We start from the raw sequence: 90,989 nt of genomic DNA on the forward strand, positions 1-90,989 counted from the left end.
ATCAACCGTTTCGACAGTTACATTCGCTTTATTGGAAAGTTCTTTTAATGAATGAATTAATGATTCAGGTCTGATGATTATGGTAGGTTTATTCATTGCAATTGCCGTGCTGGCATCCATTGCTGTATTCCATTGCTTATATTTTTCGCCAAATAGGGCAATGACTATATCTGATTTTTGCAATAATACCTGTGTTCTGAAATTGTTAATATCGGATGCGGCACTATCCTTATATAAATTTCCTGGTTGCTGCCCCAGAATTTCTTCGCCGATATTGTCTGATCGTTCATGGTTTGTTTGAGGTGCGACAAATACTAACGGAAGATTTTTTTCCTTTGCCTTTTTCTTTACGTCTTCTCTCCAAGTATCGTGAATTTGTCCGGCTAAATAAACTGTTAATTCCATAATGATTCCTCCAAAATTAATTTGTTCTTACCCTATATTATAAAATTTTATAAGACTTTCAAAGGGAGCACCTGTAGCAAAAAAAGGGCTGTCCTGAATCCAGTGAAAACTGGATACGAACAGCCCCGATATATAATTATTGAAAATTCTTCATCCAAGTCGTGAAGTTGTCAATCACAGTGTCTAAAAACTTCACTGTTCCTTCGTCTGTTAGGTTGCCTTCACTATCGAATTTCGTATGTGCAGCACCTACATATACTTCATTGCCAATGAGTACAGGAGAAGCAACGCCGCCAGCGAATAAAATATCACGTAAATGCATTTGCGCTTTCACCGTTCCTAAATTACCCATTGAAGCACCCATCACAATCGATGGTTTCCCAATCATCACTTTATCTACTCGAGATAACCAATCAATTGCGTTTACTAAAACGCCCGGTACTGTTCCGTTATATTCAGGTGTTACCCATAAAACAGCGTCCGCTGCTTTTACTTTTGCCTTGAAATCAACAACCTCTTGTGGCGGTTCATTTTCGATATCTTGATTGTACATAGGAATCTCATTTAAAGATAAAACTTCAAGATCGAATTTGTTAATATAGCGAGATTTAATATACTCAGCTAATTTTTTGTTTAATGATTCCTTGCGAATACTACCTATAATTGCTACCACTTTCATATATACTGCCTCCGTTTAATTGATTGGGATAATTTTTTTATTCTTTAAAGTAACACAGTATTATAGTATCTCAAATGAATGAAATTATAAATTAATTTGCATCTTCCCATGCGGTAACGCTTTAATGTGCAGGGAGTCAGGTAAGGAATTAAATATATTGAAGATTTTGTGACTATTATAGGGTGGGGGGGTTTGGTATGATATAATAATTTATATCATGAGACAAGGAGGGAATACCCTTAAATGAAATTTAAAACAATTGCCTTTACTTTATTATTGGCTGCCATTATGTTAGCTGGTTGTAGTGGAAAAAGTACGGATGAAGGAAGTTCTTTAAAAGAAAATGCACCAAGCGACATAAAGGAAATGGTTCACGAATATAGTACAGGTAAAATGAAAGCCAAAAATGCCTCTATTACATCACTACAACTTATAGTGACTGACGCCAATGGAAAAGAGTCGGCCTATGACTTGCCTAAAGAGGAGTTTTTTGTGTCTATTGCTCCTTACGTCGAACAAACTCATCCCTGAACAAATCATAGCTTGACAGGTTGTCAAGGGGAACTGGCGAATAAAGAGTTTCAAGTCTACATCGAAGATACGGATGGCAATGTGGTGCTGGACGAAAAAGTTAAGACCCAATCTAATGGATTTATCGATTTTTGGCTGCCACGTGATAAAACATATCAGATAAAGTTTGAATATGACGGAAAAAAGGCAGAATCAAAGATTGCCACATTTGATGGTGATCCTACTTGCATTACAACCATGCAGTTAAAGTAGTGGCTTACTAGGTTAATATGAAAGTTTATTGAACTAAAAAAGGGGTAGTCACCTGCCACATTCACGAGCGGGGACTGCCACTTTTTTAACCAATTTTTTGAATTTTGGTTTTAGCTGCTGGATGAAACCTCCTGTTCACATTAAATTCATATTTCTAACATTAATATGTTAAAAAACTGTGAAAGTCGTTGCCATTTGGATCCAAACTGAGTATATTTAAAGTGTAGAGAAGATAGTGAAAATAATCACAAACTTCACTACAAAATCCAGCTGGCTGAACAGCCCCTTGGCGAAAGGGGACACAAAAATTTTTCAATAAACTTGTGAAATATTTCACAAGTACTAATAGGAGATGATTGTGATGAGATGGTACAAAACCCCTCTAGCAGCAGGTATGTGGACAGTTTTACGAATATGGCTTGGCTTACAATGGGTTGAGGCAGGTTTTCATAAAATAACAGGCGGATTTGATGCTGCCGGATTCCTAAAAGGTGCTCTTGCAAATGCAACTGGTGATCATCCAGCAGTTCAAGGATGGTATGCTGAGTTCTTACAACAATTCGCAATGCCAAACGTTCATATCTTCAACGTATTAATACCATGGGGAGAATTACTTGTTGGTATTGGTCTAATCGTCGGTTTAGCAACAATTCCAGCTTTAATTGCCGGAGCCTTCATGAACTTAAACTTTATGTTAGCTGGTACAACAAGCACTAATCCAATACTTTATACAGCAGCAATGATTCTCTTATTCGCAGGAGCCGGTGCTTACTACTTTGGACTTGACCGATTTGCGGTTCCATTTATAAAAGGCTATTTCAACAAAGGTCATAAAAAAGCTGCCGGAATTACACGATAGCTGTTATGATTTCACATAACGTAACTTACTTTAGAATAACCATAGAAAATCAGGCAATCACAATGACTGCCTGATTTTTTGTTATCACTATTAAATGTTGGTTTAAGGTCTTTTAATCTCTACCCTCAAATTCAACATAGCTTTGATTCCCCCCAAGGAAATTTCCTAATGATACCTCAATCTTTTATCCAATTAGTTTGTTAAAATAATACTATAAAATGATATATGAGGTATCGGTATGATAGATGAGTCATTTCATAACTATATTAAAGATTTCCTTCTTAAAAGCGGCGAGGAGCTGGAGTGGAGTCAACCTAATTACGATAATTTTTTACTGGCAGTAAAGATTATCAAGCGTTCGGAGAGAACCTATAGAATTCTCGGGCTTTTAACTATATCAATCCAACCCCATAAAAAAGTAGAAACGACAAACAATGATAAATTGGATGCTTTAAAATTTACCCCCAGAAAAAAAGTTGATCTAGATGATGACGATCGCATGACCTTTAGATGGCTGGAGGAAGGGTGGATTTTGAAGGAAGTGCGGTTTGAGAAAGATGAGAAAACGGTCCGTTCTTCCCATTATCGGATGGGGTTTCGATTGTACCAATATGAACAATTAAAGATTCAACAAAAGGTGGATCAAACTCGTCATGAATTTATTCAACTGAAGAACCACATTCTAGCAACTCTATCAACTCAAGTTGTACATTTTGATAATTTTTCATATAAAAAAGAGCGTGGATTACAAAACATAGTGAAAATAGTGAATCAGCTTAACCAGAATGAATTAAGCTTATCGGACTTTTTTCCACAAAAGTGGCATTTGGGCAGCAGGTTAAAGTATTTACACTTTATCGATGCCTTTAGTCAATTATGTCTTCATAAGAAGGAATTTGATTGGAAGGAAATCGGTGCAGCGTATTTTCAAAAAATCGGTGGGTCAAAGGAATTTGATTCCTATAAGCAAGAGTTTATTGACCATTTAGAAGAGTGGGCCAATGTTCCGGCAGTTGAGTTAGGTCTAACAAGTCTCGGTCAAATTACGCCAGTTTTTTTCGCTGGACAGCTGAGCGGGAAGTACGCTGCCTATGATTGGGGACCTGTTCATGCCTTAACAAATTTATCGATAGCAGATGAAGCGTACCAAACAAAAGCGACGACACTTTGGCTGGTCGAAAATCGAGCGATCCTGACGCGAATGGCAGCTACGGAGTATTTCCTAAAAGAAACCAATTCTCTTATCATTTGTGTTGATGGACATTTACGTTCCGCCCACAAAAATGCCATTGTACAAATTCTTGACAATAGTGCCATTGAACAAGTGATGATATGGTGTGACTACGATCGGGATGGCCTGCAAATCTCAAAAGAAATCCACGAAGCAGTCCCTAATCACAACAATCTTACGATGAAGTTCGTTTTGCCGGAACAGCAAGTTATCTGTGATTGGTACCAATTTGAACAATATCTTATGGACTTTTTAGAAAATGACAGAATGGAACAGGAACAAATGATGGGAGGTGTAGAACATTGGAAAAAGTGGATTCAAGCTTAATATCTATATTTCAAACAACGGGATCGGCACCAGAAATGATGCAGTCGATGAAAGATATTTCATCATTAGCGGGAGTTCTAAGTGATTTAGGAGCTCAAAACTTCTTTCAAACTCCAGGAGAGATTTTGAGATTTCTAAGGCTCATTCAGCTTTTAAATGAAGAGGCACTTGGCCTCGATGATCCAATTGAAAATGAAGAAACCGTCTATTATCGTTATCGAAATCGTTACGATGACACGGATCCCCCATCGAAAAAAAGGGTTGAACAAATCATTAATGTTTTAGTAAAAAACAATTGGATCTCAAAACAAACGAGAAAAATCAAAATGCGAGATGTTGGAAAGCGGATGATGGATGCACTTATCCGCCTTGCCAATGATTCTCTTGCTTATTATATGAATGATGATATTGGACGATCATTATTCCAAGCAAGGCGTGATGCAGAGATTAGCGAAGCCTACGATGACAATGGAATTTCAGGTGGAAACAAAATTGCAAGTATGATTCGAAATGTGGAAAATGCTATTGCTCTTTTAAGGGAACGCGAGTTAGAGATGCTTGCGGACCGGAACGCTCTGCCGCAGCTTGAACTAATCCACCAATTAATGAAGGAATTAGAGGTAAAGTTAGAGGAGAGGTTCAGACAATTCCAAACAGTCGAAGATAGTTTAGTGCTGACAGATTTAATGCAAAGAGGGACGGCTGTTCTCGCTGAAGGTACGAACCTTAGTTTAGGTATGATTAATAAGTATGTAAAGTTCACCAATATGCAAAAAACACCGTTAACCTCGTCGATTCAACCAGAGAAAGTCCGAGCCTTCATTTCGAAAATGTTCGATCCCCCGCTCGATTCGGATATCCCCAATGCCCACCAGTTATTAAGCTTTATGGAGCAAAATCAATATGAGGATGAAGCAATTGATGGGCTATGGATACCGGTTAAGTTTGCTTCACCTTTAACGCCAATTGCCATAGAAGAGGCGACCCGGTATTTAGAGACATATGAACCAGTAGTTGACCCAATCGTTGATGAAGATGAAGCGGTAGAATATTCAACAGAGGAATTGTCAGAGGAAGAGCTGGAGAGTTTAATGGGAGAATCAAACTGGCTTCTGACGAAGAACATGATCGACACAACAGCCATTGAAGCTTTTTTTGAAAAGCAGGAGGAAGCACCGCTCGAGCAGGTTATCATTGAAGCAACCACCGATCAGTGGAGTGATGCCATTAATGCTCTGACAGCCGTTTCAGCGTTAGTTAGTAATAAAAAGGTAACCATAACAACTGGTAAACAAACCATAGAACGGAAGGTTTACGATAAAAAATGGGAGTGGATGAGGGATGGAGATGGATCGGACATTATTAGACGAAGAAACCCTGTCAAAAGAGACGAAAAATCCGAATGATTCCGCAGAAGAACTAAATGTAAATCCATTAAATGTCATGCAATCAATTAGAGGAATATTAACTCAGGAAGAGGAGTTAACATTTATGAATATTCTCTTCTCTTCATCGGCTTCGATTCGATCCGGAAATTTTGGTTTATCCCGCAAAGAGGTTGAAAAGCAGCTTGGCTTATCAGCTGATGACAACCGGTTTTTCTCTTTTATTACAAGGGTCAATCAAGCAATCAGCCGATACTTTCAATTAATTTATGATAAAAAACGCGACCAAGTAGTAGCATTGATGAGGGTACCTGCTCAATCAGCACGCAACACCTTATCAAAAGAAAGTCTAGCGATTTTACTGTATATGTTTTACCAGCAAGAGGTATTGCAGCATGAATTTACACTATTTGACCAATTACTAGAGGCACTCGGGCACGAAACGAAAAAAGCAAACCAAAGAGTACTCCTTAATATAGATCCTTTAAAGAAAATCGGTGCGATTGAGGATTATCAAACAAATTCATCAGAGAGGGCCTTTCAATTAACAGCAATTGGAGTGCATCTTTTTTCTGATTCGTTCTTGCGTCGAACTGCAGAATTCAGTCAGTCAAACCAGTTGAACAAAGAAGAAGTATTGAAATTTTTTAAACGTTATAACTTATATCAGAAAGGAGAAGGCGAATGATCCCTTGGAGAATGTCATTTTCCGGTATTCGTGATTATCGGCCAGAGCAAATTGATTTATCTGGAATAGACCAGCATATTATGATCACAGGTCCAAATGGTTCAGGTAAGTCAACGATCACGTATTGTATGGGGGCGGTACTTTATTCTTCAAAAGTAGATGTGGAAGGGTTAAAATCTCGAAATCTATTGCCTGATCAAACCTGGAAAGCTCAAATTTCTCTGGTATTTAAAAATAGTGGCCATATGAAAATAGACGCTGCCACATTCATTCAATTTACATTAAGGATGGTCCAAGAACCTGGGCAGCCGATCAAAAAAGAGTACTCCATCTCGACAGGTGAGGAAATGGATCAATGGGAACATACCATTAAATATTCATCTGGAGATCGTCAATTTAATTTTTCTGCCTATAAGAAAGATTTGCTCTACAAATACAAAATTGACCCTGATGCCTATTATCTGATTTGGTATCAGCAAGAGGTTAATCAATTTGCCGTCATGAACCCCGAAGAACGGTTTCGAATTTTTAGCGAGATGCATGGCATTGATCAAACTCAGCGTGAATGGGAAGAAAGTATTGAAAAGCTAAAGGAAACAACTGAAACTCTTAAAACAGCCAAGTATAGTGTTGATAACAAAAAATTAGAACTCCAAATCAAACAGGCTGATTTAGAGAGGTTTAAAAGTAATCAAGAACGTCTAATACGTGGTGCAAGGGAATATACAGAATCTCTTTTATTATTAGAAGCAGCTTTGAAAAAAGAGATGAATAGTTTAGAAGGAATCATGGTGGAACTATCCGCTGATATGGAAGAAGCGAAGGAAGCCATCTTATCCAAGCAAGAAGAGAAAGAAAAGTTGATCGAACAATTGAACAAGCTGCTAATTGAAAAAGGTGAGTTAGAAGGCCGGCTTGCAGCGGCTGAAGAATTACTGGAAACAATAAATGATGAAATTCTGGTTAAAAAGCAGTCCATCGCGCAGCTAGAAAAAGAACTTGAAGACTTAACAAAGCGAAAGAATCAAATTACCCGTACAGAAAAAGAAGTGAAGGAAGAGTTAGATGGATTGGGCAGAGCGATCAATGACACCAGCAACCGACTTGATAAGGTAAAAGGGCAGCATGAACAGCTAGACCTATCACGCAGTAATTTACTGATGGAAATAGCAAAATTAGATCATCAAGTTAAAGAAGACGAAAGATTATATATAGAGCATAGTGAAAGATTAGCTGAATATAAAAGCAGTCATGACGTATCGATGACCATTTCTAAACTAGATGAAGAAATTAACACCTATAAAAATGAAAAATTGAACGTTTCAAATGAACTTCAAGAGTTGAAAGCAGAACAGGCGTCATTACTGGAAAATCGTGATTTATCTAAGCGCCAAAGTGAATCATTAACCTATCTGCGTATACGAAATATCAAAGCCTATCCTCTTCGTGAATTGGTGGAATTGGACGAACAGCCCCAACTAAAAGACGAACGGCTATTTAATGTGATTAAGTATACGATCTTTTTCCATGGAAAACATATTGATCCCCCTAATGATCTTTATCACGTCCCATTAATGGAGACGGTACCTGACCGTTCTGTAGATGTGTTACCTGAATTACATCTGAAAATCAAGGAAGATATTAAGGATGAAGACATTCCACATGCACTCAAAGCACTGTGGTGGGTAGGGCAATTTTTCAAAAACGGTCCATTTAAGATTCTGAATGGGAGCTTGCATGATACAATGGGGATCCGTGGACCACAGGAAAAAGAGCGCTATATTCTAAGTAAGAAGGCATTAGCGGCCAGAAGAAAAGAAGTGGATAGGCTCATCGCAATAAATGAATCCAGGCTGATGCAATTAAATGAACTCATTGGCAGTCATACAAAAAAATCACAAGAATTAAACCGGATTATTCAGTCTGTAAGAGAAGCGGAAGCGTTTATGGCAACGGATTATGAGCGTCAAAGCCGTATCAAGCGATTAGCAGAGGAGAAAAAAAGATTAGTAGACATGCAGACTTCGTTAGGCGAACTAGATGGTAAAAGGACGAGTCTGCATGTCCATTTGCTACAACTACAAGATAAACAGAGTATATTGAAGGAAGAAGAAGCCTTTTACGAAGAGCTTGGAAAAATGAAGGGGAAATATGACCAGTTATTAACTCTTCAAGCGCAGTTCACTTCGTTAAAGACTCAGCATGATGAGCAGGTTACTATTTCAGAAGGACTCGAAGATGACCAAAACAAGCTGGAAAGCAAAATGAAAAAACTGAAGCGGAATGAAGAACAACTTGTTGAGGAAATGGTCCGTTCCATTGCGGTGGTGAAGAGAATCTCCAATCAACTGAATACTAAAAAGGAAGAAAAGGAGGTAACGGCTCAGCAGCTGGTTGATTATATACAAGAAATAACAGAAATAAAAGATCTAGTTCCACATGTTTATTCAGAAATTGCAGCTGAATCTTTACCTGATCAAATATCATCCGTGACAAACTTAAAAAATCAGCGTGAAAACGGAAAAATAATGTTTGACGCTGCTAGAAGGGAGCCTGGTATTGACCCTGCAGCACCTGAAAATTATGAAGCCGTTAAGCAAGAATTTGAACGATTAGACAATGAATACAAGCGTACGAATATTTTACTTGAGCAAGATAGAGAGCGAGCAGAGCAACTAAAGGACAAGCTAGAAACGACCATTAATATGCGAGTCACGGAAATTCGAAGAAGATTTCAGTCGTATATGAGTCACTTTCAATTTGAAGGTGACGTCGATTGGGAGTCCTCTGAGGATAAAAGAGGAAGAACACACTTCAAGCTGTTCATAAAAGCAAGAAAAGAAGGTCACCGAGGGACAATGGAGGATGTCAGTACAAAGGCCCGCGGAGGAAAGGTTGGTAAAGGTGTATCAGGGGGAGAAGAATCACTTAGTTCACTACTATTTGCTTTGGCCCTTTTACAAAACTTATCCTTTAAACCTGGGTTCATTGTGCTGGATGAATTCGACAGTGCCCTTGACGAAAACCGTAAATTAAAGGTGTTTGACTTATATGTACAAGAATTAAAAAGAAAGTTGATCATCCTTACACCAAAATCGCATGAAGAACATTACCTAAAGCGCTTCTCAAAGGCATTAGTTGTTCAACATGACCCAACCATTCCTTCTAGTAAAATAGTGGGTATAGTGAAGAAAGATTCATATCATAAGTAAATGAGGTTTCTGGTTAAAAAGTATTCAATTCTTTAGAATTCATTATCTTAAAAAATAAATACTAAGTCAAAAAAAGAGTAGAATGCTGAAATTAATCTTAGCACTCTACTCTTTTTTTTTGTGTCTCTCCTATCACGAAAAACTATTTGATGACCGCAGTCAAAGTTGATCCGCTCCATATGTAATTAGCCGAAAAGTAGGTTTTTACCTTTTATGGTTTTTTTATTTTTGTTAGTAATTTCATATAGGATTATGAAATTAATAAAATAAATACAAGAGGTTAACATTATTTTAATAAAGTTTTGGTTTAATTGATTTGTATGGAAATAAATCTACTAGGAGGAATCACTAGATGATTAATAAAAAAATGGTGAAAACAGGAGCTACTTTAGCACTTGCTTTAGCGATTACAGTTCCAGCAATATTACCAATTTCAGCTGCTGCTAAGGAAAATAGTACAATAGATTCTGTTAGATTTAATGGAATGGAAGCACCTACTACTATTGATGAAATGGTAAAAACATATACAAATGCAACCGTTGATGTGAAATATAGCAATGGGAAAGTAAAAACATTTCCGTTGTCTTACAACTATCTATTTAAATCCGAAGATAAGGTAGCAACAGTTAAAGGGGAAAAAATCCCCGCAGGTACACCGATTGATGTGAACGGAAATCCAATCGTTGATCCAAGTAGTACTGATGGAAAATACTTTGTTTCAGATGCTCCGGATTCAAATAGTGTACTAATGCCAATTAATGGCAAAATTTATATGGTTACACATTATGAATATCAAACCATTGATGCTGCTGGTCAATCAGCTTACGGTTTAGTTCCAGCATCTATGTCTTTAACTGAGATGGAGCAGGACAAAAAAACAGGTGAACTTATACCTGCAAAGGTAGAAAAAATTGATTTTTCAGCAGTAAATGGACTTTGGATTCCATGTAATGGATCTTTATCACCATGGAATACACATTTAGGTTCCGAAGAGTATGAGCCAGATGCTCGTCAATTTGCGGATTCCACATCAAAAACAAGAAGTCAAGTTGAATCATTCGCTCAATTCTATTTTGGAGATAAAGCAAAGGCAAATCCTTATTTCTATGGCTACACTCCTGAAATTACAGTAGATAAGAATGGTAAAGCATCAGTTGTAAAACATTACAGCACAGGACGTTTCTCCCATGAGTTAGCTAAAGTAATGCCTGATAACAAAACTGTTTTTTACGGTGATGATGGTGCTAATACAGGAATGTTTATGTATGTAGCCGATAAAGCAAAAGATTTATCAGCGGGTACGCTATACGCAGTTAAATTTATACAAACAGGTACTGAAAATGGTGGTTCAGGAGACTTACAATGGATTAAGTTAGGTCATACAACGGATAATGAAGTGAAGGAAATTATTGACAGCGGCATTACATTCAATGATATTTTTGAAACTTCTGATGTACCTAAAGAAGGTTTTAAAGCGATTAAGCAATATTCATATGGTAAAACAGAATATCTAAAACTTAAACCTGGTAAAGAAAAAGCAGCGGCCTTCCTTGAAACACGTCGATACGCAGCAATGCTTGGTGCGACTACTGAATTTAACAAAATGGAAGGTGTTGCACTAAACGAAAAGGATAAAAAAGTATATATTGCTATTTCCGATCAAAGTAAGAGCATGGAAAAAGATTCAACGGGTCAAGATCCAGCAGATCATATCCAATTACCAAAAATTAAAGCTGGTGTAACCTATCAATTAGATTTGCGAGGAGGTCAAAAGGATAGCGAAGGAAATGCTATTCATAGCTCTTATGTAGCACCATCTATGCATGGATTGATCGTAGGGGAAGACCTTCCTAATGCTGATGCATATGGAAACACTGCAAATGTAGACAAAGTAGCGAGTCCAGATAACTTAAGTTATTCTGAAGCAATGAGAACCCTCTTTATTGGTGAAGATAGTGGTGCTCACACAAATAACTTTGTTTGGGCCTATAATGTTGATACGAAAGAATTAAATCGTATTTTATCTGTTCCAGCAGGAGCCGAAGCAACTGGATTATTTGCTGCTGATGACCGCAATGGATTCTCATACATTTTCAGTAATTTCCAACATCCTGGTGATGAATTAGAGGGTAAGTCAATTACAGCTGTTAACAAAGATGAGTTACTTAAAGCTGTTGACGAACAAATTGGCATTAATAAAACAGGGGGTATTGGTTATATCTCTGGTTTACCTTCTTTAACAAAATATAATAATGGGAAATAACAAAAATGTTTAGAAGTTGATAAAAAATGATAAGTTTATATTAGGTAATGAACCTAAATAAGGGAACACAAATTTAAGTAACAGCTTCTAATGCAGCCGGAAATATAAGCGCTGAAAAAGTTACTAAGTAATTGATAAACTAGCTCCTAAAGCGCCTTTAGTCAATAAAGTTATTGTGCTTATAAAAATGAAAAGGGCTGTCATAAAAGTGATTAAAAAATGACTTTTGTGACAGCCCTCATCTATATTAATTTGGCTCTGTATTTATTATTGATTGTCAGTTTTAGTTGCTTCAGCTTTTACATGGGCATTATCAATCTTAGGAATTAGGATTATGATCTTCCACAATCGCCTCGATTCCAGTATAAAATTCCTGAAAGTGAAGCTCCAATATGCCTATAAACGATGTCAATCCACGTTCCGTTAATAATGTCCGAAGTTTCAATTCATCAATTAGCCATAATTCCCGTACCTGATAACACCAATAATTAATAACAACACCAATGCAAAAATGCATATTGTTCCGATTGAAGCTAAAACATTAAGGATTTTATTTGCCTTTGTACTAAACAGCTTACAAAATAAAAAATAAACTCCAACTCCAATCATTCCACCTAATGTATTTCCCATAAGGTCAGTTATATCGCTACCTCCTATAGCAAAGATGAATTGCAATACTTCAAATAACAAACTAACTCCCGCTATTGGTACAATCTTTTTCAAGAAAGACTGACTTGGTTTAAGCATACTGATATAAATTCCAAATGGGATAAATGCAAATACGTTATAGATTATTTCACCAATATCTATTTGGTCGTTTTTAATAACTGAACCAGCAAAAGGGATTAAGTTGATTCCCCTAAAATCCGCGAAATGACGCAAGTCTTGAAATGAAAACTGCATTTTAAAGAGTATAATCCATGTTAATACAAATAAATATACGGTCAACAAGCCAGCAGTTATTTTATTTTGATTATTTTTTGATTTCTCCATATAAATCCCCAATTCCTACTTACAATCTAAGCTTTTATCCTACTTTACGATTGAAACCTAACATTTTTCTAGAAATAATAATATTATTTATTAGGGAATGTTTCTTTAAAAGATGAGATCGCTAATATTGTTCAATTCATATCAAATTAGAAAAATAAATGCAATTACACAAAAAGTGTTCTCTGAAGCAATGCTCCTTAACACTTTCAGTAATTCGCTGGTTTATTGTTAATAAAAACTAATTGCCGGGTAGTTGGATGTCGCTCCAGCCACTTACATCGCATTGGCCATATTCATTATCACCCACTGCAACTACCGTACCATCCGATTTAAGCCCGACGGTATGGGCACACCCTGCTGCAATCGCCACGATATCGCCCCAACCATTTACATTACACTGGCCATACTTATTATCACCCACCGCAGCCACGGTACCGTCCGATTTAAGCCCGATAGTATGATAACTACCCACCGCAATCGCCACGATATCGCGCCAGCCGCTTATATCGCATTGGTCATGTTTATTCAAACCCACCGCTGTCACAGTACCGTCCGATTTAAGGCCAATTGTATGGAGATAACCCGCTGCGACCCCCACAATATCGAACCAGCCGCTTACATTGCATTGGTGATACCGATTATTACCCACAGCCGTCACCGTGCCGTCTGATTTAAGGCCTATGGTATGCCAGTCACCCGCCGTGACCGCCACAATATCATGCCAGCCGCTTACATTGCATTGACCTTCATTATTTCGCCCCACTGCTACCACTGTGTCATCCGATTTAAGCCCAATGGTATGACGCCAACCCGCTGAAACTGCCACAATATCGCGCCAGTCGTTTACATCGCATTGGTTATGCTTATTCCACCCCACTGCCGCCACAGTACCGTCAGATTTTAGCCCAATTGTATGAGCATTACCCGTGTTTGTTGCCATATGAACATTACCAGCTGCGACCGCCACCATATCACGCCAGCCGCTTACATCACATTGACCATATTTATTATCACCCACAGCCGTCACCGTGCCGTTCGATATAAGCCCAACGGTATGACGACGACCCGCCGCTATGGTATCCTTAGGCCACCGTTTCACCTGTAACATCCTGTCTTTCGGTGAATAGAAATCCATGTTTTACCTCCTTGAATATAAGCACTCTTCCATTTACCTGACAAGTATAGGTAACTTAGTGATTGCTCGTCAAATGGAAGAACTGTATGGTTGTGATAAAGGAAGTATATCAAATTGTCCTATTAGTTTATTCCATTATTGGACTCGAAAGTTGAAGACCGCTTTTATCCTATTAGTTTGTAAAAGTAAAATATTAATATGATATATGGGTATCAGTATAATAGAAGAGTCATTCATTATCCAATGAACTTCATGAGTTGAACTCAGAATGGAATTTCTTACTGGAAAATTGTGATCTATCTCAGCGCCAAATTAAATCATTAACCTACCTGCGTATACGAAAATCAAAGCTTATCCTCTTCGTGAATTGGTGGAATTGGACGAACAGGCGCAATTAAAAGACGAACAGCTATTTAATGCGTTGAAGTATACGATCTTTTTGCAAGGAAAACCTATTGTTCCTCCTAACGCAGCGAGTCTTATCTTTCGATAATCTGAGGGTGTAAGACCAAACGTTTTTTAAACGTCTTACTGAAAACTATGTGGAAATTACATGGTAGTTAAAAAGACTTGAAAACAATATAATGAAGAATGTAAGGATTAATTTTGAGGGAGAATAGGAGATTGATGAAAAACCTAGCAGTTGTACTTTTAACAATCTTACTTTTAACTGGATGCAGCAATGAGACATATGACAAAGCAATGGAGCAGGGAAAGCTGGCGGTGGCAAAGCAAGAATACGATAAAGCGTTAGGGTTATTTGAGTTAGCACTGGAGGAAAAGCCCGATGATCAGGAGGCAAGGCGCGCCTATAATCATTTAGTGGCGCTATCCGGTATTGATGAGGATATAAAAAATAGAAAATGGGACGATGCATTATCGAAAGCAAATAAACTACTTAAAGAAAAGAATGTAGCAGCAGCTGCTAAAAAAGATTTAAAAGAATATATTAGAATTGCGGAAGATGGCAAGAAACAAGTTCAAGTTGTTACGGAGAAAGTAGAGCATATAAAAACTCTTATAAGTGAAAAAAATTACGAAGAGGCACAGACACAAATTAACGAATTAAAGCAAGATGAAAGTGTAAAAGATGGATTTACTAGTTTTACTGAAGAAGTTGGTAAACTAGAAGTAACAGTTAATGAGGAGATCAAGAAACAGAAAGAGGCCGAAGAAGCAGAAGCAAAGGAAAAGGCTCGGTTGGAAGCTGACCGAAAAAAGAATGAATTGAAGTGGTCCACATACCATAATGAACGCTTTGGATTTACCATTCAATATCCTACGGGCTGGATATTAGGGCCTGAACCGACAAATGGTGATGGGCGATCACTTTACAATGAAAATGATGCGGAAATTGTAACCTATGGCAATAATTATATGGAAGAAACAAAGCCAGATTTGTCCGATCATGAGAAATTGAAGACCACTTCCGGTCAAGACGCCTATTTAAAGATAACAAAAGAAGGGGCAGTCGTTAATTTCAACGGAGTTATTACAGATGGAACGATTATCTTTAATCTTGACGGAACCATGTCACAAGAGTTTTACCAAAAGAATACCAATGTATTGAAGCAAATGCTTTTAACAGTGAAAATTAATTAACTTAATTGTTACATAGTATGGGCAGCCAGATTTTGAAGAGTGATTGTATCATGTTTTTAGTCTATTTTTAATGAAAATGGAAATATGGGTACCTACCCCCCGATGCGTAAAGTTTTAACACACTAAGGGGGTAGTGGTACTATTTTCAATAAAATAATTATCAAGGATAAGTCACCCTTGCTGCTTTGATATTTAGGCCCATCAAACGTAATTGCACTTTAAGGTAGAGTTTTTAAGGCATCACTAAGAAACGCTAAAAAACCTATCCGCTTGGCTGGTACAGTGGAATCATACGGGGAAAAATACTTTATTTGTTCAGAGTGGTATGAAAATGAAGCTAATAAGGATTGGCCATATTTTTGAAGTAGTAGGATATACATCAAAAAATAGAATTGGTGGGTGAAGCTTGAATCCTATTAAGGGGTTTTACCCTATAGGATTCAGGCTGTTTTATTTTCAAAAATTTTGTACATCCCAATATTGAAATATTAAGCCCTGCAAAAAAGGAATGGATTACTTTAAATCCACCTCTGAATCCCCCCAAAATATTAATTCTAGGAAGTTTTTGATAATTATTGCCCTTTTGGTTTCCAATTTCCTTAATCTGATATAATTGTAATAGTTATTTTTTTATGAAACGGAGTTTTTATATGAATGTAATTATTACAGAACCGTCAGCAGCACCAGTAATAAATGCACTTCGATCAATAGGCTACAATGCCAGCACAGCTATTGCTGATTTAGTGGATAATAGCCTTGATGCAAAAGGAACCAATATTAAGATTAATTTTGAATATGGCAATTCAGATGGAACCATTACAATAGTTGATAACGGAAATGGTATGGATGATGAAATGCTTCAGACTGCCATGAATATTGGATCGAAAGACCCGCGGGCAAAAAGAGAGGCAAACGAACTTGGAAGATTTGGAATGGGGTTAAAGACTGCTTCTTTTTCATTGGGCAAACGCTTGAGTGTGCTCACAAAATGGAAAGGTGTTTATCATGAAAGATGCTGGGATTTGGACCATGTATCGCAGTGTAATGAATGGCAGCTTTTTACTTCCATTCCTGAAGAAGTAAAGTTAAAAATGGGAACAATAGAAGGGGAAAGCGGTACGATAGTCTGTATCGACAAGCTAGACCGATTTATGGGATACGGTGGAAAGCGAACATTAAAAGAGACTAGTTTTTTTAAAAAGGTTTCAAGAATTAATAAACACTTGGAATTTGTTTTTCACTCTATTTTGGAAAAAAGCGAAATAAAAATGTTTATCAACAGAAAAGAAATAATCCCTTGGGATCCATTCCTGAGATTAAACCAGCATACGATAGAGGGAGAAATGCAGGTCCTCAGAATTAATGAAAATAAAATAAGGGTACAATACTTTATTCTTCCACATGCATCCAACTTATCGGAACCTGAGTATAAAAATGCTGGCGGTTACAAAGGATGGCGAGATCACCAAGGATTGTATATTTATAGAGAAAACAGACTTTTATACTTTGGAGATTGGATGGGTCTGTTTCCAAAGGATGCAGCTTCTCAGCTTGCTAGGGTACGAATTGATCTTCCGAATGAAGCCGATTCTGAATGGCAGGTTGATATAAAAAAGTCTGGAATAAACCTTCCAGAAGATGCAAAAAGAAGGCTTGAGGCTATTTCAGCTATTGCACGGAAAGTCTCCAAGGAAATATTCTATTTCCGAACGCAGACGACTAGAACTGGTCAATCATTTAAAGGAAGTTTAAATACTTGGGAACAGTCCGGAACAGACGATGGCCCACAATTTGTATTAAATAGAAATCATCCAATATTGACTGAACTTTTTAATAAAATGGATGACAATTCAGCAAAACTCCTTAATTTATATCTAAAATTTGTGCAACTTGGTTCTCCAAGCAATATTATTGATTCACCAAAGGTTCCAGAGGAAGTGGTCCAAGAGGTTTCCGAGGCTCAGAAAGAGTTGGTTACCCAATTTGCCTCAACTTTATTAAAACTAAATGTTACTAATAATGAAGAGCAGCTTTTAAATATTTTAATTACACAGCCAGCTTTTGATGGACTAAATAGAGCGACCCTGAAAAAAATTGTAACGGAGGCAGATTTAATTGACGGGAATCGATAAAAAAGTACTTTATGAGCAAACATTCTCAACCAATTTCTATTCACTGAAATCATTTTTTAGTACTCAGAAGGAGGCTGCGGATAAAGCATTTGAATTGGCAAGGATGATTGTATCAAGTTCAGGCAGTGTAGATGAAAGCATATTTGAGATGTGGTCACTAGAAATGTTTGCAAAGTACAAAATTGGTGAGGATATTCCAAAAATTTATTCTATGCATGACAATAATGAAAAAACCTGGTACAGTCCTGAAATGGTTTCTAGTAGCTTCTTTTGGACAAGATATCGCCAATATTTGAGTCAAATTAAAGGTTGGCCAATGGAATCAATTGAAGCAATTGATGATACCACGAATGAAATTATGAAGTCCCTTGGAAACCCTAAATCGTTACACCCATTTGATAAGCGGGGAATTGTACTGGGCTTTGTTCAATCTGGTAAGACAGCCAATTTTACAGGACTGATAAATAAAGCATACGATGTTGGGTACAAATTAGTAATTGTGTTGTCAGGGATTCATAACGATTTAAGGGCTCAAACACAAATTAGATTAAATCAAGAAGTAATTGGAATGATGGATAAGGAAGGCAAGCCATCGGGAGTCGCAAAAATCTATACGAATGACGCAGATCATATTATCACTTCCTGGACCACTGAAGAGAACGATATTAGTTCGCAACATGGCGGGATAAGGAATTTAAATTCCCCTACTCTGATGGTAGTAAAGAAAAATAAAACGGTTTTAGAGTCATTGCGAGACCAGTTAATTTACCATCGTAATTTATATGATTTGGATATTCCAGTCTTAATCGTGGATGATGAAGCAGATCAGGCTTCAGTTGATACTTCTGACCCCAATAAAAATGAGGATCCAAAAACAATTAATAGGCTAATAAGACAAATATTAGAGGTTTTTAACCGTAAGGCTTATGCGGGCTATACTGCGACTCCATTTGCTAATTTGCTTATAAGTACAGAAGCGAAAACCGATGAAGAGGGGCAAGACCTTTATCCGAAAGATTTTTTGGTAGGACTCCCAAAACCAAAAGGTTACTGCGGTCCGGAGGAGTTTTTTAATGTTGAAGAAGATGCGGAAGATAAAAGGCCTAGTTTAATTCGCCATCTAAGTGAAGAAGATACTCAGATATTTACAACGATTAAGAAAAAAACGGATGCTGAAAAATTTGAAGAGGTTCCTCCTCAAATGCGAGAGGCAATCATGGCATTTTTGCTTACAATTGCAATCAGAAATTTAAGAGGACAAAGGAAAAATCATAATTCCATGCTTATCCATACATCACGTTTCAAAGATGTACAGTCAAACGTTAAGGATGAAGTGGCGAGGACATTTGAAGCTATTTCTCATCAAATCCAATATAATCCGAAAAGTAAAGTTTTAACAGAAGTTAAATCCCTATTTGAAGATGACTTCCAGCTTACAACAAAGGAATGGCCTGGAGAAAATCCAATGTTCATTTGGGGGGAAGTGTATGAAGAACTAAAAAGAGTGGTTGATCTTATTCAAGTGTTCGAAATTAATGGAAACAGTAAAGATGCGTTGGCTTATAACCAATATAAAGAAAATGGATTAAATGTTATTGCAGTCGGCGGGGATAAATTATCTCGAGGATTAACACTTGAGGGATTGAGCATTACTTATTATTTCAGAAATACTTTAATGTATGACACACTTATGCAGATGGGCCGATGGTTTGGTTATAGAAACGGGTATATGGACTTATGCAGGATTTATACTTCAGAGGAGATCGCTTCCAACTTTGAGCATTTAGCTATTGCAATGGTGGAATTAAGGGAAGAATTTGACCGACTTGCACAAATGGGTAAGACTCCCTCAGAGTATGCAGTCAAAATGTTGAGTCACCCTTCTATGACATTAACAAGCCCATTAAAGATGAAAAATGCAATTTCTTCAAATATTATCTATGGAGGGACACTGCAGCAGACAAGGCTGTTTGATACTAATGAACAGTTTTATAGGACAAATATGCAGGCAACTGAAAAGTTGGTTGATAATCTTTCTTTATCAAAAACTAATTTTGGAAAAGGAAAGACCAGCTATTATGTAGATTCAAATGTAAAAGCCGAGATTGTTAAAGACTATCTTTCAAATTATGAGACTAGAGGGGATAAAGCGGATTCCCATTTGATGATGAATTATATCCAGCTTGCTAATGAAAATAGGGAGCTGCTTAACTGGACGGTAGCTGTTGTAGAAGGGGACCCTGCGGATAGATCGCAATTAGGTGAATATCCAGTTAATCTGGGGAGTCTATTTTTGGAATCAGCTGTAGGCCGTGGTAAAAATGTAGATGTACCAATAGATAAGAGTAATAATATTGATATAAAGGCCATCGTTGCGCCTAATCAAGAGTTTATTGATATTGATCCTGATAAAATAAAGGGCATAAGGAAAAGGGAGGAGAAACGTAAACTTCGTCCAAGAGAAAGAGGAATACTGTTAATCTATCCGTTAAATCCGAATGTGGATGTTTTTAAGAGTCTGGATGTCCCATTTTCTGACAACTTAGTCCCGATCGGTTTATCCATCTCATTTCCTTTTACTGATATAGATGAAACAGATGTTTACCAGATAAATAAGACTGTCCAATAATATTTTTAAAAGGAGAATAGTTGTGGTAAACCTTAAAATAGAGTTTGAACAAATGCTTTCTGAGCTTGAAAAACAAGTAGATAATGAATTTTATAAACTAAATGTTCTTACCTATGAGGCTCCAGTGATTTTCGCTGGGATTGATGCAGGAAATTTAAACAGGCTGCTTTATATTGATTTGGGTCAATCCCCTTGGGATGAAGAACAACTAAAGGCTCTTCCTAAATGGAGGGGATTAACGTTAAAAACTGAGTACTTTGAGAAAATTTTCTCTTTGAAAAATCATCATTTTTTAATTATTAGGCAGGAAGATGAGCAAAGTACTGATATTTTTGACTCGGTTCTTCAGAATTTAGTTGATCATCTCGTAAGTAATAAGGATGAATCTTTATTTTCAAATATTTATAGTGTCCTCGACAGGTGGAGAGTTTTTTTCCAAAGGGGCGGATATCGAAAACTGTCAGATGAGCAGCAAAGAGGTTTATTTGGCGAGCTTTGGTTTATGAATGAATGGTTGGATAAGTTTCCTGGCCAGCCACCACTAGTAGTGGAACAATGGTATGGACCGACTAAGGGAAGAATTGATTTTAAAAGTAAGAAATATGGTTTAGAAATAAAGACAGTGGCAGAGAAATTATCTAAAACGATTAAAATTTCCAATGAGGACCAATTGAAATTAAGTGAAGCTATTTCAACGATTTATTTGTATGTGTGTTTCTTAGAGCAAAGTAAAACACATGGAATGTCTTTAGAAGAACTTGCGGTTCAAGTAAGAAGGAAGATAGCAGATCGATCTGAAAGAATAGCCCTTATATATAACGATTTTCTGACTGAACTTGGTTTTAGGGAAGAGGAATATGCAGATACATTATACTTTGTAGAAAAAATAGAAGTATATGAAGCAAGAGAAAACTTCCCAAGGCTTCTAAAAGAAGATCTCCCAAGAGGCATATCTCATGTAACATACAATATAGACCTTACTCATTGTTCAGAATTTGAAATGGACCTGGAGAATATATATCAATACTTTAGAGTGGATGGGGAACGATGATTGAAAATAGGCAACGAAAAGAATTCCTTATAGATTTTATGGAGGAACTGGAAGAAAAGGCTATAAAGGCAGGCAGTTATCAGATTCCATTTCTTGATAAGATGCTTGCTTTTATGGATAGGCCAGATGAGCCTGAAATTTTATTTCCACCTTATTTAGATACAGCGAAAAATATTGCCATTAATGCTTATTCTTTTGACGAAGAGAATAATGTATTAGATTTATATGTTGTAGATTACAATTTTGAGCAAAATGAGGATGATTTACTTACCATTAGCATGACGGCTGTATCAGAAATTGCAAACAAGGCAAAAAGGTTCATTACAAATGCACAAACATTAATGGAGTCCATTGACCATTCTTTGCAATCTTTTGACCTTGCTAAAATGATTTCTGAGCAAATGGAATCCATCAACGAAGTAAATATTTTTGTTGTCACAAATTTGTATTACACATCAAATAAACCAGTTGATTTAACCATTCCTGGCATTGGGACAGTTAATGTACAAGTTTGGGATATTGATCGTGTGCAGCAGCTAATTACTGCGGAGCAAGGAATCGAGACAGATTACATTGATTTTGAAAGGGATTACGGAGAAACTTTCAATATGATGCTAGTGCCAGACCCTATAAGCGGGATAAAGAATTTTGATTGTTATGTAGGATATATATCCGCTGAACTTTTAGCAAAGGCATATGATGAATGGGGGCAGAAACTTGTAGAACGAAATGTAAGGTCGTTCTTACAAGCAAGAGGAGGCACAAACAAAGGAATACGTGACACTCTAAAAGATCCTTTTCAACGTAAAATGTTTGTTGCCTATAATAATGGTATCTCAACCGTAGCACGAGGAGCAGAACTTGAAAAACTTGATGATGGTGCTGCTGTGTTCAAAATTAAAAGGCTCAGCGGCTGGCAAATAGTTAACGGAGGGCAAACAACAGCATCCATCCATCAGGCATACAAGGATGGTATTAACCTAAAAGATGTCTTTGTACAAGCAAAATTAACCATCCTTCAGGTTAACGAGTTCGTTATGAAAGACCAGCACTTATTAGAAGACGAAATGGTTTCACGAATATCTCAATATGCAAATACGCAAAACAAAATTAATAAATCTGACCTTCTCGCAAATTCTAGATTTATGTCTGACCTAGAGAAGTTTTCCCGTAATATATGGATTCCGGTTTTTGATGGACGCAGACCTGAAAGCAAATGGTATTTTGAACGTGCTAGAGGTCAGTATATGGTGGATATTAACCGGAGAAAAAGAGGGAAAGAACAAACAGAATTTAAAAAGCAATATCCAAAAGAAAAAGTTTTGACGAAGATAGATATTGCCAAACACTTTATGTCATGGGAAGGATATCCTCATACCTCTAGTAAGGGTGGGGAAGAGGCTTTTAAAAAGTTCATGGATTTAAACAAGAGCTTCTGGAACACTGAAGGTAACTCCCAATCCAAAATGACTTTGTCTGTTTACCAAAAATTGATAGCACGGTCCATTATTAATAACCGTATACAAGAAATAGTAGAAGAAATGAACCTTCGAGGATATAAGGCGAATGTTATTTATTATTCTGTTGCAATGCTCAATCATTTATACGGTAATAAGATAGATTTAGTGGAAGTTTGGGAGTTGCAGGCATTATCAGATAAATGGGATGAAGTTATCCGTATTATTGCTGATAAAACGCTTTCCTTCCTAAAAGATTCAGCTGGGGATCGCAACGTAACACAGTGGGCAAAACAAGAGGCTTGTTGGAGCCAGTTTAAGGAAGGCTGCTCGAAAGAATTGAAGAACCTCATTTAAATAATAATTAACACCCTTTTCACAGTATTTGGAGGAAAGGGTGTTTTCCGTTTAAGTTGATTTTTTAGATTACTGTTTGGATATTTTTAGGATTTTGGGTTATCGTACCCCTATTAATACATATCATTAAATTTCCATTTGAAAGGTACGTACATTTTTAATAGTTTTGATGATATAATTAACAGATTAATGCCTTAAAACTTGATAGGAACATACGTTTCTATTAAAATAGAATATATAATACTCCTTTCTGATTCTTGAAAGGAAATTTTTATAAATATCAAGAAGAGTTCTTCTTGTAGGAGTGAGGATATGACGGAGAAACTACAAGTGATGGATCTTTTTGCAGGTGCCGGCGGTCTTAGTAACGGGTTTGAGCAAACAGAAAAGTTTGAAGTTAAAGTTGCAGTAGAAATTAATCCAAATGCACGGATAACGTATGAAAAAAATCATTATAAAGTAAATAAAAAAGTGAAAATGCTTGAGGATATTACTCTAATTAACTATAAAGAATTGATTGAAGAAATTGGGAAAATTGATGTTATTATTGGCGGGCCTCCATGTCAGGGGTTTTCTAATGCTAATAGGCAAAAGAATACTCTTATATCATCAAATAATCATCTCGTTAAAGAGTATTTGCGTGCTATTGAGGAAATAAAACCAAAAGCATTTGTACTAGAAAATGTGAGAAATATTATATCGGACAAGCATAAATTCTTTTTAAATACTAAAGATGAAAAAGATTTAGTAGAGTTGAATATTGAACCGATTGATGAACATATTAAAATTGGCACTCTTACGAGATATTCGGATATACTAAAGGCTTTCTTGACAGATGCATATGAAAAAGAAGCTGATTTAAAACCTTATTTAATGAATATTGATGAATTATCAAAATTCAATTCACTTTTAAGGTGTGTGAAGAAACAATCTGATAAAGAAATAACGAATTTCTTTAGTAAAGAAAAAAATAAAAAGTTTTTTCACAAACTTCTTAATGATAAATGGGATGAAATTCATAAGAAATATTGGGATGATTCATATAAACAGAGCTGGAGTTTTCTTGGGGAATTATTGAAAAAAATACTTATGAATAATGAATTTAATGTGCAGGATCTTGCAATTTTACTCGAAAATATTATTGAAACTCAAAAAATAATTAACAAAATATCTGAATTAATTCATTTCAAAATAAAACTAATTGACATTAGTGTTATTAATAATGATGTCCAAGTTCATATTAAGTCATTTAACGTTTTTAAATATATTCGGGCTAAGCTGATTAACTTGGGGTATAAGTTGAACAAAGAGGAAGAACAAATCTTCAATACAGCACAATATGGTGTACCACAAGAGAGACGAAGGCTAATATTAATAGGGGTAAAAAACGATTTAATAGATGGAGATACTGTAAAAATTCCAGATCCAATATTTAATAATAGAGATGAATTTAATAAGATAAAACATGCTATTTCGGATCTTGAGCATTTGCCGCCTACAACCGATGTTAATGATGATGAAATGTATTGTGGTGAAATAGGACCAATAGATAATAATTATCTAATTAAATATTTGAGAAATAATCAAAATAATATTGTTTATAATCATGTGAGAACTGAATCAAGAGAGATGGCACAAAAAAGGTTTAAAGCTTTAACTGTTGGACAAAACTTTCATGATTTAGATGATTCATTAAAGTCAACATATAGTGATCATAGCAGAACGCAAAACACTATTTATAAGAGACTCGATTATGAGAAGCCATCTGACACAGTTGTCAATGTAAGAAAATCAATGTGGATACACCCCAAGATAGATAGAGCAATTAGTATTAGAGAAGCAGCGAGATTACAGTCATTCCAAGATTCTTATAGATTTTTTGGGCATAAAGATTCCCAGTATCAGCAAGTAGGGAATGCGGTACCTCCATTAATGGCTAGATTTGTAGCTGAGAGTTTACTAGAATCACTAGGTATTGAAGTAGATGAAAAAATTAGAGATATAATTCTGAATCAGAATGAAGTGTCACCAACTATGATTGTTTGAAATTGATGATAAACACATTTAGAAAAAATTATTAATATTAAAATCTAAGGGAGAGCCAAAATTTTTTTTGGACTCCCTTTTTTAATTGTTTATTTATAAGCATTAATAAAATTGACAAGACTATAAGTCCGATTTATTAAAAATAATTAACTTTTTTATGATTTATTCCTAAATATATTAAAATTATTGTATATATCCATAGGAATTAATTTAATAAAACCGTTGTTTGTTTTGTGGATTATTTTATTGTGTTTAATGAAATTAAAGTTGTTTTTATACTAAATAACAAATATATTTAAATATATATAAAATGTAGGGTAAAAACTATTGTTTTCATTGTTGTTACCTGTTATATTTAGTATAGTTACAGTGGTAATAGGGAGGTCAAAATAAATGTCTAATGATCAAGAAAAACTATTGAAGTTTGAAAGAATAGCAGAGAAAAGGGTTACTGATACGTTGAAGAAAATGCAATTGATTGGGAACTTAGCGAATAAAAACAACTATGATTACACTGACAAGCATGTTAAACAAATCATTGATTCTCTAGAAAATGAGCTAAAAATACTTAAAAGTAAATTTGCAGAAGAAAGTTCTGAAAAAAATCTGGAGTTTAAATTTAAAAAATAAGGGGAAATGACAATGGACCAAATCGGCTGGGAGTTCCCTTCAACAAATGGAGGAAAAGAGGATGGGTTAAATGATTCGGGAATCTCTTATTTTCAGGCAAATCCTATTAAATCTTTAACTAGAGAAGTTATTCAGGATTCTCTAGATGCGAGGGTCAGCCTGGACAAACCCGCAATTGTAGAATTCATACATAAAGATTTAAGTAAACAAGATATTCCCGGAATAGACGAAATGACTCAAATTTTTGAAGCAGCAACTAAATCCTATGAAGAAAGCTCTAATGAAACCTATGACTTTTTCAAAAAAGGTTCTAAAGCTTTACAAAAAAATACAATATCAGTATTAGCAATCCGTGATCGTAATACATCAGGTTTAACTCGAATTGGTCAAAATAAAAATAGTCATTTTCATAGACTAACAAAAACTACCGGCGATACAGCTAAAAAAGGCACATCAAATGGATCATTTGGTATAGGTAAACATGCTCCATTTGCAGCATCGATTTTCCGGGCGATGCTCTATTCGACTCTAAATAGGGAAAGCGAATTTAATAGGGGATTCCAGGGTGTTATCAAAATAGCAAGTTTTGATCGTGGGGATGAATATCCTACTCAAGGAACTGGTTTTTATGGATACAAAGAAGGATTTCGTCCATTAACTGAAATAACAGGGATACACCCTTTTTTCATAAGAGAAAATGGTGATTATGGTACTGATAAATTTATTCTTGGCTTTGAAGGTTTTGATGACTGGAAAGATGTTGTCATAGAAGAATCGGTATCAAATTATATGTGGGCAATTATTAAAGGTTCACTCGAGGTACATGTCGGAGAAACTATTATTAATAAAGAAACATTAGAAAATGTAGTAGAACAAATTAAAAAGTATAATCCAAAGAGCAGTTGCGAAGGGTTTTATTTAAGTTTGACATCCCCAGAAGCTATTACTAAGGTCTTTGAATATCCTACTGAAGACGGTCAGATTGAGACGATGAAACTATTTTTGCTAACTGGGGTAGATTTTATCAATAAGGTATCTCTAATTAGAGGTACAGGGATGAAAATCTATGAGAAAGGCCATTTTAGAACCCCGCTTGATTTTGCAGGTACTCTTATTGTAGAAGGGGAAAAGCTTAATGAAGTTTTACGTAAAATGGAGCCGCCTACACACGATGATTGGGAGCCGAGTTTATATAAAAAGAACCCACAATATGCAAAGAAATTAAGGAAAGCATTATATAAGTGGTTAAATGAGGAAATTAGGAATTTAGCACCTAAGTTTGAACAAGATTCTCTTGAACTACCTGGCTTAGAAAATATCTTACCTAGTTTGAATCAAGAAGAAGATCCTACTCAGGAAATTGACCCTAACTCTAATAATGAAAAAATTAATTCGTTAGTTATTGTTACAAATTCAATGAATAAGCGAGATTCAAAGACACGTCCAAAACGTCCAAGGGTTCCACGAGAGCCACGTCCAACGAGTCCGAATCAAAAGCCAAAGGATGGAATTACCAAGGCGAAAATTAAAACAATGCGTGCTTTTTGCATCGATGATGAACAAGGAAAATATAGAATAGTAGTTAATCCTGAAAAATCAGGAGAGGCTTTTTTGGAAGTTAATCTGGTAGGAGAAAGTGTGACTGACAACGCTAAAATTTTCGGAGCAATACTAGATCAACCTGATACAGTAATTGAAATTAACGGTAATGTTGTAGGTCCAATAAACCTAACAAAAAATGTAAATGCGACACTAACACTAACTCTAGACAATGTTACTCGTTATTCTTTGGAGGTTGTATCTAAATGAAAATAAAAGTAAGGAATTTTCCTCATCCAGTTTTGAATCCTGTAAGTGATGATTTTCGAGCAGGCTCTTTTAAAGGAAAGATTGTTACACAAAATGAGGAAGATTATTTCTTGGAATTTACTGTTAATTTCGAATTGGATAATGAGAAGCTAAAAGAGTTAATTGAAACCAATATGGCCAAATATTACGTTCATTTTGAATGTGTTACAACAATGCAGCGTATAACCCGTTCAGGCTCTGCATCTACTTTCAAAATTGAGATACCAAAAAATGATTTGAATAAAAAAATTGATGTTAATTTTTTTATCCTGGCTGAAGAGAAAATTGAAAATTACACTAATGTAGATGCTCATGTAGATTTCCAAGGTATAAATTTTAAAATCCAAAAAGGTGATATTTTAGCATATAGTGAATCGCAAACTATTCACATAGAAAAGCAACCCATGTCCAATACTAACAGTATTTTCAAAGTAAGTAAGAATACTTCCTCTAATGCTCCGGCTATTAGAATCAGTTTATTTGATCATCAGATAGATATCACTCTTCCGGAAGTTTCATATAGTAAAATTGCCAATCTGAAAGCTTTTGGAAAAGATTGTAATGATGTTTTAATATCAATGCTTTATATTCCAGCCCTAATTGATACATTATATAATGTTCAAACGATTGCAAAAGACGACGAGTATTTATTAGAAGAAATCGAAAGTCTAGATTGGTTTCGAACATTAGAAAAGAAGCTAAAAAATTTGGGATATAATATTACAGATATAAAGTCAGAAGATATTACAAGTATTTCATATGAATTGCTTAATTCTTCTAAAGACGCATCTTGGGTTGCGTTAGAGAACATTGTCTACCGAGAGGATGATGAGAATGATAACTTATAAATTAATGAAAGAGGCAATGTTAATTGATTTGAAAGAAAATATTTCGGAAAATATGTTATTTTATAAATCAAGAAGTAATGATAAGTTTATAAATGATCTACGGGTCCAAAGTCTAGATCAGATAATAAATCTAGAAGTAAGTGATATATCTAACAGGAGTAAAGATGATTTATTAAATGCAATTAGTCTATATGAATATTTCAAAGATCTTCCACTAACCTTAGCATCTGATGAAAAATTTTGGTCATATTTGACGCATACATCTTTCTGGGATTATATGTGTAAAAGATGGCCGGTACAAGAAGCAGAAGGAGAGGAAATTGAATTTATTAAAACACGATACTTTTTTAGTTCTAAAAGTAAGACGTTTTATCGTAATGGTCTTTCAAGATTATGGTGGTATGTAAGTATGACATATGATGAACAGAAGGCTGACCCCTACCACTATACCCGTATAATACTGGGCTACCAAGACGTAGCAAATTTATTGATAGAAACGACTAATTTATCACGAAATAAAGTAGCTTTAAAGGCAATACTAGAGGTGATTTCAACCATCGAGGAACTTGAAAGTTCGGAAAAAGTCAAGAAAATCAAGAGGAAAAGACATTTAATACGAGACTTAATCAAGTATATAAACCTCGTAGGAGGAGTTACAATTTGGGATACACTTAATGAAAAAGAGGCATATGAAAAAGCCTGGAATTATGTCGAAAGACAGATTGAATATATTATTAATGTAAAAGTTGAACAGTATAATTAACTTATAATCAAAGCAGATTATCTATTTATCCACATTTTATAGACAAAATAAACTTATTTCACGAATCAACATTTGAGGGGATGTTAAGTGCTTGTGTTTGCCTAATTACTTGTCTACTTCGAAATGTATGAGGAGAGCATAAGAAATAACCTTAGTTTTAGTGAAATAATCAAAGTGTGCATGAATTTTTAAAAATGAAAAGATAAGAATATAAAAATGGGTAGACCCTTTTGTATTAGTAGGGAGAAAAACTAATAAAACGATTAATTAAATCCAACGAAGAATTGGAAAATATGATTAGGGCTAGCCCATTGTTAGTCCTTTTTTACATGTCAAAAAGAATTATTGGTTGAGGTGAGTTATCTCCGCCTTTCACGTATAAATCCCGCTATTTTGTTTACCGTCCCATTGAAATCTTCTTTGAATTCGTGCTCCCATATCCTTAATAGATTCCAGCCGTTTTCTTGATAAAATTTATTTACTTCAATATCTCTGCTGATATTTCTCTTTAGTTTTTTCTCCCAATAATCCATATTGGACTTCGGCATATTACCGTGAATAGGACAGCAATGCCAAAAGCAGGAATCAATAAAAATGACAATTTTATATTTCTTTAAAGCTATATCAGGTTTTCCAAATAAATTGACATTTTTACGAAAGCGCAAACCCATTTTCCAAAGCGCTTTTGTGACTCTATTTTCAAGTGCGGACTGTGACTTTATTGCTTTCATATTTTTCGCTCTTTGCTCTTTAGTTAAATTATCAGCCATTTAGGTCCACATCCATTAATTGTTAAATACAATTATTTGTTCCCGAATAGAGGGAAAATAAACAACAAAAAACATTCTTAATTAATAATTTGATTACAGCCATTGAAATGTACCACTTCTGACATTGTATTTACCACTAAATGACATGAAGTGTACCAAAGAATGAAAAGACGTTTACCACCGCAATCTTACTGGTAATAGGAGGAATAAATCTATAGTTTGGAGTATCAAGAATGTTAAAAAATTTGATTAAAACAAGACCAGCCTTGCGCAAACGGGACTGATTTTAGGGTAACTCTTGTATTACGTAGTAGACTATTACTACGCAGCAAAGATCTTCATTTATAGAAGACTTTGTGAAGGGATTCACTTAAACTAATTGGCAGTATAGTTGAATAAAGGTATAAAAAGAATGCAATAGTTTTCATTTTACTAAAAAACTGTATGCTATAAAAACTAAGCATTCTTTTTATATAAACAATGACATGAATGTAGGCTTTTTTTCATACCTATATTTTTGGGGTGATAAAATGCCAAGAGTAAATTATCGAAGTTATGAAGTGGACGAAATGGCAAGGATGATGAGAGCAGAAGCTGAAGGTGAAGGAAAGCAAGGAATGTTATATGTTGGAAATGTAATAGTAAATCGGTGTGTAGCAACCTGTTTAGACTTCAAAGATGTAAGAACTATTCATGATGTAATATTTCAAGTGCAAGGTGGAAATTATTCTTTTGAAGCAGTTCAAAAAGGAAATGTTTTTTATCAAAGAGCAAGAACATCTGAAAAAAGATTAGCAAAACAAAATTTGAATTATTGGAGAGATCACCCAGCGAAATTTGCACTATGGTATTTTAATCCACATGGTCCATGTCCTCCAACATGGTACGGTCAACCTCATACTGGTCAATTTAAAGAACATTGTTTTTATGAACCAAAACCTGGAACATGTGATAGTGTTTATAGCGGTTAAGCTTACTCTTTGAGTAAGCTTTTTCCATGTTCGGAATATTTACACAAAATAAACCTTTAGTAATAGTTTTATACAAGAAAACAAGATTGTGAAATATTGTACTTAAGCTAACGGGCAGTTTAGCTTAAGTACATTTTTTCACAAAGTTTAAAAAGCGAATTTTCCCAATTTTTATTTATAACAGCTTATCGTTGATTCGGGAATATTGAACTTCGCTACCTGCTAATTGAATTCTACTTCATCTGGAGACCTTTAAATTAAAATGTTTCCATTCTTCTGACAGACTTATTAAATTTCGAAAACAATCAATTCAATCATCTTTTCGTATAGAAAAACTTATTAAGAAACATGCACTAGAAAAAATATATATCATATATAGGAGATATCCCGTTTGAATGCTTGAGGAGGATATTATGAAACCTATGTTATCTAGTGAAAAATATTTCGGTAATTTAGAACTAGTTTATGCATTTTATGGGGCTATGCCTACAGGTGTTACTGTTTCAGAAACCGGTCGTATTTTCATTTGCTTTCCGAAATGGGGAGACGATGTTAAATTTACGGTGGGGGAAATTGTTGAGGATAAATTGCAGCCTTATCCTAATTTACAAACCAATTTGGTTAACCCCGAGAATATCACAATGACTTTCATCAGTGTCCAAAGTATAGTTGCTGATGGAAGGGGAACGCTTTGGATATTAGATACAGCGGCACCCAATTTTTCTGAACCTATTAAAGGGGGGGCAAAATTAGTCGCTGTTGATTTAGAAACCAATACAATAAGAAAAGTATATACCTTTACAGAAGATGTTGTCCTGCCTACAACTTATCTGAATGATGTCCGTTTTGATTTTCGTGTTGGAAAAGCAGGTTATGCCTATATAACGGATTCTTCTTCAAGAGGACCAGGAGCTATTATCGTCATAGATTTATCAAATGGAAACGCGTTTAGACGGTTAAATGGGGCAAATTCAACTTCACCCGATCCTTATTTTTTACCGAAAGTAGAAGGTAAAATTTTAATGAATCGAAACAAAGACGGTTCAACCTCTCCATTTAGATTGGCGTCTGATAGTCTTGCGATTTCTCCCGATGGAAAGATATTATTTTTTGCTCCACTAACCAGTCGTCATTTGTTCTCGATCTCAACAGAAGCCCTGAGAGACAGAACGGTACCGGACATGGATTTACCTTATCATGTGGAATATTGGGGAGAAAAAGGTGCGTCTGATGGAATGATCACCGATGCAAAGGGAACTGTTTATGCTGGCGATTATGAAAACAACAGTATCCGTAAGATATTGCCAAATGGCATAATGGAAACTATCGCACATGATCCGAGAATTTTGTGGCCGGATACTTTTTCAATTGGTCCGGATCAATATTTGTATGTCATTGTGAACCAATTACATCGACAGCCTAGATTTCATTACGGAAAAGACTTACGACAGAAACCTTATAGTTTACTTCGTATCAAAATTGATGACTTTCCTGCTCCGACCTTTTCATAATAAAAATAGTCAATTAATTGTTTTCATTATATAGTGTAAAACAAACACGAGTAAGCAAGAAGTATTAACTTTATTTACTTCTGCCAAATAAACTCAAAATGGTTTAATAGGAACAGTTTATTTGGTGAGTGTTAAACTGTTCCTGGAAATTTTTTATAATGTCGGTAAGTTCAATGCTGTATTGATATTATTTAAATCCAAACTGATCTGTTCGTTTGTATCCCAAGCATGGTACCATCCTTTTTCTACCATATATACTGATATTTGTTCATGCATATCAAGAGCTTCCATTAAATGGCGAGTGAGCATTTCTTTAATTTCCGGCGTTCCTGCTTCCGTAACTGCCATGGCATAATTTCTAACTCCACTTTTAGCTGCAATCAATAAATCCATCGCAACCACTTGATCCGATAGTGCATTCATGCCAGTTAAATTTTCAATGATTGGATTCATGTTCATTCATCTCCTAATTTACTGCTTAGCGTTGGAAAGGATAGAAGCATATTCTTGTAATTGTCTCGTAGATACATCAATGTCTTGCTGCATAATATCTTTTAATAGCTGATCAGTAACTAACGCTTTCATCGTTTTGGATTTAGTTAAACAAGTGGTCTTAAATGCAGCCATCTCATGGACCTCAAGAACTTCATGTAAGGCGTAGTTCATTTTTTATACCTCCTTCCTCAAGGTTTCAACACGACTTTTATACAATCATCCATTTTTGTGTCAAAAATCTCATAGCCACGCTTTGCTTCACTAAGTGGAAGTACATGACTAACGACATCTCCTGGATCAATTTTTCCGGTCGAAACTAATTCAAACATATATGGCATATAATGAATCACAGGTGCTTGTCCAGTGCGTATATTGACGTTTCGGTTCATAATATCACCCATTGGGAATCCATTATATCTACCACCATAAACGCCTGTGACCTGGATGTTTCCGCCTTTACGCACTGCTTGTGAAGCGATTATAAACGCACTGAATGCTCCGCCTTGAAGTTTCATTCCGCTCGCCAGGAACTCCATATCAGTCATTTTACCGTCCATACCTACTGCATCAATGACAACATCAGCGCCGCCCTTCGTCATTTCTTTCAAATGCATTCCCACATTTTCAAAGTGTTCGAAATTTACAATTTCAACTTTGTTGGTACGTTTGGCGTGTTGCAAACGATAGTCTACATAATCTACAGCAATGACACGCTTTGCTCCTTTTAGCCAGCAGAATTTTTGAGCAAACAGACCAACGGGACCACAGCCAAGAACAATAACTGTATCTCCACCCTTTACGCCTGCATTGTCAACACTCCAAAAACCAGTAGTCATCGCATCGGCAATAACTGCTAACTTTTCATCTGGTTCTTCACAAGTCTCTGGAATTTTGAAATGAGTAAAGTTGGCAAACGGCACTCTTAAATATTCAGCTTGCCCACCTGAATAGCCACCCGTTGTACCAGAATATCCGAAATAGGCACCCATATCACCATTATCATTAGAATTATCACATTGGCTTTCTAAATGGTTTTTACAGTAATAGCATTCACCGCATGCTATATTAAAAGGAATAATGACACGATCTCCCTTTTTTAGCTTAGTCACACCTGGACCAACTTCTTCGACGATTCCCATTGGCTCATGGCCAATAACATAGTTTTCTTGCAGGTTAGGAATCATGCCGTGAATTAAATGTAAATCAGACCCACATATAGCTGTGCTCGTTACTTTAATAATCATGTCATCTGGTTTTTCAATCTTTGGATCTGGAACTTCTTTGACTACAACATTTTTAATACCTTGGTACGTTACTGCCTTCATTGGTTACAGCCTCCAGTGTTAGTGATCATCAGGTGTCCGGTCAAACATACCTTTTCTATTGGTCTCAACAGGGAATAGATTCATTTTGCCAATCATCAATGTATTGTTGGCAGAGAGTTGATCTAGTTTATACTGTTCACTTAGTTCGTATGGATGGAACCATTTTTTATTAATCATAAGTTCTGTAATTTCTTGGTGCATGGCAATCCCTTGCATTAAATGTTTTCGTAAGAGCGTTCTAACATCAGGTGATGCTGACTCCGTTAATGCGACCGCAATATTGCGAACACCTTCTTTGGCACGAAGAAGTAAATCCATCGCAAATGTGGTATCTGCTAGCTCTGGGACGTGTAGCGAGTTTATAGGGTCTAAATAGTCATGATTCAATGAATTTGCCTCCTTTTCAATTGATTATTGGTGTTGGCCGGTTTTGAGGAACAGGCGCTTCAAAAGGTGCACGTTGATAAATTGCCTGTAATTCTCCAAGTGCTTGCATGGATTGTTCAACATCTTTTTGCATTAATGCTCTCAAATCATTATCAAATACCAGTCCTTGCATTAGTTTTGATTTCGCTAAGCAAAGGGTTTTAAAATTAATAACTTCATGTAGATCCAATGACTCATGATCGGCTAATTTTTGAATATCCATTTTGGTTCCCTCCTTTTTGACTAACTACAAATACAAAGGTATTATTCCAAATTTTCAATGAATCATTCTTTAATAGTTTTTTTAAGAGGTAGGAAAAACGCTGATTAAATGGGCATAGGGTTAACCCATACAACTTAGGAAAAGAAAATGAAAACTTCAAGCTGTATCTATTTAAAAGTGTCTATTATTGGGGTCCTGCCGACAAAACGGGTATATTAGACTTGGCATTAAACTAAAATCATAACTATCGAGTGTTTTCTGGACAGGAAAAGCAGCTTGTTTAAGCCTTCTTTGTCTTTGATTTTCTTCTCTAGACTCTGATTCTGCTTCTAGTAATGCCAATAGGAATTCCTCATAGCTTAAGTTACGATCCTCAGCCTCTCTTGCGAGAGAACGATATTGTGCAGAAATAGTCGGAGTCTGTAGTTGTTTAGATAAGTGATCTGAAAGTAGTTCAGTTGTCACCTCCGCGTGCCTCCTGTCAAATTGTTTAATGGTACAATGCGTGAGATCCTGATTTTTGCCATTGTCAGGACATTTTTTACAGCAATTGCTGCGCCTTGTTATTTTCATCTAATTAGTTTTTTGCAGCCTGCATTTTTTATTTTTTTAAAGAGATACTATATAAAAATAAATAAAGAGGTAAGCATTATGCACGATAAAGGGAAGATTACAGCCTATCAAATGGCACTGATGATATATCCAACGATTTACGCCACAGCTGTTCTAATGGTTCCAGCAATTACAGGTCAATATGTGGGACGCGATAGTTGGGCAGCACCCATTTTAGGTTCCTTAAATGGATTTTTTACTGCTTATGTCCTTTATAAATTACATAAGATGTATCCAAATGAATCACTTATTCAATATAGTAAACATATTATTGGGCCCTTTCTAAGTAAAATACTTGGATTATTCTACCTGTTCTTTTTCTTGTATATGTGTGGGTTCATTTTAAAGGAGTATTATTTTTTCATTGGAATTTCCCTTTTACCAAAAACTCCAATGATTGCAATTATAGGAAGCACTGTTATTATGGCATCTCTCGCTATAACTGGAGGAGTAGAGGTGCTTGGGAGAGCTTCCCAACTATTCATTCCTATTTTCATTCTCCCTATACCGATATTTACAATCATGCTTCTTAAAGACTTGGATCCAAAGAATGTTCTACCGATCTTGGAACATGGTTTGTTACCTTTGCTTCAAGGTTCCGCTTCCCCGCAGGCTTGGTTTAGCGAGGTATTCCTTATATCTATGTTTCTCCCATTTTTAAAAGATCCTGAAAAAGGATTGAAATGGAGTTTTATCTCAGTATTTGCGGTTATGCTTAGTCTTGTTAGTTTAAATTTACTGACTACTTTCCTATTTGGAGAGATGACTGCTAGTTACACTTTTCCTGTTTTCAAGGCTGTACGGTTTATCAGTCTTTCTGATTTTTTTGAACATTTAGAAGCGGGAATTATCACTATTTGGATTTTAGGTGCGTATATCAAAATTACAGTCTTCTATTATGCATTAGTTTTGGGTACCGCACAATGGTTGAACCTTTCAGACTTCAAGCCAATCGTTTTACCATTCGGTTTATTAATATCTCTATTTGCTATTTGGGAATTCGCTAATTTACAGGAACAGTTTGAATTTTCAAAGTCCATCTTCCCGTTTTATGTTCCATTTATGTTAACTGTTCTACCAACAATATTATTGATTATTGCTAAGATACGGACAAGAAATACTATGAAGAAAAAGCCACCACGTATATCAAATTATTAGAAAAGGTTGATTTTCAAATATTTTATCTCAGACCCTTCCTTTTCTGTTTTGATCTTTTTGATCGAAAATCAATCAGTCAAATAAAAAATGATGTTTTAGTAAATAGGAAATTCGCTAACAGAAAGGACTTGTTCAACTTGTTCCGAATTTTTAAAAAACGTCCTCAAAAACAACATCCTATTGAAGGAATGAGTAACCGAAATCTTCCTCTGTCATCAGAGTTGGATAAAAATCTTCAAATTCTAAAATCCATTTATAAGGGTTGCATCGATGTAATCTATCATCCTTTTTTAATTGCCGGAAAAACAAAAGCACTCCTTGTATATATTGATGGCTTATCTGATACAGAACAAATCGATTCTAGCGTCCTTGCTCCTTTAATGTCTAAAACAATTGATAAATCGATTAATCTTCAAGAGACATGTGAAAATATACAATTATCAAATATACGAGTTGTCAAGACATATGATGATTGTATAAAGAACATTTCTAATGGAAACCCTATCCTTTTAATGGAACATGAGGAACAAGGAGCGGCTTTAGGACTAGCCAAATGGGATAAGAGGTCCATTCAAGAACCTGAATCCGAAAGCGTAATCCGGGGACCAAGAGAAGGATTTGTGGAAACTTTGGGAGTCAATATTTCCATGCTTCGGCGAAAAATCAGAAGCCCTAACCTAAAAATGATTAAAATGAATATCGGGAGTTATTCTGATACAAGTATAATCATTGCTTATATAGAGGGAATTGCTAATCAGTCATTAATAGATGAGGTTCAAAACAGACTACAGAAAGTCGAAATCGACAGTGTCTTGGAAAGTGGATATATCGAGGAATTGATAGAGGATAATGTTTTTTCACCGTTTCCGCAGTTACTTGATACGGAACGACCAGATGTCGCCTCAGCTAACCTATTGGAAGGACGTGTCGTCATATTAGTAGATGGTACTCCTTTCGTTCTAATTGCTCCTGTAAGCTTTTTTTCTTTTTTTCAGGCACCTGATGACTATTACCAACGTTATTTGATTAGTTCTGTTATAAGAATAATGCGTCTTTTCTTTATGTTAATTTCTGTATTCTTGCCTTCGCTTTATATCGCAGTTTCCAGCTTCCATCAGGAGATGGTACCTACAACCTTGCTATTAAGTATGGCATCGTTACGGGAAAGTGTCCCATTTACTGCCTTGATAGAGGCATTAATAATGGAGATTGTTTTCGAAGCGCTTCGTGAAGCAGGGCTCCGTCTACCTAAACAAATCGGAGCTGCAGTAAGCATTGTAGGGGCATTAGTTATCGGGCAAGCTGCTGTTCAAGCAGGACTTGTTTCTCCTCTCATGGTAATTGTTGTGGCGATTACAGGCATTGCTTCTTTTATGGTTCCTCGCTACTCAGAAGGAATTGCTTTAAGATTGATTCGCTTTCCCATCATGATGCTTGCTGGAACGATGGGGCTACATGGATTAGTGTTTGGTTTTATTGCGATAGTCATCCATTTATGTAAATTACGCTCTTTCGGTGTTCCATATCTTTCACCAATAGCTCCAACAATAGGACGAGAAATGAAGGATGCTTTTATACGTTCTCCTTGGTGGATGTTAAATACACGACCACATTTAACTGGAAGAATTAATAAGTACAGACAGGCTCCCAATCAGCAACCAAAACCAAAAAAATAGATGAAACTTACTGAAATTTAAAGGAAGGGACTTGAAAGAATGAATGATACTTTGTTTCGAATAATGAAAGCTATTCTTGCCTTCTTTCTTGTTCTTTCACAGTGTCTTTTGCTAACTGGTTGCTGGGATAATAAGGAACTAAATCAATTAGCCATCATAGTAGGAGCAGCCATCGATAAAGAAAAAAATAATAAAATTAAATTAACTGTTCAAGTCTTCCTTCCTCAATCACAAAGTGGTGGGCAACAAAGTAGTTCTGGTAAGGCCCAAGTAGAGATCAAATCAGCTGTTGGAACAAACATGGCTGATGCTGCATCCAATCTTCAACGGGAATATTCACGCAGACTTTTTTGGGGACATTGTAAAACATATATCTTTGGCCAATCCCTCTCTGAAAAAGGGAACCTCGGAAGACAAATTGACTTCATAGACCGTCACCCAGAGCCTCGCGAGGATTCTCGTTTATATGTCAGTGATGGAAAGGCATCTGACATTTTACAGCTATCACCTTCATTAGAAAAATATGTAGGAGATGTGCTTCGAAAGATGTCGGAAATGCATGTTGGTGCAAATATTACATTGAAAGATTTTGAACTGATGGTTACAAGTGAAGGAGGAGGTGCACTATTACCGCTTATTAAAATCAAGCATCAAAATAATGATGATAGGAAAATGAATGTCTCTCCCATCATTGGTGGCACAGCTATTTTTATGAGAGATAAAATGATTGGGAGAATTAATGAAGTTGAATCAAAAGGATTATTATGGGTAAGAAATCAAAATGAATTACCTGAAATAACAGGGTATCCCAAAAAAGGGCAAACCATTTCACTATATCTGAAAAGAACAAAGACAAATCTGATTCCAAAAATTGAAAAAGGAAAGTGGAGTGTCACTATATATATATCAAAGGAAGGGATGATTGTTCAAAATGGAAGCAAAATAAATATTATGAGTAAGAAAAATACAAAAAGAGTAGAAAATTATATAGAAAAAGACGTTTCTAATTCCATAGAGAAAGCCCTTAAGCAGGTAAAGGATGGAATAAAGGTGGATCCCTTTGGATTTGCTACTGCTTTTCATCGTAAATACCCAAAAGAATGGGAAAAAGTAAAAGATCACTGGGAAGTTGTTCTTCCAGATATCTATGTAGAAACGAAAGTTAAGGTACATGTACTCGAGCCTGGGTTGTCGACCACTACTTTGGAGTGAAATGAAAAAGGAGCAAATAAATGAAGATATTTGAGCTTATAGGAATATCCATATTAGTTTTTCTGATCCTCTTACTTGAATGGCGGAAGTTATATCCTAATCAAAAAAAAGAAAAAAGAATACTTGTGACCTTAACAGCAATAAACTTGCTAGTTGCTATCTTACTTCTTTACTTTCCAGATATTCCGGGTCCAACTCAAATGATTAGTTCCCTCTATTTCCCGCTAGGGAGGATGCTTAAATAAAATATCAATCACTAGAATTTCAATCTATCCAATCAGCCAAGTCATTGATGGAAGCACTAGATAGTATTAAAAATATGAATGATTCCGGTATAAGGAAGGGTTCCGGAAGGAGCCCCTCTTCATTTCCATTGTTAAACACCTCCTAAAAATATAATTGACTTTTTTCTAATGAGTATGTTTAGTAATATATGGTAATTTAAAAAATATTTTCTTTGAAGGCATTATTAAATATGAAGTAGAAACAATCACCTTATCGCTAGGTTAGCTGTTCAAGTTTCTCCAGCACATTCTATTGGTGAAATTATTATTACATATGAATATCGTGACAAAATGTATCAAGCAAACTCCGTGGATTTTCAATCCTACAAATAAAGTTTGTGAATAATTGTACTTAAGCTATAGAGGTGCTTTAGTTGAACAGCGGGGGTTGCTGTGGCAGCCCTTTTTCTTATTCCACTAACGTGGCAGGTTAGTGAAATAACGGCTCAAAAGACATATAGTAAACAAAGAAAAAAGAGACAGTGTACCTCGCTGTCTCTTTTTGTATGTGCTTATAGAAAAGGAAGAATTACTTAATCTCATCAAGTAATATGATACTATGTTTTAATTCTGAATTCATATCTAAAACACCTATCACAATTTGATTATCTTCTGTCACTGTTATGTATCTGAAATAATAATCATCAGAAATCAACAAATCGGTGTCATTCATTGTTTTTTCCATTTTGGCAAAGACATCTTCTGTGTACTCAAGGTGAAAAAAATCATCCAATCCTTTGGTTGAGCTACCTACCCAGGTATACAGAATATCTTTCAGTCTGTTTTGTTCAATCACCGTTAATTGTTTCTTGAATTTTAAATTATCTACTGTTACGGTTATCATCTTCCATCACTCCTTAACGAGTTTTAATTGTATATATTGAGGTCTGCCCCATCAATGCTATTCGCGTAACAATCTGTTTACATTTTAGTTACTAAAGGGCAGGATAGTGGAAGTTGAAGATAGAATAATAAAAGAAATAAAAAAGGGAAAAGCGAAAAAATTTTAGAACCTTCTGATATATAGAAGGTTTTTGTTTTGTGTGTGTCAAATATTATCTGTAGTGATAAATACTTAAAATAATAAAAGGTTGTGATTTCATGGATCAAAACAGGGTGGATCATGTCAGAGTGTACATATCAACGGAAAAGGAAATAATAAAAGATAAAAATTTGATTTTCAATGATGTTAAAAAAAATATTAATAAACTTAATAAAGGTTTAATCGTTCACACGACGATAAGAAATGAGATAAGAGAGTCATTTAACAAACACAAACAGGTTGTTCAAGATGTAAAAGTTGTACTGATTGATTTGAACCTTCCAAGAAATGAATTTCCTATCGATGAATTGGAATGTGAAGGTAAGATTTATCCATTTTTAAAGACACGTCTTACTGTTAATAAGGATCATTCTGATTATGCGTATATTGCGTATATATTTGACGGTGGAAAAGAAAATTTTGATTTAGAACCATTATTTGAAGAATACATTGAAATCCTTAAAAAAGATGAAGAATTCGCAGCGATCAAAAAAACAAAATGGCCTGAAGGTTTTACGAACAAATGTGATAAAAAAATATTTGAAGAGTGAAGAAGTTAAAAATAAGATGTATCTTCTTATCTTGAATGAGTTTTAAACGATGATCTTCCACAACCGGGCGCTTTTCTTGAATAAGAAGGCGCCTTTTTGCATTGTACCGGATTCTGAAACAAAACTTATTAGGGATTAGAGTTATATTAAGGTGTAGAAGAGATTGTGAAGGATTACACTTAAACTATCGGGTGCTTGAGTTTAAGATGGAGCTGTGATAATCGGCAGCTCCTTTTTCTTGTTGAACTACCATGAAAATAGGTTCGTTAAATATAGAAAAATGACAATACTTAAGAAGACCCTACTCAATCGTTAAAAAAAAGAGGAGAGCGTTAATTAATAAGCCTATGTATTAGGGTTGACTGGATTAAGGTCAGTATCAGTATTGACACTTCCTACCCATTTTCATTCTCTGTGGTGCAGCGCTGATTTTGAGCTGCATGGATGGCTAACGGGGCAGTTTAGTTGTGCGAAATGTTTCTAGCTTAAATTGAGAATGGCCACATTACTCAGGTAAAGGTTAGACAGTTCCTGTCGGAACTGAAGGATTATATCGAAGAATCAAATGATGGGGTAACGCCCTGAAGGGTTCTCTCTTAGTCGAATAGCACTGGATTTAGTAAGAATGATAGTGTTATAAGCTCGGTGAAAAAGCGTAAGAATTTACCGTAACAGGTTAAGCTGACGAAAGCCTACCCGATGGGGTGGTGTAAATCATGATGCTTGAGTTAAATGAATATGGTGAGAATGCGAAAAAACCTAAAAGAAAAGGTTATGCTGACGAACTTCTGAATGTACGGGTCTATACCTGCGATACATAGAAATGTGTATATCACCAAATTGTGAGGTTAGATGTGGGTGAGTAAGACTAACTAATATGAAAATCCATGATACGTTATAGGCGTATGAATGCTAACAGGCTTACAGGAAGCACCTAAGTTCATTTTATAATAGATATAATTCAACATTGTAAGCTGATACCGTGGAGGGCTTACTCCCCAAGAAGCGTTGATAAGGAAAGCGGCGGTGACAGTAGCTTCTGTATAACTTATCTTTATATCAGTGAAAGTGGTGGAACAGTACCAATGAAGTGTCTAATCAACACGGAGGGATAGCCACTAGACTAATGAAGAATCATTTAATCATGCAAGGCAAATCTTTATCGGTTAATAAGGTTCTCGTAAGAAAAAAAGAGGTTTACCTCCCACGGGAGGCACCGACTTATTGAAACGGAAGAATTGAGACACGAAAGGTGTTAAGCCTTCAGAAGTGTTGATGATTAAATCGAATTGGATTAGTTGGAACGCCGTATGCGGTGAAAGTCGCACGTACGTTGTGAACAGGGGGAAAAGGGAGCGTTAATCTCAAACCCTTACCTATCTGTATGTAGAGCGAAAAATACCATGATGCTAGGTACTCTATTCAAAAAGGGATTAATAATGGATGAAAGCTCAAGGTGTTTTAAGAATATCGATGGATTATATTAAATTTGTCGTTGCAATGGAAAATAACTGTATAATATATTAGTGAATAATTTAGTTCCTTTTTTAGGTCCTAACGAAAGGAGATAACCATTGAGTGCTATAACCAATACTAAGGATATTTTGGAGCGAGTATCCGATGCGTTTTATTCGTTAAATAATGAATTAAAATTTGAATATATAAATAATGTTACAGAAAAACTTTTACAAATTAAACGAGAAAATGCGATTGGCCAATATATTTATGATGTATTACCACACAATGACTTGAATAAATTTGTATCACGATATAAAAGGGCATTGTCGGAACAAGTACCTGTAGAATTTGAAGAGTTTTTTAATAATAGATGGTATGAAATAAGGGCATTTCCTTCTAAGGAAGGCTTGTCTGTACTTTTTAGAGATATTACAGAACAAAAGAAAGAGTCTCAAAACATTAATTTTCTAGCTAATTACGATGTTATAACAGAAATACCGAACCGTTTTTACTTTAATAAATACTTAAAACGCAAGTTACAATCACAATCTATTGGTGGTTCATTTGCTGTTTTATTTATAGATATTAATAATTTTAAAAATGTTAATGATACATATGGTCATGGAGTAGGTGATTTGGTATTAAAACAAATTTCAAGACAAATTGACAAAAAAATAAATCAATTTGGTTTCATAGCTCGATACTCTGGAGATGAATTTCTTCTAACGCTGGAAAACCTTGATGATAATGAAATTTCATCTGTGATTGAACGAATAATTGAATCATTTTCAAGTCCATTTTGTATAAATGGGTTTGACATAAAAATTTCAATCTGTGTTGGAGTTAGCCAGTTTCCTAAGGATGGACAAAGTGAAGAATTATTAATAAAACATTCAGAAAATTCAATGTATAAGGCAAAAAAAGAGGGTAGAAATAAATATAAGTTCTACGCCTTTGATGAGAATGAAGGAAGAGTAGACGCTTTAAAATTAGAGATAGAGCTCCACAAGGCGATAGAAAATAAGCAGTTTCTACTTCACTATCAACCTAAAATCAATTTAAATACGGGGAAAATTGTGGGTGTTGAGGCATTACTTCGTTGGGACCATCCAGAATGGGGAATGGTATCGCCAGAAACATTTATACCTATTGCTGAAGAGACAGGATTAATTTTACCTATTGGAGAATGGGCTTTGATTGCTGCCTGTAAACAAAATAAAACTTGGCAGCAACAAGGTTTTTCAACAGTTGTTTCCGTCAATTTATCAGCTATTCAATTTAATCAGACTAATATAATTGATACTATTGAATCCATTCTTCAAAAAACAGGATTAGAACCACACTTTTTAGAAATTGGGATTACTGAAAGTATGACAGTTGATATTGACCGTACAATTTTAATGTTACAACAGCTTAAAAAGATTGGAGTCCGTGTTAGTATCGATGATTTTGGTATAGGTTTCAGTTCATTAAGCTACTTAAAAAATTTTCCTGTTGATACCTTAAAAATCGACCAGTCTTTTGTTAAAGAACTTCGAAACAACCCAAATGATGAAACCATAGTTAAAACCATTATCTCAATGGCTCATAATTTGAATTTGATTGTAGTGGCAGAAGGAATAGAAACAAAGGAACAACTGGTTTTTCTACAACAACATTTATGTGATGAAGGACAAGGATATTTTTTAAGTAAGCCCTTAACAGCATCCCAATTACAAGAAAAACGGTTTGAAATCGAAAAAATAGTTGAAGAACATGGAATCCCTAAAGATATAAACCAACAATTGTTATTGAAAGAATTATTGGAATCAGCCCAAAGAGAGTTACACGATACGATTCGTTTGCAGCAAGGGATGATATTTAAGTATAAGAAAATTAATGAACGATTTATTCATACACAATGTGACGGGGAATTATTATACCGTCTTGGAATGATTCCTTCTCAAGTGATAGGAAAAGGATTAGATGATTTTCTACCTTATAGAACTGCCCTCGATAAAACTGCCTACTATAAGATGGCATGGGAAGGAGAGGAATTTGTTACTTATGAGGAAGAGCTAAATGGAATTAATTATCTTGCAACTTTACGTCCTATTAAAAAAGCGGGAGAAGTAGTACAAGTCATAGGTTCATGTATAGATATTACGAAACGCAAAAAAGCGGAGAAAGCTTTACAAGAAAGCGAAGCTAAATACCGACTTATTTCTGAAAACATGACGGACATAATAATGTTATTGGATATAAATGGAACGATACAGTATGCATCACCTTCCCTTGGAAAAGTAATGGGTAACCCATTAAAATCATATATAGGTAAAAGATCGTTTGATTTAATACATCCTGATGACAAGCAAAGCGTAATGATGGGATTTGAAAAAGTACTAAATACTATGAATCCATTAAGGATGGAAGCTCGTTTTGTGAACGTTGATGGGAAATCGTTATTATTTGAAGGACTAGGTACCCCAGTCCTTGGAGAAAATGGCGATCCAGAACATTTTATATTAGTGGGGAGAGACATTACTGAAAAAAGGGAAATGGAAGAACAGCTCTCAAAATCAGAGAAATTATCAGTTGTGGGTCAACTTGCTGCGGGTGTTGCACATGAAATTAGAAACCCTATAACTTCAATAAAGGGATTCATTCAACTTTTAGAGGAAGGAATCTTGAAGAAAGAATTTTTCGGAGTAATTTCCAGAGAATTTAAACAAGTTGAGGAAATTCTCGAAGAATTTATTAATCTTGCCAAACCAAAAGGAATTCAATTAAAAAAGGTTAATATTAAAACTATACTTAAAGAAGTTGAGACATTATTAAAACCAGAAGCAAATTTGAAAAACGTAGAAATTTTCCAAGAGTATAAACAAAATCTTCCTCAGATTATGTGTGATACAAACCAAATAAAACAAGTTTTCCATAATATAATTAAAAATAGCATTGAAGCAATTCCTAAAAATGGGTTTGTAGAAATCCAAGGCAGTATAGAAGGAAAAAATGTCCTAATAAAAATAATCGATAATGGAATTGGGGTAAGTGAGGAGCGAGTTCAGAAATTAGGTGAGCCGTTCTATAGTAATAAAGAAAAAGGTACTGGTTTAGGTTTAATGATATGTTTTAGAGTTGTTCGGGAACATAATGGGTCAATAAAAGTAAAAAGTAAAGAAAATGAAGGTACTACGGTTGAAGTTAGGTTACCAATAAAAACTTGTCAATAGGAAGAAACCTAATGAATTAAACCATATATAGCTAGTTAGGAAAAGAATATGCAGGAAGGTAATACAACGCGATTAAAAGCAAACGGAAAAACACCCAATGGCTTATTCATTTGTTATGAAATAAATAAATTAGATTGTGAAGGATTGTACTTAAACTACCATGAAAATAGGTTCGTTAAAAATAGAAAAATGACAATACTTAAGAAGACCCTACTCAATCGTTAAAAAAAAGAGGAGAGCGTTAATTAATAAGCCTATGTATTAGGGTTGACTGGATTAAGGTCAGTATCAGTATTGACACTTCCTACCCATTTTCATTCTCTGTGGTGCAGCGCTGATTTTGTGCTGCATGGATGGCTAACGGGTGCTTATGTTTAAGATCATAAATAAAAATACCAAGTCATTGCTGCACAGTACAACGATACTATTCAATAGAAAAATTGTATTTAATAAACGGGAGCAATTTTTGATTAATTATTAAATAAATAGGTAAACACCTCTACATCAATTTGTCTGCGATCACTACTCAAGCATGTGGAGTGCGTAAACCTAAAATGAGATAAAAACTGTAGAAAAAATTTTTCTACAGTTTTATTATGGGGAAATTAATTAAATATGAAGGGTTTCTAATCATTAAAGCAGAAATTATAAGATCATAATATAAAAAAACGGACTATCCAAGGAGTACCAAAATGCTCAAACAAGGAATCTACGAAGAAATCATCACCCAAAGACTAAAAGATGAACTTACAAGATTAGACATCAATACATATGACATCGGCAAAGAACGCATTGACGTTGAAGAAGCAAGAAAACTTTTATCTTCCTACATATCCTTAGTCACTAGAAAAGCCCTAAAGTTTGTTCGTGATAATGAAAGTGATGATCAACAGGCATTAATCAATCAAATCCGCACATGTAATGAAATTATTTCGACACTTAGTGAAAGGCTAGATGAACAAGAGTTTCGCCAATTACGAATTGAGGAGGAAGGCGAGGTTCTCACGTCAATTTACTCCCGAATTAATTCGATTCGCAGTATTCAAAAGGGAGAGGTAATCCGGCCTGTCACTCCACTTTCTCAAAGTTCCCTTTTTACCGGCTCTAATTATGAACCGAATATGCTGGGAGAATTGAAGAAGGAAATTGTAACCGCTGATTCGATTGATATGCTTGTTTCCTTTATTAAGTGGAGTGGGCTACGATGTATAATCGAGGACCTGAGGACTTTTACAGATAATCCGCACAACAAGCTTAGGGTGATCACCACTTCTTATATGGAGGCAACCGATTATAAAGCGATTCAGGAGCTTAGTAAGCTGCCGAATACGGAGATAAAAATCTCCTATGATGTGGATCGAACCCGGCTTCATGCCAAAGCCTATCTGTTTAAAAGGGAGACTGGTTTTAGTACGGCTTATATTGGTTCTAGTGTAGGACACGAGTTATTGAAATTAGGTTATGGTACGATGAACCGCATCATAAGTAACGGCAAACTCCAAGCATTTTTACTAATTATCCCTAGGACTATTCAGCTAACCAGGGCGCTTGCGCCTTTTGTTCTTTAAGTTTTTTTCTTAAGAATTAGCCTAATTTATATACTCGCAACCGAACCCCCATCTACCCGAAGGTTTACACCATTAATAAAGGAAGCCTGTTCAGAAGCAAGATAAACAACAGCAGACGCTGCTTCATCAACTGTTCCAGGCCGTTTTACTTCGACATGAGGACGGTTTTCCTTTAAAAATTGTTGAGTAGCTTCTTCATAGGTTCAGTTTGAAGCCCTGATTCCGATGAAATATTAATGATGCGTCCAAATCCGGCTTTTTTCATAAAAGGGATAACTGCTTTGGTTACGCGGACAGTCCCAAATACATTTACATCAAATATATGCTGCCAGGCCTCTATATCCAATGTTTCAAAATCATCAAATCCACTGGCTATTCCTGCAAGTTTCCCTTTAAAATGTTCCGTCTTGTTTAGTATAAGGTATATTCTTATACTTGCTGAGCAAGGACAATTATCATCACGATTCCCATTTTTTGTAGAACAATTCAAGGAAGCAGAGATGGAATGAGATAAGTGAACTCCTTATACAATAGGAAGCCAGCCAGGGATGCCAGTATAGTACTCCCACATTTTATCAGAAATAGCCAGTTCTTTTTGATCTTTTTTAGATAATGTTGTACGGATTTTGTCTTCTTCACCGGCGTGTACTTTTTGTACCCACTGAGGTTCCATTATCAATTCCCTCCCTAAAGCGATTAAAGGTACACCTGTTTCAAATGCTTTCATCACTTCATCGGGTGTCCGCAGCATCCCAACACCCATCACAGGAACACGATCGCCGACACGTTCGTGGATCATAACAACTCGGGATGTCTGATCGTTATCATCACGGATTGATCCGTTCCAAAAGCCGCCGACAGAAATATGGAGATAATCCAGGTCCTGGTCCGCTAACTTGTCCACTAATTGCAAAGTGTCTTCCATGGTGATGCCAGGATTCTCTCTTTCTTCAGGCGATAACCGATAGCCGATGATAAAAGGTTTTGTTGCATGGTCTGAAACTGCTTTTTTAACAGCGTCAACTACAGCAAGCGGGAAGGACATACGTTTTTCCAGTGTTCCACCACACTTGTCAGTTCTGCGATTTGAGTGTGGAGAAAAGAATTGCTGAATCAAATACGTATTGGCACCATGGATTTCAACTCCATCATACCCAGCTTCGATTGCTCTTCTGGTTGCTTCACCAAATGCTTTAATAATTTCATCGATTTCGTCTGCTGTCATTTCCCGAGGTACCACGGCATCGCCCCGTTCCGCTGATACCGCACTCGGAGCAATTGGTTGACGATCGAGCAATTCTTCAGGCGGGCACATTCTGCCACCGTGAAAAATTTGTAAAATCGCCTTTGAACCTTTTTCCTGTATAGCTGTCGCCACGCGTCTTAAACTAGGGATTAGGGAATCGGAATCTGCACCAAATTCACCCGGGAATCCTTTTCCATTCCTGGTGACGTATGTGCATGCGGTGATTACCGCTCCTACACCACCGGCACGTTCTTGATAATACGCAACTTCTTCGTCTGATACTTCACCATTTTCATGTGCCGCCGTATTGGTCATGGGTGCCATTGTAATACGGTTCTTTATTTCAACTCCAGAACGGAAGGTAAATGGTTTAAAAGCAGCTTCATATTTTTGCTTCATTTTTTTTCTCCTTTTGTTTACTCAAGTTTGTTAAAGGGTTTTGCTATTTAGCAAATGGATAACATAGACTACAAAAATTTCTTTGACAGGCACTTTTTTTATTCTATACAAAAAAATTTATAGAGATACATTAAAAGCTTGCCATAAGGATCGGCCAGTTTTGACCTATTTTAGCTGAGTAATTTCTGCCAATATTTCATAGGAATGGAGGCGGGCCTTATGATCGTAAACCTGGGCGATTGCCATGATTTCATCGGCTTGACTTTCAGCCAGAAACTTTTCCAGCTTTTCTTTTACGGTTTGAGGACTGCCGACAATCGAAGTTCCTAATTGGTTCTCAAGGGCAGCTATTTCATAGTCGCTCGCTATATCATTAATATTATCCACTGGCGGCTGCAATGGGACTTCCTTCCCGCGCATCAAATTCAAGAACTGCTGCTGCAATGTTGTAGCGAGTCGCTCAGCTTCTTGATCTGTGTCGGCCGCAATGATGTTTAGCCCTACCATTGCATGCGGCTTGTCCAGTACTTTAGAAGGCTTAAACGAACGGCGATACAGCTGGATAGCCGGCAGTGTGTTATGCGGCGAGAAATGGCTCGCAAATGCAAACGGCAGTCCAAGCTCTCCTGCTAGCTGGGCACTGTATCCGCTTGAACCTAACAGCCAAATAGGTATGTTTAATCCCTCACCCGGAATTGCTTTAACATGACTATATCCTTGTGCCAGGGAAGGGTCAAAGTAATTACGGAGCTCAGCCAGCTGCTCAGGGAAATCTTCTCCTGAACTTCTCAAGTCACGTCTTAATGCACGTGCGGTAAGCTGATCAGTGCCTGGTGCACGGCCCAAGCCAAGATCAATACGTCCTGGATATAATGATTCCAGAGTACCAAATTGCTCAGCAATAACAAGAGGTGCATGATTCGGCAGCATAATGCCGCCTGAACCTACCCGGATTTTTGATGTACCTGCTGCAACATGGGAAATGACTACCGATGTTGCAGAGCTGGCGATAAATGGCATATTATGATGCTCAGCGAGCCAATATCGGTTATACCCCAGCTTTTCAGCGAGCCGGGCCAGCTCCAAAGTATTGCGAAAAGAATCAGCCGGCGTACTTCCATCTGCAATTGGAGAGAGATCCAGGACCGAGAATGGAATATCCGTAATTTGTTTTGTATCATTTTCAGGCATATGCTCATCTTCTTTCTTTAAAAATTTCGTTTCAAACCTATAAAAGAATTTACAGGTTGTTTTCTTTGTCTTCTTTTCTGTTTCAATCTAAATCACATTAATTTAACTGATTTAATATCTGCAGAAAATACATCCTTTATTAGACTAGACACTGTTTAATTTACTGCAGCCTGAGCCAAAATTTCATAAGATCGCAGCCGTGCCTTATGATCAAAAATCTCTGTATGAGCCATAATTTCATCAGCGTCAGTCTTTTCTATTAACTCATGGAGCTGCTGCTTCACACCTGCAGGGTCCCCGATGATGGAAGTGAAAAGCTGTTCTTCAACCGCCCTGCGTTCATTATCGTTCCAAAGCTCGTCCATATTATCAACAGGAGGCAAAATGGGCGAAGGCTGTCCGCGGGTTAACAAAAGAAATTTTTGATACATCGAAGTGGCAAGCCTTTGTGCCTCCTGTTTCTCATCAGCAGCCACCACTTGAACGGCTAACAGTACATAAGGCTCCTCCAAAAATTGAGACGGACGAAAATAATTCCGGTACAGACTTATGGCCCCCATCATGTTACCTGGAGCAAAATGTCCCGCGAAAGAGAATGGTAACCCAAGTATTCCAGCCAATTGTGCACTATAAAACCCTGAACCTAACAGCCAAATTGGAACATTTGTTTTTTCGCCGGGAATGGCGTGAAAGCTAAATGAACCATTCTTAGTGGCTGTTCCTGTACCATAAAGATATGCGATAAGCTCCTCAAGCCGGGCATCAAATTCAGGTTCACCAGCAACCCGCTGCCGCAATACATTTGCTGTATATTGGTCGGTGCCAGGTGCCCGCCCCAATCCAAGGTCGATCCGGCCAGGGAAGAAGGTTTCTAATGTTCCAAATTGCTCAGCCACGGAAAGAGAAGAATAATGGGAAAGCAGCATTGCGCCTGATCCAATACGCATTTTTTCCGTGACAGAGGCTACTCGTCCAATTACGATCGGGGATGCTGAACTCGCCATTCCTGCCCAATTATGATGTTCAGCAAGCCAAAACCGTTTATATCCCCACTGCTCTGTTTTCTTTGCTAGATCAAGCGTGTTTTGAAGGGAAAGTTCGGCTGATCCTCCCTCGACAATTGGGGAGGGATCTAGTACTGAAAGTTCTATTTTCTTTGTCATAATTCTTCCTCCTTTTATACAATTTAATTTTTTAAAGCTGGCCTGTACCTTTATGGGTTGGAAAGTAGGGTAAAACAAATTCTCCAAGTTCCTGGATTACTTCCTCTGGAGGGCGCTTGGAAAAATACAGAACAAACGCCAAATGGTTGACACCAATCGCTTGAAATTGATGAAGTAGATCAACTAAACGGTTTCTTCCCACGGAATAGCCTAAGGGTATGGGGACAGGGATTTCATCGGGATTTTCCGATAAATCGATGAACAAGCTTTGAGAGAAGGATTTAAAATCTCCTGGAGCATGAACTTCAGCTAAAGCACGATAATCCTGGATAAGCTGCGCCTGTTGAATAATGCTTCTTGGGTATTGGAGCCACCCATCCCCATTCCTGGCTATCCAATTGATAGACTGATTGCTAAATCCAGTCACCATGGTCGGAATCGAAGATACAGGCTTTGGGATTAACCTCATATCTGTACCATCGATCAGCCCGGCGTGGCTGTGGATTGTCGGCTGATCCTCTTTTAACAGCCGGTTGAGAATTTCGAAATTTTCTTTAAATAACGGACCGCTTTCTTGCTTAGATATCCCTAAAGCTGTAAAGTCTTTTTCCCTGTCCCCTGATGCCACTCCCATAATCAATCGACCTGGAAACAATCGATCGATTGATGTAGCTTCCTTGGCTACCCTGACGGGGTGGCGCAAAGGGAGAACTACACTTCCTGTCACTAACGCAATGTGCTTCGTATAGGCAGCAAGATACGTCAAATAAATCCATAAATCGTACTTTTGGCCGTTATCATCAATATTCAAATTCTGCATCGTAATATCACGGAGCCATAATGAAGCAAAGCCATATTCCTCAATTTTACGTGCAAGCTCCAGCTGATTCTCCATAATCGGATTTTTAGACATCCTGGCAGTCGGGAGGATAAATCCGAGTGTCATTTTGTCTTTCTGGTACATGCTGTTATAGGCACGATGATTTTGAAAACTCACTCTTGGTCCTCCTTAAAAGGTTATATTTTTAAGCCTATATATTTTTCAAACTGTTTAATGGTTTCCTCATTGCGCCGATAATAAGTCCATTGTCCGATTCGTTTCATTTCCACTAGCCCACTTTGCAATAGGATAGACAAATACTGGGAGGTAGTGGACTGTGATAGTCCTACTTTGCTGCGAATATCACTAACACAAACCCCGCCATCAAAGCCTTTTTCTTTGATGACATGGGCCTGCGGGGAAAAATTATTATCAGGTTCTTTCAACATTTGCAGAATATTTACTCTTATTTGATTTGACAGAGCCTTGAAGATTTCAACTGCCTGTTCGTCATTTATCATATTTGATTCCCGATTCAACGCTGCCCGCCCCTTTCTGATCTTATTAAAATCTATTTTGCTTGGAATGCGTATAAACTATCGAACAAAAGGATATTGATAATTTGCGATATTTCTATATTATATCCCTTTATACCCAAAATCAAATATTATGCTTTAGAAAGGGCTAGTAAACGGCTTTAAAGGAACTACACCAATTAGGTTAGAGAACAGGTGCCAACGGTTTTTTAGATTTTGTGTGAAGATGTTTTTAAAGCTGATACCTTTGAGTGGGATAATGGATTTGAGTTTGCTGCAAGGATAGGGGACGAAGTAGTTAGGGATAGATCAGAAACAATTCATATGATTAGGGTTGAAGGGGAATGGAAGGGTAAATGAAATACTTGGTCAAGGACATGCTATCCATGATTTTGGTGCTACCTTTATATACAATTCACCAGATTCAAAAAAGTATTCCTGGCAAATTCCTATTGAATTTAAATTCACATCAAGAACAAAAGGATGTTCCATAATTGGAGGCCCATTATAATATAAAGCAGGGAGACGATTGGCAAGAGTATCCTGGCAAAGATTCTATAGAGAAACTTTATTATATTCTCTTCAAATGGTTCTCAGAAAGATTCACAGTAGAACAACTATTAGCTTACCTAATGTTATTAAAAATGTTTCAGAAGTTAGTGAATAACTTAGTTATGATAGATAATTTTTTTGTTTACCGTTTGTATAGGTACGGTGAACCGTACCTTAAGTAAATAAGGTTTTTAACGTGATTGTTTTTTTGAGGGTTCTGAAAATAGAAGTCGACGGTTCATAGGTGTTTCATTAACATATTCTGATATAAGCTATTCCAAAAGACTATCAGGAGATTTTGTAGTAATTCATAAAAAATTGTTAGGGAATAAGTGAGAAGCAGGGAGTGGTATAAATGAATCAATTTCTTCAGATGGGAGCCAATACAGTTTTAAGTTCTCCAAAAGGTAATGTTACTGTTAGCTACGAAATTTCTAATTCGATAGATATTTCCTTAACAGCTTTCCTTTTAACTGATTCAGACAAGGTACAAGGAGATAGCGGGATTATTTTTTATAATCAACCACAGAGCTCTTCTGGTGTAGCAACCCTTTTACCATCTGAGAAAGTGAGTAATACAAAAGTACATAAAATAAATTTTGACATGAGTAAAGTCCCTGAAGGTATTACAAAAATAGCTATAACTCTTACAGAGGATAATAGCACGGGATTTTCAAATATAAAGAATTTAAAGGCCGAGATATGTACTGATTATAATATCATCCAGTTAACCCCATCTAGTTTCACAAATGAAAATGGAATTGTCGTAGTAGAATTATATCTAAGGAATGGTCAGACAAAGGTAAAATCAATATGGCGAGGTTTTAATTCTGGGCTTGAGGGATTGTGTAAAAATTACGGTGTTGAGGTTGAATCTGATGAGCAAAGCAAGCCGTCTGAACCTAAAACTATTCAAAAACAAATCCCAAAAGAAACTGAAAAGCCTCTAACTATTCCTGAAAATAATAATAGACAAAATATGTTGTCGCCGATAAGCCTTGAAAAGGTAAAGGGGAAGGTAAGTCTAGACAAAGGTCAAAAGCCAGTTATCATTGATAAAACACCAGAAATTACTGCTACGGTATCTTGGAAGTCTGGAACAGATTATGATATATATGCTTTGGTTTATACAAAGAATGGTAAGCAGATAGATGTAGCCATGTTTGGCGCGAAAGGAACTCCTCCCCTTAGGAGTTTTGGCAATGGAGCAGTGGAACATATGGGGGATGTTGGGAGAAATAATCACTCAACTAAGACAGAAGAAATTAAATTAAGGTTAAATGATGATATTCTCGCAGTTGTTCCTGTGGTGTATTCTGCTCAGTCAAATGGAACTGGCTCATTCTACCGATACAAAGTGTCCATGAGTATAGATAATCATAACGGAACTTCCGTTACCATATTCGCCAAGAATGCAAATAATAATGATCGAATTTATTCCTGTGTGCCCGGAATCCTTCATAATATGGCAGATGGAGTTATTATTAGTCCGTTGGAGCTTTATAGTACACCGAACTCAGAGCGTAGACCTAAACTTAGGATGGGGTCTTCAAATATGGTAGAAGTTAAAATGGATAAAGGACCAATAAATGATTACAAGTAGACTAGAATTATATAATATTTGAAAATAAAATTGCTAGACAGATGGACCTTTAATCATTATATGTCATGTCTAGCTTCTTTTTTTTTATCTGAAATTTAGTGCCTGATCCCCAGTGCAGTAAATGATGAACTGCATGTTGTTAGCCCATTCTTAATGGAATCTTTTAATATCTTTTTTGATGAAATAAAGGATATGGGTATAAAAAAGATTTCATTAGTAACTACATTAAAAGAAGATAATCTTGACTTAATATAAAAATCAAATTCATTGCATTCATTTTGTATTAAACAGATAGACAGTACAGTTAAAACGTTCACCGTACTGCCGTCATATAACTGTTATATAGATTTGAACATTCCTTCATACATTCAAGGCGATTCCAGGTGGATTTGTACTTGACCTTACGGCAGGCGAAGAGTGATTAGTATAGCAGAAAAAGTGTTCTTAGGAAGCTTGATGAAGGCAGAGTACTTGGGCTAATATATCTACATGCCACTGTTGCATTAAAGCTTTAATACACTGGGGATCAGGCACCACTGTCAAAACAAAAAAGCTTGGGTCCTATGTACCAAGCTCATCTATACAAAAATGATGAAAAGAATATGTTTCTATTTGATCACTTGCATCATAATTTTGGTGACGTATTGTTCATTATGATTCATGACAACGGTATCATATATATATTCTTCAAAAACATATTCCCCTAAGGCTAAATTAAAGCGGTCCAACTCGGAAAAAAGACGCTTATATGTATTATGTATGGTTTTCTCTTCCCCAATATGATAGCCAATGAGAAAATCACCCTTAACGCTTTTAAAATATGGATATCCTTCCTTTGGATGTGGCTGCTCGATATATAAATAGCTATAATTAGTGAATTCTCCCTTTACTACTTGCTCCCGTTTTCTGATAATTCCGATTGGATATCCTGTATCCAGCTGGGATACGTTCAATTCATTAATAAAATCTGAAAAGGCCTCTACATATTCTTCATCGGTTAAATTTTCAATATTTCTACTTAAATAAAGTGTTACTTCTGGTAATTGTTCAAGCGTAACTTGATGAAAATCAAGATGTGACGCTTCTTCCATTAAGGCTATTTTTGCCTCAATCATTTTTTCCTTCATTTCAATCTCCTGCCGTTTTTTCACGATCTCTTCTTTTTTTTGATACATTAAAGACAAAAAACTTTCAGGCGATTTATGTTGCGTATAGTGGTGAATATCATTTAGCGACATACCAAGCTCCTTTAATAAATCAATCACAAAGAATAGCTCTATCTGGCGAATTGAATAATAACGGTAACCTTTTTCATTTTTTACAACCGGAGACAAAAGCCCGATCTGATCGTAATAAAAGAGTGTCTGTTTGTTTACTTTGCAAAGCTTCGCGAATTCCCCGGTCGTTAAATATTTTCCATTTTTTTTTTTCATTTTTTACAGCTCCATGCTTGAGTATATAGTTACTATATACACTAGGATAGAAATAGTAAACACTATAAGGTAGTTGGTTTTTTAAAGGGGATGTAAAAGATGAAAACACATAAAGTCTCGTTAGGATTAGTTTTAATGAATTTATTTATAGCCTTTTTGGGAATTGGTCTGGTCATTCCGGTCTTACCTACATTAATGAATGAATTAGGCCTTACCGGAGCGACAATTGGGTATTTAACAGCAGCCTTTGCCATTGCTCAATTGATTGTTTCACCCTTTGCAGGGAAAGCAGCAGATACATTCGGCAGGAAAATTATGATTGTCATTGGCTTATTTATTTTCGGTCTTTCAGAATTTTTATTTGGGATTGGCAAAGAAATCGAGATCCTTTTTATTTCGCGTATTTTAGGTGGAATTAGTGCTGCATTCATTATGCCGGCGGTTACCGCTTTTATTGCGGATATCACAAATTTGGATACTCGGCCGAAAGCACTTGGGTATATGTCAGCTGCCATTAGTACAGGATTTATTATTGGACCAGGTATTGGCGGATTCTTAGCCGAATTTGGTACACGGGTACCCTTCTACTTTGCAGGAGCACTTGGTACACTTGCGGGAATCCTTTCGCTTCTTTTATTATCTGAGCCGAATCGTAATGAAGATCATCATGAACAAGTCTCAGATGGGAAGAGCGGCTTCAAACGCATTTTTGCCTCAAGATACTTCCTTGCGTTTATCTTAATTTTTATTGCCTCATTTGGGTTAGCGGCTTTTGAATCGTTCTTTAGTTTATTTGTGGATCATAAATTTCAATTTGCTCCTTCCGATATAGCTATTGTGATCACAGGTGGTGCGATTTTTGGCGCTGTTTCACAAGTCATCTTATTTGATCGGCTAACACGAATGTGGGGTGAAATTAAACTGATTCGCTATTGCTTACTGTTATCTGCCGTACTTGTCTTTTTCATGACGGTTGTTCATACTTATTTCGCCATTTTATTGGTTACATTTCTTGTTTTTGTTGGATTCGATTTATTCCGACCAGCGGTTACTTCCTACCTTTCAACTGCTGCCGGGAACGAACAAGGTTTCGTAGGTGGAATGAACTCAATGTTTACAAGTTTAGCGAACATAAGTGGACCCATTATTGGGGGAATCTTATTTGATATCGATATTAACTATCCTTATTATTTTGCGACTGTCATCCTAGTTCTGGGAATCATACTTACATTGTACTGGCAGAAGCAAGCAAGTAATACTTCCAAAAAAGTGAAGGCCAGTGTAGCTAATTGATCAAATATTGAGAAAGAAGTGAACAATAGTATTAACGGAGTTTAGTAAAATTAGAATCAATGGTAAAATAATGAGAATTAATGAAGCCTATGGGGATGGGCAATTGTGATTTTAATAAAGGGGGTGTGAGAAGTTGAAATATCGTAAAGCCACTATCGATGATATTGATAAATTGGTCGAGTTAAGAAAAAAGCAATTAGTTGATGAGGGGATAGAACCTAATATAGATATTGATAAGGAACTATGTGTTTTCTTTAAAAATAAACTAAGCAATGGTACTTTAATCCAATGGCTAGTGGAAGATAATGAAGAAATTATAGCTTGTGGTGCAGTCATTTTTTATGAATTTCCACCTAGTTACACCAATAAGACTGGAAAAAAGGCTTATATCGCAAATATGTATACTAATGGAAATTATCGTGGGCAAGGAATTGCAACAACGCTGTTAACTAAATTAGTTGATGAAGTTAAGCTTGCAGGTGTTTCAAAAATATGGCTTGGGGCTTCAAAAATGGGTAGACCAGTGTATCAGAAGTTTGGGTTTACGGAAACGGATGAATTTCTAGAATTCTCCTTTTCTTGATACGTATGCAGCACATAATTTTTTAATGTACAAAGAACCAGACATATCAAAAGGGAATAAGCTAGACCAATGACATTTCACAAGGTCAATGGCCAGCCCCCTTGATATGAATGGTTCTTTTTTAGATTGCGTGAACTAAGAAACAAAAAACAAGAAATTACTTAATACTAGTAGATATAAACATTGAGGCATCTTGATTCATAAAAATACGATTACCATGATAGAATGTCTTAATTTCGATTGATGTAAATCCAACCTCGGTTAATCTTTTTTTCAGTTCTTCATGTGAAAAACCGTTATGAACTTTCGGATGATTTATTTTTTCGTTTTTATCAAAATCAATAATTATTAGCTTGCCACCATTAGTTAAAATGTTGAACAATTCTTGTAAAATCTTTTTAGTATCCGTAATATGAAGAAGGACTAATGACAGTAAAACAACGTCAGCCTTAAGTTCAGGTGTTTCTTGAGTAAAATCTGAATAAAGTACTTTTGCGTTGGTAATTCCTTGGTGAGAAATTTTAACTTTCGCAACCTCCAACATTTGTTTGGATGAATCTACCAACAAAATGGAATCTACCAAGTCTGATAATTCTAAACTAATTAGACCTGTACCACTCCCATAGTCAATTAAAGATTTTGATTTATTATTTCGTAATTCTGGTCTTACTTCCTTAACTATAACCTTCGCTAATTCAATTCTATCTTCTGTATCATAACTTTTTGCCAGTTGTTCAAAAACGTTATTTTCCATCTTCCACTCTCCTATTTATTAAACATTAATGCTACATATTGGCCATTATAGCAAAAATCAAGTTGACAATATTATATAAGTGGTAGTATCTATTTTATGGAAAAGAACCTTATCCTTATTCCGTTTAAAAATAAATATCTGGTATAGATTTTAACAAAAAAATATAGACAAAAACCTTTCTCTTGTTGAGGTATTACGTAAAATAGCTGTAGAAAAACAAATGACGGTAGCGCAGCTTGCTGTTGCGTGGGTTTTAGCTAAAGGAGAAGATAAAGACTTAGCAAATCTATTCGAAAAGAATTTCGACACTACTTCAGTTTTAAGATTATATTAAGAAAAATGAGCTATATTTAAGACAATCTTTTTCAAGACCCCCTATTTAATAAATAACTGGATGCCCTCAAGGATTGTTTTCGAACAATCTTGAGGGCTATTTTTTTTCGAAAAGATGTTCAAATGGGTAGGGGGCAAGCAAGATCAATAGTCATGTAAGAAGGTATTTGTAAATCGTGTCACGAATATATTTTATATTGTTTGTACGGAAGGTAATAGTGAAGAACAAGGAATATTTAAGAAAGAGAAACTGATACAAAATATTAATACTGTAATTAATCGAGACTGTGAGGCCGAAAAAATGGACGGATGGGTTATAGTCTTTTTCAGTTTATTTGTTGTTCTTTATGGATTTTATGCAATTAATTTATTTCTTCCAAAAAAGAAAAATCTAAAATATATAATCTCTCTCTGCTTCTTGATCGTAGGTTTACTAGGATGGCTGTATATTTGGATTGGCTCGGGCTGGTTAATGACCGACATTATTAGTACTGCCTTTATAGTGTTATCGGCTATCTCTGTTTTAGTTGCTTTACTATTGGATTTAGGTTCAAAGATAAAAGACAAGCGCAAATCCACAATAAATTAACGTCTGAAAGTTGGTGCCAAACCCCCAGCGCAGAAGAGCATTAACGTAGTGGGGTCAGGCGCCTTTTTCTGTTCATGAACAAGAGCGCAATAATGACCAATGAGAGTTTGATTTCTTGAGTGAATGCTGAAACTTTTCCTGATTCATTCAGTCTGATTTTGTAAAGGGGTGTTAAAAAAATGAAGAAATTAATAGCTCTATTTATACTTGTGAGTTTCTTTCTATTGGTTACGGGTTGTGGAACGGGAAATAAGTCAGGAGGTTTGGAAATCTCTAGTGATGTAGACTTTGGCAAGGACGATTATCAAAAAGTCATTCCCTTCAATAATAAATTGGGAATGGCATTGTTGTCGGAAGTAGAAGCGGATGGAAATGGCAATACCTTCATTTCTCCTATGAGTTTATTCATGGCATTGTCCATGATATATAACGGAGCCGATGGGGGGACGAAGACAGAAATAGCAAAGGTTTTGCAGAATGAAGGAATGAATGTAACCGAGCTGAATAAAGCGAATGCCTCAATGTTGTCAAAGCTTCATAGTAACGCAAAGAAGGTTCAGCTGAATGTCGCTAACTCGATTTGGCTAAACGAAAAGTATCATTTTCAGACCGATTTTGCCCAAAATAACAAAGATTATTTTAATGCTAAAGTACAAGAAATTGATATAACCGATAGTCAGTCTCCCAAAATGATCAATGAGTGGGTTAAAAAATCGACGAATGATAAAATAGAAAAAATTGTTGATGCACCTTTTGATCCTGATTTAGTGGCCATCCTCATTAACGCGATATATTTTAAAGGAGATTGGAAGTATGGATTTGATAAAAAACAAACAGAAAATCGCACTTTTTATTTAGAAGACGGTACCACAAAAGATGTGCCGCTCATGTCTCTTAATGAAAAATTAGCTTATATGGGCAATGAAGATTTTCAAGCTGTTTCCCTCCCTTATGGCGATGGGGAAATGAGCATGAAAATATTTCTTCCGAGAGAAAATTCCAGTTTGGAAAAATTCAAAAAAATGCTCACAAATGATAATTGGGAGAAATGGAACTCAGAATTCTATGAAAATAAAGGAACGGTTAGGCTTCCAAAATTTCAACTGGAATACGAAGTATTGTTGAATGAATTATTAAAGAGGCTTGGTATGACGACAGCATTTAGTGAAAGTGCAAATTTCACAAAAATGATTAAAGAAAGTGATCCATTAATGATTAGTAAAGTGAAACAAAAAACATATATAGATGTGTTTGAAGAAGGCACAGAAGCAGCTGGGGCCACCTCAGTAGAGATGACTAAATCGTCGGCACCCGTGGATGGACCATTCCAGATGGAGGTGAATCGACCATTTTTCTTTGCCATTACAGATGTTGAAACGGGTTTAGTATTATTCATGGGTTCGATTTCCAATCCACAGCAAGGGAAGTAGTCACTTACGTGAGAGAACTAACTCGAGGAAAGTTGTAACACGCTGGGGGTCAGGCACCTTCTTCGTTAAGCTAGCTAATAACCTAACTAGGACTTCATCTTAATATATAAAATCTTCTTCAAAAGGATTAGGACTTAAATTGTAGAATTACTATTACAACCAAATTTATAAGGGGGAAAGCTATGCAGGACTTATCAGGCAAAGTGATTCTCATTACTGGAGCAAGTTCAGGGATTGGGTTTGCCACAGCCCATTTAGTAGCATCTAGAGGAGCAAAAGTTATTATTAATTTTCATTCAAATGAGAGGGGGGCAATGGAGGCTGTCCAACTGATTAGAGAAAAAGACGGAGACGCAATTGCTATTCAAGCTGATGTTATGAAAAAAGAAGAAGTGAACTCAATGGTTGAACAAGCTCTTTCTTCATTTGGCACGATTGATGTTTTGGTTAATAATGCTGGTGGTGGAATCCATCAAAGCAGCTTTATGGATATGAGTGAAGAACTGTGGGAAGAAACGTTTAGGTTAAATGTAAATAGTGTTCTTTTATGCTCTCAAGCCGTATTAAAACATATGATTCCGAAGAAGAATGGCAAAATCATCAATGTATCTTCGGCCGCAGCTCGAATTGGAGGTGCAGGAGAAAGTATTCACTATGCATCGACTAAAGGAGCAGTAAATACAATGACCATTGGTATGTCCAGAGAGCTAATTGAATATGGAATTATCGTGAATGGAGTGGCACCAGGAATTGTAGAAACGCCTTTTCACGAGAAATTTGCTCCAAACGATAATCGTCTTGAGCGTATGGCTTCATCTGTACCAATTAAACGGGCTGCAGCACCAAAGGAAATAGCAGAGGTGATTGCTTTCCTTTCTTCCGATGCTTCAAATTACATATTAGGAGAAATTATAAATGTTAGTGGTGGAAGGTAACTAAATTTTGATCAATTTTGTTCGAAAAGATGAATTTTTATATGCAATGAAATAAAGGATATAGAGTGAAATTTAATCAATCTTTTTACAATACCAACAATAATGAAAACAAAAAGGAGTAAGTTATGTGCCGGAACATTAGATCATTATTTAATTTCGACCCACCAGCTACTGAAGAAGAGATTCATGCAGCATCTCTTCAGTACGTTAGAAAGATAACGGGTTATAACAAGCCCTCAAAGGCGAATGAGGAGGCGTTTATTCGTGCAGTCAATGAGATTGCAATGGTTTCTAGAGAACTATTGAACACACTGGTAACGAGTACCGAGCCACGGAATCGTGAGGTCGAAGCTGAGCGTGCTCGTACTAGAGCAGCTAAAAGGTATGGAACTAATTAGAGGACTAAAGAATAGAAAAAAAGTGAAAGCTTTTTTTGATTTTTCATTATTCCGCAATCGGGCGCGATTGTTGTAGATTATCGGTAGAAAATGATCAAACTTTTTTATAAAAATTGTATAGTGCTTCATAAAGAATGAACCTGTTTTGAACAATCCTTTTCAAAACAGGTTCATTTAATTTAACGTAAAATGTGGATTTGCGGGGTGCTTTTAATCAATTTTTATTTTAAAGCAACATTGATAATAACTCGCCTAAAACAGATTTTATTGGGAAACTGCGAATTTCTATGATTCTCCCTTCAAAGTTGGCCCCCATAATATCACCTCTTTACCATGGGGATCGTTTGTGATCTGTCGAGAAGGGATAAATTTGAAAAAATGGATCCCTTCATTATCATAGATCTCCGGATTCGGATGCGTTAGTGGTTAAAATGTGGTCAGGTCGCTCCCGTCGGCTTCTTTAAAATGGCTTAACGACCATAAGCACCAATATGGCAATCATCAGCAGCTGTGCCGCAGTCTCGATTGGTACGATCTTTTTCATCAACAGTCCGAACTCGGCGGGTATTTCATTACCCTGGTCTTGACTTTCAGATACGAACTTTATGATCTTCTTCATACGCGGCTCGATGAATCCGTCGATCATGACGACCATAAGCAACGATAAAAGGAAGGATACATTCAGCCACATTTGAGATAATCCCATCTTGGTTATGATCATAAGCCAAACCCCGGTTATAATAAGTACGGCTCCGCCAATTTTAGGTATTATGGCAAGCTTGGTTGTTATGCCAAAAGCAAAGCGCAGCTGACCGACGGATCTAGCGGATCTTCGAATGATGGGCATCACGAAAGCTAGACCAATTATGGCGACCGAAGCCAATATATGCAAAACGAGCAGTAATCCAAACAAACCGATTATCTCCCTTCTCCTCGGTGCACCAGAATATCGCTTTGATAGGCAAGACCGACCCTTTTTCTTTTAAACGATCCTCCGAGCTCTATATGGTCCAACATACATTTCGCGACATCGTCATAAGTAACAACCAGCTCTTGAAGTCGGCTGAACAAGTGACGGGCTATATCTGCCTCGGAATATTGCTTGATTATCTCCGGAATCGGAATGGGCAAGGTTTCCGTTGTTACATGCAGATTAACCGGATCTGGATGCTCTATTGAATCAATCATTGTTCCCGGACACATAATGGACCAATCGAGTTGAGTCTGCTGTAGCCGTTCGAAATTCCGGTTGTGATTTTTATACTCAGGCGGGAAGCCGGGTAAATTGTTGCCGATAAGACCGGTATATGGAATACCCAGCAGACCGGCTCCTCCCATTATCAATACCCGCCCAGAGAAACTAGGTTGGAATTCACATTGGGTTATAATGTTATCGACGATACGAACAAACTCTTCTCCCTGGCCCGCATGGCCGGCTGCAATAATAGCGGCGTCTTGATGCGCGAGCGCCTCACCGACGCTGACCGGGTCCATAATATCGTCCACGATCACCTTCACATGCTGTGCGGAATGCTCAGCTAGTTGATCATAAAGCTTCTCAGAATTTCGCACAAATGCGGTCATTTCATGCCCCATTTTTATCCCTTGTGCCAACACTCTTTTTCCTGTATTCCCCGTCGCTCCAAAAACAATAATTTTCATCGTTTTTTCCTCCTCTTAAATGTATCCCAATATTTGGTTAACTCAAGCTTAGCATCGTTTAAATATTATGTTAAGAACCCACTTTAAAGTAAGGTACTTACTTAAAAGTAAGCATGACAGAATGGGATGACTAAATTGTTCACGTAGAGTTCGGAAGGACAGGAAATTTCTAAAGAAATATTAGCGACAATCCTACTATCAGGAGTTTTATTTACTCAAACCCGAAAATTTATTCATAACAGGAGTGCCGACTGTAGGTAAACAAAAGCTGCCCGGTATCTCGTGGCAGCTTTTGTTTTGAGTTGATTGAATTAGTGTACAAGTTTAATGAACCAGCTTTAAGACGCTGATTCTTTATATTTCCGCTTATTATGATTTTCTCCCCAAGCACACATGACTTCTGCTACAGGGATCAATGTTTTGCCGTATTCACTAAGGGAATATTCTACTTTTGGAGGGATGGTAGGGTAGATCGTTCTATCGACTATGCCTTCTCGTTCCAACTCACGGAGATGTTGTGAAAGCATTTTTTGTGAAACATCAGGTATAAGCTTTTCCAGATCGTTGAATCGCTTATTGGATTCAATCAAATGCCATAAAATCATTGGCTTCCATTTGCCACCTAAAACATGAATGAGTGTCTCAACTGGACATTCACGCTGATGAATCATTGATAAATCCTCCCCTTGCTTTTAAGTAAGTGCATTATCTGAAGTAAACACTTAACAAAATTTTACAATAGATTATACAACCAAGTCAATCAAATGAAACTAAAAAGGATAAAAAAGGATTGTAGAAGTAGCTTTCAGGAACAAATATAGATCTGGGCTTTTACGATTGTCGAAATTAGTTGCATGGTAGAAAAATGATGGATGTCCATCTTTTTTTGTAAGCTTAGCCTGAAGTACACACGTATTTTAGGCTACTCGTGTTGTATCGTATAAAATGTATAAAAATAGACCTACCCTGCGTTGCTGAGAAGATCTACAAGCGTTGGGGAAATAAGTATATTGTTCTATAATAAAAAGTATAGATATCTAGATGGTGAAAAGAAGGGGATGGGGAGCAATGTTAGTTAGAGAAGTGACAGAAAATGAATACTTAGAAGCAATCAAACTGTCGGAGTATGCGTTTCAATATAAAGTTTCTGAAGCTGACAAACCAGCTAGAAAAGAATCCTTGAAAGACCACAAGATTATAGGAATATGGGATGACAACATGCTGGCGGCCAAATTGCACATGATTCCGCTAAAAGTTTTCATGAAGGATGCTGAATGGGAAATGGGGGGAATCGCAGGAGTCGCTAGCTACCCGGAATATAGACGAAATGGTTATATAAAAACACTCATGATTGATTCGTTAAAACACATGCAAAATAATGGTCAGATAGTATCCTTATTACACCCATTTGATATCTCTTTCTATAGGAAGTATGGCTGGGAAATATTAAGTGAACAGAAAAAGTTAACGATTGAAAAAATCGACCTTAAGTTCCTCGAAATGCAGCCAGGATTTATTAGAAGATATACAAAAGAGACTCATAATGAAGAGATTGAAAAGATTTACGACCAATTTTGCACTCAATATACAGGTATGCTCAAACGCGATACAAATTGGTGGAAACAAAAGGTATATGGTGAAGATTCGCAGCTAGCTGTTTATTACAATTCCAATCAAGAGGCTAAGGGCTATATTCTCTATGAGGTAAAGGATAGAAAAATGACGGTGGAGGAGCTCGTTGCTCTTGACCACGAAGGAAGAATCGGGCTATGGAATTTCATCTGCCAGCATGACTCCATGGTGGAGAACGTGACAATTAACCTTCCAATTCATGATCCTTTACCATATTTAATGCCGCAGCCAAAGGTGAAAACAGAGTTATATCCTTATTTTATGGCGAGGGTCGTAAATGCTGAGGAGTGTTTGCGCAGATTTCCGTTCATTCAGGACAGTGAGTCCCTATTCCTGCATCTTGAAGATTTATATGCACCCTGGAATAATGGGAGCTATTTGCTCGGAAAGGGAGAAATCAAGGTATATAAAGAAAAAGCCGGAGCTCAATGTGTTCACCCTCCGAAAAAAGGGATTCAATTAAACATCAATTCCCTCTCAACGATCCTATTCGGTTACAAAAGACCAATGGAGCTTTATGATATGGGATACTTGAAAGGTTCCAAGACAGAGATTGAACTTTTTGAAAAAATGGTTCCAGCGCTTAAATCATCCTTTTTGGATTTCTTTTGATATTTTTTCAAGGAATCCTCAAATAGAGACCTTGCTGCTATGAAGCAAGGTCTACTTTATTGCCCAAGCACACTTCTCTTTCCAAGGTAATTGCCACAAGGGGGGATGGTGCAGAAACCGTATTGGTCGGAGAAACGTATCATGAATCCAATCAAAAAGGAGTGGAGGGAGATTAACCCCGCCACTCAAAGAAAATCCTAATTTCCTTGTTTTATTACGTATCCCAATAATCCGTGTAATGTTCTCACAAAGGAAGCTGCTGATTCTCGCATCTAGGATCAAGAGGGTCCACACTTATCGGTTGGGGGGATCAGGTTAAGCACCCGATCTGATAAATAGACGGAAAAATTCCGCTTAATTAGGAATTGCTGTTAAAAAAGGCTTAAATAGACGGAGAGATTCCGCCTATTGACTTGAAAAATTCGAAAATGGGGGATTTTGCTTGGCATAATCGGAAAATCTCCCCTTATTTACCCCAAAACGAGCTCCAATCTGCAACTAACCGGAAAATCTCCGCTTATTTTACTTTTGCTGGTACTAGATTAAGGACAAGACATCTGATTTAGAAGATTGCAAAAGAACCCCATTTTGATGTGTTACGGTGAACCGTATCACAGGTAAGTGTGATTTTATATAAATAAGGTTTACTCGCCAATTACTATGGCGAGTTTCACTTTTTATATACCAATAACGGTGACAATACGACTATCATTTCGGGACGTATTTTAAGAAAAGCACCTCAAAACGGAACCCTTTACTTCTACAATAGGAGTTTTTCTTTTGTTTATGGCTGTGTTAAAAGTAAATGTTGATTTCCGTTTCAGGCGCTTCGCTTTCCAATTTTGCATGTATCTCGGTGGTACCCCATTAAGATACCTTTAAGCCTTGAGAAGGTTGGCTTTGCTTTAACGGTTTAGAGACATTAAAGACGATATTTAGAAAAATGGCCGTAAAACTGCCAGCAACTATCCCGCTACTTGTTAGGATTTTAATACTTTCTGGCAACTGTGCAAATAGATCTGGAACCGTTGTGACACCTAAACCGACACCAACAGAGCAAGCGATGATCAAAAGATTTTCTTGAGATGAAAAATCAACTTTGCTAAGCATTTTTATTCCGGAAGCAATCACCATCCCAAACATAGCCACCATCGCACCGCCGAGTACGGCGGTAGGAATTACGGTTGTTAAGGCAGCAATTTTTGGAACAAATCCAAGAAGGATCAATATGCCAGCTGCTGTATAAATGACCTTTTTGTCTTTTACGCCTGAAAACTGAACAAGTCCGACATTTTGCGAATAGGTGGTATAGGGGAATGAATTAAAAACGGCTCCAATGACACTAGCCAGACCTTCGGAACGATAGCCTTTTACCAAATCTTTTTCCGTAAGTTTCCTCCCAGTAATATCACTTAAAGCAAAATAGACACCTGATGATTCTACGAGACTCACAATCGCTACAAGGGTCATGGTAATGATCGGTGCCAGCTCAAATGATGGTGTGGCAAAATGGAAAGGGGTTACCATATGGAACCAGGAAGCCTCACCGACTGAAGAAAAGTTAACTTTTCCCATAAAGAAAGCTACACTTGTTCCAGCCATCAATCCTAACAGAATAGATATCGCGCGAATAAAGCCTTTAAAAAATCGATAAAGGATAATAATGAATAATAATGTCCCAAATGCAAGCGTAATATTGGTAATGGAACCGAAGTCAGGGCTGCCTTGACCCCCAGCAACGTTATTCATAGCGACTGGAATCAGTGTTGTTCCAATGATGGTTACGACAGAGCCGGTAACGACTGGCGGAAAGAAACGGATCATCTTTCCAAAGAAAGTCGCAATGAGCATAATAATTATTCCAGAAACCAGTATCGATCCATAGATAGCGGAAAGACCATACTGTCCTCCAATCGCAATGATCGGCCCCACAGCGGTAAACGTACAGCCCAGCACGATGGGTAGTCCAATACCGAAATAACGATTTTGCCATACTTGAAGTAATGTGGCGATTCCACTTGTCAGAATATCAAGTGAGACTAAATAGGCTAATTGTTTACTAGAAAGACCAAGTGCCCCGCCAATAATTAGAGGAACGATGACGGCCCCTGCATACATCGCTAATACATGCTGAATCCCTAAAGAAGTGGTTTTCAATGGATGTTGTTTCATTAGACCAATTCCTCCACTTTTTCATTGATAAAGGTGACTTCTCCATTTTCTAAAGAGGCAATTCTTGCTATGGATTCAACCCTAAGCCCTTGTTTCGATAATATTTGAGCTCCTTGTTGGAAAGACTTTTCAATCACGATGCCAATCCCTTTAACCTTGGCACCGCTTTGTTGAACGATGTCTACTAAACCAAGAGCTGCTTGTCCATTCGCAAGGAAATCATCAATGATTAGCACCCGATCTTCTTTATTTACATATTTTTTTGAAATAGAGATTTCTTTTGTTTCATTTTTGGTAAAAGAATGAACACTCGCTGTCAGCAAATCTCCATTAAGTGTTAAGGATTTTCTTTTTCGAGCAAATACAACCGGAACCTTTAAAAATAAACCAGCCATTACCGCTGGTGCAATCCCCGATGATTCAATCGTTACGATTTTCGTGACTCCATCATTCGCAAATCGTTCTGCAAACTCTTTTCCAATTTCGAGCATTAAGTTGGGATCAATTTGGTGGTTTAAAAACGAATCTACCTTTAATACATGCTCTGATAGTACATTTCCGTCCTTTATAATTCTTTTTTCTAAAAAGTTCATTGTATCGTTTCCCCCTAATGAAAATTAAAAAGCCCAAAGATCATCGCTCACTTCAATAATCGAGTGAGGCAATGACCTTTGGGCTAAATGTCCAAAAGGAAATAGAAAAAGCGCACGATTAACCTGTGCATTTCTCTCATTACCCACTCATAGTCAGATTATTTACGGTAATCCGGTAGAAACTTGCAGGCCATATTCCTGCGATTATATGAGCGAAGTCTAATAAATTTATGTTCACATTATAGCATGTTGACACAGTAATTCAACCCTAAATTTCAAAAAAACGAACAATAATTCATTCGATAATAAGATTGTTCGCCTTTTTAGAACGCTTTCATTAGATAAAGTGCATCGAACGAAATCTTGAGGGGGTGTTGTCTCACCACTTAATTTCGTATTTTTCACACTGAGGGTCAGGCACCACTTTTTGAGGGCTCTTTTTCTAGTAGTAACATTTGAACTAGACTAGCAAAAATAATAAACTTGAATTATCTGAAAAAGTGGAGAGCGAGGATTCCAAATGGCTAAATTAGATGGAAAAGTAGCAGTGATTACAGGTGGAGCAGGAGGGATTGGAAAGGAAACTGCTGAATTATTTTTAAAAGAAGGTGCAAAGGTTGTTTTAGTGGGTAGATCAGTTGAATCCCTTCAAAATGCTAAAGCTGAACTTGATTCGTTTGGGGAGGTAATCATAGTTAAAGCAGATGTTTCCCAGGAATCTGACACCATTCAGTATGTCAAAACAGCAGTGGATCACTTTGGGAAGATTGATATTTTCTTCAATAATGCAGGCATAGAAGGGAAAATCGCGCCCTTGGTTGAACAATCAGTTGAGGACTTTGATGATGTGATGAATATCAACGTACGAGGTGTCTTCTTAGGATTAAAGCATGTTCTGCCCGTCATGATGGCGCAAGGTGGGGGGAGTATTATCAATACAGCTTCTGATGCGAGCTGGATGGGATATCCCACTCTATCACCCTATGTTGCTTCAAAGCATGCTGTAGTAGGTCTAACAAAAACAGCAGCACTAGAAGCAGCAAACCAAAATGTACGCGTCAATTCGATTCATCCTACAAGCGTGAATACGAGAATGATGAGATCGATTGAGGAAAGAACTTACCCAGGCCAGCCTGAACAAGCTTATGAAGAGTATAAACAGCTCATTCCTTTTGGAAGATATGCAGAACCACTTGAAATCGCCAAATTGGTTCTATTCCTTGCTTCCGATGATAGTTCGTTTATCAGTGGCAGTCAGTATCGGATCGATGGCGGGATGTCTGCAAACTCGAATTAAACGGAAGAAATTAAATTAAAGCATAAAACCTTGCTGATGAAACTAAACGGGTTCTCTTTTAGGAGGGAAACACCTATTTTAAGGAGCAAATCGCATTAAAATTAGCAGATTAATAACAATATAAATCACAAATAAAAGAGCAGGAAATTCCTGCTCTTTTATTTATTGAGAAAAATATTTTCTAATGTCAGTTTATTTTCTTTATCTAAAGTTCCATACCCTTCTTTTATATTGTTACTAATAATTGTTGCCGTATCATTACTTTGATTGAACCAAATCTGATATTCAAATAATCTTTCAGGCATATTCTCATCATACTTGAAAAAAAGGGTTGCCTTTACATCTTCTTTTCTAGCCATTTTAGGTATTACATTTGGTTCCCACTTAATTTGTTTAAATGCTTTTCTTAATGCAGATACCGTTGCTTCATCAGTAATCATTACAGCTTCTTCATAGTTTTCATCTGACTTAACCACTTCAATATCTATTCTAGTAACTTGATTTAAATTAAAGTCCTTTGAATCTTTATTTGTACACCCCATTAGAAAAATTGTAAAGAAAATACAAATAATAAAATAGTTATCCCTTTTTTTAGACAAAGAAATCTCCCCCTGTTATCTAAGTCTTTATTAAATTATACAACATTTACCAACAGATACCTCAACTATCTCAAGTAAAATCACCAAAGAAACAGCATTTTAATCAGCGAAGACAATAGTTATTGTCCTCTTACATTTTATTTGCTAATTTTGAGCTGATTTTGGTACCGTTGCAACAAAATCTTTGATTTCTCAATAAAAAAGACATACCTAAATTCTGTTGTTTGGTATGTTAATTCATTAATAATTTATCACTTTTCTCTCCTAAAGGAGAGCCCGTTAGAATAAACCAGCAGGGTTTTTGTTTTTATGGGGAAAAGAATATTCGTTTTTAGGCTTGTAATAAATAAATCCCCGAAATAACTTTCTGAAAATTCATTGACTTTAGTGTCGATAATTATATAATAAATATTATTATTCCGATTAAATTAATATGAATTATTCGTAAGCACATCACTAGTAACCTTTTGATTGATAAATTGTTTGTTAATAAAAAGAATGCAAGTAAAAATGTTTTTGAAAGGTGAAGAAAATGAAACTCTTTAGCTCCATTCTTGATTTAATTGGGAACACCCCAACTGTCAAACTTAATAAAATACCAGACCCATCTGGTGCTGAAGTATATATAAAACTTGAATCCTTTAACCCCGGCGGAAGCGTGAAGGACCGTGCAGCAATGAATATGATTGAACGTGCGGAGGAAACGGGGAAACTGATACCTGGAAAAAGTACGATTATTGAACCGACATCTGGAAATACGGGTATTGGCATTGCCATGGTAGCTGCCGTGAAAGGCTATCGCTGTATTATCACCATGCCTGACAATGCCACTCAAGAGCGTGTGAAAATCTTAAAGGCTTATGGAGCTGAAGTTCATTTAACTCCAGCGGCATTGCGCATGCAAGGAGCGATTGATGAGGCCAATCGTTTGGCCAGCGAGCTTCCGGACAGTTTTATTCCCATGCAGTTTGAGAACCCAGCCAATGCTGACGCCCACCGTGGAACGACTGCTGTCGAGATTTTGGAAGCTTTTGAAGGAAAGCTGGATGCCTTAGTGGTAACGGCAGGAACTGGCGGCACTGTAACCGGTGTCGGAGAAGAATTAAAGAAATCCATCCCAAATTTAAAAATTTATGTGGTCGAGCCATTCGGATCACCGGTCCTATCAGGTGGTAATCCAGGACCTCATAAAATCCCCGGAACAGGTCCAGGGTTTATCCCGAAAATATTAAACCGCGAAATTTTCGATGAAATCCTGCTCATTAAAGATGAAGATGCTGCGGTAATGGCCCGCCAACTTGCAGCTCGAGAAGGAATCTTTGTTGGGGCATCTGGTGCATCCACTGCCCATTTTGCTGTTGAAATTGCCAAAAGACTCCCATCTTCAGCGAGGGTACTGTGTTTGGCTCCGGATACAGGAGAACGGTATCTCTCTTCTGACTTGTTTCCGGGATAAAGTAATCGAATAAAAATAAAGCTTCCTCCAACGAGGAAGCTTTATTTTTTCGTGTAATCATTTGGGCTTGACCTTAAATTTCAATAATAATCGGGAGGATCATCGGCCTTCTCTTTATTAAGCTTATTATTTATAACACCTTAATTACTAATAATAGGTCCACTTTTAGAAAAAATCCGGATCCGTCATGAGCAGCCGCATCATAAGCTTAATCCTTATTTCATAGATCAAACAAGAAAATACCCAATCTATTATAACAAGAATCCACTACTTACTTTTTCCTTCCCGAAAAATAAATAACTGTAAACTTGATAAAGAAATTGTTCTTGAATATAATTCTATCAAGGCTAATAGGATTAATTAGATTTAGTATATTTATGAGAAACGAAGATAAATATGAGTATCCTTTTTGAAATTATTTCAGATGAGTTAATAGATGTTTCTGTTCGCATAAAATAAATATTTTGGTTTACCGATAGAAAGTATTCGGTTTATTGAATATATCGAAGAACCAATTAAAATCCAACTGCCTTAATTGGCTAATTGGTGAAGGGGATATTATTATGTATGAAGGTAAAATCATAAAGTTTTATCGGGAAAAATACAAACTAACTCAAGAACAGTTAGGGAAAGATATATGCTCCGTAACACATATTAGTAAAATCGAATGTGCTCAAACAACTTACGCAACAGATATCATTACTTTATTATCCAAACGCCTTGGAATAAATATGGAGTTGGAAGTAAAAAAACTAATAAATATTAAACAGCAATTATTCAAGTGGCATGAAGCAATAATTATGCAATTATTTGACGAGATGGATCAAATTAACAACGAACTCGAGCGTGAAGAATTAATTAAAATTTCAGAACATAATAATATGTATCAGTTACTACGGGCTAGGTATTTATTATTACATAATAATTCTCATGAAGCATTTAAGATTATTAAAAAAATTCAAAAAATAGAAAATAAGTTAACACCTTATGATACCAATCTATTAAAACATGTTTTAGGTATCTATTATATGTTAAACGAAGATTACATTGCAGCAATTCAAACATTAAAAGCAATCCAAAATGAGTTTTATAATAATCCAGAATATTACTATCAATTAGCAGTTGCATATCATACTTTACAATCACCAGTTTTGGCTTATTATTATGCTGAAAAATCCCATCATTTTTTTGAATATACGAATAACTATCCGAAAGTCATTGATGCTGAAATGCTTATGATCATTCAAGTTAAAGATGATGATGACGATGAAGAAATAATAAACCGGTTTAAAAATTTAATTAAAAGTTGTGATTTATGTAATGCTCCTGATCGAAAAGCAAGAGTATTACATAACTTAGCTTTTGAATACTTCCGAAGAAAAAAATATGATCAAGCCAGTTGGTATTATAAGGAATCTATGTTACTTAAAAAAAGTGAGTCTCCTGCTTACTTACTATCTTTAGAAGGATATATACTGAGTGCATTTCATGGTGATCTTATTCCAAATAAGAAATTAATACATCATGCTGAAAATGGATTAACTATTGCAAAAAATAATAATCAATTATTATATATCCATTTATTTAAACTTCTTCTATATTTATTAAAATCTAAGGAAAAAGAATATTATCAATATTTATCTAGTAAAGCATTACCTATGTTTGTAAAAAGTGGGTATACATTTTGGATTCAGCGTTCAAAAAAGGAATTGTATAATTATTATTATAAAAAGAAGTTAACAGATGAGGCATTGGAAATGGCTCAGTTTTTAATTAACCCATAAATCTTTCGTCCACGACCATTACTAGGGAATGGAAAAACCCGAATATGGGCACATTTTTTAGTGTCCGTACTCGGGTTTTTAATCCAAATAATGGCTTTTTGTTTTGATGTGAAAACCTTACCTTCTTATTGAATCCATACCCCGTCTTTACCAATTTTGTACTTTCCAATCGTTGTATTGGCCGCCATATGACCATCACTATATAAGAAGTACCATTTCTTATTCACTTGAACCCAGCCAGTAACCATTTTACCAGTGGATCCGAGGTAATACCATTGGCCCTTGTAGGCTAACCATTCATTAGCTGCCATTTTACCTGTAGATCCGAGGTAATACCATTGGCCTTTGTAGGCTAACCATTCATTAGCTGCCATTTTACCAGTGGATCCGAGGTAATACCATTGGCCTTTGTAGGCTAACCATTCATTAGCTACCATTTTACCTGTTGCACCGAGGTAATACCATTGGCCTTTGTAAGCTAACCATTCATTAGCTGCCATTTTACCTGTTGCACCGAGGTAATACCATTGGCCTTTGTAGGCTAACCATTCATTAGTTGCCATTTTTCCACTTGCGCCAAGGTAGTACCACTTACCGGAGGTTTGAACCCAAGAATTTTTTAATAAATCACCAGTATTAGTATAGTAATACCAGTAACCATTCTCAAAGCTCCATCCCTGAGTAAAGGCCTTACTTACCGTTACTTCTGCAGAAGCACTTTCGTTCCCCGCTGCATCCTTTACAAATACGGTTAACACTGTTCCTGCTTTTTGTTTACTTATTTTAATTTGATATTTCCCATTACGATCAGAAGTTCCTGTACCGATTATTGTATTATTACTCTTAACAAAGACGGTAACGTTTGCTTCAGTAGTTCCAGTTACTAAGGTATCATTGTCACTGACACTATTAATGGTTGGAGCTTTTGGAGCTGTTTTATCAATGGTGAATTCCACCGTTGTTACGTTTCCGGCTTTATCCGTTACGATTAATGTGTAAGTTCCTTCATGACTTACAACTGTTCCGCTTGTAAAAGCTTCACCATTTAATGTTGCAGTTCCTTTATCGAATGTAATGGTTACATCATGATTGTAGGAACCATTGTTCGATACTCCGGAAACGATAGGAGCCGTTTTATCAATGGTAAACTGAACAGTTGTTGCGTTCCCAGCTGCGTCAGTTACCACTAATGTGTGGTTACCCTCGGTAGTAACCTTTGTTCCGCTTTTGAAATTTTTGCCATCTAATGTAGCGGTTGCTTCATTAAAGGTAATGGTTACATCCTTGTTGTATAGCCCATTGTTTTCTACACCGCTTATCCATTTTGCGTAAAGCCTTACGTCACTTGTCACTTTATCTGTCGCAAAATTCCATGCCGTTTTACCTGCAGGATCTTTGTACCAGCCAAGGAATGTATATCCTAGTCTTGTTGGTGCAACTGGAGCTGTGATTGTAGTATTATAATCTGCACTCTTACTGTCTACCAAGCTTCCATCTTGATGGTCGAACACCACACTGAACTTATGAAGTGTCCATTTCCCGTAAAGGGTTCTGTCCGAATAGATGGAGTTCGTGAATACCCAAGGAAGGGTACATGCTTCATCTGCGTACCAAGTTAAATCATAACCATTTACAACCGGTTCTGTTATTCTACGTGCTACGATTTGGTCTTTTACTTCAAAAGGAGCATTATCTTTAACAACGAAATGCACATTATATCCATTAACCACCTTTTGGATAACCGTTACATCCGCATAATCGGATGCGTTGATATTGATTGCGAAATCTCCTGCCTTTGTGAAGAGACTCTTATCTAACGTAATCGTATGTGAAGCCGTATCTACTTTGAATTTCGTTCCATCTACAGAAGCCCCATTAACCGTGATGCCGGTAATGGCTTTTGCCCAGTCAGATTCACTGAAATCAAGGGTCATATCATTACCAAGACAGTTATCTGACGTATCTGCTGTAACAAGTGATGCTGCTAAAGCATATTTAGCATAAAGTGTGATTGGACTTGTCACAATGCTTGCAAAATCAAATGGCTTCGTGAAAGCTTGATCCATATACCAGCCTACAAACTTATAGCCTACCTTTGTTGGATCCGCTGGCTTCGTTGCATTTCGATCAACGATTTGAGGTGCAATTGAATCACCGCCATTTGAGTCAAACGTTACCAAATAACCGATTACCTGATCCTGAACGTTTGCATCCGCATAACCTTCTGAGCTAATCAACACATTCACCTTTTGGCCTGCTGTGAATAAGGAATGGTTAAGGGTGATCGCACTGTCAGAAATGGTGTAATCTGTATTAAGAACTAATACTTTTGAGCCGATACTAACTTGCTTAATATTATTTTTCCATGTTCCGTCATCTGTAAATGTTAACTTAATGTCGCTCCCCACAGTGTTTCCAAAGCTTTGCTTAGAAACGGTTGGAGGAGTTTTAATCCAGCATATATAGAATGTTGTATTATCTGTCAGCATTACACCATTCGTGTTTGAAATAGGTGAAGCCATTCCAGGTGAGTTCGCACTATCAAGATATAGTGTTGAACTATTGGAAAGTTTTCCGTTTGTTACATGTGATGAAGCTACAGCCGTTGTCATATTAGGTGACGTAGCTTTACCATTCACAAGAGAATCAGCGAAGTATAAGTCAGTTGGATTCGTTAAAGATCCGCCGTTTAAGTCAATGTGACGTCTAAGCCCAAGTCTTATATCCGAAAGTACCAACGTTTCACCAGTAGTCGCTGTAACGGTTATCTTATAACCTTTAATGCCGCCTGCATTACTGATGCTTGGTAATTCACTAAAGGCAAACTTTTGTCCCAGGTTCGCTTGGCCGGCTTTGACCGCTGCATCATGTGTCGCCGTTGTAAACGATAGCGTTCCACTACCGTCACCGTTAGATACCAAATTAAATGTGCTTGGATCTAATGGATAAGTTGTAGGAGAACTGTCAGTTGTTCCATCACTCTTAATTTTATAGTACGTGGCTTCGATTTTTGCAATTTTATCTTTACTCGTTAACCAAGGAACATTCGTTAATGAATTTGGCATGGTGAGGTTAAGATTCCCTTCACCAAGAACCCAGCCAATTCCAGATACACTTCCATTCGTACCGTCGAACTTCAACCCATTCGGTTTTGTTGTATCAACAGGTGAATAGTTTTGTGTATAGGACATTTGCCATTTTGCATAGACAGTAATGTCTGAGTTTATGACAATAGATGGATCCCACGGATTCATACCTTCTTTATCCTTAAACCAGCCAACAAGGTTATATCCGGGCCTTGTAGTATTAGGATTTTTAATTCCACCAACAAAAGTTTGATTTCCTATATTTCCGTTAGGGTCAATTCTGGTTCTTTGTGGACTGTATCCAACTGCTACATTGGAAACCGGAGCACCACCTTGGCTATCGAAGGTAACGCCATATCCAACCGCTTGTCCGGCACTGCCTATTGAATCCAAACCTATTGTTGCAGCCGGGTAAACCGTACCATCAGCACCTGTTGAGTTGACAACAAACTTATATTGCTGAGGCAGCCAATTTGTTCCGCCTGGATCTAAAGTTGCATTTTTAATACTGGTTTCATCAGTAAGCGTTGAATTTGATTTAAATAAATCTGCCTTGAAAATAATTTTTCCTGGTTGGCTTATATCATAATATAAGTTACCGTTATTATCTCTCAAGGAAGTGATATCTTTTCCTTTTGAGCTAGGACCACTGCCAACTGTGTAAACCATTATATTATTGATACCATTACGCCAATTCGCATCATCTGTAAAGGTAAAAGGTAAATCCTTTCCTAAATGTGCTTTTGCCGGGTCAGTAACTAATGGAATCACAGGCGTCTGAATAGGTGTATCCTTAACTGTAATTGATACAGTAACGTCTTGATATCCTGAAGCCTTAATTGTAACCGAGTAATTATCGGTTGCCGTGAATAAAGAACCGGGTAAGGTAATTTGAGAAGGATGAGCTCCTGATTGATCGGTATATCCTCCTGAGATATTTACTTTACTTGTTACATCCGTTGAACCGATAAGGATATTCGTAATCGCTTTTCTCCAAACTACATCATCAATAAATACAGTGTTAGTTGGTATTAATGTAATGTTTGACCCCTTTTGCAAGTCTTGTAAAGTTGGAGTCGTACCTGAAATGATTTGTCTTGGACCTGCAAAATTAAGCTTTTGCATTACTTGCTGTAAGCCATCACCCGCATTTAACGTGATGCTGCCACCATATTGTGTTGTAATGGTTGTATCCTGATCCACCGTAAGCTGTGGTGTCGGAACCGTAATACCTGCATCGATTGCACTTTGATTTTGTTTACCAAAGTTTTTGAAGAGGTAATAGAAGTCATTATAATCAATTCCATATCCGGCAGTTCCCGGTTTGATCCAATAAATATCCGCATTTCTGTTGCTGTTAAGGAAAGCGGTTTTGTTAGCTAAAGTGTTTTCTGGATTATTAAAATTATTAAGGTTCTTATATTGATAAAAAGTATTTACTTCAGCTACAAGGTCCTTCATGTCAATGACGTTATCGCCATTGACATCGCCGCCTAATAAAACTGGAATTAAATTCGGTAGATCATAGACCGTACCTGATTGATATCCAAATTTGTTTTTACCAATCACAGGTGTTGCTGCATATCCCTTGAAATGTCCCGGCATAGAAGTCACAACGGAGTATGGCTTATCACTTACGTCCATTGTTACTGCATATTTTCCTGACAAAAACTTATAATCAACTGTGTTATTATCAGTGGTGGTCGGAGTATCTGTTACAAATGTTTTACCATCTGTATCTGTAACCGTAACCTTAGCACCTGTATCCACAGTAGTTGGTGGAAAAGAACTGCCAACATTATTTGTTGCAAAAGCTTCACTAGCAATACGACCTCTAAGCAGGGATATTGGCTGTCGCACATAAGGATCATTTGTTGGGAACGCCGCAACTTGGGTATCCACACCTGACAATGTTAACCTTGCTGTATCTGGTCTTATTACATAATTAAACGGTCCAACAATCGGATCAGCGTTACTGTAGGTTACATCTGCTTCTAAAATATTCATATCCTTATTAAGCGCACCCGCTGCATCAATCCCCGATATCGTAATATCCGTAGACTTACCGCCAATATTATTATCAGGATACGGCTGACCTACTGTTAAAACAGTACTTGGGTCAATGTCTTTGCTGATTAGATAGTTTTTATACTCATCTGAAAGTCTGATATTACTGAATTTGTAAACTTTTTTATCATTAAGTGAAAATTTACCGCCTGTCATGCCCATTCCATTTTTCGTTGCGATTGTAGTTTTGAAAGGTTTATTCGCATCAACCACAACCTTATCTTGATTTTCTGGACCTGCATCTACACCACCAGAAGATGTCCATGTTAAATATGGAAGACCTTTTTTGATGAAATAATAAGTCTGCTTACCTGTTTCTACATCAGAAGCACCGGAATAATCGCTTGGATAGATCCAAAATTCACTACCTGCTTTTGAAGCTAAGTCCTCACGAGTAACACCAAAATGAAAACGACCTTTCGAATCAGTATTGAAGATCACAGTTGGAAAAAAGTAATCTTGGTAACCCCAGACCAGGTTCAGAGATTGGTCTATAGGCACAAGTTTATTCCAATCTTGAAGACTTGGTACCGAAGTTTCGCCATTCTTTTTCATGATGTCGATGTTCGAATCGTATACTGAACCATAAAATCCTTTGATCTCTTGGCCGGGTTGATATCCTGTCGGGTCGATTTCATAAATCCCCGGCTTTGAATCGTTGTCCATTGTCATGATTGGCGCCGTAATGTCAACATAGACTGTATCTTCTGCTGTGTAGCGTTTTCCATCTTTGTCCGTCGCAATCATCTCAACGGAATAAGCGCCCGGATTTATTCCAATTGTACTGTTCGCGATTCCAGTCGGATCAAATGACCCATTATACGGCTTTGTAAATGGATAATACTGTCCCATAAACAGCATAGTAAGAGGACGTGATTGCGTACCTGGAGCCCATTTACTTAGATCATAATAATTAGTTATCCCTAAATAATTTCCATTCTTATCTTTCAATACAAGGTACATGTTCTCCATTGCACTAGTGACAGAGAAGGTAAAGCCTGAAGTATAGTTAGGTGTATCCGGGCCAAAGTTTCCAGACATAGATTCTGGCAGTGTAAAAGCCTTCGTGATAACTTTAAAATTAATTCCTTTTTCTGCAACAGTAATAGTGAAAGGAATACGATAAGACTCTGATGAGTCAGCTGCATTTACAAGAGAAATATACCCCTCGTAAGTGCCCTCTAATGCGTTTGACGGAACTGTGATGGTTGCTGTTGCTTTAACGGTTCTGCCTCCGCCAACATTAATGGAAGTCCCGTTTGTACCACCGGCAGAAAAATCGATTTTGACATCATTTCCTGTTCCCGGACCTACCGGATTGGATCCGGCAAATTTTGAGGTAATAAACTTGGTATTTACATTAAATGTTTTACTGCTCGTTCCTAGATTTGCTACGTTAAAGTCTTTTGATGAAACCACATCATCAGAACCGTTCGTTGCACCTTCTCCTCTGCCTTTAAAGCCGAAGAACATGCTTCCTGTAAGGTTATCTATTTGACGAATAGTGTTTGAATCGTCTGGCTTATCATAGGTATAAGCCTGATCTAAAACTTGAATTTTAACATCTGCATTTATGGCTCGAGCAGGATCTACACGTCCGGCACCGACTTGGTATACGCTATATTTATTAGTATCAGTGTTAATATCCTTGGCAGTATTCATCAAAGCAGTCTTAACATCTGCCGGACTATAATCTGGATGTGCAGCTAGAACTAATGCTGCAATCCCTGCAACGTGAGGCGTTGCCATGGATGTACCGGACATGATTTGATAGGCATATTGATAATCATGTTTTGTTTTGTCTTGCGGCTCCCAAATATCGTATGGAGCTGTAGATGAAATATCAACACCAGGTGCTACAACATCTGGCTTGATGGTCCAATCTTTCACCGGTCCTGTTGAGCTAAAGCTTGCCAATTCGTCCGCATTTTTAGCAAGTGGCGTATCTAGCTTAGCCGGGAACGTAATGGTTGCATTGTTAGGATCCTTTGCAATTGCGTCTGAAAGCGCTTGACCTTGCGATTGTGTCAAGGAAACGGAATAAACATTGTCCATGCTTACTCCTAAGAAGCTTGGAATATATCCTTGGCTAGCAGTATCATCACTGTTATTCCAAATAATCATCCCCGCTGCGCCGGCATTTTTAGCATTTGCCATTTTTGTCTGTAAATAATCTACTCCACGGTGCACGAGTGCAATTTTTCCGGACATATCTATTCCGATGTAATTTGCCGCACTACCTAAACCGACATCAACAATTGGAAATGTTTTCCCTTTATAAACATCGTCTGCTTGTGAAAAGTTTTTACCAAATAAACGAGCTTGATAGGAGTTTGAACCATTCTTTAGTGTCATCACCGGAATGCTTTCCGGGATTGTACTCGCACCAACAGTGATTGCCAGTGCTGAAGTCCCCGGAGAACCTACAGTAGCTTTACCCGGACCGGAATTTCCTGCTGCAACGGCACACACCACACCGGCTAAAGTAGCATTGTTGATCGCGATGCTTGTTGGGTACATCGGATCATTAACATTTGCTCCAAGAGAAAGATTGATGACATCCATTTGATCTTTCACTGCCTGGTCAATACCACTTAAAACAGACACTGATGTACCGTGCCCACCTGGTCCTAACACACGATAGCCATAAAGATCAACATTTGGCGCTACCCCATTAGCTGAATAGACATCATTATTATTTGTCGTATTTGCTGCAATGGTCCCTGAAACATGCGTTCCGTGAGAAGTGATATATTGTTTATAATCCGCTGGAGGCGGTCCTGCAATTGGATCTGGACGTGTCTTAGCAGCTACCCAATCATCATAAGTTGTTTCCATTGGATCAAGGTCATCTACAAAAATGATATTGCCATCTCCATCGACTGTATTATTGACAAGGTCATGTCCGCCTTTATAAACAGCCTTTAAATCAGGGTGATTGTAATCAATACCGGTATCCAATACACCGACTTTAACTTTTTGGCCAGCACGAGGACCTGACTTAATAATACCTGTATGGCCATCGGCTTGAAGTTTGTCGATTCCCAACCATTTCAGTCCATCTGTAGGCTTACCAACTGAACCACTTGTAGTTGAAGTTTGGTCTGTACTACCTGGGTCAGCAGTATATTCAACTGCAGGCCATATAGAAGCAACATCTGGATATTCTGCAAGTTTTGCAACTTGGTTCGGAGGTAGCGATAAAGCTACTCCATTAAATGCATCTGTATATTCTCTAGTAATCTCCATTCTATTTTTAACAGATTTACCGCCAGCCATTGTGGCGCTAGCTTGCGTTTTCACAAAGCTCTTAAATTTAGCATGGGATTCTGCAACCTTTTTTTGTGCTGCCGAATATTGGTCAGCAAAAGCTTGGCTATTTACTGTAGCCCCACCTTTTGCCAATGATTGCTTAATGATTTGAATTTTAGCAGGATCTTCTTTAAATTGAACGATAACATTAATGTTTTTTGAACTACGCAAATCTTTCTGTTCCAAATGGATTTTTTGCGCATCGTCTGCTCCAGTGAGTTTATTAATGTTTGCTTTTTGCTCAGAAGTAAGACTGTCAAGAATTCGGTTTACTTCTTTTGCATTAAATGCTCCACTGGACGAATTTTTCTGACTTGGGTTAGCAGCAGCATGTACGAGTGTTACATTCTGTGCTAGTACAATGTTTAAAAGCATTGCAATCAACAAAGAGATAGATATTATTCTCTTTGTTAGTTTGTTTCTTTTCTTCATAATTTTCCCCCTTTTCGAGCAAAATATTAGATTCATTTATTTGCTCAAACTAATATTAGAATAGTTAACTATTTTAAAATATTCTCAATACTTAACTATGATTTAATAATACTAGAGTTCCGAAATATCGTATATTGGGGGAAAATAGAACATTTTATTCGACAAAAACTAGTGAAGTTTTTTGTCGAAAAAAGGTATTTTGCGTAATTCACAAGAAAAAGCAACTTAATAAAGAGGTTTTAGAAGTTAAAAGGAAATAAATTGTTATTTATATTTGGGGGAATATTAGATAATTTATGCTAAAAGTCTATAGTAGCAAATAATCACAAATTTTCTTGTCTATTAAAAATAGGAGGTTAGGGTTGCACCAGGACGATATCGGCTATTTCAAAAAATGCAGAGTGAATGATAGCATAAACTAACTAACAATAAATGAATATACTGATAGGAAAGTTAATACTTTCCTATCGGCTAAAAAAGTAGTCACTTAACCATTTCGATACGGCAAATTTCCAATTGCCATTCAGAATAATTTAAAAAAAGCTCTCGATGAATAAAGTACTGAAAAATATTTATAATTTTTAGAAGCTCAAGTTAAGAACCTATTGTCTGTAGGATCATCATAGATGGTCCTCTTTTTATTTTCTAAAATTAATTCCATATAAATTATATTGCTAGTCCTAGTGAGATTTAAATATTCCCCCTAGCAAGTCCAAATATCTTTTAAATTTCGACGTCTATATCTATCATATTATTTCTTTTTTCTATTTTATTCGATAGGAAACGACATAAAAAAATATTTTCTTGTAGATACATGTTTAAAAATGCTGATTAAAACCGTCAATATTCCCCCAATGTACTCTAATTGGAGCATAACATATAATTCGAATTGGGTGATTTTTCGAAAAAATAGATAAATTACCAATGCTTAGATTATTTTATTAGGAAAGGAGAGGTTTAAGTTTGATGGGGAAAAGAAAAAAGAAAAAAATCATTAATGTTGTGCTGCAGGCAAGATTACTGCAGTTTGGGAACAAGTTCGGTTGATTCATTTGCTAATGATACCAACGCCGAAACACCTTGTTGACTACAATCATAGAATCTCTAATTGGGCCAAGGAAGTGCTTTCTTTCTAAGCATACGATTAACTCCCCAATTTGTTTCTAACAGTGAAATCTCTGCATCAAGACATTATCTCATTAGATGCTATTATTCTATTAATTGGTTTTTTAGGAGGAAGTATGGTGAAAAAAATGAACATAAAAAGGATTATGGCAACCGCTTTATCTACGGTTTTGCTTGCATCAACCTTTCATAATGTAAAAGCAATCGATAACGAAAAGAGACCACCTGAGCATTCTGCCATTGTAAACAGTATAAATGGTGCTGATGAACAAAAAATCACACTTATCACAGGTGATGTCGTTACCATTAATAAGATTGAAGGCGGCAAGAGCGTTATTAACGTAGAGCCTGTTGACCAAAATGGTGCAGGTGTTCAAATACTGGATATTGGTGAAGAGACGTATGTCATACCAAATTCAGCTATGCCTTATCTGGCTGCTGATAAACTGGACAAGGATTTGTTTAATGTAACGAAATTAATAGAGAACGGCTATGATGATAAAAGTCTCTCTTCCCTGCCAATTATCGTAGAATACACAGAGTCCACAGCGAGAGCTGCCCAAACAAAGAAGGCCGATCCAAAAGGGGCAAAAACGGTTCGTGTGTTAGAAAGTATTAACGGTGCCGCCCTTGCAACATCTAAAAAGGAAGCGGTTACATTCTGGGAAGATGTCACACCGGAGGCTGCAACAACAGCAAAAACCAAATCAAACAATGCTTTGTTCGACAAGGGCATTGAAAAGATCTGGCTGGATGGCCGAGTGGAAGCCACATTAGATAAAAGTGTACCTCAGATTGGTGCGCCAACTGCTTGGGAGTCAGGTTACACAGGTAAGGGCGTTAAGGTAGCTGTACTTGACACAGGAATCGACCCCAATCATCCTGATCTTGCGGATCAAATAGACGAGGCAAAAAGTTTTGTACCGGAAGAAACAGTTGATGATGCTAATGGTCACGGTACTCATGTCGCTTCAACAGTACTAGGAACAGGGGCTGCCTCTGAGGGCAAGAATAAAGGAGTTGCTCCTGAAGCCCGATTGCTCGTAGGTAAAGTGTTAAACAACCAAGGAAGTGGTATGGAGTCATGGATCATAGAGGGTATGGAATGGGCTGCTCACAACGCCAAGATTGTAAGTATGAGTTTGGGAGGTGGGCCAAGTGACGGAACAGACCCAATGGCTAAAGCCGTAAATAGACTAAGTGAAGAAACAGGTGCACTATTTGTTATTGCTGCCGGTAACGCAAGTGCTGAAGGAAGCATCGGTTCACCAGGAGCTGCAGATGCTGCTTTAACGATCGGTGCTGTGGATAAGACAGACAAGATTGCTTCCTTCACATCAAAAGGACCTCGTTTTGGAGATGGGGGCTTGAAACCTGACCTGTCTGCACCAGGTGTTGGGATTGTTGCTGCTCGCTCAGGACTAACATCAGGAAGTGGATTTTACAAGAGTCTGAATGGTACATCCATGGCAACCCCGCATGTAGCAGGAGCAGCTGCGATCCTTCTGCAAAAGAATCCTAATTGGAATGGTACACAGCTAAAAGAAGCGTTGATGAGTACATCCAAGAAATTAAATTATTCGCCTTATCATATTGGATCAGGTCGATTAGATGTACCAGCAGCGGCATTTAGTACAGTGAGAGCAACTGGTTCATTATCGTTTGGGTTCTTCAAATGGCCAAATGATAATGCGCAATCTGTACAAAAAACAGTCACTTACACAAACGACAGCGACTCTGCTGTAACTTTAGATCTACATGCTGACTTCAAGAATGGAAAAGGTAATGCTGCACCAAATGGAATGCTAACTGTTTCTGAGAGTCAAATTACCATTTCGGCTAACGGGGCTAAAGACGTAACCGTTACATTGAATCCACAACTTGGAGACTTAGGCACGCGTTATGAAGGACATCTAACAGCAACCGATTCTGAAGGCAAGCAAGTGGCTCACACTTCAATGGGCATGGAGAAAGAAGATGAAAGATATCCGCTAACGTTTAACGCCACGGACCGTAATGGAAATCCTGCTTTTACGTATGTCGCACTCCTTGACAAAAACATGAAACCTGATTTTATTGGCGTGAACGGAACAATGGAAGTTCGCTTACACCCTGGCACGTATTCAGCCATGGCTTATATGGAAGTGGATTCTGAAACAGATCATAGTGGTATAGCATTAGTCGGTAATCCTGAAATCAAGCTAGACGGTCCTCAAACCGTGGAACTTGATGCTCGAAAAGCAAATGAAATTTCAGTAGAAGTACCGAAGAATACAGAACCAAGCTATCAGCGCATGCAATACTACCGTTCCCTTGGTGGCAAACCATTAACTCATTCTTACACCATACTTCCATGGATCGATAAAATGTATGCTGTCCCAACAATGAAAGTTAAAACAGGAGACTTCGAATATCTGACTCGCTGGCGTTTAACGAAACCATTGCTTGAGATTAGCTTTAAAGGAAAAGTATTGGATGACGTTCCATTACCAGGAAGCACATTGCTCGATGGAAAATATAACTTATCAACGGTTTATGCAGGAAAAGGGACTTCAGCAGATTATGAGCGTCTAAAAACAAAAGGAAAAGCGGTTGTTGTAGATCGCAACAGTGAAGTTACACCTTCTGAGCAGGCAGCAGCTGCACATGAAGCGGGTGCAAAGCTGTTGATCATCGTAAACAATGAAGATAAGGAATTCATTGCGTTTGCAGGAAATCTAGATGGCACGGACATTCCTCTTGCCGTTGCTGGAATCAGTAAAAGTGAAGGCGATAAAGTGATTACAGCGGCACGTTCTGGTAACCTGAACCTGTTTGTTGAAGGTGAACCAAATACACCATATGTATATGATTTGATGGATGTTCATCAAGACCAAATTCCAAAGAATTTAAAATATGCACCATCTAACAATGAACTAGTTAAGATCGACACACGTTACAAATCAGACCGTGAAGCACCTGGCGGAGAGTTCCGTTATGATTTGCGTCCGTATTCTTTAGGTGTTGGGGATTTACAAAAAGTACAGTTTCCTCATGTTCGAACAGAGTGGGTTTCAGCAGTAAAAGATACTAGATGGTATCACAAGGCAAGTGTATTAGACACTTCATGGGAAGTTCGCCAGCCTTTAGTTACGTATGAAAAGGGACAAAAACTTCAGGAAGACTGGTTCTCTCCAGTAGTTCGTCCGCGTTTGGGTGAAGGCTATTTCCCACCTACCCGCCAAAGGAACTATTTACACTTTAATATTCCTGCTTGGGCCGATTCTGGGAATGGCTCTACAGGTAGTAAAGGATATAATGAATCCTTAAAAAGTCAAACACTTAAATTGTTCCAAGGAGATACCCTTATTAGAGAAGGCAAAGGCCAGGCTTTAGATATAAATACTCCATTCCCAGAAGAAAAAACACAATACAGGTTAGTAAGTGATGCTAAGCGTGATCCAAATCGCTGGAAAACATCATTAAGTACGCATACAGAGTGGACATTCTGGTCTCAAAAAAGCGAAGAATTCGAAACTTTACTCCCACTCTATTCACTAGATTATAAGGTTGAGACCGATATGAACGGTAACGCACTTGCGGCACCATCGACTGCACTCGAGCTGTCTGTTGCAAAACTTGATGATAGGGAGGGCTATCGTAAATTAGAGTATGGTAAATTAGAGGGTGCTACATTAGAGGTTTCCTTTAATGAAGGAGAGTCGTGGAAGAAAGTAAACCTTGAGCGTACTGCGTATGATCGTTGGACAGCTAAAATTAACAACCCTAAAACAAGCAAATATGTTTCCCTTCGTGCAACTGCTTGGGATGACCAAGGAAACAAAATTTCTCAGGAAGTAATTAAGGCATACGGTTTGAGATAACATCGATTAGATTAATAGCATACCCCTCAGCAAGTGAGGGGTATGTTTATTATATTTACTAGTGCGTTAAATAGTCTGTATAGCTAAATCTGCAAATGCTAGATAGGTTATTTTTATCTTTTAAATAGACAGATTGTGATGGAAGGGTTTCAATGAATATATATTCTTATCCAAGATGGCATCAAAGAAAGAAAAAAGAAGAATTTAGTCATCTATTTTAGAATATTTTTACCATGTAAAAAGAATGAGAAATTGACGATTCGAATTTGTTAAAAACAATGTACAAACTTAAAAAGTCTATTGGGTTTTTTATAAAGTAATTAAGCAATACTAAAGGGATACATCTATGCATTAGGAGGGAGTATCACCTTTGAAAATGGCTATCTTGTGTTTTTTGATGATTTTTGTTAGCGGGAATCAATTAATCTTAGCTAAGGAGGTTAGAGACATGACAGATTGGAAATGGGATGGGGATGTCATCGCAGACGTGGAACAAGCCAGATTTACTTTTACGTTTAAAAATAATTGCGATCAGCCCATGTTTATAGAGTTTCCAACAAGCCAGTTTTATGATTATACCGTGTACAATCCAAAAGGAGAACAGGTGTATCATTTTAGTAAAGGGAAATTTTTTTTACAGGTGATTCAACATGAGTCGTTAAACAGCGGGGAACAAATCCAATGGAAAAGTACGTGGGATTACAAAACGAATGAGGGCAAGAGAGTACCTGCAGGAACGTATACAGTTAAAGCCGTATTAAATGTATGGAAAATAAATGACAAACCTGTCCATTCGAAGCCATTTACTTCCTTTACATTCAATATTCAGCCTGAAAATACAGCCATTCGTTAAGTGAAAGTTGCAGGAAAAGAAGGAACTATCCTGTAACAGGAGAGGCCAAAATTTAATTAAAATTTAATAGATAAATCTATCTAATTATCAGTATTTTTAAAGATACTCCAAAGAAGACAAAAATAACGATCTACAGGAATGCTAACGGGGTGCTTTTCCTAAATAAGACATTTTAAATTTTTAGGTCAATTAACTCTATAGACCAGAGATATGGCGTGCCAAAACTGATGTCAGTTCGTACGCCATTTTCATTGCCATTTATATGATATGCACCTCAAATAGAACCTTTTCGATTAATGGGGATGGCTTTTTTTCGATTTAATAATCAAATCTTTAAAATGCTTTTCGTTTCACTCAATACTCGACTGTCATTAATTCGTAATTTTGACGGTATAAAATTGTTCCACACGATAGATACCGTCCTTGGTTGCAGCACGGGGTCACCTTTCGGATCAATATCTGTATTTACAAAGTCTTCATGCCTTAAGAACGCTGTTGGAACGATCACCGTGTTCATCATTCTTGGAACATATTTAGTAGGGGGTCATCTGGAAGTGGGGTTAGGCTACTCGGTGGTTTGATGTCCGCTTCAACCATGTCTGCGTGCCTGAAAAAGACAGTAGGATCAGCAACTGATAATGTTACACCGCCAGGGGCTGATGTACCAGCGATTACCTCCACACTGAGTTGGTTTTTCAGCTCATCTCGACCGATATTTCCGAAAAATGAAAATCGAATATAAAATCCAGCAGGGTCCCCAGCATTAAGGGGCTTAAAGCTGTGTGCAGGAACGATCACTTTAAATAAATGGGGGGGTTCAATCTCTTTTTGAACTCCCGTAGTAGTAACAGGGAATTGGGTTCTTTCACCGAGTAAATACGTGGTGAGTGGTTTATCGGTTGGATTTTTCCAGAGAATAAACAACGTGTTGTTGGGGCTACCACTTTGGTTAGTCAACGGAACCAAAAATGCTCCAGTCGTTATTGCCTTCATTCAATCACTTCCTTTTCATATACTGGCTTATTATATGCATGGCGGTACAAGCTGTGTAGTACAACTATCAAGGTGTTAAAAAAATATATAGGAATCTACTTTGCACGGTGGACATCATTAGAAAGACTCTAACAATAATTGTTTACTACAACACTTTGGATATTTAGGTTAAAACAGAAAAAGAGATTGTGAAATTTTGTACTTAAGCTAATGGGTGCTTGAGTTTAAAAAGGATTGCAACGGCGGCGATCCTTTTTCTTATTTCGCTAACGGGCAGAATAGCATTCCTGTAGATCGTTAAATATCAGGTTTGAAAAAAATAGAGCCCCTCAGTAAGATACGAGTATAGAGACCAATCTAAACTCAGTGTCTT

65 protein-coding genes, 2 pseudogenes and 1 riboswitch (1 of these 68 cut by a window edge) are annotated in these 90,989 nt (G+C 36.8%); of the genes and pseudogenes, 38 read left to right on the plus strand and 29 right to left on the minus strand.

The window, feature by feature from the left end; translation table 11 throughout:
- Window positions 1-405 carry the 5' portion of a YtoQ family protein gene (locus ACFVSW_RS12475; RefSeq protein ID WP_387316308.1) on the minus strand. The gene continues 36 nt to the left of window position 1, outside the view, so the window shows 405 of its 441 coding nt (coding positions 1-405); its start codon is at window positions 403-405; its stop codon lies off the left edge, out of view.
- Between the two features lie 136 nt (window positions 406-541).
- Window positions 542-1,084 carry an NADPH-dependent FMN reductase gene (locus tag ACFVSW_RS12480; RefSeq protein ID WP_387316310.1) on the minus strand — a complete coding sequence of 181 codons (543 nt, stop codon included), beginning with the start codon at window positions 1,082-1,084 and terminating at the stop codon, window positions 542-544.
- Window positions 1,085-1,327: 243 nt separating this feature from the next.
- On the opposite strand from ACFVSW_RS12480, the gene ACFVSW_RS12485 reads away from it, so the two are divergent.
- The 7 genes from ACFVSW_RS12485 (at window position 1,328) to ACFVSW_RS12515 (ending at window position 11,832) form a co-directional block, all read left to right on the plus strand.
- Window positions 1,328-1,867 (plus strand): CueP family metal-binding protein, encoded by a 540-nt coding sequence (locus ACFVSW_RS12485; RefSeq protein ID WP_387316311.1) that lies wholly within the window; start codon window positions 1,328-1,330, stop codon window positions 1,865-1,867.
- Window positions 1,868-2,228: 361 nt separating this feature from the next.
- Complete coding sequence (locus ACFVSW_RS12490) at window positions 2,229-2,726, plus strand: DoxX family membrane protein (protein ID WP_387316313.1); 498 nt, start codon at window positions 2,229-2,231, stop codon at window positions 2,724-2,726.
- 238 nt (window positions 2,727-2,964) lie between these two features.
- Window positions 2,965-4,284, plus strand: coding sequence for a DUF2399 domain-containing protein (locus tag ACFVSW_RS12495; RefSeq protein WP_387316315.1), 1,320 nt, complete (start codon window positions 2,965-2,967; stop codon window positions 4,282-4,284).
- Window positions 4,260-5,690 carry a hypothetical protein gene (locus ACFVSW_RS12500; RefSeq protein ID WP_387316317.1) on the plus strand — a complete coding sequence of 477 codons (1,431 nt, stop codon included), beginning with the start codon at window positions 4,260-4,262 and terminating at the stop codon, window positions 5,688-5,690. Before ACFVSW_RS12495 ends, ACFVSW_RS12500 begins: the two co-directional genes overlap by 25 nt.
- Complete coding sequence (locus tag ACFVSW_RS12505; protein ID WP_387316319.1) at window positions 5,632-6,357, plus strand: hypothetical protein; 726 nt, start codon at window positions 5,632-5,634, stop codon at window positions 6,355-6,357. The genes ACFVSW_RS12500 and ACFVSW_RS12505 overlap by 59 nt, the downstream gene beginning before the upstream one ends.
- A complete protein-coding gene (locus ACFVSW_RS12510) occupies window positions 6,354-9,569 on the plus strand; it encodes a chromosome segregation protein SMC (RefSeq protein ID WP_387316320.1) in 3,216 nt (1,071 codons plus the stop codon). Before ACFVSW_RS12505 ends, ACFVSW_RS12510 begins: the two co-directional genes overlap by 4 nt.
- Before the next feature lie 352 nt (window positions 9,570-9,921).
- The gene (locus ACFVSW_RS12515; protein ID WP_387316323.1) at window positions 9,922-11,832 is read left to right on the plus strand and encodes a PhoX family protein; all 1,911 of its coding nucleotides are present in this window, start codon (window positions 9,922-9,924) and stop codon (window positions 11,830-11,832) included.
- Window positions 11,833-12,285: 453 nt separating this feature from the next.
- Here ACFVSW_RS12515 and ACFVSW_RS12520 read toward each other — a convergent pair whose 3' ends face one another.
- A complete protein-coding gene (locus tag ACFVSW_RS12520; protein WP_387316325.1) occupies window positions 12,286-12,825 on the minus strand; it encodes a VanZ family protein in 540 nt (179 codons plus the stop codon).
- 238 nt (window positions 12,826-13,063) lie between these two features.
- Window positions 13,064-13,960 carry an RCC1 domain-containing protein gene (locus ACFVSW_RS12525; protein WP_387316327.1) on the minus strand — a complete coding sequence of 299 codons (897 nt, stop codon included), beginning with the start codon at window positions 13,958-13,960 and terminating at the stop codon, window positions 13,064-13,066.
- A 624-nt stretch (window positions 13,961-14,584) separates the two neighbouring features.
- Between ACFVSW_RS12525 and ACFVSW_RS12530 the strand changes: the two genes are divergently transcribed.
- The 10 genes from ACFVSW_RS12530 (at window position 14,585) to ACFVSW_RS12575 (ending at window position 29,323) form a co-directional block, all read left to right on the plus strand.
- On the plus strand, window positions 14,585-15,562 hold the full coding sequence (locus ACFVSW_RS12530; protein ID WP_387316329.1) for a tetratricopeptide repeat protein: 978 nt from the start codon (window positions 14,585-14,587) through the stop codon (window positions 15,560-15,562).
- A 650-nt stretch (window positions 15,563-16,212) separates the two neighbouring features.
- Window positions 16,213-17,694: an ATP-binding protein gene (locus tag ACFVSW_RS12535; protein ID WP_387316331.1), complete on the plus strand. Its 1,482-nt coding sequence runs from the start codon at window positions 16,213-16,215 to the stop codon at window positions 17,692-17,694.
- Window positions 17,678-20,323: a Z1 domain-containing protein gene (locus tag ACFVSW_RS12540; RefSeq protein ID WP_387316334.1), complete on the plus strand. Its 2,646-nt coding sequence runs from the start codon at window positions 17,678-17,680 to the stop codon at window positions 20,321-20,323. Before ACFVSW_RS12535 ends, ACFVSW_RS12540 begins: the two co-directional genes overlap by 17 nt.
- A gap of 22 nt (window positions 20,324-20,345) precedes the next feature.
- A complete protein-coding gene (locus ACFVSW_RS12545; RefSeq protein ID WP_387316337.1) occupies window positions 20,346-21,374 on the plus strand; it encodes a PD-(D/E)XK motif protein in 1,029 nt (342 codons plus the stop codon).
- Window positions 21,371-23,188 carry an AIPR family protein gene (locus ACFVSW_RS12550; protein WP_387316340.1) on the plus strand — a complete coding sequence of 606 codons (1,818 nt, stop codon included), beginning with the start codon at window positions 21,371-21,373 and terminating at the stop codon, window positions 23,186-23,188. The genes ACFVSW_RS12545 and ACFVSW_RS12550 overlap by 4 nt, the downstream gene beginning before the upstream one ends.
- A gap of 312 nt (window positions 23,189-23,500) precedes the next feature.
- Window positions 23,501-25,234, plus strand: a complete 1,734-nt coding sequence (locus ACFVSW_RS12555) for a DNA cytosine methyltransferase (RefSeq protein WP_387316343.1) — start codon at window positions 23,501-23,503, stop codon at window positions 25,232-25,234.
- A 393-nt stretch (window positions 25,235-25,627) separates the two neighbouring features.
- Entirely contained in the window at window positions 25,628-25,864 is a 237-nt protein-coding gene (locus tag ACFVSW_RS12560) for a hypothetical protein (protein WP_387316346.1), read from the plus strand.
- A gap of 12 nt (window positions 25,865-25,876) precedes the next feature.
- Window positions 25,877-27,673, plus strand: a complete 1,797-nt coding sequence (locus ACFVSW_RS12565) for a hypothetical protein (RefSeq protein WP_387316347.1) — start codon at window positions 25,877-25,879, stop codon at window positions 27,671-27,673.
- A complete protein-coding gene (locus tag ACFVSW_RS12570) occupies window positions 27,670-28,560 on the plus strand; it encodes a hypothetical protein (protein ID WP_387316349.1) in 891 nt (296 codons plus the stop codon). The genes ACFVSW_RS12565 and ACFVSW_RS12570 overlap by 4 nt, the downstream gene beginning before the upstream one ends.
- Window positions 28,547-29,323 (plus strand): DUF6339 family protein, encoded by a 777-nt coding sequence (locus tag ACFVSW_RS12575; RefSeq protein ID WP_387316351.1) that lies wholly within the window; start codon window positions 28,547-28,549, stop codon window positions 29,321-29,323. Before ACFVSW_RS12570 ends, ACFVSW_RS12575 begins: the two co-directional genes overlap by 14 nt.
- Before the next feature lie 359 nt (window positions 29,324-29,682).
- Here ACFVSW_RS12575 and ACFVSW_RS12580 read toward each other — a convergent pair whose 3' ends face one another.
- Window positions 29,683-30,093 (minus strand): very short patch repair endonuclease, encoded by a 411-nt coding sequence (locus ACFVSW_RS12580; protein ID WP_387316353.1) that lies wholly within the window; start codon window positions 30,091-30,093, stop codon window positions 29,683-29,685.
- 530 nt (window positions 30,094-30,623) lie between these two features.
- On the opposite strand from ACFVSW_RS12580, the gene ACFVSW_RS12585 reads away from it, so the two are divergent.
- Together ACFVSW_RS12585 and ACFVSW_RS12590 are read left to right on the plus strand one after the other, a co-directional pair.
- Window positions 30,624-31,064, plus strand: coding sequence for a cell wall hydrolase (locus ACFVSW_RS12585; RefSeq protein WP_387316355.1), 441 nt, complete (start codon window positions 30,624-30,626; stop codon window positions 31,062-31,064).
- A 413-nt stretch (window positions 31,065-31,477) separates the two neighbouring features.
- Window positions 31,478-32,575: an L-dopachrome tautomerase-related protein gene (locus ACFVSW_RS12590; protein WP_387316358.1), complete on the plus strand. Its 1,098-nt coding sequence runs from the start codon at window positions 31,478-31,480 to the stop codon at window positions 32,573-32,575.
- 153 nt (window positions 32,576-32,728) lie between these two features.
- Here the strand turns inward: ACFVSW_RS12590 and ACFVSW_RS12595 are convergent, their stop codons facing one another.
- From ACFVSW_RS12595 to ACFVSW_RS12620, 6 genes are all read right to left on the minus strand, one after another.
- Entirely contained in the window at window positions 32,729-33,028 is a 300-nt protein-coding gene (locus ACFVSW_RS12595; protein WP_387316360.1) for a spore coat protein, read from the minus strand.
- A gap of 18 nt (window positions 33,029-33,046) precedes the next feature.
- A complete protein-coding gene (locus ACFVSW_RS12600; protein WP_007083743.1) occupies window positions 33,047-33,241 on the minus strand; it encodes a hypothetical protein in 195 nt (64 codons plus the stop codon).
- Between the two features lie 17 nt (window positions 33,242-33,258).
- Window positions 33,259-34,395, minus strand: coding sequence for a zinc-dependent alcohol dehydrogenase (locus ACFVSW_RS12605; protein WP_387316364.1), 1,137 nt, complete (start codon window positions 34,393-34,395; stop codon window positions 33,259-33,261).
- 18 nt (window positions 34,396-34,413) lie between these two features.
- Entirely contained in the window at window positions 34,414-34,782 is a 369-nt protein-coding gene (locus ACFVSW_RS12610) for a spore coat protein (protein WP_387316367.1), read from the minus strand.
- A 16-nt stretch (window positions 34,783-34,798) separates the two neighbouring features.
- Entirely contained in the window at window positions 34,799-35,044 is a 246-nt protein-coding gene (locus tag ACFVSW_RS12615; RefSeq protein WP_387316370.1) for a spore gernimation protein GerQ, read from the minus strand.
- A gap of 171 nt (window positions 35,045-35,215) precedes the next feature.
- Entirely contained in the window at window positions 35,216-35,509 is a 294-nt protein-coding gene (locus ACFVSW_RS12620; protein ID WP_387316372.1) for an ATP-binding protein, read from the minus strand.
- Between the two features lie 186 nt (window positions 35,510-35,695).
- On the opposite strand from ACFVSW_RS12620, the gene ACFVSW_RS12625 reads away from it, so the two are divergent.
- The 3 genes from ACFVSW_RS12625 to ACFVSW_RS12635 all read left to right on the plus strand — a co-directional run bounded on the left by ACFVSW_RS12625 (window position 35,696) and on the right by ACFVSW_RS12635 (window position 39,702).
- Complete coding sequence (locus tag ACFVSW_RS12625; protein WP_387316374.1) at window positions 35,696-36,814, plus strand: GerAB/ArcD/ProY family transporter; 1,119 nt, start codon at window positions 35,696-35,698, stop codon at window positions 36,812-36,814.
- A gap of 188 nt (window positions 36,815-37,002) precedes the next feature.
- Entirely contained in the window at window positions 37,003-38,490 is a 1,488-nt protein-coding gene (locus tag ACFVSW_RS12630) for a spore germination protein (RefSeq protein ID WP_387316376.1), read from the plus strand.
- A gap of 39 nt (window positions 38,491-38,529) precedes the next feature.
- Window positions 38,530-39,702, plus strand: coding sequence for a Ger(x)C family spore germination protein (locus tag ACFVSW_RS12635; protein ID WP_387316379.1), 1,173 nt, complete (start codon window positions 38,530-38,532; stop codon window positions 39,700-39,702).
- 813 nt (window positions 39,703-40,515) lie between these two features.
- Here ACFVSW_RS12635 and ACFVSW_RS12640 read toward each other — a convergent pair.
- Window positions 40,516-40,830, minus strand: a complete 315-nt coding sequence (locus ACFVSW_RS12640; RefSeq protein ID WP_387316381.1) for a hypothetical protein — start codon at window positions 40,828-40,830, stop codon at window positions 40,516-40,518.
- A gap of 257 nt (window positions 40,831-41,087) precedes the next feature.
- Here ACFVSW_RS12640 and ACFVSW_RS12645 point away from each other — a divergent pair, with 257 nt between their 5' ends.
- The 3 genes and pseudogenes from ACFVSW_RS12645 to ACFVSW_RS12655 all read left to right on the plus strand — a co-directional run.
- Complete coding sequence (locus ACFVSW_RS12645; RefSeq protein WP_387316384.1) at window positions 41,088-41,579, plus strand: hypothetical protein; 492 nt, start codon at window positions 41,088-41,090, stop codon at window positions 41,577-41,579.
- A 1,574-nt stretch (window positions 41,580-43,153) separates the two neighbouring features.
- Window positions 43,154-46,252, plus strand: a complete 3,099-nt coding sequence (locus tag ACFVSW_RS12650; RefSeq protein WP_387316386.1) for an EAL domain-containing protein — start codon at window positions 43,154-43,156, stop codon at window positions 46,250-46,252.
- Between the two features lie 692 nt (window positions 46,253-46,944).
- Window positions 46,945-47,685, plus strand: a pseudogene (locus ACFVSW_RS12655) (phospholipase D-like domain-containing protein); the annotation flags it as partial.
- Window positions 47,686-47,846: 161 nt separating this feature from the next.
- Here ACFVSW_RS12655 and ACFVSW_RS12660 read toward each other — a convergent pair.
- From ACFVSW_RS12660 to ACFVSW_RS12690, 7 genes and pseudogenes are all read right to left on the minus strand, one after another.
- Window positions 47,847-47,996: pseudogene (locus ACFVSW_RS12660) on the minus strand (SDR family oxidoreductase); the annotation flags it as partial.
- Complete coding sequence (locus ACFVSW_RS12665) at window positions 47,993-48,310, minus strand: SDR family NAD(P)-dependent oxidoreductase (RefSeq protein WP_387316389.1); 318 nt, start codon at window positions 48,308-48,310, stop codon at window positions 47,993-47,995. The gene ACFVSW_RS12665 and the pseudogene ACFVSW_RS12660, both read right to left, overlap by 4 nt.
- A 33-nt stretch (window positions 48,311-48,343) precedes the next feature.
- Window positions 48,344-49,465, minus strand: coding sequence for an NADH-dependent flavin oxidoreductase (locus tag ACFVSW_RS12670; RefSeq protein ID WP_387316392.1), 1,122 nt, complete (start codon window positions 49,463-49,465; stop codon window positions 48,344-48,346).
- 165 nt (window positions 49,466-49,630) lie between these two features.
- Window positions 49,631-50,656, minus strand: coding sequence for an LLM class flavin-dependent oxidoreductase (locus tag ACFVSW_RS12675; RefSeq protein ID WP_387316394.1), 1,026 nt, complete (start codon window positions 50,654-50,656; stop codon window positions 49,631-49,633).
- Window positions 50,657-50,811: 155 nt separating this feature from the next.
- The gene (locus ACFVSW_RS12680; RefSeq protein ID WP_387316396.1) at window positions 50,812-51,819 is read right to left on the minus strand and encodes an LLM class flavin-dependent oxidoreductase; all 1,008 of its coding nucleotides are present in this window, start codon (window positions 51,817-51,819) and stop codon (window positions 50,812-50,814) included.
- Window positions 51,820-51,850: 31 nt separating this feature from the next.
- Complete coding sequence (locus ACFVSW_RS12685; RefSeq protein ID WP_387316398.1) at window positions 51,851-52,816, minus strand: TIGR03571 family LLM class oxidoreductase; 966 nt, start codon at window positions 52,814-52,816, stop codon at window positions 51,851-51,853.
- Window positions 52,817-52,836: 20 nt separating this feature from the next.
- Complete coding sequence (locus ACFVSW_RS12690; protein WP_048678279.1) at window positions 52,837-53,160, minus strand: ArsR/SmtB family transcription factor; 324 nt, start codon at window positions 53,158-53,160, stop codon at window positions 52,837-52,839.
- A 922-nt stretch (window positions 53,161-54,082) separates the two neighbouring features.
- Between ACFVSW_RS12690 and ACFVSW_RS12695 the strand changes: the two genes are divergently transcribed.
- Window positions 54,083-55,330: a TerD family protein gene (locus tag ACFVSW_RS12695; protein WP_387316400.1), complete on the plus strand. Its 1,248-nt coding sequence runs from the start codon at window positions 54,083-54,085 to the stop codon at window positions 55,328-55,330.
- A 608-nt stretch (window positions 55,331-55,938) separates the two neighbouring features.
- Here the strand turns inward: ACFVSW_RS12695 and ACFVSW_RS12700 are convergent.
- On the minus strand, window positions 55,939-56,763 hold the full coding sequence (locus ACFVSW_RS12700; RefSeq protein WP_387316403.1) for a MerR family transcriptional regulator: 825 nt from the start codon (window positions 56,761-56,763) through the stop codon (window positions 55,939-55,941).
- Between the two features lie 99 nt (window positions 56,764-56,862).
- On the opposite strand from ACFVSW_RS12700, the gene norA reads away from it, so the two are divergent.
- Both norA and ACFVSW_RS12710 read left to right on the plus strand, forming a co-directional pair.
- The gene (gene norA, locus ACFVSW_RS12705) at window positions 56,863-58,056 is read left to right on the plus strand and encodes a multidrug efflux MFS transporter NorA (RefSeq protein ID WP_387316405.1); all 1,194 of its coding nucleotides are present in this window, start codon (window positions 56,863-56,865) and stop codon (window positions 58,054-58,056) included.
- A gap of 133 nt (window positions 58,057-58,189) precedes the next feature.
- Window positions 58,190-58,639: a GNAT family N-acetyltransferase gene (locus tag ACFVSW_RS12710; RefSeq protein ID WP_387316406.1), complete on the plus strand. Its 450-nt coding sequence runs from the start codon at window positions 58,190-58,192 to the stop codon at window positions 58,637-58,639.
- 157 nt (window positions 58,640-58,796) lie between these two features.
- Here the strand turns inward: ACFVSW_RS12710 and ACFVSW_RS12715 are convergent, their stop codons facing one another.
- Entirely contained in the window at window positions 58,797-59,393 is a 597-nt protein-coding gene (locus ACFVSW_RS12715) for a class I SAM-dependent methyltransferase (RefSeq protein ID WP_387316408.1), read from the minus strand.
- 634 nt (window positions 59,394-60,027) lie between these two features.
- Between ACFVSW_RS12715 and ACFVSW_RS12720 the strand changes: the two genes are divergently transcribed.
- The 4 genes from ACFVSW_RS12720 to ACFVSW_RS12735 all read left to right on the plus strand — a co-directional run bounded on the left by ACFVSW_RS12720 (window position 60,028) and on the right by ACFVSW_RS12735 (window position 63,078).
- Window positions 60,028-60,315 carry a hypothetical protein gene (locus ACFVSW_RS12720; RefSeq protein ID WP_387316411.1) on the plus strand — a complete coding sequence of 96 codons (288 nt, stop codon included), beginning with the start codon at window positions 60,028-60,030 and terminating at the stop codon, window positions 60,313-60,315.
- A gap of 179 nt (window positions 60,316-60,494) precedes the next feature.
- Window positions 60,495-61,745, plus strand: a complete 1,251-nt coding sequence (locus ACFVSW_RS12725; protein WP_387316414.1) for a serpin family protein — start codon at window positions 60,495-60,497, stop codon at window positions 61,743-61,745.
- A 182-nt stretch (window positions 61,746-61,927) separates the two neighbouring features.
- Window positions 61,928-62,680, plus strand: coding sequence for an SDR family NAD(P)-dependent oxidoreductase (locus tag ACFVSW_RS12730; protein ID WP_387316415.1), 753 nt, complete (start codon window positions 61,928-61,930; stop codon window positions 62,678-62,680).
- A gap of 125 nt (window positions 62,681-62,805) precedes the next feature.
- Complete coding sequence (locus ACFVSW_RS12735) at window positions 62,806-63,078, plus strand: DUF2277 domain-containing protein (protein WP_387316417.1); 273 nt, start codon at window positions 62,806-62,808, stop codon at window positions 63,076-63,078.
- Between the two features lie 460 nt (window positions 63,079-63,538).
- Here ACFVSW_RS12735 and ACFVSW_RS12740 read toward each other — a convergent pair whose 3' ends face one another.
- From ACFVSW_RS12740 to ACFVSW_RS12750, 3 genes are all read right to left on the minus strand, one after another.
- Window positions 63,539-63,997 carry a DUF2269 family protein gene (locus ACFVSW_RS12740; RefSeq protein ID WP_387316458.1) on the minus strand — a complete coding sequence of 153 codons (459 nt, stop codon included), beginning with the start codon at window positions 63,995-63,997 and terminating at the stop codon, window positions 63,539-63,541.
- Window positions 63,997-64,740: an NAD(P)-dependent oxidoreductase gene (locus ACFVSW_RS12745; RefSeq protein WP_387316419.1), complete on the minus strand. Its 744-nt coding sequence runs from the start codon at window positions 64,738-64,740 to the stop codon at window positions 63,997-63,999. Before ACFVSW_RS12745 ends, ACFVSW_RS12740 begins: the two co-directional genes overlap by 1 nt.
- Before the next feature lie 338 nt (window positions 64,741-65,078).
- Complete coding sequence (locus ACFVSW_RS12750; RefSeq protein ID WP_387316421.1) at window positions 65,079-65,411, minus strand: winged helix-turn-helix transcriptional regulator; 333 nt, start codon at window positions 65,409-65,411, stop codon at window positions 65,079-65,081.
- A 397-nt stretch (window positions 65,412-65,808) separates the two neighbouring features.
- Between ACFVSW_RS12750 and ACFVSW_RS12755 the strand changes: the two genes are divergently transcribed.
- Entirely contained in the window at window positions 65,809-66,984 is a 1,176-nt protein-coding gene (locus ACFVSW_RS12755; protein WP_387316423.1) for a GNAT family N-acetyltransferase, read from the plus strand.
- A gap of 867 nt (window positions 66,985-67,851) precedes the next feature.
- Here the strand turns inward: ACFVSW_RS12755 and ACFVSW_RS12760 are convergent.
- A complete protein-coding gene (locus ACFVSW_RS12760; protein ID WP_387316426.1) occupies window positions 67,852-69,156 on the minus strand; it encodes a nucleobase:cation symporter-2 family protein in 1,305 nt (434 codons plus the stop codon).
- Window positions 69,156-69,749, minus strand: coding sequence for a xanthine phosphoribosyltransferase (locus ACFVSW_RS12765; RefSeq protein WP_387316428.1), 594 nt, complete (start codon window positions 69,747-69,749; stop codon window positions 69,156-69,158). Before ACFVSW_RS12765 ends, ACFVSW_RS12760 begins: the two co-directional genes overlap by 1 nt.
- A 130-nt stretch (window positions 69,750-69,879) precedes the next feature.
- Window positions 69,880-69,981: riboswitch (purine riboswitch) on the minus strand.
- 288 nt (window positions 69,982-70,269) lie between these two features.
- On the opposite strand from ACFVSW_RS12765, the gene ACFVSW_RS12770 reads away from it, so the two are divergent.
- The gene (locus ACFVSW_RS12770) at window positions 70,270-71,046 is read left to right on the plus strand and encodes an SDR family NAD(P)-dependent oxidoreductase (protein ID WP_387316431.1); all 777 of its coding nucleotides are present in this window, start codon (window positions 70,270-70,272) and stop codon (window positions 71,044-71,046) included.
- 158 nt (window positions 71,047-71,204) lie between these two features.
- Here the strand turns inward: ACFVSW_RS12770 and ACFVSW_RS12775 are convergent, their stop codons facing one another.
- Complete coding sequence (locus ACFVSW_RS12775) at window positions 71,205-71,645, minus strand: hypothetical protein (RefSeq protein ID WP_387316434.1); 441 nt, start codon at window positions 71,643-71,645, stop codon at window positions 71,205-71,207.
- Between the two features lie 532 nt (window positions 71,646-72,177).
- Here ACFVSW_RS12775 and cysK point away from each other — a divergent pair.
- Together cysK and ACFVSW_RS12785 are read left to right on the plus strand one after the other, a co-directional pair.
- On the plus strand, window positions 72,178-73,101 hold the full coding sequence (gene cysK, locus ACFVSW_RS12780; protein WP_387316437.1) for a cysteine synthase A: 924 nt from the start codon (window positions 72,178-72,180) through the stop codon (window positions 73,099-73,101).
- A 563-nt stretch (window positions 73,102-73,664) separates the two neighbouring features.
- Window positions 73,665-74,885 carry a helix-turn-helix domain-containing protein gene (locus ACFVSW_RS12785; RefSeq protein WP_387316439.1) on the plus strand — a complete coding sequence of 407 codons (1,221 nt, stop codon included), beginning with the start codon at window positions 73,665-73,667 and terminating at the stop codon, window positions 74,883-74,885.
- A gap of 125 nt (window positions 74,886-75,010) precedes the next feature.
- On the opposite strand, the gene ACFVSW_RS12790 is transcribed toward ACFVSW_RS12785, so the two are convergent.
- Complete coding sequence (locus ACFVSW_RS12790; protein ID WP_387316441.1) at window positions 75,011-83,782, minus strand: S8 family serine peptidase; 8,772 nt, start codon at window positions 83,780-83,782, stop codon at window positions 75,011-75,013.
- Between the two features lie 1,241 nt (window positions 83,783-85,023).
- Between ACFVSW_RS12790 and ACFVSW_RS12795 the strand changes: the two genes are divergently transcribed.
- Together ACFVSW_RS12795 and ACFVSW_RS12800 are read left to right on the plus strand one after the other, a co-directional pair.
- A complete protein-coding gene (locus tag ACFVSW_RS12795; protein WP_387316444.1) occupies window positions 85,024-88,770 on the plus strand; it encodes a S8 family peptidase in 3,747 nt (1,248 codons plus the stop codon).
- A 448-nt stretch (window positions 88,771-89,218) separates the two neighbouring features.
- Entirely contained in the window at window positions 89,219-89,623 is a 405-nt protein-coding gene (locus ACFVSW_RS12800; RefSeq protein WP_387316447.1) for a BsuPI-related putative proteinase inhibitor, read from the plus strand.
- A gap of 516 nt (window positions 89,624-90,139) precedes the next feature.
- On the opposite strand, the gene ACFVSW_RS12805 is transcribed toward ACFVSW_RS12800, so the two are convergent.
- On the minus strand, window positions 90,140-90,616 hold the full coding sequence (locus ACFVSW_RS12805; protein ID WP_387316450.1) for a hypothetical protein: 477 nt from the start codon (window positions 90,614-90,616) through the stop codon (window positions 90,140-90,142).
- Between the last annotated feature and the right edge of the window lie 373 nt (window positions 90,617-90,989).

The sequence above is a fragment of the Neobacillus sp. NPDC058068 genome (assembly GCF_042885335.1).
Classification (GTDB): Bacteria; Bacillota; Bacilli; order Bacillales; family Cytobacillaceae; genus Neobacillus.

What these genes read in the sequence shown, in the direction of transcription:
- ACFVSW_RS12480 (WP_387316310.1), bottom strand. Translation starts at nt 1,084, where the DNA reads ATGAAAGTGGTAGCAATTATAGGTAGTATTCGCAAGGAATCATTAAAC.
- ACFVSW_RS12490 (WP_387316313.1), top strand. Translation starts at nt 2,229, where the DNA reads ATGAGATGGTACAAAACCCCTCTAGCAGCAGGTATGTGGACAGTTTTA.
- ACFVSW_RS12495 (WP_387316315.1), top strand. Translation starts at nt 2,965, where the DNA reads ATGATAGATGAGTCATTTCATAACTATATTAAAGATTTCCTTCTTAAA.
- ACFVSW_RS12505 (WP_387316319.1), top strand. Translation starts at nt 5,632, where the DNA reads ATGGATCGGACATTATTAGACGAAGAAACCCTGTCAAAAGAGACGAAA.
- ACFVSW_RS12510 (WP_387316320.1), top strand. Translation starts at nt 6,354, where the DNA reads ATGATCCCTTGGAGAATGTCATTTTCCGGTATTCGTGATTATCGGCCA.
- ACFVSW_RS12515 (WP_387316323.1), top strand. Translation starts at nt 9,922, where the DNA reads ATGATTAATAAAAAAATGGTGAAAACAGGAGCTACTTTAGCACTTGCT.
- ACFVSW_RS12520 (WP_387316325.1), bottom strand. Translation starts at nt 12,825, where the DNA reads ATGGAGAAATCAAAAAATAATCAAAATAAAATAACTGCTGGCTTGTTG.
- ACFVSW_RS12525 (WP_387316327.1), bottom strand. Translation starts at nt 13,960, where the DNA reads ATGGATTTCTATTCACCGAAAGACAGGATGTTACAGGTGAAACGGTGG.
- ACFVSW_RS12535 (WP_387316331.1), top strand. Translation starts at nt 16,213, where the DNA reads ATGAATGTAATTATTACAGAACCGTCAGCAGCACCAGTAATAAATGCA.
- ACFVSW_RS12550 (WP_387316340.1), top strand. Translation starts at nt 21,371, where the DNA reads ATGATTGAAAATAGGCAACGAAAAGAATTCCTTATAGATTTTATGGAG.
- ACFVSW_RS12555 (WP_387316343.1), top strand. Translation starts at nt 23,501, where the DNA reads ATGACGGAGAAACTACAAGTGATGGATCTTTTTGCAGGTGCCGGCGGT.
- ACFVSW_RS12560 (WP_387316346.1), top strand. Translation starts at nt 25,628, where the DNA reads ATGTCTAATGATCAAGAAAAACTATTGAAGTTTGAAAGAATAGCAGAG.
- ACFVSW_RS12565 (WP_387316347.1), top strand. Translation starts at nt 25,877, where the DNA reads ATGGACCAAATCGGCTGGGAGTTCCCTTCAACAAATGGAGGAAAAGAG.
- ACFVSW_RS12570 (WP_387316349.1), top strand. Translation starts at nt 27,670, where the DNA reads ATGAAAATAAAAGTAAGGAATTTTCCTCATCCAGTTTTGAATCCTGTA.
- ACFVSW_RS12575 (WP_387316351.1), top strand. Translation starts at nt 28,547, where the DNA reads ATGATAACTTATAAATTAATGAAAGAGGCAATGTTAATTGATTTGAAA.
- ACFVSW_RS12580 (WP_387316353.1), bottom strand. Translation starts at nt 30,093, where the DNA reads ATGGCTGATAATTTAACTAAAGAGCAAAGAGCGAAAAATATGAAAGCA.
- ACFVSW_RS12585 (WP_387316355.1), top strand. Translation starts at nt 30,624, where the DNA reads ATGCCAAGAGTAAATTATCGAAGTTATGAAGTGGACGAAATGGCAAGG.
- ACFVSW_RS12590 (WP_387316358.1), top strand. Translation starts at nt 31,478, where the DNA reads ATGAAACCTATGTTATCTAGTGAAAAATATTTCGGTAATTTAGAACTA.
- ACFVSW_RS12595 (WP_387316360.1), bottom strand. Translation starts at nt 33,028, where the DNA reads ATGAATCCAATCATTGAAAATTTAACTGGCATGAATGCACTATCGGAT.
- ACFVSW_RS12600 (WP_007083743.1), bottom strand. Translation starts at nt 33,241, where the DNA reads ATGAACTACGCCTTACATGAAGTTCTTGAGGTCCATGAGATGGCTGCA.
- ACFVSW_RS12605 (WP_387316364.1), bottom strand. Translation starts at nt 34,395, where the DNA reads ATGAAGGCAGTAACGTACCAAGGTATTAAAAATGTTGTAGTCAAAGAA.
- ACFVSW_RS12615 (WP_387316370.1), bottom strand. Translation starts at nt 35,044, where the DNA reads ATGGATATTCAAAAATTAGCCGATCATGAGTCATTGGATCTACATGAA.
- ACFVSW_RS12625 (WP_387316374.1), top strand. Translation starts at nt 35,696, where the DNA reads ATGCACGATAAAGGGAAGATTACAGCCTATCAAATGGCACTGATGATA.
- ACFVSW_RS12630 (WP_387316376.1), top strand. Translation starts at nt 37,003, where the DNA reads ATGAGTAACCGAAATCTTCCTCTGTCATCAGAGTTGGATAAAAATCTT.
- ACFVSW_RS12635 (WP_387316379.1), top strand. Translation starts at nt 38,530, where the DNA reads ATGAATGATACTTTGTTTCGAATAATGAAAGCTATTCTTGCCTTCTTT.
- ACFVSW_RS12640 (WP_387316381.1), bottom strand. Translation starts at nt 40,830, where the DNA reads ATGATAACCGTAACAGTAGATAATTTAAAATTCAAGAAACAATTAACG.
- ACFVSW_RS12645 (WP_387316384.1), top strand. Translation starts at nt 41,088, where the DNA reads ATGGATCAAAACAGGGTGGATCATGTCAGAGTGTACATATCAACGGAA.
- ACFVSW_RS12670 (WP_387316392.1), bottom strand. Translation starts at nt 49,465, where the DNA reads ATGAAGCAAAAATATGAAGCTGCTTTTAAACCATTTACCTTCCGTTCT.
- ACFVSW_RS12675 (WP_387316394.1), bottom strand. Translation starts at nt 50,656, where the DNA reads ATGCCTGAAAATGATACAAAACAAATTACGGATATTCCATTCTCGGTC.
- ACFVSW_RS12680 (WP_387316396.1), bottom strand. Translation starts at nt 51,819, where the DNA reads ATGACAAAGAAAATAGAACTTTCAGTACTAGATCCCTCCCCAATTGTC.
- ACFVSW_RS12690 (WP_048678279.1), bottom strand. Translation starts at nt 53,160, where the DNA reads ATGATAAATGACGAACAGGCAGTTGAAATCTTCAAGGCTCTGTCAAAT.
- ACFVSW_RS12695 (WP_387316400.1), top strand. Translation starts at nt 54,083, where the DNA reads ATGAATCAATTTCTTCAGATGGGAGCCAATACAGTTTTAAGTTCTCCA.
- ACFVSW_RS12700 (WP_387316403.1), bottom strand. Translation starts at nt 56,763, where the DNA reads ATGAAAAAAAAAAATGGAAAATATTTAACGACCGGGGAATTCGCGAAG.
- norA (WP_387316405.1), top strand. Translation starts at nt 56,863, where the DNA reads ATGAAAACACATAAAGTCTCGTTAGGATTAGTTTTAATGAATTTATTT.
- ACFVSW_RS12715 (WP_387316408.1), bottom strand. Translation starts at nt 59,393, where the DNA reads ATGGAAAATAACGTTTTTGAACAACTGGCAAAAAGTTATGATACAGAA.
- ACFVSW_RS12720 (WP_387316411.1), top strand. Translation starts at nt 60,028, where the DNA reads ATGGACGGATGGGTTATAGTCTTTTTCAGTTTATTTGTTGTTCTTTAT.
- ACFVSW_RS12725 (WP_387316414.1), top strand. Translation starts at nt 60,495, where the DNA reads ATGAAGAAATTAATAGCTCTATTTATACTTGTGAGTTTCTTTCTATTG.
- ACFVSW_RS12730 (WP_387316415.1), top strand. Translation starts at nt 61,928, where the DNA reads ATGCAGGACTTATCAGGCAAAGTGATTCTCATTACTGGAGCAAGTTCA.
- ACFVSW_RS12735 (WP_387316417.1), top strand. Translation starts at nt 62,806, where the DNA reads ATGTGCCGGAACATTAGATCATTATTTAATTTCGACCCACCAGCTACT.
- ACFVSW_RS12745 (WP_387316419.1), bottom strand. Translation starts at nt 64,740, where the DNA reads ATGAAAATTATTGTTTTTGGAGCGACGGGGAATACAGGAAAAAGAGTG.
- ACFVSW_RS12750 (WP_387316421.1), bottom strand. Translation starts at nt 65,411, where the DNA reads ATGATTCATCAGCGTGAATGTCCAGTTGAGACACTCATTCATGTTTTA.
- ACFVSW_RS12755 (WP_387316423.1), top strand. Translation starts at nt 65,809, where the DNA reads ATGTTAGTTAGAGAAGTGACAGAAAATGAATACTTAGAAGCAATCAAA.
- ACFVSW_RS12760 (WP_387316426.1), bottom strand. Translation starts at nt 69,156, where the DNA reads ATGAAACAACATCCATTGAAAACCACTTCTTTAGGGATTCAGCATGTA.
- ACFVSW_RS12765 (WP_387316428.1), bottom strand. Translation starts at nt 69,749, where the DNA reads ATGAACTTTTTAGAAAAAAGAATTATAAAGGACGGAAATGTACTATCA.
- ACFVSW_RS12770 (WP_387316431.1), top strand. Translation starts at nt 70,270, where the DNA reads ATGGCTAAATTAGATGGAAAAGTAGCAGTGATTACAGGTGGAGCAGGA.
- cysK (WP_387316437.1), top strand. Translation starts at nt 72,178, where the DNA reads ATGAAACTCTTTAGCTCCATTCTTGATTTAATTGGGAACACCCCAACT.
- ACFVSW_RS12785 (WP_387316439.1), top strand. Translation starts at nt 73,665, where the DNA reads ATGTATGAAGGTAAAATCATAAAGTTTTATCGGGAAAAATACAAACTA.
- ACFVSW_RS12790 (WP_387316441.1), bottom strand. Translation starts at nt 83,782, where the DNA reads ATGAAGAAAAGAAACAAACTAACAAAGAGAATAATATCTATCTCTTTG.
- ACFVSW_RS12795 (WP_387316444.1), top strand. Translation starts at nt 85,024, where the DNA reads ATGGTGAAAAAAATGAACATAAAAAGGATTATGGCAACCGCTTTATCT.
- ACFVSW_RS12800 (WP_387316447.1), top strand. Translation starts at nt 89,219, where the DNA reads ATGACAGATTGGAAATGGGATGGGGATGTCATCGCAGACGTGGAACAA.
- ACFVSW_RS12805 (WP_387316450.1), bottom strand. Translation starts at nt 90,616, where the DNA reads ATGAAGGCAATAACGACTGGAGCATTTTTGGTTCCGTTGACTAACCAA.